Source organism: Pseudomonas sp. PDM16, from assembly GCF_014851865.1.
Classification (GTDB): domain Bacteria; phylum Pseudomonadota; class Gammaproteobacteria; order Pseudomonadales; family Pseudomonadaceae; genus Aquipseudomonas.
The window spans coordinates 1-112,868 of the sequence record NZ_JACVAM010000007.1; the positions used below are offsets into that span (position 1 = coordinate 1).

The following is a 112,868-nucleotide window of genomic DNA, read 5'->3' on the forward strand; positions in this document are numbered from 1 at the left end:
GAAGAGCAGTCTGCTAATTTCGACAAAACCTGCTTGAACCCGCGCGAATACACACCGGAGCGCTGCTAACAATGCGCTCAACTGACGCTCACTTCGTTCGCTGGACGTCCAAAAGCTGCGCTTTTGGACGCCCGTTAGCTTAATCGTTAGCCACCAACATGAAAAACATCGCCATAAAAACGATCTGCGCCTTGGTAGGGATCTTCGGATTAGTGGTCTTGATTACCATACCTGCACTTTATCTCCAGGGCTTTTATGCGCCGATGGGCCATGAGGTTGCAGCACTGAAAATATCTAGCTCGGTTGTTCGTGGCGCCTTTCTTATAGTGTGTGCACTAGCCGCATGGCGCTACAATTTCCGAGCAGCATGGCTTGCATGGGGAGCTTTCGCAGCTTTCTTCATCGGCGGCGCTGCCGACCAAGTAATTAAGCATGGCGTCGTTAATGGGTTTGAAAACTTAATTCCGGCCTACTACATCGCATCAGCAGTACACGCTCTGGTTGCAATAGCGCTATGGCTGCTTCTTCCAAAGCCGGACGCATGCTCGGTGAGAGGCTAACAATGCGCTCAACTGCCGCTCACTTCGTTCGCTGGACGTCCAAAAGCTGCGCTTTTGTCCGCCCGTTAGCTTAATCGTTATGTGAACCCAGATCACCTTCATGGCTAAACAGAAGAATCTATACACAAACGACAGGTGGTTCGAGTTCTCACGGCGAGTGCAGCTGAGGGATGGAAATAGGTGTTTAAAATGCCACAGATCGCCTCCTAACGTAGTGCTTCAAGTTCACCATGAATTATATATTCCCAATAAAAAACCTTGGGAATACGCTCTAAGCGACTGCGCAACACTGTGCAAAGGATGTCATGCACGGGAGCATGGGCACGTAGAGCCAAACAGTGGCTGGTTCCTAATGTCTATTGATGACTTAGGGGATCTTATTGGCACTTGCGAGCGTGAGGGATGTGGCAACGATATAAGGTACGAGCATCTCACTTATCATCCGGAGTGGGGCTACAAAATAGTCGGCAGCACATGCATTGAGCATTTAACAAAAAAAGATAAGAACCTTAGTGCAAAGGTGTTGACCTGCTACCGAAACATTAGCTCATTCGCTCACGGCACAAGTTGGTATCAAGGCAAAACAAAATCAGACAAACCATACGTAGGCGCACAGCACGGCCATGATTTAATTCGCATCTATGGCCAAGATGGCGGGTATGCATTTCAAGTTGCGCTGAAGGAGAAAGGGCGGAAATTTCATCACTTCAAAGATATAGTGCGTGCCTCTGGAAAAACGCTGGACGAAGTCAAAGAACTGGCATACATAACACTAAAGGGGCTAACCACTGAAGATGAAGAAGAAAAATCCATGCTCAGGAACCTGTATAGAAGCATTAAGCAAGTCACATAACAACTGGTTCAAGTCGTTCGCTCCGCTCATTCGGGACCGGCTAAAGCCGGCCCCTTAACCAAACGTTAGGTATCAAAATGGATCCAGATGCCCGCCTTGAAGAGTGGATTAAAGTCTCTGTAGCCACCGCACGCTTTGACCCTTTCATGCTCCCGATCATACAAAGCCTGGGGAAAATAGATACTGACCTCATCAAAGCTGACGCTGAGTATCTAGCAAATTTTGAGACATTAAATAACTCCATTGACGAGTCAATAAAGCTAGGGGAGCGCATCACTACGTCTTATCTATGGGTCTTGGGCTCATACGAAGTCATCCGAACAATGTCTCAGAGAATTAGCGACGGAGTTGTTTCAGCCTCCAACGATCTTACCGAACATTTTCGGTCCGTAAAAAATGACTTTAATCGCCTCAGAGTTCCGCTAGCAAAATTTGAGTCCTCACAACGCCACAAATCAACTGACAGTCACATTGCATTTCCGGGAATCCACCTAGATCACGGTATTTCTTGGCAGGTAAGTGAAGACACACACATTGCAAGAAGAGAGCTATCCGATAAATTTCTTGTACTACTAGCTCATTCCAGAAGTGAAAAAATAAAATCGAGCAATGAAACCTAACAATGCGCTCAACTATCGCTCACTTCGTTCGCTGGACAGCCAAAAGCTACGCTTTTGCCTGCCCGTTAGCTTAATCGTTATACCCATCCAGAAATTCAGCTCTCGGCGAGCCTCGATGATTGAGAGACATTTAAAGAAATTCACCGCAGCAGTATTTATCCTCACACTTATACTGCTGAAACTAATAATCGGCCCTGTCACGTGCAATAGCGGCTGGAAGTCACCATCAATTGGCCGTTCAGGTGCTTGCTCGCATCATGGTGGTGTAGCAGGCTGGAAAGGGTCTCTGCCAATTTTGCTGAGCGGGGGCGCCGCACTTTGGTTCTTTATATCTTTCAGTCCCAAAAGCACTCCACCCAGAGTAACAACCACCTCAGCGGAACTCCCAAGCGGAACAAATAGCACTCAACCAGTTACGCCACCAACCCCAAATTCAGAAAGAAAAAGTCAAAATATAGTCACGTGCCCAAGGTGCAGTTCTCTCATGTCTTTAAGAACGGCAAAGAAAGGTAAAAATCCAGGTAGTAAATTCTGGGGCTGCAGCAAATACCCACGTTGCAAAGGGACTAGATCATATACACCGGAGCAAGGGGTATAACAATGCGCTCAACTGCCGCTCACTTCGTTCGCTGGACAGCCAAAAGCTACGCTTTTGTCTGCCCGTTAGCTTAATCGTTAGGTACCCTTAGCAGAGAGTGCAGTAATGGCCGGCTCCATAATTATCAACAAGCAATCCGTGCACGATCTGAGAACAATTGACTTCATGTGGTTGGCGGAGGAGCTTCGTTCGGAAAAGGGAAAGGCAGCGGCCGTACTGGCGAAGGTGCTTTGGCCTCTAGATGAGGGAGGCATGGACATGCTCCAGGCTGACGACCTAGATGAAGTAGAGTTCAAGCTATTTGCGCAAACTGTAAGAAATATCTGCAACTCCTCCGCGAGCACAGATATAGATTCAGGGATGAGTCAATTTCTTGTATTGCTGCTACAAGACATTGAAGAAGATGCGAGGTACTTATGAGAAGCTCAATCTCTCTTGTTAAGCTGGTAAAGGCTGCAGCGCATCGCAAGGGTTGCCTAACAATGCGCTCAACTGCCGCTCACTTCGTTCGCTGGACGCCCGTTAGCTTAATCGTTAGGCGTCATCATGAACCTTCGTGACCTGTTGTCGCAGCCAGACCGCACGTGGCATTTCAAGCCCGGCGCCACTGCGGATGAAATCGAAGCCTTGGTCACGCGCAGCCCCGTCGAGTTGCCAGACCGCTTGTTAGAATTACTGGCCACTTCAAATGGAGGGGAGGGAGAACTGGCGGCTGAGCCTCTGTGGTTCTGCTTGGACCCAGTACGGGAAATTATCGAGTCAATCTCTGACTCCTTCCTTGCGGAGTTCTTCCCTGGCTATTTCTTCTTCGGAGGCAATGGCGGTATGGAGCGAATCGCTCTCGATGTCCGCAGCGGTGTACCTCGTGAGGTGGTCATGATTGATCCGATCGCGGGCCCAAGTTCCGCTGTCCCTATAGCCCCCAGCTTTAATGAGTTTGTTCAGGCAATCGGCGTCACTTCGGATGACTCCGAGAATGACGCCTAACAATTCGTCCAAGCCGACGCCGCTTCGCGGCCCGGCTTAACTCAGGCGTTAGAGCTAAAGGCATGGAAGCAACCCTAGATCTATATAATTTCGTCAGATCAAATTTCCCTGAAATTACCGCCAAAGCTGATCGTGAGCACATTCGACTTTGGGGCGAGTTAGACCCTGAGTTTGCATACTCTTGGTTCGGCAGTCTGGCTAATGCGCTGAATGCAGAAATGTGTAAAGGCACAAATTACGAGAGCCACTCAAAGCTATTCATATTTATCAGCAACAGCCTCGAGAATTGCACAAAAGAAATTCGCAACTGCATTGATGTATCGTTTACTGAAAATTTGTTCTGGCAGGTTCCAGGCGAAAAAGCAGCGCCCTACTGGCACACCCTGCCTGAACCACTCAAAGAGCTATATTTAGGTTTCCATCGCCGTGCACCGCTCTAACAAACGGTTCAAGTCGCTCGCTTCGCTCACTCGGGACCGGCTAAAGCCGGCCCCTTAACCAAACGTTAGGCTTTCATAGTGATGCTGAACCATATATACAAGATTGATCCATCGGCTTCTCCAGAAAAGGCTCAGCAGCTAGCAGAGATCTGGGGCGAGGTAGTTAGCTCGATAATAAAGGAAATGCTCGATATTGCGAATCCTCAAATGGAGGACTTGCATATAAATCTTCGTGAAGAGATGGCGCATGAGCTAGCTAAATTAATCTTATTTACTTCAGAAAAAGTCGCATCTGATCGAATGAACGGGCGGGCTACAAATGAAATTGACCAGCATGTAGAGCGCGAGCAATGTTTCAGTTTAGAAGGTAAGGAGCGAATATCGAATACTGCACGAAACTTTGCAAGCCAAATATGGTTGCGCAAATATAATGAAAGATGGAAACCCAAAACAGTTACCGCCCTACGAAAGGGAAAAAATCCAAATAAAAAACCCATTACACCTAAGGCAGTTGAAAACAATCATTTTATCCCGAAGTCCTTCATCAAAAGATACTGGTCAGAAAGTCAATTTGTCTACAGAAACATCAAGACACCAGAAGGGATAGAGGAAAAAAAGGAAACTCCCTTTGGCAGCTGGGGCTTTAGAAAAAACCTATACTCTGACAGGTTAGAGGCATATTTTGGACTTTTGGAGGGAGATGCGGTTCGACCTATCCAAATGATGTTAGATGTGGAACCTTTGAACCGGCCTCAACGCGAGGCGTTGATCGGCTTCATAGTAATTCAGAGGATACGAAACCCTCATTTCGTGGAGTCATTAAAGAAATTTGTTGCTCCCTTGGTCGCCTCCGAAGTGGGGGCCGATAAGGCGGAAGACGAGCGGTACATGAGAGATGTTTATGAAACACTCTACAGCCAGAACGAGTTCTACGATAAGTTAGCTAGGCCAATAATGTACAGTCGTTGGGTTGTCGTACGTTCAGAAACTCCAGATTTTGTTTTGCCAGATGTATGTAATATATTTGGGCGTCACGAAGGTAGGCAGTACGTTTTTATGCCTTTAACTCCAAAAGATTGCCTAGTCGTGCTTCCAATTGAAGTAAAAGAGCCTCGAATCGTTCCTCATTATATAAAGGCATCTGGCTCCATGACTCAAAACATATCATACATACTACGCTGTGCTGCCAAAAGTGAGTTTCTGAGCACTACGAACGCATCATTTTCCAGCGTCAACGAAGAGTCTAACAAAATCATGCAGCGGATAATTTTGTCTATCGCCAAAATTACCGCTGATGAATAGCGCTAGGTGCCTCCGGCATGAATAGTGACCATCCTCCACAGAGCGAACTCGTCAGGGAGTTACTACTGTCGCTTAAACAAGACAGTGACGAACTGTTGAAGCTCGGAATGCAAGTTGTCGGGCCTTCTGGCAGTCCAATGTTTCCACTCGACTGGGTAGTATTCGCGGCCATCAAGAGGAGCATAAGCACCGCGAGTGCTGTCACGGCAATGGTTCAGGCGTGGAACATGGTCTGTGCACGCTCATTGCTTCGAATGCACATTGATACTGCATTACGATTCTCCGCTGCGTGGCTGGTCGCAGAGCCGCACACCTTTGCCACAAATTTGTTAGCTGGTGCGCGCATCGACAAGCTGAAGGACACGAATGGAAAGAGACTCACGGATGCACACCTTGTAGAAATACGTAAGAGCGACTATCCGTGGCTGCCGGATGTCTATTCAAATTTATCTGGCTATGTTCACTTTTCGGGCTCACATATCCACGATGCAATATCAAACCTTGTGGACGAAGATCGGACCATTGAGTTCTTGATTTCTGATACGGATTTAAAATTCCCTGAATTTAGCTGGGTCGAAATATTGGAGTGTTTCAGAGAAGTCACGTCAATTCTGGCTAATTATCTTCAAGGCTACGCTCAGACAAAAAAGCTGACTCCAGAGGAACTTGAAGCGTTACGTAGAGACGCCTAGCAACTGGTTCAAGTCGTTCGCTTCGCTCACTCGGGACCGGCTAAAGCCTGCCTCTTAATCAAACGTTAGGCATCTTCATGAATTCCGAGCCGAAACACAGCACAGTGATCTACGAGCGTTGGCTCAACGGCGCATATAAAGGGCGCTGGATCTACAAGCGTGAGGGCCATTCTTTCGGACTTCTGATGCTCCTAAGCTCTTTGAGCAGCGTCCGTACAAACAAAAAGAAACATCAAAAACCGAATGCCTCTTTCGCGAATCTGAGGAAGGCCTTCATATCGCACTGTTCTACGACGGCTTCCCAGGCAATATGAGTGGAGATGCCTAACAATGCGCTCAACTGCCGCTCGCCTTATTCGCTGGGCGCCAAAAAACTGCGCTTTTGATATAAGTGGATTAACTCAACGCTCAAAGTAATAGCCCATGATTTCATCAGGCCGGAGCACATTCAAGATGTCATGCCTCTCTATCGAGAGTTAGTCGCGAGGACCAAGGAAGAGGCGCTATGTGTGTCGTATGATATTTATATTGATCAGAAAGACCCCGGGCACTTCGTGTTTATAGAGGAGTGGCCTGATCGGGAAGCATTGGACGTGCATTGCAATACTGAGCACTTCAAGAGGCTGGTGCCGCTGATAGATCAGTATCAACGATCACCTGGAACCTACTTGCTTATGGACGCCTTTCAATGATTCAGCCATTCCATCCGATCTTGCTTCTCTTCAGATGAAAACGGCCTTCCTTGTGCTGATTTTTCTGCTTCATGTGCTGGCGGTAGGGGCTGCATTTCTCATTGCATTCGGATATTTATTTTTTCTGACCAGCCAGGGCATTGTCATGACGCTTTACGCTGGGGCGTCTATTGCTGCACTCTGCTACTTCGCTTTTTGCCCTCGTACTTTCTTGGTTACTCGAGTTGGCTGGGTTGCTACTGTCATTCTTGCGGTAGCTGCATCTCTATTAGCGTTAGCTCAGCTCTACGTGGACTTAACGTTCTTTGAAGGGTCTGAGTTATCTGCAGTTACTTTTCGTGCTCTAAATATCGGGATGTTCGCCATTTTTGTTTTGCGAGGCGCGCTGGAGAAGGAAGCACAGTGCCGGAAGCCATGCGTCCTGACATGGTGTCTTTGATTCGGCAAGGACGACTTGCTTCCACCGTTCGAGAGGGCTGTCTGGAGTGATTGGTATGCAGTGGGCTGTTTCGGTCGGCGCCAGGGGGGTATGCCGCGAGGCGGGGTCGCTTCGTTCTGGCGCATTGGCGATTCTGCTGATCGCGGGGCTGGTAGCTCCGGCTTCATGGGCGGATGAGCGTTCGCCGACGCAGGTGGTGGAGGAGTTCTATCGTTGGCGTATAAGTCCCGATGCTCAGGAGTCAGCGAATGATGCCGACATGAGGTATGCGTCTGGGCGCGGTTTGTTCGGCAAGGAGCTGATGGGAGCCCTGGAGGCGCAGGCCGCCTATGAGCACTCCTGTGCGCGGGTAGTTCCCACGGACATGAAGCCGCATATGATCGATCAGGATCCATTCTTCCTGGAGGCAGATGGGGCCAAATCTCTTTCGTCTCTTACCACTCGCGTCGCGGGTGATGTCGCCCGTGTTTCGGCACATCTTGCGTATGACGACTATCGGTGGACGGACCAGGTGCTCCTCACCCGGCAAGGAGCTCGTTGGGTCATTCTGGATATCGAGTGGGAGGGCGGTGGCAAGCTCACCGGAAGACTGGTGGCCTTTGCCGGAATTCCTTGCCTGGACCCAGAGAGTCCCTCGCGTTGATTAGCCCTCGTTCTACGAGCGTCTGAGGGCCATGCCTCAGGCTGTGTGCCCGGCGCCTTTTGGCTCGATCGGGCTGCGGTTCAGGCGTGCCGAGATCACGGTAGCCAGAAGAATCAGCGCACTACCGAACAGCATGCGCACACCCGGTTCTTCGTCAAAAATCCACCAGGCGAAGGCGATGCCGTAAACAGGCTCCAGGGCGAATACCACCGAGGCGCTGCGGGCGTTGAGTACTCGTAGACTGGCCACGAAGAGGCTGTGCGCCAGCGCAGTACACAACAGGCCGAGCAGGGCGATCCACAGCCAGTCCATGGGGCGAACATCCGCCAGCAGATGGATCGAGAGTGGCAAGCTAACTACGGCGATGCCGAGGTTCTGCCAGTAGGCCGCCTGCGCTGGTTTCACCCCCCGGGTAGTGGCCCGGTTGCCGACCGAGACCATGGCGAACAGCAGTCCGGACAGTACTGCCCAGCCCAGTCCCAAGGTGGCCTGGTTACCAAAGTCGAAATGCGGTGTGACCAGCACCAGGCCCAGGCAGACCAGTGCCACCACCCCCCACTCGGTGCGGCGGATTCGTTCGCGGAACAGCAGGCCTTCCAGCAGGACGGTGAATGCCGGGAAACTGGCGAAGCCGAGTGTGGCGATGGCGACACCGGATACTTTGACGGCCACGAAGAATGTCCACCAGTGCGCGCCTAGCAGCAAGCCGACCGCGGCGAGGGCCATGCGCTGGCGTCCGTCGAGGCGGGCCGTCTTTTCGCCGAACTGTGTGTATGCCCCCAGTGCGGCCATGGCGAATAGCGCACGCCCGAACACGATCACCAGCGGGGCGGCCAGTGCCAACTTGCCGAAGATGCCGGAAAGACCGAAGAAGACGGCGCCCAGGTGGAGGGCGAGGAGGGCGGTGCGGTGCTGCATGGACTACCTGGGCTGTTGAGTGGGGCACTGTAGAGAGGTGACTTGGGGGATGTCATGTCCCCCGATGCCGCTACGGCTACTGGGGCGTGGCTCAGGCCAGGCGGGCCCCGTTGGGTAGTGGCCTGTCGAAGCTGGCCAGCACTACCTTGCCGTCCTGGTCGTAGACTCCGGTCACCAGCACTTCCGATCGCACGCCGGCGACTCGTTTGGGGGCGAAGTTGCACACGCACAGGACCTGGCGGCCGATCAGTTCCTCGGCGCCATAGTGGGCGGTGAGCTGGGCGCTGGAGGTCTTGACGCCCAACTCGCCGAGATCGACCTCCAGCACATAGGCGGGCTTGATCGCCTTGTCATTGATGCGTGCGCTGAGCAGGGTGCCGACGCGCAGCTCGACGCGCTCGAAGTCCTGCCATTCGATGGTCTGCATGGAAGCCGCTCTCCTGAATGATCGGCAGAGTCTAGATGGATGACCTGTGCCGATCTGTCGCGGGGCTCGCGGACTTTGTCGCGCGACTCGCGTCAGCGGTCGGCGCGTAGCTGCCTGGGCGTCAGGCCGAACTCGCGGACCAACGCGGCGGTGAATGCACTCTGCGAGCCATAGCCGACCTTGGCGGCGATATCGCCAACCGGCAGACGGCTCTGCAGCAGCCACTGGCGACCCAGTTGCAGGCGGCGGGTGCGTACATGGTCCATTGGCGTGCGCCCGGTTTCGGCGAGGAAGCGGGCGTGGAAGCGCGCGGTCGAGAGGTCGCAAAGGCGAGCAAGATCGGCAACCTGCAGCGGGTGGGCGCAGTGGCGGTCGATGTAGGCGTCGATCCTGGTCAGTGGGAGGCTGGCCGGAGCGAGAGGATTGGTGTTGCTCAGACTGGCCAGCAGTAACGCGGCGCCTTGCTGGCCGATCACTTCATCGTTGATCGGGCTGGATGCCAGCCAACTGACCAACTGCCCTTGCCCCTGGTCGAGCTGCAGTCTTCCGGGCTTGTCCAGCAGGCGGCGACTGGCATCGGCATGGTGGCCGAGGCGTTGCTGCAGCCACCCATCCATCGGTACATCCAGTACCAGGCACCGACTGCCCAGGACGCTGGCGCATGCATGATGGGCCCCTGGTGGCACTACGGCCAGGCTCAGGCTGGAGACCTGGCAGCCGCGGCCATCCACCTCGAAATCCAGCTGGCCGCTGAGACCGAACACCAGCTGGGCATGCTCGTGACTGTGGGCAATCTGTTCATGGTCGTAGTGGCGCAGAGTGAGCAGCTGGTGCATGGCTGGCGGCTCCTGATCGAGCGGTCAGTGTACACGCCGTGTCCGTCCGCGGCTTGTCATGCAATGGTCACTCGTTCGTCATGGTCATTTCACCGCGTGCGCGCAATCTCGGCTAAACCCAGCCGGAGGCCGCCCATGAGCATCGCCGAGCGCAGCAAGCCCAGCCGCAAGCAGCACGTCCGCACCCTGTGGATATCCGACGTCCACCTTGGTACCCGTGATTGTCAGGCCGAGCGCCTGGCCGGGTTCCTCAAGCGCTACCAGGCAGACCGTGTCTACCTGGTCGGCGACATCATCGATGGCTGGAAGCTGCGTGGCGGTATCTACTGGCCGCAGGCCCATACCAATGTGATCCGCCGTCTGTTGACCATGAGCAAGCGCGGCACCGAGGTGATCTACGTCACCGGCAACCACGACGAATTCCTGCGCCGCTACTCGACCCTGATGCTCGGCAACATTCAGTTGGTCGACGAGGCTGTTCACACCACGGCCGACGGCCGCCAGCTGCTGGTGATCCACGGTGACCAGTTCGACGTGATCACCCGCTATCACCGCTGGCTGGCCTTCCTCGGTGATTCCGCCTACGAATTCACCCTGACCCTCAACCGCTGGCTCAACCACTGGCGCGAACGCTATGGCTACGGCTACTGGTCGCTGTCGGCCTACCTCAAGCACAAGGTGAAGACGGCGGTGAACTTCATCAGCGACTTCGAGGAAGCCATCGCCCACGAATGCGTCAAACGAGGGCTTGATGGCGTGGTCTGTGGGCATATCCACCATGCGGAGATCCGCCAGGTGAACGGCGTGGAGTACCTCAATTGTGGTGATTGGGTGGAGTCCTGCACGGCACTGATCGAGCATCTGGACGGCAGCATCCAGCTGTTCCGCCTGGCCGAGGAACAGGCCAGGGAGGCAGATCTGGCCGCTGTCGGGCAGGCCGCATGAGGATTCTCATCGTCAGCGATGCCTGGCACCCTCAGGTCAACGGCGTGGTCACCAGCTTGCAGGCACTGGTGGTCGAGCTGCGTGGCCTGGGGCATCTGGTCAAGGTCCTGTCGCCACAGGATTTCCGTCATTTGCCATGCCCGAGCTATCCGGAAATACCCCTGGCCTGGGACCTGTGGCGCGTCGGTCCGGCGATTCGTGACTTCCGCCCGGACTGTGTGCACCTGGCTACCGAAGGGCCGCTGGGCTGGGCTGCACGGCGCTGGCTGATGCGCCGCGGACTGATGTTCTCCAGCGCCATCCATACGCGCTTCCCCGAGTATGTGCATACCCGCTGGCCGCGGATTCCGCTGGAGTGGGGTTATGCCTTCCTGCGCCGTTTCCATCGACCTAGCCAGGCGGTGCTGGTGAGTACCGAGCGTATGCGATCAGAGTTCGCGGCGCAGGGTCTGGATCGTCTGCACCTATGGCGAAAGGGAGTCGACACGACATTGTTTCGCCCACAGGGCGAGGCCCCCGTGGAGCCGGTGTTCCTCTACGTGGGGCGGCTGGCGGCGGAGAAGAATCTGCACGCTTTCCTCGGGCTGGAGCTGCCGGGCGAGAAGCGCGTGGTCGGCGACGGTCCGGAGCGGGGCGCACTTGAGGAACACTACCCACAGGTACATTTCCTCGGTTTCCAGCAGGGTGAGGCGCTGGCGCAGTCTTTCGCCAGCGCCAGCGTGCTGGTGTTCCCTTCGCGTACCGACACCTACGGTCTGGTCATGCTCGAGGCGTTGGCCTGTGGAACACCGGTGGCGGCCTTTCCCGTGGCGGGGCCTCTGGATGTTCTGAAGCCGGGGCTGACCGGGGTCATGGATGAGGATCTACGCAAGGCCTGCCTGGGGGCGCTGTCGCTTTCCCGCGACGCTTGTGCGAATCATGCGGCGCATCAGTCCTGGCGTGCCTCCGCGCTGGAGTTCCTGGCTTGCCAGTCATCGGTGGAGGGTATGGGTGAGCTGAATAGTCCGCAGGTACTGCAGACGCTTGCATAGCTCCGCCACAGGCTCAGAGGCATATAAAGAAGAAGGCCCGCATTCGCGGGCCTTCTTCTTGGCAGGGAGCTTAGCGCTCCAGGTGCTGCAGCTTGTCTTTCACGCCATCCCATTCCTCGGCATCCGCGAGGGCATCCTTCTTCTCGGTGATGTTTGGCCAGACGTCCGCCAGCTCGGCGTTGAGCTCGATGAATTCCTGCATGCCATCCGGCACTTCGTCTTCGGAGAAGATCGCCTGGGCAGGGCACTCCGGCTCGCACAGCGCGCAGTCGATGCATTCGTCCGGGTGGATGACCAGGAAATTCGGACCTTCGTAGAAGCAGTCCACCGGGCAGACTTCGACACAGTCGGTGTATTTGCATTTGATGCAGTTGTCGGTAACGACGAAGGTCATTCTGATTCTCTCCTCGTGCGGCGGCACCTGGGCCCCGTCTGCGCAGGGTTTGCAGGCGCTCGATAAAGGCCGCGGCTCAGGCTGTAAACCGGGCAGTCGTAAAAATGCGCGCGATTCTAGCAGCTTGAGCGGGTTGGCGTTAGATGCGCGTCTTCCATGTATATAACAACTCCATGGCTCGACGAGGTGTCAGATCATCAGGATTGATCTTGCTCAACTCCTCGAGCACCGGATGCGGCAGGGCTGCGAACATGTCGCTCTGCAGCGGTGCGGCTAATTGTCCCGGTTCGCTGCGTGGCAGGTCGTGGGGCAGGCTGGTGGTCTCCAGGCGGGCCAGATGCTCACGGGCGCGCTGGATCACCGGGCCGGGTACGCCGGCCAGTTGCGCCACCGCCAGGCCGTAACTCTGGCTGGCCGGGCCGGGCAGCACGTGGTGCAGGAAGACGATGCGCTCATTGTGCTCGGTGGCATTGAGGTGCACGTTGGCTACCACCGGCTCGCTTTCAGGTAATACGGTCAGCTCGAAGTAGTGGGTAGCAAAAAGCGTCCAGGCGCGCAGCTTGGCCAGGTGCTCGGCGGCCGACCAGGCCAGCGACAGGCCATCGAAGGTACTGGTGCCGCGGCCCACCTCGTCCATCAGCACCAGGCTGCGGTCGCTGGCGTTGTGCAGGATATTGGCGGTCTCGCTCATCTCCACCATGAAGGTGGAACGGCCACCGGCCAGGTCGTCGCTGGAACCGATACGGGTAAAGATGCGGTCCACCAGCGACAGCTCGCACGCGGCTGCCGGCACGTAGCTGCCGATATGGGCCAGCAGCACGATCAGCGCGGTCTGGCGCATGTAGGTGGACTTACCGCCCATGTTCGGGCCGGTGATGATCAGCATGCGGGTGCCGTCGTCGAGGCCCAGATCGTTGGCGACGAATGGCGTCTCCAGCACCTGCTCGACCACCGGGTGACGGCCCTGGTCGATGCGCATGCAGGGCTCATCGACGAAGCGCGGACGGTTCAGGTCGAGGTTCAATGCGCGCTCTGCCAGGTTGGCCAGCACGTCCAGTTCGGCCAGGGCGCCGGCGGTGTCCTGCAGCGGTGCCAGTTGGGCGATCAGCAGCTCCAGCAGTTCTTCGTAGAGCTGCTTCTCGCGGGCCAGGGCGCGGCTCTTGGCCGACAGTGCCTTGTCCTCGAAGGTCTTCAGCTCTGGGGTGATGAAGCGCTCGGCGCCTTTCAGGGTCTGGCGGCGGATGTAGTCGGCCGGGGCCGACTCGGCCTGTTTACTCGGCAGCTCGATGAAGTAGCCATGCACGCGGTTGTAGCCGACCTTGAGGTTGGCCAGGCCGGTACGCTCCTTCTCGCGCGCCTCCAGGTCCATCAGGTATTGGCCGGCGTTCTCGCTGATCGACTGCAGCTCGTCCAGCTCGGCGTCGTAGCCGGTCTTCAGCACGCCGCCGTCGCGGATCACCGCCGGCGGGTTGTCGATGATCGCTCGTTGCAGCAGGTCGGCCAGTTCCGGGTAGGTGCGGATATTCACCGCCAGTTCGGCCAGGTGCGGGGCGTCCAGCTCGGCCATGGCGCTCTGCAGTTGCGGCAGTGCGGCGAGTGCGTCGCGCAGGCGTGCCAGGTCGCGTGGCCGGGCATTGCGCAGGCCGATACGGGCGAGGATGCGCTCGACATCGCCGATGTCCTTGAGCTGCGGCTGCAGTAGTTCGAAACGGTAGCGGTCGAGCAGGCAGGCGATGGCCTCCTGGCGTGCTTCCAGTACGGACCGATCGCGCAGCGGACGATTCAGCCAGCGGGTCAGCAGGCGCGAGCCCATGGCGGTCTGGCAGCGGTCGACCACCGATTGCAGGGTGTTGTCGCGGCCGCCGGCCAGGTTGGTGTCCAGTTCCAGGTTGCGGCGGCTGGCGCCGTCGAGGATGACGGTGTCGTCCAGGCGTTCATGGCGCAGATTGCGCAGGTGCGGCAGGGCGGTGCGCTGGGTTTCCTTGGCATAGATCAGCAGGCAGCCGGCGGCGCCGATGGCCAGGGTCAGGCCCTCGCAGCCGAAGCCCTTGAGATCCTGCACGCCGAACTGCTGGCACAGGCTCTTGCGCGCGCTGTCGCGCTCGAAGTCCCAGGGCGCACGGCGACGCACGCCTCGGCGTTTCTCGATCGGCAGGCCCTGGGGCCAGTCGTCGGGGATCAGCAGTTCGGCGGGGCTCAGGCGCTCCAGTTCGGCCAGCAGGTTCTCCCAGCCTTTCATCTCCTGGACGCTGAAACGGCCGCTGGTGATGTCCAGCACGGCCAGGCCGAACAGCTTCTCGTCACCCAGGATGGCGCCGACCAAGTTGTCGCGGCGTTCGTCGAGGAAGGCCTCGTCGCTGATGGTGCCGGGGGTGATGATGCGCACCACCTGGCGCTCCACCGGGCCCTTGCTGGTGGCTGGGTCACCAATCTGTTCGCAGATCGCCACCGCCTCGCCGAATTTCACCAGGCGTGCCAGGTAGCCTTCGGCCGAGTGGAAGGGGATGCCGGCCATGGGAATGGCCTGGCCGGCCGACTGACCACGGGCGGTGAGGGTGATGTCGAGCAGGGCCGCAGCCTTCTTGGCGTCTTCATAGAACAGTTCGTAGAAGTCGCCCATGCGGTAGAACATCAGCATGTCCGGGTGCTGGTTCTTCAGCTTCCAGTATTGCTGCATCATTGGGGTGTGTTGGGAAAGGTCGGACATTCAATAACTTAGCGTTGTTTGTCTGATGAGAGAGCGTTTTTGTCGAGCGCTTTGCGCCTCGCATTCCGATGATGCCGAGGCTGTCCGAGATTTTTGCGGACTGGCGAGATGCCTGTTTAGCGATGACCTGCCCTGAGAGCGACGAAGGGTAACATGCCCGGCTAGTCAGCAGTCGCTGTGCTGCTGGTTCGCCCAGCAGTAGAATCAGCTATGGGCGAGAAGGGTTTTACTCCCTCCACACGGCATTCTCCTCTACCGTTTGCGAGCTAGGTTGTTGATCCACGCCTCTGTTGCGTTTGTTGGATGGAACGCTATCGCCCGACGGATGGTTGGGCCGGGTGTGAACCATTTATCAATCGGGCGTCCAAGAGGGGGTGGTTAAGGACGATCCTAAGTTACGTGATCTAGGGTCGGCCTATCGAGCGGTGGGTCGGCCACTTTTTAGGAATGATCACGTGTTGCTGCAGCGAGATTTCTGCCGCAGTGACATTCCCAATGCCTGTCAGAACTTTCCATCTGTCGCGCCAGTCGCGACATTCTCCAATGCCCCGATCGATTGAGCCGAACGGCTAGATTCGGCTCGGCGAGCTTTATGTCCTCGTCATGTGGCGCCGTCTTCCTGATTCTGCTGAAAGGACCAATCCTGTGGTGTAGGGTGTCTCATTCAGCATTCCCGGAGAACACATGGACCCTATTACTCAGCAGGCCGAGATGCTTGGCGCTCGCCTCGTTGCTCTGGAAGCCCAGGTCAGTACGGCTGAATCCTGTACCGGCGGTGGTATCGCCGAAGCGATTACCCGGGTTGCCGGCAGTTCTGCTTGGTTCGAGGCAGGCTATATCACCTATTCCAATTCGCAGAAAACTGCCCAACTGGCGGTTCCAGCTGCTCTGTTCTCCAGCGTGGGTGCCGTCAGTCAGGAGGTTGTCGAGGCGATGGCCAGGGGAGCGCAACGTCAGAGCGGGGCACGCTACGCGGTTGCGGTAAGTGGGATAGCCGGCCCGGGAGGTGGCTCCATGGAAAAGCCGGTCGGAACCGTTTGGCTGGCCTGGGCTGACGGAGCTCAGTGTTTTACCGAGCGCTGCCTGTTCGCGGGAGATCGTGACTCCGTGCGCAGCCAAACGATTCGTCACGCGCTGGATGGGTTGCTCCGACTGACGGCGGGAGAAAATCCGGGGCAGGGGTAGGCGACTGACTTGCCTTATGAAATACTACTGTCTACTTATACAGTTGTTGGCGAGCGAACGGCTCCCTTTGATCACGTGAGGATGGAAATGGACGAGAACAAGAAGCGCGCGTTGGCGGCTGCCCTGGGCCAGATCGAGAAGCAGTTCGGCAAGGGTGCCGTGATGCGTATGGGCGACCACGACCGCCAGGCCATTCCGGCCATCTCTACCGGCTCCCTCGGCCTCGACATCGCGCTCGGCATCGGCGGCCTGCCGAAGGGCCGTATCGTCGAGATCTACGGTCCGGAATCCTCTGGTAAGACCACCCTGACACTGTCGGTCATCGCCGAAGCCCAGAAGGCCGGTGCCACCTGTGCCTTCGTCGACGCCGAACACGCGCTTGATCCGGATTACGCTGGCAAGCTGGGCGTCAACGTCGATGATCTGCTGGTCTCGCAGCCGGACACTGGCGAGCAGGCACTCGAAATTACCGACATGCTGGTACGTTCCAACGCCGTCGACGTGATCATCGTCGACTCCGTGGCTGCCCTGGTACCCAAGGCCGAGATCGAAGGCGAGATGGGCGATGCCCACGTCGGCCTGCAGGCCCGCCTGATGAGCCAGGCGCTGCGCAAGATCACCGGCAACATCAAGAATGCCAACTGCCTGGTCATCTTCATCAACCAGATCCGTATGAAGATCGGCGTGATGTTCGGCAACCCGGAAACCACCACCGGCGGTAACGCCCTGAAGTTCTACGCCTCCGTACGCCTGGACATTCGTCGTACCGGTGCGGTGAAGGAAGGTGACGAGGTGGTCGGCAGCGAGACCCGCGTCAAGGTGGTGAAGAACAAGGTGGCCCCGCCGTTCCGCCAAGCCGAGTTCCAGATCATGTACGGCAAGGGTATCTACCGTACTGGCGAGATCATCGACCTGGGTGTGCAGCTCGGCCTGGTGGAGAAGTCCGGTGCCTGGTACAGCTACCAAGGCAACAAGATCGGCCAGGGCAAGGCCAATGCCGCCAAGTACCTGGAGGACAACCCGGAGGTGGGTGGTGCCATCGAGAAGATCATCCGCGAGAAGCTGCTGGTCGACTCCGCAGCCCGTGGCGCGGTCGAGACTGACGAGACGGCCGATCTGGATGCCTGATCGGCTTGCCTGAAGCATGGAGCGTTCCGCAAGTGGCATGCTCGACAACCCGGTCGCGGTGCGCCGGGTTGCCATGGATCTGCTGGCCCGGCGTGAGCATGGGCGGGTCGAACTGGTGCGCAAGCTGCGTCAGCGCGGTGCTCCGCAGGATCTGATCGACAGTGCGCTCGATCGCCTCGCGGAGGAGGGGCTGCTGTCGGAGTCTCGTTATCTCGAAAGCTTTGTGGCCAGTCGTGGACGAGCTGGCTATGGTCCCATGCGAATCCGTGAAGAGCTGGCGCAGCGGGGCTTGTCCAGGCCCGATATCGAGCAGGCGCTGAGCGAGGCTGAGATCGATTGGGGGGAGCAGCTGCGCGAGTTGTGGCAGCGCAAGTTCGCCGGTCAGTTGCCGGCGGATATGCGCGAGAAGGCCAAGCAAGCACGCTTTCTCGCCTATCGAGGTTTCCCGCAGGAACAGATTGGCCGCCTGCTACGTGGTGCCAGTCTGGACTGATTTCCCCTTGAGCCCGGAGCGTTCCCCTCTCCGGGCTCCGTTTTTTCTACCTCACCCTCGTGTTGGTCGGACGACAATCAAGGGTTTCAGCCGTTCTGCACCCAGTTCTGCGGCAGATTGATGAAGTCGACCAATTCACGCAGACGCCCATGGTCGCGAGCGTTGAAATGGAATGCCAAACGAACCAGATCGAACAGCTCCGGTTCATCGCGTTCCTTTTCGTCGGCTGGTTGCTGCTGATAGTCGCCGCTCAGGCAAAGATCGAAGAACTCCTTGTTCAGTACCTGAATGGCCGACTCGTTGAGCGGGTGGTTCATGCGAATCACGAATTGGCCCTTGAGCCAGCGTGATGAGTGGTAGTTGCGATAGAAGCGAGCGATTTCCTGGCCGGCTTCCTCAGCGCTGTGTACCAGGCGCACCAAATGTAGATCACTGGGGAGTATGTAGCGGCGCTCTTGTAGTTGGCTTCCGAGCAGACGCAGGAAACTCTCCCAGTAGTCACTGTCCGGCTCGTCTAGCAGGACGATAGGGACCAATGGACTCTTGCCGGTCTGCACTAGCGTCATCACCTCCAGCGCTTCATCCAGGGTGCCGAAGCCACCAGGACAGAGCACTAGCGCGTCGGCCTCTTTGACGAAAAACAATTTGCGCAGAAAGAAGAAGTGGAATGACAGCAGGTTGCCGCTGCCCTGCATGGTGGCATTGGCACCTTGCTCGAAGGGTAGGGTGATGTTGAAGCCCAGGCTGTTTTCCCTACCAGCACCTTCATGGGCGGCGGCCATCACGCCACCGCCTGCACCGGTGATGACCATCAGGTCGAGACGAGACAAAGTCTGGCCGAGTTCGCGTGCCAATTGATAAACGGGATGGTCAGGCGGGGTGCGCGCGGAGCCGAATACCGTGACCTTGCGCCGCCGCTTGAACTGCTCGAGGGTGCTGAAGGCCAGTTCCATTTCGCGCAGGGTCTGCAGCATGATCTTGGCATCCCAGCGGTTACGATCTGCCTGTGCCATGCGGATCACGGTGGTGAGCATTTCCTGGTACAGCGGCAGGTTGGGGCTGGCGGTGGGAACCACGAGGGCGGCGAGCTCTTCGACCTTGCTGCTCAGATCAACGCCGCTAGTGTGGAAATGGCGGGATAGATAGTCATCCGGTTCATAAGGCATGGACATCTCCTTCTACTGAGGCGGCTCGACACCTGTTCTATGGTGTCGAGCGCCTAGCCAGAGTATGGCCCGCCCCGTGACGTTTTAGCTGCAAGATCGGCTTTCATGTCATTCGTCCGCCTCCACCAGACCCCGCCAAGGATCTGTTTTACTGCTGGGGTGAAGCCGCACGGCCGCCGATGAATGCAAGAGGTTTAAAAAAGAGAAGAAGATATGCCCGAGCTGACATTGGAGCTTGAACTGGGGTGTATCGCATGCTGTTGCGGGCAGCGCCTGACCTGAGTTGAGACTGGAGGGTGGTTTGCGCCGATCCGGCTACATGCCGGCTCTACATGGCGCAGTTGAGCGCAGATGGTAAGCATCTGCGCAGCAAGAGCTTGTCACTGCAGTCCGCAGTCCGCCTTGGCGAAGCGCTCGACAGTGATCGGCCGGTTGGTCTTGTACTCGCTGAACTGGTAGCGCAGCACGGCACCGCTGCTTAGCAGTTGGCTGTAACCGGGATTCCTGCAAACGCTGGCGGCCAGCTGACTGCGAACGCTCTGCGGGTTGCTGCGCATCTGTTCTGCGTGGGCAGGTCGCACGCTGAGATGGTTGATCAGTTCGTTACCTTCGACCGTATAGCCTTGATCGAGAATGTCCTCGTTGATTGCCCGCGGAGTGCCTGCGCTGCTTTCCTTGGCTACCTTCTCAAGCATGCGAGTCAACTCGTGCTCCTGTAACGAGGCGGCCTGGGCGAGAGGCAGGAAGGCGGCGATGGCGAATAGGGTAACGAGGCGGGGCATGGTGATCTCCATATGGGCGGTGCAGCCTTCGACCGGCACTCCTGGCACGGGTTCAGCAGGAAGCCATCTTACTCCCTGTCGGTGGTGGGGGTAGACTGCGCGCCTTTTCCGTGGAGTCAGTCATGAGTCATGCCGTCGCCCGCCTGCGTATCGAGCGCCTGGCGCGCAGCCTCAAGCCATTCGTATCCCGTGGTTCGCGCTCCGAGCGCTGCCCCGGTTGCCGGGTGATTCCTAGTTACTGCCTATGCGCCTGGCGTCCCAGGGTCGAAGTGGAGGCCGGCGTATGTCTGTTGATGTACGACGTGGAGGCGCTGAAGCCTAGCAATACGGGCTGGTTGATCGCCGACCTGGTTGCCGATACCCATGCCTTCGGATGGCAGCGCACCGAAGTGGATCCTCGCTTGCTGGAGTTGCTGGACGATCCACAGTATGCGCCTTGCGTGGTGTTCCCCGGTGAGTACGCCGAGCCCGAACGGGTGATCGAGGAGTTGCCGTCGTTGGCAGAGGGCAAGCGACCGCTGTTCATTCTGCTCGACGCCACCTGGACCGAGGCGCGCAAGATGTTTCGCAAGAGTCCCTACCTGAACCGATTTCCTGTGCTCAGCCTGAGACCGGAACAATTGTCGCGCTATCGTCTGCGCCGCTCCAAGCGCGACGAGCATCTGTGTACCGCCGAGGTTGCTGCGCTATGCCTGGAGCTGGCTGGCGAGCCTCGAGCCGCCAGCGCTCTGGATGCCTGGCTGGACCTGTTCACGGAACATTACCTGGGCGCCAAGCACCGCCGGTTGCTGGACGAGCAGAGCCCGGCGCACCAGGCCGTCAAACCTTTCCTCTGATCAGGCCTTCTTCGGCCACAACTGTGCCAGCAGCATGCCAGTGAACATCAGTGCGCAGCCGACGTAGCCTTTCAATGCCAGTGCTTCGCCGAGCAGGAGGGCTCCGGCGATAGCGGCGAACACAGCTTCCAGCGAGAGGATGATGGCGGCATGAGAGGCGATGGCGTGCTTCTGGGCCACTACCTGCAGGGTGAAGCCCACAGCTACGCCGAGCAGGCCGCCATAGAGAATGGCCGGGCCGGCAGCAAGGATGGAGACCAGATGGATCTCCTCAAACACTACCGCCAGGATCAGGCTCAGCACCGCACAGACGGCGAACTGCAGGAGCGCCAGGCGCAATGGGTCGTGTCTGCTGGCGAAGAAGCTCACCATCAGCACATGAATGCCCCAGACGAAGGCGCCGGCCAGTTGCAGCCAGTCACCCGAGGCGACGTGGAAGCCATCGCCTACGCTGAGCAGGAACATACCGACCACCGCAAGGCTTGCGCCTAGCCAGGTGCCCAGACCGGTGCGGTGGCCAAGGAACAGGCCGAGTAGCGGCACCACAATGACATAGAGGCCGGTGATGAAGCCGGAATTGGTGACGCTGGTGAACAGCAGGCCGACCTGCTGCAGATTGATGCCCAGCGACAGTGCCAGCCCCATGGCCAGGCCGCCGAGCAGCAGACCACGATTGAGTGGAGCCGGTTTGTGTTCGCCGTTTCGCTTGCCGAGCCAGAGCACCAGTGGCAGAAGCGCCAGGGTGGCGAGTGCGAAGCGCAGACCGGTATAGAGGAAGGGCCCGATAGCATCCATGCCCAGTCGCTGCGCGACGAAGGCGGAGCCCCAGATCATCGCGGTCAGCAGCATCAACAGGTCGGCGCGGAGGGCTTGGCTTCGCATGAGGGTTCTCGGATGGGAAAAGCAGGCGACTTTGCCGTAAAGCATGGAACTTGACCACCCCGTCACGGGTGGGCATGCTGAGCGCCGCCTCGCTGGCCCGTTCGACAACAACAACAGGAAAGTACATGGCCGCTTACGAGATTCTGATCGCTGACGACCATCCGCTGTTTCGCAGTGCCCTGCAGCAGGCGCTAACCCTGGGGCTGGGGGCGGAGGTGCGCCTGGTCGAGGCTGCCAGTATCGCCGAGCTGGAGGTTTGCCTCGGAGAGAAGGGGGATTGGGACCTGGTGTTGCTCGATCTCAACATGCCTGGCGCCTATGGTTTCTCAGGCCTGGTGCTACTGAGAGGCCAATATCCACAGATTCCGGTGGTGATGATTTCGGCGCAGGAGGAGGCTGCGGTCGTCGCGCGCTCCCGCGAGTTCGGTGCCAGCGGTTTCATCCCGAAATCGAGCCCGCTGGAAACCATCCAGCAGGCCGTGCGCCAAGTGCTCGACGGCGATGTCTGGTGGCCCCCGCAGTCCTCTGCCGTTGGCAGTGTATCGGCCGAGGCCAAGGCGGCCAGCGAAGGCCTGGCGAGCCTGACTCCCCAACAGTTCCGGGTGTTGACCATGGTCTGCGAGGGGCTGTTGAACAAGCAAATCGCTTTCGAACTGAACGTGTCAGAGGCCACCATCAAGGCCCACGTTACTGCCATCTTCCGCAAGCTGGGTGTACGCACTCGTACTCAGGCTGCGTTGCTGCTGCAGCAGATGGAGTCGATCCCGGGGCAATAGCCCTTCACGCATTTTTGACGGCGCAACCTCTAAGGTGCCGCGCTTCATCGCTCAGGACAGCAGTTCTTCATGTCGCCATTCAAGGGCCAGACCGGCCTGAAACGTATTTTCAACGCCGCCGGCTATTCCTTCGACGGCCTGCGCGCGGCCTTCGTCGGCGAAGCGGCTTTCCGCCAGTTGGTACTGCTCAACGTGGTGCTGATCCCGCTGGCTTTCTGGCTCGATGTGAGCCCGGTGGAGCGGGCGCTGATGGTGGCCGTGAGCATGCTGTCGCTGATCGTCGAACTGCTCAATTCGGCAGTGGAGGCGGCCATTGATCGCATCTCGCTGGAGCGCCATCCACTGTCGAAGAACGCCAAGGACATGGGTAGCGCCGCGCAGCTCACATCCCTGGCGGTGATCACACTGGTCTGGGCAATCATTCTGATCGGCTGAGCCGCGTCAGAACCTGTTCACAGTCTGCTGTCGTCGGCCGAACGGCGTTGGAAACCGCCTCGGGTAGCTCATTTACAACTCGTAAACTCCGCACCTCGGCCATTTCCGCCACCGTTTTGCTCTAGCTCGCGAGACTTTGAACGGGTGCTGTAGGGCGAGCGCCGCTCGCCCTACAGCACTCCGGCCTTCTTCCAGGCCAGATAGCGCCCGACCAGTTCCGGCCCCAGCTCGTTCGGCCTGGCATCCAGCACCGGCACGCCGTGGGCCAGTAGTCGCTCATGCAGGCCGGCACGTGCATTCAGATAGTCGACCGTGCCGCAGTAGGCCAGAGCTTGCTCGTAGTCCTGCACCTGGGTGTGGCGCAGGCGATCCAGCACTTCTTCGCGCAGGCTGGCGATCAGCACCCGGTGCTGGCGGCCGAGGCGTTTGACCGCGCCTAGCAGCTCTTCGTCGTCCTCGTCGCGCAGGTTGGTCACCAGCACCACCAGCGCGCGGCGGCGCTGACGGGCGAGCAGGGCGTTGATCGCCGCCGCATAGTCAGCAGGGCGACGAGTGCTGTCGAGGGCATATACGGCGTTGAGCAGGCTGCTGATATGCGCCTGCCCCTTGACTGGTGCGACGTACTGATCCTGATTGCCGGCGAAAGTCGCCAGGCCGACGGCATCGCCCTGGCGCAGAGCCACATAGCTCAGCAGCAGGCAGGCATTGAGGGCGTGGTCGAAGTGCGACAGTTCATCGTCCTGGCTGCGCATGCGACGGCCACAGTCGATCAGGAAGACGATCTGCTGATCGCGTTCGTCCTGATACTCGCGGGCAATCGGCGTGCGCTTGCGGGCAGTGGCCTTCCAGTCGATCTGGCGCAATGTGTCGCCGTCACGGAACTCGCGAAGCTGGTGAAACTCCAGGCCGAGACCACGCCGCTGGCGCTGGCGTACGCCCATCTGGCTGAGCCAGTCGTCCACCGCCATCAGCTGGGCGCCGTAGAGACGGGCGAAGTCCGGGTAGACACGGGTCTCGCTGGCCTTGTCGACGAAGCGGCGAGATTGCCAGAAGCGCAGGGGGCTCGGCAGCAGTACTTCGCAGCGAGGGAAACGGAAATGGCCGCGCTTTAGCGGGCGTACCCGATAGCCGAATTCGGTCTGCTCACCCGGATGCAGTTCCACCCGCTGCGGCAAGAACTCGAAGTCCATGTGCTCGGGCAGATGATCGAAGGCCTGCACGGCCAAAGGCTGACGGTAGTCGTGGTGCAGAGTCAGACGCACCTCGCTCCAACGGCCCAGCGGCAAGTTGCCGGGGAGCTGACGCTCCAGGCGTGGAGAGGGCAGGCGGCGGAGCCACGCGGCATCCAGGCCGGCGATCAACAGCATCGCTAGCAGCAGGCCCCACCACAAGGGTGACAGGGTCTGCGGCAGCTTGATACCGAGCAGCGGCAGCGTGCCGAGGACGATGGCCAGGCCCAGCAGGCCGCCGAGCAGTCCGAGGAGCAGACGGGATGGCTTCATGCGCGAGCGATCACAGGCGCGGTGCCGGAACCTGGTCTAGCAACTGCTGCAGTACCTGGTCCACGGAAAGTCCTTCGATATCCAGTTCCGGCGCCAGGCGTACGCGATGTCGCAACACGGCCAGGGCGCATGCCTTGACGTCGTCCGGGACCACGAAGTCGCCACCGCGCAGGAGGGAGCGGGCGCGGGCACCACGTACCAGGGCGATGGAGGCGCGGGGGCCTGCGCCCATCGCCAGGCCAGGCCAGGTGCGGGTGGCGCGGGCCAGGCGCACGGCATAGTCGAGCACCTGTTCATCAATGGGCAGCTCGCTGGCGATCTTCTGCAGGGCGAGCACATCCTTGGCCTGCAGCAGGGTGCGCAGTGGCGCCACCTCGAGCATGTCGGCCTTGGCCGAGCGGGTCACCTGGCGCACCAGGCTCAGCTCCTCGTCGGCCTGTGGGTAGTCCATGCGCAGCTTGAGCATGAAACGATCCAGCTCGGCTTCCGGCAATGGGTATGTGCCTTCCTGTTCGATGGGGTTTTGCGTGGCCAGCACCAGGAATGGTTGCGGCACGGCTAGCGCTCGGCCTTCGAGGGTGATCTGGCGCTCCTGCATCACCTCCAGCAGGGCCGCCTGGGTCTTGGCCGGGGCTCGGTTGATTTCGTCAGCCAGCAGAAGGTTGGTAAAGGCAGGCCCCTTGCGTAGCTTGAATTGCTCGGTCTGCAGGTCATATACCGCGTGGCCGGTGACATCGCTGGGCATCAGGTCGGGTGTGAACTGGATGCGTGCGAACTCGCCGCCGAAGCAGCGCGCCAGCGCGCGGACCAGTAGTGTCTTGCCCAGCCCAGGGACGCCCTCGACCAGTACGTGTCCGCCGGCAATCAGCGCCGTCAGCACGTCGTCGATGACCTCACGCTGGCCGACTACGGCCTTCTGCAGTTCCAGGCGCAGCACCTGGAGCATCTGGCTCGCGCGCTGGCGCTGCTGGCCAGCGGGATTGGCAGGTGCGGCCGCGGTCGCGGTGGCGGCTGGCGCAGATGCGGGTGCCGCGATAGTAGCTGGTGCCTCGGGCGAAGCAACTACGTCGGGGCTGGTACTGGGTTGCTGTGGGTCGTGTTCGCTCATAGGGCATTCCTGAGGGTTTGCAGGTTGGCGACCTGGCGGGTGAAATCGGCAGCGGATAGTCGCTTGGTCGGCAGGGGGCGCATGGCTGCGCTGACAGCACCGCTGGGCAGGCGGGTCAGGCGGCCGAGCACTTGCCATTGTTCGGCAACTGCCAGGCGTTCGAAACCGGGGTGTCGATGACGGGCGCGACGCAGAATATCGCGCTGCAAGCTGCTCAGCAGGTGTTGTTGGCCTGCACGGCGCAGCAGGAAGTCGGCGCCGGCACGCAGGTGTTCCTCGAGCTGGCGGCGAGCGTGGGTCGGAGGTTCGATAAGTGGTCCATGACGCATGCCCACGTGCCATAGCAGAGAGCCGATCAGGAGTGCCAGGGCGGCGAGGGCGGCTGGGTAATGTTTGAGCAGCAGACTGAGCAGACCGTCGCGCTCGGTGCTGTAGACCAGGGTCACGGCACTGTCCTGGGTGAGGTACCACAGCAGCCAGGCGTTGTCGTACTCACCGATGCTGTCGTTCTGCCAGAGCCAGGCATCGGTGAGCACGGTGACCAGGCCTTTGCCATGTTCCAGCTGGAGCATGTGAGTGGCATCGCCACTGTTGGCCCAGGCATAGGCACGATCTTCACTGTCGAGCAGGTGGTAGCCGGTATCGAACTCGGCATAGGCTGGAGCGTCTTCGTTTTCCAGATAGACCTTGGTCAATTCGGGATACCGATCTTCCTCGACCTCTTCGTCCGCCTGTTGCTCGGAGTCGGGCTCGACACCGGAAGGTTCGTCCTGGTGCTCTTGATCCGCAGGCTCGCTGTCGTCAGCTTCGGCCTGTTCGCTGCTTTCTTCCGAGTCTTCGTCGTCTTCGTAGACGCTGGTTTGCCGAATGCCGAGTGTATCCAGCAGCAGATCACCGCTGCGGCCTTCTTCTTCATCCCAGATTTCCTCCGCGACGAAGACTAAGTGGCCTCCCCGCGCTGCCCATTCCAGTACCAGCTGAGATTGGCGGGGTGTCATGTTGTGTCTCGGCGCGAACAGCAACAATGTCTGCCCCGTCGAAGGCAGAGCGCTCAGGACATCCAGGCCGTCGGTACGTTTGACGGTCATCTTCTGCTGGCGCAGAAATAACTCTGCTGCCAGATATTCGTTGGCTCGTGCTTCGGGAGAGGGGCCGTGGTCGATGGTATCTTCATATGGCTGCAGGCGTTGCGCGGCCAGCAGGCCGAACCACAGCAGTGCCACCAGCAGCAGGCCGACCAGGCCAATCTTGAGGGGACGGTTCATGCCTGTGCCCCAGTCGCGAACAGGCGCCGCCATCCTTCGCACAAGCCCCGCCGCAGCGTTTCCGGTGGCGCCCGATGACCATAGGCGAGGTTCTGCCAGTGCCGGGTCAGCGCTGCGCTGAAGCGGCTCAGATCCTCACGCTCCAGACGTTCGACCAGACGCAGCACTTCCCCTTCGGTATGGGAGCTCTTCAAGGGCAGGCGGAAGTCATGCAGCAGGCGGCTGAGCAATGCTCGGTAGAGAAGGCCGAGTGCCTCACGGGGGTGTTCGCCCCAGAGTCGTTCGGCCTCCGCGGCTACGTCGTCTGGAAGGCTTTCAGGCGCTATCTCCAGACCGAACAACTGGCTGGGCATCTCGCGAACGCGCTGGCGTTGTAGGCCCATGCGGCCGGCGAATGTCTCCAGCCATTCACGGTAGCGCCAGAGCAGCAGACAGATAGCCAGAACCAGCGAGGTCCACAACAGTATTTCGAATCCAATCGCTACGACGTCGAGTTTGCTCCAGAACTCGCCGAGCTTGAGCAGGTTCTTGATCATCTCGACAAAGCTGCGGACTTCTTCCTCGGAGGGTTCTTCGGCCTTCTCTTCTTCTCCGAAGCGCCAGCGTGTAACGGTCTCTTGGTTCTCGAACGGGGCTGCATCCAGCAGTTTGCCGATGGCATCCTTAGCCGCCTTGCTGCTGAGTGGTTGGCTGAGCAGGCGCTCGGCCTCCGGCCCCACTGGGTCCTCCACCGGCACGGGGCAGGAGGTAGGTGCGCTGTCGGCCAGCGCGTCGGTAGACGGCAGTGTCAGCATCAGCGCCGCGCAAGCCAGCAGAAGGACGTAGGCGCTACCGATGAGGCGCTGACGCAGGCGGCGGAACGTCAGTTCGATGTCCCATGCTTCGAGGTCGGTGCGGCGATTGAGGTAGAGGGTGAAACCGCAGGCTACGTAGATCGGCTCCCAGAACACCAGAACCAGTGCGTATATCAGGTTGGAGAGGTGCTCCACCCACAGCCATTTGCCGCTGCTCGCCTCGACCACGGTTTCCCAGTCCAGTTGCATCTCCAGAGGCTGAGGAACCATTAGCCAAGCCAGGGTGATGATACCCCCCCACAGCAGCAGTTCGAGATGAACGCCGAGGATGGTCAGCCATGCGGCTGCGCCCGCATGGCGCTGGCCCAGTACCACGAGTCTCTTGCTGCGCGCCTCGCCACCAAGGCCTTCGAGTTGCATCACCGGCATATCGAAGCTGCGCGTCGGACTCAGGCGCCGCCAGGTCAGGCTGGCGATCAGTTGTGGCTTCAGTAGCCGCGGAAAGGCCCTCAGTGCCTCTCTGACCGTCGGAACATCGCCGAAGAGCGAGCGTGACAGGATGTGTAGCGGAAGTCGTTCCCAAGCGGGTTTCAACCACCAAATAAGCACTCCGACTACCGACGGATATTGCCAGAGCAGTGCGGTGAGCAAGGCGAACAGCGGCAGCGTCACGGCTGCCCAGCTGAGCATGAGCAGGCCGGCATGGCGACGTGCGAGCAGCACGCCGAGATCGATCGCCTCCCAGGCGGTGCGTGGGCGGATGGCGACGCTGGCGTCAGTCAGGCGCATGGCGGGTCCGTCCGGCGAAGAGGAAGTAGGCGATTACCAGGAGCCACAGACCGGCACCGACCCAATACTTGGTAACGGGCGTGGCGTAGGTCATGGATGACCAGTAGGCCTCGACGAAGGCGGCGATCAGCAGGAAAAGAATGACGCCGGCGACCAGCTGGATAGCCTTTACTGCGGACTGGCGCAGGGCCTCGCCGCGGCTCAGGCGGCCGGGGGCTAGTAGCGCCCAGCCGAGCTTGAGGCCGGCGGCCCCGGCGAAGGCGATGGCGGTGAGCTCGAAGGCTCCATGGCCGATGACGAAGGACCAGAACGTCTCGCTGTAGCCGATTCGAGTGAGATGACCGGCGACGGCACCGATCACCAAACCGTTATAGAGCAGAAAGAAGAGGCTACCGAGGCCGAATATCAGGCCGCCGGCGAAGGTCTGAAAGGCGATGCCGATATTGTTCATGATGTAGAAGCCGAACATCATCCAGTCGTCGCCGGAGTCTCGCTCGGCGAAACGACCGACACGCCGTGCTCCCGGGTCGTACATCTCCTCCATCTGCCGCACCTGTTCGGGGTCCATGATGCTGTAGATGAGGTCCGGGAACAGCCAGGTGAGGAGCCCCATGCCGATCAGCGCCCCGAAGAACAGCGCAACGCCAGACAGTACGGCTCGCCACTCCCTGCGTACCAGCTGAGGGAAGCCGGCCAGGATGAAACCAATGATCTGGGCGCCCAGGTGACTGCGGTGCCGGTAGAGCTGTTGGTGACCACGCATGGCCAGGTGCTGGAGCTGGTCGATCAGATGGCTGCTGTAGCCGCGTTCCTGGGCGAGTGCCAGGTGTTGGCACAGATGGCGATAGTCGACAGTGAAGCTCTCGCAGTCCTTGCGTTCTACCTTGCCTTTTTCCAGGCTGTTCAGGCGGCTTTCGAGGCGTTGCCAATCGGCGCTGTGACGCTGTTCGAACAGGTGCTGTTTCATGCCGAGCCCACCAAGCCGCGGGCTATGCCGTGCAGGCGAGCCTCGGCGTGTTCGGGCAGGCTCTCCAGTGGAGCGGCGAGGATGCCGGCCAGCTCGGCTCTGCGAGCGACGGAAAGGCTGGTTCCGCGCTCAGCGAAATCCAGTACGGCGCGTTGCTCGGCGAGGGTGAGCGTGAAAGGTGCTCTCTCGGTGTCTGCCTCGGGAATCTGAGGGCGTTTCAGCTCATCGTCGCGATAGACCACCAAGGTGCCTGCCGCCAAGTCGCCAAGACGCTTGAACGAAGGGTGGTTGAGGCTGCTGACGACTCCGACGCAGTAGGCGAATGGCAGCATGTCGACGGCTCGCAGCAGATTGCGAGTCAGGGATGCAGCCCAGCCGACCGGTGTACCGTCATCGTGTACCACGCGCATTCCCATGGCTTTCTTGCCAGGTGTGCAGCCCTGGTTCAGCACTTCGAACAGTACTGGGTACCACCAGTTGACGAGAAAATAGAGAATGGTGCCCAGGCCCATGCCGAATTGGCCGAGGATGCCGAGAACCACGAACGCGACCAGCAGTATGCCGCCGCGAATCAGCAGATCTATTCCGAAGGCTGCCGCACGAGGCATGAGTCCGGCTGGACGGAGGATCAGATCAATGCCTTCCGGTGTTTCAACCCGGCGGCGGGTGTCCAGGGGAGGAAGGTCGGAGCGTTCCTGCGGGTGGGGAGAGTTGGACTGCATCGGGCGACTGTATCGAAGAAAACCTGATGCTAGCCAGCAGCAGGGCGCTAAAGCAATCGGGCCGCCATGAGGCGGCCCGAACTTCTTTCTGGATCAGTTGGCCGGCGGTAGCACACCGAAGATGGTGCGATACAGCGCGCCCATGCTGATGATGGCCAGCGGCAGGGTCCAGATAAGGCCGATTCCCAGCGGGATCGCACTGACGATAATGATCAGGCCGAGCACGATGAACAGGCCGAATATCTTGAACCAGTGCTGAGTGATGGCCTTGCGGGACGTTTCCAGGGCTTGCCATGGAGATAGGCCGCGCTCGATTACCAGGGGTACAGCCAGCACGTAGGCGATACTGAGATAGAGGCCGGGGATGATCAGCAGCATGAGGCCTACATAGACCAGTACGTTCATCAGCAGCGCGGTAATCAGGAGCGGCACGAACAGGCCCAGGCCCTTGAACACGTCATTGAAGCTGATGGGCTGGTCCGCTGCGCGACGGATACCGACCAGGTTGACGCCGGCCAGCAAGGGGTAAGTCAGCGCGGAACCCAGAATGGAGATGAGGAACTGGCCGATCATCATGCTGGTGACGCTGGTTTCGGAGATGATGCCCAAGGCGCCGAAGACGAAGCCGAGCACGGTGGTGGCGATCAGCATCACCACGTAGAAGATGATGAACCCACCGAAGATGATGCCCTTGGTGCCATTGACGCGCTGCCAGGACTCGCTGATCAGATCTCCGATGCTGAAGTCATAGCGCCGGCTGAGTGCCTCGGCGATGGTAGGAACCTGGCCGCTGGGGGCGTCTTGCAGGTTGCTGACAGGAGCTGCGTAGGGGTTGGGGGCAGTGGTTTCACTCATTGCGTGACTGTCCTTGTGTGGGGAATTTCCAGATCAGGCAATCCTATAGAGGCAGTTAGCTGCCTACAAGACGCTCAGCGTGAGCGATTTCAAGCTTTTGTCGTGCCAGGGTGAATCGAGGCTGGTGCTAGACTGCCTCGGCTACGTTTTTTCGAGGGGCCGCACTTTGTCAGCAAGTATCTTCTGGTATGACTACGAGACCACAGGCATCAATCCGCGTTGTGATCGTCCTCTTCAAGTGGCGGGCATTCGTACCGACGAGCAACTTAATGAAATAGGCGAGTCGCTCAATATCTATTGCAAGCCCTCCGATGACATCCTGCCGCATCCGGCTGCCTGCCGAATCACCGGGATAACTCCGCAACTATTGGCCGAGAAAGGCATGCCCGAGGCAAATTTCATGGCCAGGGTGCATGCTGAGCTGGCGTTGCCAGGCACCTGTGGTGCCGGATACAACAGCCTGGGCTTCGACGACGAGGTGACTCGCTACGGCCTCTATCGCAATTTCTATGATCCCTATGCCCGCGAGTGGCAGGGGGGCAACAGCCGCTGGGATCTTATCGACCTCGTTCGGGCTGCTTATGCGCTACGCCCCGAAGGCATCGAGTGGCCGGCGGACGAGGGAGGAAGGGTTTCGCTCAAATTGGAGCGACTGACCGTGGCCAATGGTATCGAGCATGGCCAGGCTCACGATGCGTTATCGGACGTGCGTGCCACTATCGGTCTCGCTCGTTTGATCAAGGATCGGCAGCCGCGTCTGTACGAATTCCTCTATCAGCTCCGGAGCAAGGTGCGGGTGACAGAACAGATCCGATTGCTCGAGCCGCTGGTTCATGTATCTGGCCGGTTCGCGGGGGATCGCCATTATCTGGCCGTGGTACTGCCATTGGCCTGGCATCCGCGCAATCGCAATGCACTGATCGTTTGTGACCTGCAGTCGGACACAAGTCCACTGTTGGAGATGGATGCCGAGAGCCTGAAACGGCGTCTATATAGTCGGCGGGACGAACTGGCGGAGGGTGAGTTGCCGGTGCCACTCAAACTGCTGCATATCAATAAGTGCCCGGTAGTGGCGCCACTCAAGGTGCTTCGTCCGAATGATATCGAGCGCTTGAGAGTCGACCTGAATCAATGCCACCAGCGCGCCGATATGTTGCGGAACAATCAGTCGATCTGGTCAACGAAGTTGGTGGATGTCTATGGGAAGGACGATTTCGACAAGGTACTGGATCCCGAGCAGTGCCTTTATGCTGGATTCTTGGGTGAACGTGATCGTCGCTTGTGCGATCAAGTAAGGAGCTCATCCGCGGAGCAACTCGCCCAAGATGATTGGGCGTTCAGTGATGAGCGATTGCCAGAGTTATTGTTTCGTTACAGGGCGCGCAATTTTCCTGACTCATTGACGAGTGCTGAGCAGCTGAAGTGGCTGGACTTCTGTCGGCTCCGGTTGGTCGATGGCGCCATGGGGGCACCGAATACCGTGGCAAACTTCGAACAGGCGCTGGGTATGGAGTGGGAGCAGGCAACTCCCGAGCAGCAGAAGGTGCTTGAGGGCTGGCGCAGTCATGCGCAGGAACTGCGCAGCCGCTATGGTGTTGAATAGATGGTGAAATAAAAATGCCGGCAATTGCCGGCATTTTTATTTTTCGTCGCGCTTAGCCGAGCAGAGTGGCCCAGCTTTCAACGGTGGCTGCGCCCCATTTGGCTTTCCACTCTTTCAGGGTCTTGTGATTGCCGCCTTTGGTCTCGATCACTTCACCTGTATTTGGATTCTTGTACTGCTTGACCTTGCGGGCGCGCTTGCTACTTGTGGTCTTGGTCGCGCGAGCTACTTTACCGCCCTTGGCGCCCTCAGGGTCCAGCAGGGCAATAACGTCGCGTAGCGACTTTTGGTACTCGCCCATCAGCGTACGCAGCTTGCCTTCGAACTCAAGTTCTTTCTTCAGCTTGTCGTCTTGCGACAGATTTTTCAGGCGCTCTTGCAGCTCTTTGATGGCTTCTTCTGTCGCGCGGTATTCATTGATCAGGGACATAGCTGTTCTACCCAAGGCCGGTTTCAGTTGTTAAGTAGGCTGATAATAGACATGGCAAATCGGCAAGTAAACAAGTGGGGACGGTTTTATCGGGTGCAATAGTGGATTCTGCTGCGAACCAACTGATTTATCTGGCGCCGCCGGAATGTTACCGTTTTTGTATAGCAGCATGGCGTGCCTGAGCCTCCAGATAATAGATGTGCCGCAGAAGCAAGTAGTTGGCGGTGGCGGTTGAATACTGAAGTTTTTCTCTGTTGCCGCTAGAATGGCGCCCTTGCGAAGTCTCTGGAGTCCTTTCATGCGTACCTTTCGGCTGGTGATCGCCTGCCCGGACCGTGTTGGCATTGTTGCCAAGGTCAGTAATTTTTTGGCCACCTATAACGGTTGGATCACTGAGGCTAGTCACCACTCCGACAATCAGAGTGGCTGGTTTTTCATGCGTCACGAGATTCGGGCCGATTCGCTTCCATTTGATCTCGACGGGTTTCGTCAGGCGTTCGCCCCGATCGCCAAAGAATTCTCCATGGAGTGGCGAGTTACCGATTCACAGACCAAGAAGCGCGTGGTGTTGATGGCAAGCCGCGAGTCGCACTGTTTAGCCGATCTCTTGCATCGGTGGCACAGTGATGAACTGGATTGCGATATCCCTTGTGTGATCTCCAATCATGACGATCTGCGCAGCATGGTGGAGTGGCATGGCATTCCGTTTCACCATGTGCCGGTCGATCCGAAGGATAAGGCGCCAGCTTTTGCCGAAGTGTCGCGCCTGGTCGACGGCTACCAGGCCGATGCGGTGGTTCTCGCACGTTACATGCAGATCCTGCCGCCGCAGCTCTGCCAGTTGTACGCGGGACGCGTGATCAACATCCATCACAGCTTCCTGCCGTCCTTCGTTGGCGCCAAGCCTTATCACCAGGCTTCGCTTCGCGGGGTCAAATTGATCGGCGCCACCTGTCACTACGTGACTGAGGAGCTCGATGCCGGTCCTATCATCGAGCAGGACGTGGTGCGAGTGAGCCACCGCGACAGTATCGAAGACATGGTGAGGCTCGGTAAGGACGTGGAGAAGATTGCTCTATCGCGGGGCTTGCGATTCCACCTCGAAGACCGTGTTCTGATTCACGACAACAAGACGGTGGTGTTCGACTGACCGTTACGGGAGGCGAAGATGAAACGAGGTACCGCCACGCCGCCACCGACCCTCGGCGAGGGCTGTTTGCAACGCTATGACCCCGAAGCGCTGAGCGACACGGACGGTACCGAGTTCCCGGAAGCCGCCGAGCTGTGGCGGAAATTGCAGGATGAGACCGGCAGCATTGATGAAGGGCAGGGCGCGGAGGATACCGCGCCCGTCTGATCAGATGCGGAAGCTGTCGACCAGATGCTTCAGGCGTGACGCTTGCTGTTCCAGGTCGCCACAGGCGCGCAGGGTGGCTTGCAGGTTCTCCACACCTTCCTGGTTAAGGGTGTTGATCTCGGTGATATCCATGTTCAGCGAGTCGACTACAGCGGTCTGCTCTTCGGTGGCGGTTGCGACCGACTGATTCATTCCGTCGATTTCTCCGATGCGTTGCGTGACGCTGCCCAGCCGTTCTCCGGCCTGGTTGGCAATCTCTACGCTTTCCTCGCTGTAGCGCTGGCTCTCCGTCATCGTCGTGACCGATTCACGTGCACCTACCTGCAGCTCTTCGATCATCTTGTGGATTTCCTGAGCTGACTCCTGGGTACGGTGCGCAAGGTTGCGCACTTCGTCCGCCACCACGGCGAAGCCGCGTCCGGCTTCACCCGCACGGGCTGCCTCGATGGCCGCGTTGAGCGCCAGCAGGTTGGTCTGCTCGGAAATGCCCTTGATCACTTCGAGTATCTGCCCGATGTTCACCGTCTTGCCATTCAATGTTTCGATGTTGCGGCAAGAGGCGCTGATCTTGGCCGACAGCTCGTTCATCGCGACTATCGTCTTCTGCAGCACATGACTGCCGTCCTCAGCCAGGTGGCGAGCGTCTGATGCCTGATGGGATGCGTCGGCGGCATTGCGGGCGATCTCCTGTGCGGCGGCTCCCAACTGGTTGATGGCTGCCGCCACGCTATTGGTGCGGCTGGCCTGCTCGTCCGAGTTGGCCATGGAGGAGTTGGAGGCGTTTACCACCAGCTTGGCGACTTCGTTGAGCTGCTGGGTGGCCGAGGACACTTCCCGAATCGACCCGTGGATGCGTTCGACGAATCGGTTGAACGAGCTGGCGAGCTCGCCAAACTCGTCCTTGCTATGCACTGCCAGGCGCTTGGTCAGATCGCCTTCTCCCTGTGCGATATCGCTCATGGCGCGACTCATGACATGTAGTGGCTGCATCAACACACGAATCAGCATGCCCAGCAGGAGCATGATGATGACCACCGCGATGACGGTAGCGATGATTGCCGAGGCCCTGAACTCGGTGAGCATGGAATAGGCGGCGGACTTGCTGACCGAGAGACCGATATACCAGTTTACCGATGGCAGTCCCTTGACCTGGGCAAAGGTGAGGATGCGTGTGTCGCCATCGAGCTCCGCTTCGCTGAACTCCGGGCTGATGCGAGGTGTATTCTTGGGATAGACGTCGCTGAGCGTCTTCATCACCAAGTCCTTGTTTGGATGAACGAGGATCTTGCCGTCAGCGCTGACCAGGAAGGCGTAGCCGATGCCGTCGAAATCCAGAGAGTTGATGATCTGGACCAGGGTGTTCAGGCTCAGGTCGCCGCCGACCACACCGGCATTGCCGGCAGGAGTGGCGATGGTAATGATCAGGTTGCCGGTGGCGGCATCCACGTACGGTTCCGTCAGGGTCGAGCCTCCGGCGCTGACGGCGTCCTTGTACCAGGGGCGTGTGCGCGGATCGTAATCGGCCGGCATTGCGTCCTCGGGACGCATGGTAAAGCTGCCGTCCTGCGCACCCAGATAGGTGTATGCGAAAGTCGATTTCAAGGCCGGACGCTCAAGGCTGGCGGCCAAGGTCTCCGGAGGGGTATCGGTGGAAATGGATTGCGCGACGCTTTCGACCAGCAGGATGCGCCCGGACAGCCAGTTCTGGATGTTGCTGGCGGTGACGTTACCCATTTCCTGGAGATAGTTCTCCAAGTCTGCTCGAATCGCATGGCGTTGCAGATAGTCGTTATACAGGGTGAACAGCGAAAACGCGGCGATCACCACCAGCGATGCCGCGAGGAGGATCTTGTGGCTGAACTTCAGATTCTGGGTCATGGTCACTTGCGTCCGATAAGGTCTGGCAGCAGTCTTGTAAGTAGTGGTGTTAGGGCCCGAGAGTGGGCTGCACCCTCTTATTTAACGACCTATTTGCAGTAAAGCTTTAGCCTGAGGGATGGCAAGATGCCTTTATTCGATTCTTTGATTCTCGGCGCCGATCCGCAGGGACAGCCGATCTCTCAGGCTCTGCGCCTGGCAAACCGTCACGGGTTGGTGGCTGGCGCCACGGGAACCGGCAAGACCGTGACCCTGCAGCGCCTGGCCGAGGCATTTAGCGATGCTGGAGTGGCGGTATTCGCCGCCGACATCAAGGGGGACCTCTGCGGGCTTGGGGCGCCTGGTGCCCCCCAGGGAAAGGTCGCCAAGCGCATTGCGAGTATGCCGTGGCTGAATCATCAGCCGAAAGCCTACCCGGTGACGCTATGGGATGTGGCAGGCAACAGTGGCCATCCTTTAAGGACCACGTTGAGTGAGATGGGGCCACTGCTGCTGGGTAATCTGCTGGAGCTGACCGACAGTCAGCAGGCCGCACTCTATGCGGCCTTCCAGGTGGCTGATCGTGAAGGGCTGTTGCTGCTCGATCTAAAGGATTTGAAGGCCCTGCTCAACCACCTCAAGGACAATCCATCGTTGCTCGGCGAGGACCGTGCTCTGTTTGCCGGGGCGTCGGCGCAAGCTCTGCTCCGGCGCCTGGCGACACTGGAGCAGCAAGGGGCGGAGGCTCTGTTCGGCGAGCCAGCGCTGCAATTGCAGGACATCCTGCAGTTGGATCGTGATGGACGTGGACGAATCCACCTGATGGACGCCAGCCGGTTAGTTCATGAGGCCCCAAAGGTCTATGCGACCTTCCTGCTATGGCTGCTGGCCGAACTCTTCGAGCAGTTGCCGGAAAGGGGCGACGCGGACAAGCCTGTTCTGGCACTGTTCTTCGATGAGGCTCATCTATTGTTCGCCGATACGCCCAAGGCGCTGCAGGAGCGCCTGGAGCAAGTGGTGCGCCTGATTCGCTCGAAGGGAGTAGGCGTCTATTTCGTCACACAGTCTCCCAGCGACTTGCCGGATCAGGTGCTGGCCCAGCTGGGGCTGCGTATCCAGCATGGTCTGCGGGCGTTTACCGCCAAGGAGCAGAAGTCGTTGCGCGCGGTGGCCGACGGCTTTCGGCCGAATCCTGAATTCGACAGTCTGAGCGTGCTTACCGAGCTAGGCATAGGCGAAGCGCTGGTCGGTACGCTGGAGGAGAAGGGGACGCCCGCGATGGTTCAGCGAGTTGCCATCGCGCCGCCACAGTCGCGAATCGGCCCGTTGAGCGCGGAGGAAAGAGCGGAATTGCTGCGCTGTTCTCCTCAAGCCGGTCGCTACGACAAACCAGTGGATCGCGAATCGGCTTACGAGATACTCATGTCTCGAGCCAGTCAGCCCCCCGTCGAGGCTTCGGGTGGCAAACCTCCTGCGTCATCCTCTGCGGAGCAAGGCGGATTGGGCGGTATGGCTGGCGAGCTTCTGGGCAGTCTGGCCAGTCAGGTCATGAAGACAGCCGTGCGCCAAGCCGCCAACCAGATCGGTCGGCAATTGGTTCGTGGTCTGATGGGGTCGTTGCTGGGCGGAAGTCGGCGACGCTAAGCCGTTGGGAACTAGGCTGGGTGTCCGGCCTAGTCATCACTCTCTCGAGCCTTTTCGATCTTCTGCAGTTCTTGCTGAAAAGCCTGGTCGATCAGACTGGGCTTCTTTCTCCAGGGCTTGCGCTCTGGATCTGGCTGGGCGGCGTAGGTCACAACCTCCCCACCGTAAACATCCTTGTAACGTTGCGCCTGGCGCTCCAGTTCCGCGCGCAGTTCGTCTTTCGTCACATAGTCACCATTCGGGCTGCGTCATTGGCTCGCAGCCATCAGTATTGCCAAAGAGTTTCACAGGGATATTAAGGCGGCGCGATTATAGCGACGACGTTCCTTATTGCTAGCATGCGCCGCATATATGGGATGGTTATTTCTGAAAATGAGTTCATCAATAATTGGCACATGCGAAGAGTGGCGGCATGCCAATTGTCTATAGCTTATCGGCACCGCTGCTGCGAGTGGGATATCCGCCTCGGGAAGAGGCGGTGCCCGTTCTCTCGATATTCCTAATGCATTCTCCCCAACAGCCCCAGCTCGTCCAGCTGCCTGACGATGATGTCGGCGGCCTCATCGGCGCTGTATTTTAGTGTCTCGATATGAATCTCGGGTGATTCGGGGGCTTCGTAGGGAGAGTCTATGCCTGTGAAGTTCTTCAACTCACCGCGCCGTGCCTTTTTGTAAAGACCTTTGGGGTCACGTTTCTCCACTTCGACCAGTGGCGTGTCGATGAATACTTCGACAAATTCCCCTTCGTCCATCAGGTCGCGCGCCAGCTGGCGTTCGGAGCGGAACGGCGAGATGAATGCTGTCACCACGATCAGGCCCGCATCCGCCATGAGCTTGGCGACTTCGCCGATACGACGGATGTTCTCCACCCGATCTGCCGCGGTGAAACCCAGATCCTTGTTCAGGCCATGGCGCACGTTGTCGCCATCCAATAGATAAGTATGTGCGCCCGAGGCATGCAGCCGCCGCTCCAACAGGTTGGCAATCGTCGATTTGCCTGCACCTGATAACCCGGTGAGCCAGATCACGCAAGGCTTGTGGCCGTTCAGGCGAGTTCTAGCTGTCTTGTCCACCTCGACGGCTTGCCAGTGAATGTTCTGCGAGCGGCGCAGGGCGAAATGCAGCATGCCGGCGCCGACCGTCTGGTGGGTGTATCGGTCGATGACGATGAAGCTGCCCATGTCGCGGTTTTCTGCATAAGGATCGAACGGCGTTGCGCGATCCAGGCTGAGCGTGCAGACGCCGACTTCGTTCAGGCCTAGCGTTCGGCACGGGAGCTGGTCGAGATTGTTGACGTCGATCTGATACTTCGGTTGGCCGAGGGCGCCACCGATGCTGCTGGCGCCTAGCTTGATCAGGTATGGGCGCCCCGGCAGCATGGATTCCTCGCTCATCCATACCACGGTCGCTTCGAACTGGTCTGCCACTCCAGGCGGGGCGTCGGCTGCGGCGATCACATCGCCTCGGCTGATATCTATCTCGTCGCTCAGGGTCAGGGTTACCGACTGGCCGGCAATGGCCTGTTCGAGGTCACCACCGAGCGTCACTATGCGCTCCACGCGACTGGTTTTCCCGGATGGTAATACGCGAACGGCATCGCCCTGCCGTACGCTACCGCCGAGGATACGCCCCGAGAAGCCTCGGAAGTCGAGGTTGGGACGATTGACCCATTGCACCGGCATGCGAAGGGGCGCGTCCTCACGCGCCTGATCCAGCTCCACCGTTTCGAGGAACTGCATGAGGCTGGGCCCGCAGTACCAGGGGGTGTTCGGGCTGAGCTCGGTGATGTTGTCGCCGCGCAGCGCGGACAGCGGAATGCTCTGGATGTGCTCGATGCCCAGCTTGCTGGCGAAGGCACGATAGTCGGCGTCGATCTGCTCGAACACTTCCTGGGAGTAATCGACCATGTCCAGCTTGTTGATCGCCAGCACCACTCGACGGATGCCTATCAGCGATACCAGATAGCTGTGCCGGCGAGTCTGAGTCAGCATGCCCTTGCGTGCATCGACCAGAATCACCGCCACATCGGCGGTAGAGGCTCCGGTGATCATGTTTCGGGTGTACTGCTCGTGCCCGGGAGTGTCGGCCACGATGAACTTGCGTTTCTCGGTGGCGAAGAAGCGGTAGGCCACATCGATGGTGATGCCTTGTTCGCGTTCTGCTGAAAGACCATCGACCAGTAGCGCGAAGTCCAGCTCGCCGCCCTGGGTACCGTGTTTCTTCGAATCGCTTTCCAAGGCGCTGAGCTGGTCCTCCAGTAGCGCCTTGGCTTCATATAGCAGGCGGCCGATCAGAGTGCTCTTGCCATCGTCCACACTGCCGCAGGTGATGAATCGCAGCAGGGTCTTGTGCTGGTGCGCCTTGAGGTACTGCTCGATGTCCTCTTCGATGAGCTGGATTTGCGCATTCATCAGAAGTACCCCTCGACTTTCTTCTTTTCCATGGAGCCAGCGCTGTCGTGGTCGATCACCCGGCCCTGGCGTTCGCTGGTGGTGGCCAGCAACATCTCGCGGATGATCGCCGGCAGGCTGTCCGCCTCCGACTCTACCGCACCCGTCAGCGGGTAGCAGCCCAGCGTGCGGAAACGTACGCTTTTCAGTTCGGGCTCCTCGCCGCCGCGCAGGGGCATGCGCTCGTCGTCGACCATGATGAGTACGCCATCACGCTGCACAACGGGGCGCCGTTCTGCGAGGTAGAGCGGTACGATCGGGATCTGTTCCAGATAGATGTACTGCCAGATATCCAGTTCGGTCCAGTTCGACAGGGGAAAGGCGCGAATGCTCTCGCCCTGATGCTTGCGGGCATTGTAGAGGCGCCACAGTTCAGGGCGCTGGGCCTTGGGTTCCCAGCGGTGCTGGGCGCTGCGGAAGGAGAACACGCGCTCCTTGGCGCGCGACTTCTCCTCGTCGCGGCGTGCGCCGCCGAAAGCCAGGTCGAAGCCATGCAGGTCCAGCGCCTGCTTCAGGCCCTCGGTCTTCCACAGGTCGGTGTGCAGCGCCGAGCCATGGGTGAAGGGGTTGATGCCGCGGGCCATGGCATCCTGGTTATGGTGCACCAGCAGCTCCATGCCGGACTCGCGGGCCATGCGCTCGCGCATGTCGTACATGGCGCGGAACTTCCAGGTGGTGTCCACGTGCAGCAGCGGGAAGGGCGGGCGCGACGGGAAGAAGGCCTTGCGCGCCAGGTGCAGCATCACTGCACTGTCCTTGCCGATGGAGTAGAGCATCACCGGTTTTTCCGCCTCGGAAACCGCTTCGCGGAAGATGTCGATGCTCTCCGCTTCCAGGCGCTCTAGATGAGAGAGGGGCATGTCGGGTGCCTCGTGGATAACTGGTTACTGCTGTTCATGGAGTGCAGTCAGCCATTCGCCAGGGAATGGCGCCGCGTTCTTGGCAGTACCTCAGGAGCAGGAGGGACGCCGTCTTCTGCCGTCCCGTCGCGTGGGCTCAGTTGCTCTTCTTGAATTGCTTGGCAAAGTCCCAGGCTGCCTGGCTGGCGGAGAAATTGCCGCCATACAGCTTGCGGTTGCGTCGGCTGTCGCCGCCCGGCCAGACATGCTCGCCGTTGGGGATCAGGCGCAGTTGCAGCGGCGCCTTGCCCTGGCAGTTCCAGCTGGTCAGTTCGGAGCCGTCCGCCAGGTCCTTCTCGCTGGAGCCGGCGGCGCAGCCGTGGGCGCTGGCGATCATCTTCAGGGTGTCGGGCACCGAGCGGTGGGCCACCCCGGCGATGGCGTTCTCGCCCATGCCGCCCTGGTACGGCACGTTGCTGTCCTTGCTGCCGTGGATGTGCAGCACCGGGATGCTCTTCGCCCCGGGGCAGCTGTTCAGCGCGATGGTGCCGGACACCGGCACTATCGCGGCAATGTCGGCGGGCAGCTCACAGGCCAGGCGGTAGGCCATCATGGCGCCGTTGGAAATGCCGGTGGCATAGACCCGCGAGCGATCGACCTGGTGATGGCTGGTGATGTCGGCGAGCATGGCGTGGATAAAGCCGACATCGTCCACCTTGCGCTCCACTGCCTTGCCGCAGCATTTTCCGGCGTTCCAGGTGCGGCGATTCGGCATGAGGCGGGCGCCGGTTCCGTTGGGGTACACCACCAGGAACTGGTTCGACTGCGCCACCCGGTTCATGCCGGTCGTGCGCTCAGTCTCGTCGGAGTTGCCCAGCCCGCCATGCATCACGATCATCAGCGGCAGGGGGCCTTTGGGAGCTCCATCGGGTACGAACAGTTTGTAGCTGCGCTGTTCGCCGCCAACGTTCATTTCGTACGATCGACCTTCCGCGGCCAGGGTTTCACCTGCCAGCAGGAGCATGCCGAAAGCGATCAGGGAAGTCAGACGCATGGGGTTGCCTCTCAGTAGTCTTCTGCTCGTTGAACGCTGGCCACATCCATGGCTGCGTCCTCCAGTTCGAGCACCACGCTCAGGTCGCTACGCAGCTCTATGAGTACGGCATCCAGCCACTGGATGTCCGTTTCGATCTTTTGCCGAAACTTGACGATTTCCTTGAGGCTGAGATTCTCGGACGGTCGGCCCTGCCCATCGAACAGCAGACGCACACTGGCCGCGATCTCACGGTTGCCGCTGAGGTGGGAGAGCTCTCGATCCAGGTAGTGGCGCACTCGGGTGGCTTGAATCCGCTTCTGCAGATCATCGCGCAGCACCTGAAGGTGCGGCGGTAGCTCGGGGAGGAGGTCGCTCGGGGTGCTGATGTTGCCCAGACGGCTACGAGTTGGCATGTGTCTTCTCGCTCAATGTGGGTAGCCGAAGTCCAGCGCCAGACGCTGCACTTCGGGTTTGAGGCAGGCTCCGTCCATGCGCCAGGGCAGGGGAGCGCGCAGGGGAGGCTGCTTCGGCGTGTGTGGCTCGAATACCGGGTTGCGTAGGTAGTTCGGATCGTTGCCGAACAACGCGTTGATCGGTCCGACCGTGGCGAACGGCGACAGCTCGGGATGTAGCATGTCCTCGAGCGCCTCGAAATCATCGCGCAGGCCCAGCCAGCGGCAGATGCGTGGCAGGCACTGCAGTGGATCGGCCATCACGTCCTCGCCGCGCACATGTAGTTTCTGCCGGGGTGGGATCTTCTCCAGCAGCTCCATGATGTTCAGGTTGATGTCGTGCCAGGCGATCTGCGGGTCGACGATCGCCTCGCCGCCGCAATAATCGATGGAGTTGACCGACAGTGCGTAGCCACCATCCTGAATCTTCATCACCGAGTTACCCTGATTGGTCGGATGACGGGTCAGGTGTAGATAGAAGGCGTTCGGATAGTTTTCGTAGATACGCTGCAGATACATCGGGCTCACGACATGGGCAGGGCTCTTGTCGATGGCCATCAGTGGCGACACCGCCTCGACTATCTCGCGGAAGACCTGTATGCCGCTGCGATTCTGCCGCGCCGCTACCCAGTGGTTGGCCATCACCACGGCAGCGCTGCTCTGCTCTCCGGCATAGATCTGCGCCACCGCGCGCAGGATGCCGTGGCGCTGGAAGCGCGACATGCCCGTCTTGTCCTGGCCGTCCTGCCACATCTCGATCAGCCGATCGACGGTGAACAGATTCAGCTCCGGCAGGCCATAGGCCTGCGGGTGCTGGCCGAGCATGCCGGCTATCAGCGAGGTGTAGGACCTCGGCAGCGCCAGGATGAACAGCGGCTGGCGCATCAGGCCTTGCCTGCGAAGCCTTCGACGAAGGGTACCTCGAAGCACTTCTCGTGCATGATCGGGCCGTGGCCGAAGTAGCCATCCTCGCCGAACAGCTCGCCGTGGTCCGCGGTGATGATGAACCAGGTGTTTTCCGGTGCCTTCTCCATCAGCTTGCCGATCAGCCCGTCGACGTACTCCACGCAGCGGACCTGCTGCTGGCGCAGCATCTCCATCTGCTCCTGATCGAAGAACGCGTCGCTGTCCGCGGCATTGTGCTGGGCCTCGCCGCCGAGGGTCTTGAACACCCCGTGCACGCCGGAGATGCGCGGCAGGTTCTCGTCCTTGAGCATGTAGGGATAGTGGGTCTCGCCCAGGTTGAGGAAGTAGTAGTGCGGCTCGTCCTCGGGGAAGGTCATCTCCGCGACCATGCCGGCGAAGTCGTTGTGGTTGTCCATCAGCTTGTAGTCATCGAAGTGCTGATTGATTGCGGTCTGCTGGTTGAGCACCGGCATGGAGACCCGCGCCACGGTGCGATAACCCAACTGGCCCAGAACCTTGGGCAGCGACAGCTCCGGGATGAAGTCGCGGAATGACACATCGGAGATGCCGGTGCGCTCCACCCACTGGACGAACTCTTCCTTGTACACCTCGGAGGCGTACACCTCGCGTGGCGTGCTGTGCGGCAGCATGCCCATGGTGAAGGCGTAGTGCGACGGCGCCGTCCAGGAGGCATAGGAGTATCGCTTCTCTACCTGACCAACGCGCTCGATGTTCGGCGTGCTGGCCGCCATGCAGGAGTCGTAGCGGCAGCTGTCCATGATGATGAATACGATGTGGTTGATGGGCGCGCTCATGGGGTTGTCCTCTCTGGGCTGATCAGAAATGAAGGGCAGTGCGGTGTGCGCTGCCACGAGTGGATGGGGCGGTTTCCGGGCAGGCCAGGGCGGCTCGTGAATGTTCGGCATCCATACCTTGCTCCTCGGTGGCGACAACGCCGGCAGACAAGGCCTATCGACCCGGATGACTGATTGGCGAGGCGCAAAAATTCACGTGTTAGCGGTGGTCCCCCTCCAAGGGAAGGGGGTGAGGCGCAGCGAAACTCTGCTCTAATCGCGTGATGTTTTTTTGACGATATTATTTTTGTGTTGTGTTGGCGGATGTAATTTTGACATTATTTGAGCGCTAGTGTTAAGTAGCCAGCAGCAGAGTTTTTGATTTCATGTGATCTGATTCATTCTGTTGTGGTACAGATCATTGAAAAATATAAGAAAAATAAAATTGTGCTTGTTGCCTTGCGCCATGCATCTGTCGGCCCTGTCTTCGGTGGGGCATGAGCAAGGATTGCTGTGGGGACGGTCGAGTCATCAAAGCGCCTACCGGGCTTCGCCCGCCTCCGCGTCTGATCTCTTCATTTAGTCACTGCTAGCTAATTGGCCCCCGAGCGTGAGCGGACATCCGCCGCACGGGGTTTTTTGGCCTCGTACAGGGCTACGATCATGCGCGTCACCTCCGCTCGTCCAGGTTTAGCCAAGCTGTTGCTGTCTCCGGCCGGTCTGGAGCACCCCGCACTCGCGATAGCGGCATCACGAGCCGGAGGTATTGGCGTGTTGGATATGGAGCTGGCAGACGCATCGGTGTCCGACCAGCTCGAACTCCTGCGTAGCCATGCCGGTGACAACGGTTATGGGCTGCGGCTGGGCGCTTTCACCGAGGCGATGGCCGAGCAGGTCGTGAGTCATTCGGGGCACGGCCTGCGTCTCCTGATCCTCGGGCGAGAGCAGTGGGAGGGCTGGTACAGCCAGCTGATTAGCCTGCCTGAAGGTGGTCCCGCTGTTCTGTTCGAGGTGAGCGATGCTGATCCTCTGGAGGCCGTCATTGCCTCCCGTATCGACGGTCTGCTGCTCAAGGGCTACGAGGCTGCCGGCTTCGTTGGCGAGAGCAGCAGCTTCATCCTCGCCCAGCATTGGCGCGCGCACAGCGACCTGCCGCTGTACCTGCGCGGCGGCATCACCCCGCACACCGCTGCCGCCGCGGCCCTGGTCGGCTTCGCCGGCGTGGCGCTGGATAGCCAGGTCCTGCTGCTGCAGGAGTCACCGGTCGCCGCAGACCTGCAACAGCATCTGCGCAACCTGTCCGGCAGCGAGACGGTCGCGGCGGGCAATGGTGAGTTCGGCTGCTACTGCCGCATCCTTTCGCGTCCGGGTTTCGCGCGCGCCAAGGCCTTCGTCGCCGATGCCGAGTCCCTCGCGCCCGCCCAGCTGCGTGAACGCCTGCTGGCCGAAGTGGAATGGCGCAACCCATCCGCCGGCCTGCTGCCGCTGGGGCAGGACGTGGCTTTCGCCGCTGCCTGGCAGAAGCAGTACGGCAGTGTTGCCCAGTTGTTCCAGGCCATGGATGCAGCTGTGCGGCACAACCCGCAGATCGCCCTGAGCGCTCGCGCCATGCGCAGCCAGCAGGCGCCGTTGGCCGAAGCGTTGGGCCTGCCGCTGCCACTGGTGCAGGGGCCGATGAGCCGGGTCTCCGACAAGGCCGAATTCGCTGCCGCGGTGGCTGAGGGCGGTGCGCTGCCGATGCTCGCTCTGGCCCTGCTCAAGGGCAAGCCACTGGCTGCCCTGCTGGAGAAGACTGCCGAGCTGCTGGCCGGTCGCCCCTGGGGTATCGGCCTGCTCGGCTTCGCCCCGCAGACCCTGCTGGACGAGCAGATCGCCGCCGCCAAGCCGCATCAGCCGAGCTACGCCATCATCGCCGGCGGTCGCCCGGACCAGGCCGTACGCCTGGAGCAGTCGGGCATCCCGTCCTTCCTCCACGTGCCTTCGTCCAACCTGATCCCGATGTTCCTCAAGGAAGGCGCACGGCGCTTTATCTTCGAGGGCCGCGAGTGTGGCGGTCATGTCGGCCCGCTGAGCAGCTTCGTGCTGTGGAGCAGCATGATCGACCGCCTGCTGGAGGAGATCGCCCTGGGCGTGCCGGCAGAGGAAATCCAGGTGCTGTTCGCCGGCGGCATTCACGATGCGCGCTCGTCGGCCATGGTCCAGACCATGGCCGCGCCGCTGCTGGCCAAGGGCGTCAAGGTCGGCATGCTGATGGGCAGCGCCTACCTGTTCACCCGCGAAATCGTCGGTGCCGGCGCCATCGTCGAGGGCTTCCAGCAGCAGGCCATCGAGTGCGCTCGCACGGTCAACCTGGAATCGGGTACCGGCCATGCCAGCCGCTGCGCCTACACGCCCTTTGCCGCTGCCTTCTTCGCGCGGCGCAATGAACTGAAGCAGGAGGCGGTGCCGGCCGACGAGGCCCGCGAGCAGCTCGATGACCTGATCCTCGGTCGCCTGCGCCTGGCCTCTAAGGGCAGCATGCGAGTGGGCGAGGAGGGCACCCTCAAGGAGTTCTCCACCGACGAGCAGGTGACCGACGGCATGTACATGATCGGCCAGGTCGCGACCCTGCGTGACGCCATCACTGATGTCGCCAGCCTGCACCGCAGTGTCACCGAGGATTCCCTGGCCTTGTTGGAGGACTACCAGCAGGTCCAGTTCGAAATAGCTGTCGAGCCCGGCGAGCCGGCCGACATCGCCATCATCGGCATGGGCTCGATCCTGCCTGGCTCCAGCACCACCCGCGAGTACTGGCAGAACATCCTGGCCAAGGTCGACGCCATCACCGAGATCCCCTCGCACCGCTGGGACTGGCGTCTGTACTTCGACGAAAACCGCAGCGCTCCGGACAAGATCTACTCGCGCTGGGGCGGCTTCCTCGACGACCTGGTGTTCGACCCGACCCGTTACGGCATGCCGCCCAAGTCCATCGAGTCGGTCGACCCGATGCAGCTGATGGCCCTGGACATCGCCCGCCAGACCCTGAGCGATGCCGGTTACGAGCAGCGTGGCTTCAATCGCGAGAAGGCCTCGGTGATCATCGGTGCCAGCGGTGGTGCTGGCGACGTCGGCATGCAGTACGGCCTGCGCTCCGAGCTGCCGCGTTTCAAGGGCGACCTGCCGGGCGAGATCGCCGGGCGCCTGCCGCAATGGACCGAGGACACCTTCGCCGGCATCCTGATCAACGTGATGGCCGGACGCATCGCCAACCGCCTGGACTTCGGCGGCGTCAATTTCGCCACCGACGCGGCCTGCGCCTCGTCCCTGGCGGCCATCTACCAAGGCATCAACGAGCTGCTCTCCGGGCGTAGTGACCTGGTCATCGCCGGTGGCGTGGACACGGTGCAGGGCCCATTCGGCTACCTGTGCTTCAGCAAGACCCAGGCCCTGTCGCCGCGCGGCCGCTGCCGTACCTTCGACGAATCGGCCGACGGCATCGTGATTTCCGAAGGTATCGCCATGCTGGCGCTGAAGCGCCTGAGCGATGCAGAGCGTGATGGCGACCGTGTCTATGCGGTGATCAAGGGCATGGCCGGCAGCAGCGATGGCAAGGCCAAGGGCCTTACCGCGCCGCTGCCCGCCGGCCAGTTGCGAGCCATGCGCCGTGCCTACCAGCAGGCCGGCTTCGGTCCGGACAGCGTCGGCCTGTTCGAGGCCCATGGCACCGGCACCGTGGCCGGCGACACCGCCGAGCTGGACAGCACCACTTCGCTGCTGCGTGAGGTTGGCAGCCGCCCGTCTCAGGCGGTGGTCGGTTCGGTGAAGACCATGATCGGCCACACCAAGGCCACCGCCGGCGTGGCCGGCATGATCAAGGCGGCCCTGGCTTTGCACCACAAAGTGCTGCCGCCGCACCTGGGCGTGCAGTCGCCCAACGCCGTACTGAAGCAGGGCGACAGCCCACTCTGCGTGCTCGACGAGGCGCAGCCCTGGCTGACGGCACAGCAGCCGCGCCGCGCTGCGGTCAGTGCCTTCGGTTTCGGCGGTACCAACTTCCACGCGGTGCTCGAGGAGTATGCCGGCGAGTACCGTCCTTGGCTGACCCAGGGCGTCAGCGATGCCTGGAGCGCCGAGTTGTTGCTGTGGCGCGCCGCCAGTCGCGAGCAACTGCAAAGCCAGGTGGCCCAGCTGCAGGCGCAGTTGGCAGCGCCGGGCAAGGTGGCGCTGCGTGATATCGCCTGTTATCTGAGCGACAACCTCGGCCAGGGCGAGCACAGCCTGGCGCTGGTGGTCGGCAGCCTGGACGAGCTGGCTGACAAGCTGGCCAAGGCTCAACAACGCCTGGCCGGCGAGGCGCTGATCGACCCGGCCATCGTGCTGAGCGACAGCCGCGTCGAACCAGGCCAGGTGGCCCTGCTGTTCCCCGGCCAGGGCTCGCAGAACATCAACATGCTGCGCGAGCTGGCCGTGCTGTTCCCGGTGGTTGCCAACACTCTGGCCGAGGCCGACAGCCTGCTGGCCGCCGGCACCGAGCGTTTCGCCAGCAAGCCGCTGAGCCAGTTCATTCACCCGCGCGCCTGCTATGACGAGGCTTCCCGCCAGGCCGCGAGCGCGGCGCTGACCAGCACCGATGTGGCCCAGCCGGCCCTCGGTGCGGTAGAGGCCGGCCTGCTACGCCTGCTGGGTGAACTGGGTGTGTCCGGCGATATGCTCGCCGGACACAGCTACGGCGAGTTCGTCGCCCTGTTCGCCGCTGGGCAGATCGACTTCGCCACCCTGATGAGCCTGTCCGAGGCCCGTGGCCGCTTTATCGTCGAGGCTGCGGCCAGCGCTGGCAGTGAGCTGGGCAGCATGGCCATGGTGCAGGCGCCGCGCGCCCAGGTCGAACAGGCCATCGCCGCCATTCCGCAGCTGCTGGTGGCCAACCACAATGCCCCGGAGCAGAGCATCATCAGCGGCTCCAGCGCCGGCATCGCCCAGGCGTTGGAGGTGCTGCAGCAGGCCGGCATCAACGCCAGTCCGATTCCGGTAGCCGCCGCCTTCCATTCGCCCTTCGTCGCTCCGGCCCAGGGCCTGCTCGCCGCTGCCATCGAGGCCGCGCCCTGGCAGGCCGGACGCCTGCCGGTCTACTCCAATGCTAGCGCCGCCCTGCACGCCGCCGAGCCGGCACAGGTCAAGCAGGCCATGGCCGAGCACCTGGTCAAGCCGGTGGAGTTCGTCGCCCAGATCGAGGCCATGCACGCGGCCGGTGCTCGGGTGTTCGTCGAGGTCGGGCCCAAGGCCGTGCTCAGCCGCCTGGTCGGTCGCATCCTTGATGGCAAGCCGCACCAGGCCGTAGCCCTGGACGAGCGCGTTGGTGGCCTCGCCAGCCTGCTGCTGGCCCTGGCTCGCCTGCATGGCCTCGGCGTGGCTTTCCAGCCCCAACGCCTGTTCGCCGGTCGTGCCTGTCAGATCAGCGCCAACGGTCGCCTCGAAGGGCTGTGGCGCGATGCCAGCCTGCCCAAGCAGGCCTGGCTGCTCAATGGCAGTGGCGCCCGCCGTGCCAGCGAGGCGCCGCGGCAGATCGGCGTGCGGCAAGACGACGTACTGCCTGTTTCCAGTTCCGCTACGGAGCCACACCCGGTGGCGGTTCCGCTCAATCGCAATCCCGCAACCCTGCCCCATAGCGCAGCCCCGGCTGCCACGCGACACAAGGAGAGGCTGGTCATGTCCGAACCCACGGCAACCCAAGGTGACGAGATGTCATCGGTGATGGCGGAGTACTTCGCCACCATGCGCCAGTTCCTGGAGACCCAGGAGCGGGTGCTCAACGCCTTCATGGCCGGCGGCGCACTGCCGGTCGCCATGCCACGCAGCATGCCTGCCGCCGCACCGGCGCCGCGTCGCCCGGTCGCCGCCGCGCCGGCTGCTCGCGTGGCCCCGGCCCCCGTTGCGGCCCCCGTTGCCGCGCCAGCTCCGGTCGCTGTTGCGCCTGCACCTGTGGCTGCACCGGTCGCCGCTGTTGCGCCCGTTGCTGCGCCGGCCCCTGTGGCTGCGTCGGCGGCCCAGGTGGATGGCGGTCGGATCAAGGACATCCTGCTGTCCATCGTCGAGGAGCGCACCGGCTATCCGAGCGACATGGTCGGCCTGGAACAGAACCTGGAAGCCGACCTCGGCATCGACTCGATCAAGCGTGTGGAAATCGTCGGCGCCCTGCTGCAGACCCTGCCGCCTGCCTACGGCAGCGCCCTGGGCGAGGCCCGCAGCCAGCTCAATACCCGAGCGACCCTGGCGGACATGCTGAAGATGCTCGAGGGGCTCAAGGTCGGTGAGGTAGCTGTCCCTTTTGAGTCTGCCGAGGCGAGCCCGAAGACTGTGCCGGTTGTGGCCAGCCACTCGCCTCGGCATATCGTTGTAGCCGAGGAGGAAGTCATCCCCGAGCAGGCCCTACGCCAGTTCGAACCGGGCTACTTCATTCTCACTGCCGACGACCACGGCTTGGCCCTGCGCCTGCAGGAATGGCTGGAGCAGCGCGGCTGCACGGTGTCCCTGCTGAGTCCCGGGCTGCTGGCCGACGAGGCGGCGCTGGCCAGCTGGTGCCGTGAGACGGCAGCCAACCCGGACAAGCAGGTCGCCGGTATCGTCCACCTGGCCGCCCTGGGTGCGCATGCCCTGCCGGCGGACGCCGGGCTCGAGGCCTGGCAGCGCGAGCTGCTGGTCAACGAGAAGTCGCTGTACCTGATCCTTCACTCGCTGGCCGCGCAGCTGCGCAGCGATGCCCATGTGGTCGCCCTTAGCGCCCTCGGTGGGCTGTTCGCCCGGGGGGGCGATGAACAACGGCAGAGCCTCAGCCTGCAGGGCGGCGGCAGCGGTCTGGTCAAGTCGATTCGCGAGGAGCGCCCGGCCCTGCGCACCCGCGCCATCGACCTGGATCCGGCGCTGAGCGACGCCGAGCAGCTGGCCATCATCACCGCCGAGTTGCAGCTGGTCGGCGGGCGCCAGGAGGTTGGTTATCCGGCCGGCCGCCGTACCGTATTCCGTACTCAGGCCGAGCAGTTGGCTGCCGAGAGCCTGCTGCCCGCGCTGGAAGGCGCCGTGGTGCTGGCCACTGGTGGCGCCCGTGGCATCACTGCCGAGGTGCTGCGCGAAATTGCCCGCCCCGGCAACGTGCTGGTACTGACCGGGCGCAGCCCGCTGCAGGAAGAGAGCGCCGCCACCGCTGCATTGCAGGGTGAGCAGCAACTGCGCCAGCACTTTATCGGCGAGGTGCGCGCCGGCCGCCTCAAGCTGACGCCGGCTGAAATGCAGCGGCGGATCAGCGCGCTGATCGGCCTGCGCGAGATGCACAGCAATATCGCCGACCTGCGCGCCCGCGGCGCGACGGTCGAATACCTGGCGGTGGACGCCACCGACGAGGCGGCCCTAGCCGCCGCCATCGACGGCATTCGCCAGCGCCATGGCAAGCTCAGCGGCGTGGTGCACGGCGCCGGGGTAATCGAAGACAAGCTGCTGGAAGACAAGACCCCCGACAGCTGGATGCGCGTGGTCGGCACCAAGGTGCTCGGCATGCTCCTGCTGCAGAAGCTGGTGCGCGTCGACGAGCTGGAGTTCTTCTGCGTGTTCAGCTCGGTGGCCGGGCGTTATGGCAACAGTGGCCAGCTCGACTATGCCACCGCCAACGAGCTGATGAGCCGCCTGTGCAGTCAGCTGCAGAGTCTGTGGGGCAACCAGGTCAAGCTGCTGTCGCTGAACTGGGGCCCCTGGGGGCCGACCCTGTTCGGCGCCGGCATGGTCACCAGCGAAACCGAGAAGAAATTCGCCGATAAGGGCGTGGCCCTGGTCGGGGCGGCGCAGGGTCGTCGCCTGTTCGACGAGGCCCTGCGCCTGAAGGCCGGACATGCGGTGGAAGTGGTGGCCGGCGACGGTCCCTGGGAGCGCCACGAGGCGGATGTCGGCCGCTGGCAGGAAGATGCCGGCGACGCCCCGCAGACCGCCCGCCAGCCGCTGCTGACCCAGTGCCGCATCGAAGATGGCGAGAAGGGCACCCAGGTCTTGCACTTCAACCTGGACGCCAGCCATGGCTACCTGCAGGAGCACTGCATCGACGGCATCCCGGTACTACCGGCGGCCGTGGCCCTGGAGATCATCGCCGAGGCCGCCACCCTGATGTGGCCGGGCTGGATAGTCGCGGAAGTGGCCGAGCTGCGCTTGCTCAAAGGCGTGCAGCTGAGCGAGCCGACCCAGGCCCTGTCGGTGCTGATCAACCCACCGACCTACGCCAGCAGCGAAGGCTTCGACGCCAGCATCAGCATTCGTTCCGGTAGCGGCAAGCAGCAGCGCATGCACTACCGCGCCGCGGTGAAGATGGCCCAGCAGCTGCCCGAGGCACCGCGTCACTCGATCGGCGAGTACCGCGAGCGCGAGCTGCCGGTGGCCAAGGCCTATCAGGAGTGGCTGTTCCACGGCCCGCGCTTCCAGGTCATCCGCGGCATCAGCGGCCTGTCCAGCCAGGGTGCGGCGGCGCTGATGTGTCCCAGCTCGCCGCAGCAGTGGCTGGCCGGTGGTCGTGCCGAACAACAGTGGATCATCGACCCGGCGGTGCTCGACGCCGCGCCGCAGATGGCCCTGCTGTGGGCCCGCACCTTCCACGACGGTTCGGCGCTGCCGGCCCAGTTCGGCCGGGTGGTCCGCTACGTCGAGCAGCTGCCCGAGCGCTTCCACATGGACTTCCAGTGCCTGCCCGGCGAAGCCCAGCAGGTGCGCGCCAACGTCTTCTTCAGCGATGACGAGGGTCGCCTGCTGCTGCTGATCGAAGACCTGCAATGCATAGTCGATGCGCGCCTCAATCGCCTGGGCGGCACCCACCTGCGCAAGGAAACCGAGTGATGAGCAACGCGCCTATCGCCATCATCGGCATGGCCTGCATCTTCCCGCAGGCCCCAGACCTGGCCGGCTTCTGGCGCAACATCCTGGCCGGCACCGACGCCGTCGGCGAGCCGCAGGACGAGTGGGAGGCGCAGCGCTACCTGGACTCGGGGCGCATCAACACCCAGCACGGCGGCTACCTGAACGATCTGTACCGCTTCGATCCGCGCGAGTTCGGCATCATGCCCAACTCGGTGGATGGCGGTGAGCCGGACCAGTTCCTCGCTCTCAAGGTGGCCTTCGATGCTTTGCAGGATGCCGGCTACGCGGGCGACGGCGTCGATCATCGCGATACCGGCATCATCCTCGGCCACAGCACCTACCTGCACCGCGGCCAGGTCAGCCATATCCAGAACCATATCGTCCTCGACCAGACTCTGGAGCTGCTCAAGGCTGCCCAGCCGAGCCTGAGCGAGGACGACCTGGCGCGCCTGCGCACGGCGCTGCAGAAGCAGCTGCCGCCGTCCAACACCGACATCGCCCCGGGCCTGGTGCCCAACGTGATAACCGGGCGCATCGCCAACCGCCTCAACCTCAAGGGGCCGAATTACATAGTCGACGCCGCCTGTTCCTCCTCGCTGCTGGCGGTCAACGCCGCCATGGACGAGCTGCGCAGCGGGCGCAGCCGCCTGATGATCGCCGGTGGGGTCAACGCCTCGCTTCCGGCCGAGGTCTCGGTGATCTTCACCCAGCTCGGCGCCCTCAGCGGGCGCGGCAAGGTGCGCCCGTTCGAACAGGGCAGTGACGGCACTCTGCTCGGCGAAGGCCTGGGCATGGTAGTGCTCAAGCGCGTGGATGACGCCCTGGCCGACGGCGACCGTATCTATGCCGTGCTGCGTGGCATCGGTCAGGCCAGCGATGGTCGTGGTACCGGCCTGCTGGCGCCGAGCGAGGAGGGCGAGGCCCTGTCGATCCGCCGCGCCTATGAGAGCAGCGGTGTCGACCCGGCCAGCATCTCCCTGGTCGAGGCCCACGGCACCGGTATTCCGCTCGGCGACAAGACCGAGATCGCCGCCCTGCGCAGCGTGCTCGGCGAGCGCCAGGGCCTGCTCGGCAGCGTGGCCATCGGCTCGGTGAAGTCGATGATCAGCCACTGCATTCCTGCCGCCGGCATCGCCGGCCTGATCAAGACCAGCCTGGCCCTGCACCACAAGGTGCTGCCGCCGACCCTGTGTGGCACGGTCAACCCGGCGCTGGGCATCGGCGCCACGCCGCTGTACGTCAACACCGCCAGCAAGCCCTGGATCGCCAAGCCACAGAGCCCGCGCCGCGCCGGCATCAACTCGTTTGGTTTCGGCGGCATCAATACCCATGCGGTGCTGGAAGAGGCGCCGGCCGCCGCCCAGCGTCCGTTGAGCTTTGCCCGTCGCGAGTGCGAGCTGTGCGTGTTCGCCGCCACCTCCGAGACCGAGCTGCTGGCCCAGCTGCAGCAGGTGCAGGGCTATATAGAGAGCAACCCCGGTGTGGCGCTGCTGGATCTGGCCGCGACCCTGGCCGCCCGCGACTGTGCCGGCAAGCCGGCACGCCTGGCCGTGCTGGCCGGCGATGTGGCCGAACTGGCGAAGAAGCTGCAGCAAGCGGCGAAGAAGATCGCCGAGGCCAAGAGCCCGCGCTGGATGACCCGCACCGGGCAGGTGTTCAGCAGCCAGCCGCTGCTGGGCAAGCTGGCCTTCCTGTTCCCCGGCGAAGGCTCGCAATACCTGAACATGCTGGCCGACCTGGCCCAGCAGTTCCCCGAAGTGCGCGAGTGGTTCGACTTCTGGCAGGGCCTGTACGACGAACAGCCGGGCTCGACCCGTACCGACATCCTGTTCCCGCCGGCCAGCGAGCTGGATGACGAGCTGCGCCAGCGCCTGGAAGCGCGCCTGTTCGACATGGACGTGGGCTCCGAGGCGGTGTTCGTCGCCAGCCAGGCCCTGTTCAGCCTGCTCGGCGCCCTGGGCGTGGAGCCGGATGCCATGCTCGGCCACAGCACCGGCGAGTCTTCGGCCCTGGCTGCCAGCGGCGCAATGGCTTTCAGCGACCGTGGCCAACTGGCCGACTTCATCCGCGAGCTGAACCAGGTCTACCGCGGCGTGCTGGACGGTGGTGGCATCGCCACCGGCGCGCTGCTCACCGTTGGCGCGCTCAAGCGCGAGGTGGTGGACCGCCACATCGCCGCCCGTACCGAGCCTGTGGTGGTGGCCATGGACAACTGCCAGAACCAGTTGGTGCTGTTCTCCGACCGCGCCACCATCGAGGCCCTGCTGCAGCTGCTCAGCGAGGAGGGCGGCATCTGTTCGATCCTGCCGTTCGACCGCGCCTACCACACGCCGCTGTTCGCCGCGGTGACCAGCGCCTTCCACCAGTACTACCGCGATGTCGGCCTGCAGGCGCCGAAGACACCACTGTATTCCTGCGCCAGCGCCGACCTGTTCCCGGCTGACTCACCCTCAGTCTTCGAGCTGGCAGCGGCGCAGTGGTCGAACACCGTGCGCTTCCGCGAAACCATCGCCAACATGCACCGCGATGGCGTGCGCTACTTCGTCGAGGTCGGCCCTTCAGGCAACCTGACCGGCTTCGTCAACGACATCCTCGGCGGTGAGGAATACCTGGCCATCGCCTCCAACGCGCGCAAGCGCAGCGGTGTGGAGCAGTTGTTCAACCTGCTCGGCAGCCTGTTCGTCAACGGCAAGGCGGTGGACCTCGGCAAGCTCTACCGCGGCATCGCCTGCCGCGTGCTCGACCTCGATCAACCGTTGCCGCAACCCAAGCGCGGCATGCTGGTGAAGAACACCATGCCGGTGGTGCATGTGAACGAATCGCTTGGAGAGCTGCTGCGCGAACTGTTCCAGCCGGTCGCGGCCGTAGCCGCGCAACCGCTGGCCGCCAGCCCGACGGCGCCGCTGCTGGTGGATATCCAGCGCCAGGGCGAGCGACTCAGCGCCCAGTGCCCGCTGTGGTCCACCGACCGCTTCCTCGCCGATCACGTGTTGTCCGGCCCCAGCTCCTACCATCAACCCGAGCTGCAAGGCCTGGCCTGTGTGGCGATGATGGCCAGCCTGGAAATCATGGCCGAGGCCTGCGCGCTGCTGGCCGGCAGCGTGGCGATCAACCTGATCGAGAACGTGCGTGCCTTCGACTGGGTCGCCCTGGATCGCGGCGAGCTGACCTTGCAGGTGCAGGCCGAGCGCGTCGCCGATAACCACTACCGGGCCGAGCTGCACAACGCCGGCAGCCTGGTGATGAGCGCCGAATTCCGCTTCGCCGCGCAGCTTACCGGCGCGCCGCTGGCCGAGCTGCAGGGTGGTATCGGTTATCGCTGGCCGGACCACGAGCTGTACAGCACCGGCATGTTCCACGGCCCGCTATTCCAGAGCATCGCCAGTGTCGGCGCCTGGGCTGAGGAGGGCATCGATGTCCAGCTCGCCAGCTGCTCGCTGGATGGTTTCGTACATGACGGCGAGCCCTGTGCCCTGGTGCTCAACCCGGTGCTGCTGGACGCCCTCGGTCAATTGGCCGCCTATTGGCTGGCGCAGCAGGTCGGCACCGATTTCAACAGCTTCCCTTCGCATATCGCCCGCATCGAAATTCATGCACAGGCACCTGCCGATCTGTCCGGCGCCTGGCTGCGTGGGCGCCAGCGCCCGGTCGATGCGGCCAATAGCGGCCTGGATGCACCGCGCACCTGGACCTTCGACTGCCTGCACGAGGGCCGCCTGCTGCTGCATGCCAGCGGTTTCGCCAACCTGTTCTTCCCCGTGCCCAACGCCTTCTACCAGCTGCGTCGCGAGCCCATGAACGGCTGGCTCGGTGCGCCGCTGGCCAGTGCGGCACCGCAGGCATTGCTGTGGCAGCTGGAGCAGCTGCCCGAGGACTTCTGCAAGCAGTCGGCGGCGATCTTCCTGCGCATCCTTGCCCATGCCGTGCTGGCCGTGGACGAGCGCGATGAGTGGGAAAGCGTGCGCCAGACCCGCCGCGCCCGTGAGTGGCTGCACGGTCGCCTGTGCCTGAAGGAAGCGACCCGCTACTTCATCTACCAGCAGACCGGCGAGCTGCTCTGCCCGGCAGACGTGAGCGTGCATCACGACGCACTGGGCGCGCCCTTCGTCGACGGCTGGTGGAACGGCCACTGGCTGGCCGCGCCGGCCGTGTCGCTGAGCCACGACCGCGATGGCTGCCTGGCCGCTCTGGTGCCGGGCGGCGCCGTGGGTGTGGACGCCGAGCGCCTGGATCGCCTGCAACGTCCGGAACTGGTGGCCGGCTCGTTCACCGCCCATGAGCAGCAGGTGCTGGCCGCGGTGGACCCGGCCTGGCAGGGCGAGCTGACCCTGCGTACCTGGTGCGCCAAGGAGGCTGCCGCCAAGTACCTGGGCTGCGGCCTGCGCGGTGCGCCGCAGGATTTCGAAGTGCAGTTCGCCGAGATCGGCGACCTGGCCGAAGTGAGTTTCGCCGGAGACGCCAGCCTGGCGCCGGCGTGCGTGAGTGTGGCCTTCGAGGTGCACGGCGATCAGCTGATCGCCCTGGCCGGGGCCGAATTGGAAGTAGCGGAATACGGAGTGGCCAATGGCTGAGAGCAAGAGCGCAATCGAGCAAACCCTGATCCACATCGCTGCCGACCTGACCCAGGACTGGGGCATCGAGCTGGACGCGCCGCTGAGTGCCGAGACCCGGCTGGTGGCGGACATGGAGTTCGCCTCGGTCGACATCATCCAGCTGATCGTCGCCATCGAAGAGCACTACAACCGCCCGAAAATGGGCTTCCAGGATCTGCTGATGAACGACGGCAGTTACGTCGACGATCTCTCCATCGGGCAGCTGATCGATTTCGTCCACGAAAAACTCACAGGAGTGCCGGCATGACCACTCGTACCCTCTTCATCGGCATGGATGGCTGCACCTTCACCATCCTCGACGACCTCTGCGTGGAGAAGGACGGCCAGCCGGCCGTGATGCCCTTCCTCGGCGGCCTCATGGCCCGTGGTACCCGCGCCAAGCTGCGCTCGACGCCCAACCCGCTGACCCCGCCGGCCTGGGTCTCGCTGATGACCGGGCGCAGCCCGGGCAACCACGGTCTGCTGGATTTCATCCGCGCCGAGGAGAAGAACGGGGACGTGTTCTTCACCCTCTACGATTCGCGTGACAACCGCGCCGAGACCATCTGGTCGATCGCCAGCCGCCAGGATCGCCGCGTCGCCGTGCTCAACCTGCCATTCACCGCGCCGCCACCCAAGGACCTCAACGGTTTCATGGTGCCGGGCTTCATCCCATGGCGGCACCTGCGCCGCAACACTGTGCCGGCCAACTTCTACGATCGTCTCAAGCAGGACCTGCCGGGCTTCGATCCGAAGGAACTGGCCTGGGACTTCGAGCAGGAGAAGCAGGCGGTCAACGACCTTACCGACGAAGATCGCGAGAACTGGGTGCGCTACCACCTGCCGCGTGAGAAGCAGTGGTTCGAGATCGCCAAGTTCCTGCTCAAGGAAGAGGCGCCCGAGCTGATGGCGGTGATGTTCGACGGCGTCGACAAGCTGCAGCACCAGGCCTGGCTGTTCCTCGACCCGGCCCTGCAGCACGACGGCGTCAGTGACTACCACAAGCGCATGCGCAAGCTGTGCCTGGACTACTTCCGCCAGCTTGATGGCTTCATCGAAGAACTGGTGACCATGGCCGGCCCGGACGTGCAGGTGTTCATGGCCTCCGACCACGGCTTCACCGCCACCACCGAAGTGGTGCGGATCAACGCCTGGCTGTTCGAGAAGGGCTACCTGCACTGGAAGGAAGTGCTCGATCCGGATTCCGAGGCCGCCAAGCGCCGCGAGGAAAGCATGTTCGCCAACCTTGACTGGACCAAGACCACCGCTTACTGCCGCACCCCGTCGAGCAACGGCATCAATATCCGCGTGGCACGCAATCCGGGCGAGACCGGGATCAAGCCGGAAGACTACGAGGCCTTCCGCGAGCAGCTGATCATCGACATCAAGGCGCTCAAGGATCCGGTCACCGGCGAGAGCATCGTCAGCGAGATCCACCTGCGCGAGGAAGTCTTCGCCGGCCCGGCGATGCTGGATGCGCCGGACCTGCTGCTGGTGCTGCGCGACTTCGGTTTCGTCTCGATCAAGAACAAGCTGCCGATCGTCGAACCGCGCGAGGAGCCGGCCGGCACCCACCACCCGGACGGCATCTTCATCGCCTGCGGTCCGGGCATCCGCAAGGGCGTACAGATCGACCGCCGGCACATCTGCGACGTCGGCGCGACCCTGCTCTACAGCCAGGGCCTGGAAGTGCCCGGCGACTTCGAGGGCAAGGTGGCCAACGACATGTTCATCAAGCCGTGGCTGAACCAGAACCCGATCCGCATCGGCGAAGCCACCCGCGGGGTGAACCAGGACGCCAACGCCGAAGGCATGGCCGATGACGAGAAGGACAAGCTGATGGCGCAGCTGCAGATGCTCGGCTACATGGAGTAACGCGCGATGGCGATGGCCGAGGTCAATGGTGTCCGGCTGCACTATCAACAGCTGTCCTGCGAACGCACGGAAGGCGAGATCGAGGACGTGGTACTGATCCACGGTCTCGCCGCCAACCTGGCGTTCTGGTACATGCAGATCGGCCATGCCCTGGCCAAGCACTACCGGGTGACCATGTACGACCTGCGCGGTCATGGTCGCTCGAGCATGCCGCAGCAAGGCTACACCCCGGCCGAACAGGCCGAGGACCTGCGCCAGCTGCTGGACTGGCTGGGCATCGGCCGGGCGCATTTCATCGCCCACAGTTTCGGCGGCACCATCGCGCTGAACCTGGCGTGCGAGCAGCCCCAGCGCTTTCGCAGCCTGACCATTGCCGATACGCACATCGCCGCCATTCGCAACGTGGGTGCCGACTGGCGCTATGCCGACCATATCCAGCGCATCCTGGATGACAACTGTATCGCCCTGAACACCCGCGAACCCTATTTCGGTTACCGCCTGCTCAAGGAGGCGGCGACCCTGCAGCTGAACCAGCGCGAGCTGCCGGAAGCCCTGCGCGAACTGATCAATCCGCTGATGGGCAGCTCCGGCAAGCGCACCGCCGACCAGTGGGTGAAACTGCTGGAGACCACTGCCGCCCAGGAAGAGCTGATGGGCGACGATGGCCTGGTAGTGGAGCGCCTGCGCCAGCTGCACTTCCCGCTGCTGGCGATCTACGGCGAACGCTCCCAGGCGGTGACCACCGGGGAGCTGCTGCTCACCGTCTGGCCGCGCGCGGACTTCCGCCTGGTACGAGGTGCGGGGCACTTCTTCCCGGCCTCGCGGCCGCAGAAGCTGATCCGCTCCTTCGAGTTCTTCCTGCGCCGCGCCAGCGGTCTGCGCCAAGGACGTGCCGAGGATGGCGAAACCAGGCCCTATTTCCGCAGCGACCGCATCTACAGTCGAGCCGAGCAGTGGTTCTACGCCACCCGCGAAGGCAAGGAGCAGGGGCCGTTCGGCGCCTTCGACGATGCCCTAGACCACCTCAACGCCTTTATTGCCGAGGTGCTGGCGCGCAAGATCAAGGCCGGCTCGATGTTCAACCTGCCGAGCAAGATCCGCGTGCCGGCCGGGCTCAGCGAGGACGACTTCCACCTGATCGCCCGTAACGGCTTTGGCGATGGCATCAACGCCTACGCCCACGCCATGGCCTGGTTCAACGACCACCTGTATGTCGGCACCACCCGCGGCAACTTTCCGCTGATGAAGGCGCGACTGCCGATCAGCATGGACCCCTGGCCGGTGGAGTGTCCGGCCAACCCGTTCGACCTCGACCTGCACGCCGAGATCTGGCGCTACAACCCGCGCAAGGACGAGTGGAAGCGGGTGTTCAAGGCGCCCACCATCATCGGCAGCGATGGCTCGAGGATCCCCCGCGAGCTGGGCTTCCGTGGCATGTGCGTGTACCCCGGCAGCGCCGGGCGCAAGCCATCGCTGTTCGTCAGTACCTGGTCGCCGGCCAAGGGACCGGGGCCGCTGCTGCTGCGCAGTGAGGATGGTCTGGACTTCACCCCCAGTTGCGAGCCGGGGCTGATGGGCCTGCCGGTGACCACCATCCGCACCATGGTCAGCTTCAAGGGGCGCATGTACACCACCCCGGCCGGTTCGCGCGGTGGCAATCCCAACGTTTCCTCGCACTCCATCGTCTACGAGAGCGAGACGCCGGAGGAGGGCCGCTGGGAGGCCGTCAGCGATTTCGGTTTCGGCGATGAGGGCAACAAGACCATCTTCGAGATGTGCCCGTTCGGCGATCATCTCTATATCGGTACCTTCAACCTCAAGGGCTACCAGGTCTGGCGCAGCACCTGCGAGTCCAAGCCCTACCACTGGGAGCAGGTGATAGCCGATGGCGCCGGCCGCGGCCCGCTCAACCAGTCGGTGCTGAGCATGTACCCGTTCAAGGGCGCGCTCTATGTCGGCAGCGCCATCCAGGGCGGCGGCATCGACCGGCAGAACGGCGTCGGCCCGGCGCCACCCGAGCTGATCCGCATCCGCCCGGACCTGAGCTGGGATCTGCTGGTAGGCGATGCACGGATGACCGACAAGGGCTGGAAGGAGCCGCTGTCCGGTTACATGGCGGGCTTCGACAACTTCTTCAACGGCTACTTCTGGCGCATGGCCGAGCACGAGGGCTGGCTGTATCTGTCGACCTTCGACTGGAGCGGCCTGCTCGGCTACGCCCGGCGCGACAGCTGGCCGGAGCCCTTCCTCAACATCGTCAACAGCGTTGGCGAGAAATTCATCTTCGAGCGCCAGTCGGGCTTCGACCTGTACCGCAGTTACGACGGCGAGAACTGGGTGCCGGTGACCACCGATGGCATGGGCAACCCCTACAACATCGGCATGCGCACTATCGTTTCCTCGCCCTACGGCCTGTTCCTCGGCGCTGCCAACCCCTTCGGCCCCAGGGTCTGGCCGCTGGGCGGGGACCGCTATATCGACAACCCGCGCGGCGGCTGCGAAGTGTTCTTCGCCCCGCGCAAACAGATGACCTCGGCCGCACCCAGCGCCGGTATCCGTGACCGGTCCAAAGGAAGCCCCGTGCTATGAACGGCAATATCTCCGCGAAGAAAGAGTCCGATCTCGGCGACGCCCGCAAGATCGCCACGCCGCTGCTGCTGCGCAAGGGGCTGCAGGTGTTCCTGCGCAACGGCCGACAGGAGCCGTTGTACGTGGTGATCGATCCGGCCAGCCAGCAGCAGTGGGAGTTGGAGACGCACCAGTTCTTCATCCTCGAGATGATGCAGGTGGACGAGGAATTCGTGGCCATTGCCGCCAGCTACGAACGACGCTTCTCGCATGCTCTGAGCCGTGGTGAGCTGGATGGCCTGCTGGTGAACCTGATCGACCAGCGTCTATTGGGGCTGGCCGCTGCCGCGCACCCGCTGGTGGCACCCTATCGCGAGCAGTTGCAGGAGGATCTCCAGCGCCTGCTCGAGGAAAAGGTGGCGCGTTTCCGTGACAAGGCGGCGCCACCCGCCCGCAGTCAGACGCCTGCATCGGCTCCGATCAGCGCCGTTCCGCTTCAGGCCGCTGCGCCCTCCGGCGCTACAGCCCGCCCTGGCGCAGGGGCTTCCAACGACACCAGAAGACCGGATTCGGATCAGTTGCAGGCTGGTGTGCGCGACTCAGCGGGCATGGACGACACCCTGCGTATCCCGGTACTGCACCTGTTCAATCCCCATCGTCTGCTGAAGTCCATGCAGGGCTGGACGGAATCGCTCAAGTACGGCGTTTTCGTTCTGCCACTGCTGGTTGGCCTCGCGTTGGGCGTGCTGATCAACAACTACTCGCTGGCCCAGCTGGATGCCGCCAGCATGCTCTCTGGCATGGGCGCGCTCGGCCATGTGTTCTTCAGCCTGTTCACCGTCAACCTGCTGTGTACCCTGACCCTGGCACTCACCGCACAGAAGTACCGTGGCACGGTGTACAGCCTGTCGGTGGCGTTCATGCTTGGCTTCCTGCCGCGTTTTCTGCCACGCATTCGCCATCTGATGGGCCTCAGCCGTCGCGAGCGGCTGTGGCTGCATGGCGGTCCGGTGCTGATGCGCATCGCGTTGTTCAGCCTCGGGGTCTTCACCTGGTATCTGACCCGCTCTTCCGGGGGACTGCTACCGGCAGGTGGTCTGGCATTGGCTCTCACCGCCGGGGTGGCGCTGCTGCTGACGCTCAACCCCCTGTCGAAGAGCAGCGGCTACCATCTGATCGCCGTGTTGCTGGATGAACCGCACCTGCGTGGCAAGGCGTTCAAGGCGCTGTTCGGACGCATCAAGGGCAATGCCTACCGCGAGGCCAACGACACCGCGCTGATGGCCTACGGCCTGGCGTCGGTTTTGTACTCGGTGCTGCTGTTCGTGGTGGCGCTGGTATTGGTTAGTGGCTGGCTGGAGGTGCATTTCGGCGGCACCGGGGTACTGGCCAGTATCGTTCTGGTGGGCTACCTGAGCGTGCTGACCTACCGCAAGTTCAGGTCGGCCAACGAGATGTACGAGCGTACCGTTCAGTACGAACGCTGGAAGCGTCGTCGTCTGCCAGAAAATCTGGAGCAGAAGGTCGGTGCCCAACCCGTCAACAAGACGGCTCGCTACACCGGAAGGGTAGCGGCTCTTTCCCTGCTGATCTGTCTGTTCCTACCCTATCCCTACGAGCCGGGGGGCTCTTTCGTCATTCTGCCGACCGAGCAGCAGCAGGTGGCGAGCGACATCGGCGGTATCGTCACTGAGGTGCTGGTGGAAGGGGGAGAGCAGGTAGCGGCGGGGCAGGTCCTGGCGCGATTGGCTACGGGTGACTATTCCGGCCAGGTGAAGATCGCCGAGGCGCGCATCGCCGAGGAGATGGCGATAGTCGCCGAGCTGAAGTCGCGCCCACGGCCCGAAGAGGTGGAAGTCGCCCTGCGCAACCTGGACATGGCGCGCACCCAGACCCAGTTCAGCCAGTCCAACAATCAGCGCCATGTCACCCTGCTGGCCAAGGGTGGAGTGTCCGCGCAGCAGGCCGACCAGGCCCGCCGCCAGTACGAGGTGGACCTGATGGCGGTCAAGGTAGCTGAAGCCAACCTGGCCCTGGCCAGAACCGGAGCCACCTCTGACTCGATTGCCGCCGCCGAGGCTCAGGTCCAGCGCTGGCGTAGCGAGCGCGACCTGTACCTGGCGAAGATCGAGCGTTCACAGCTGAGGGCGCCGATGGACGGCAAGCTGATCACCCTGCTGCTCAGGCAGAAGGTCGGCAAGTTCCAGCCTCCGGGTGAGCCCTTCGCAGTGGTGGAGAAGGCCGATCGGGTTTACGCCGAGATCGAGGTGCCGGAAACCGAGATCGGGTACGTGCAGCCGGGGGCGGTACTCAAGGTCAAGCCGCTGGCCTACTCCGACCGGCTGTTCGATGGGACCGTGACGCAGATCGATGCCAACGTGATCGAGAAGACCACGGGCAAGTACGTCAAGGTGCTGACGACAATCGATAACCCGAACGGGGAGCTGAAGTCGGGCATGACCGGCTACGCCAAGGCTGCGGGTGAGACATTGCCGGTATGGAAGGCCTTCACCCGGGCGATCTTCCGCTTCATCGATGTCGAACTGTGGTCGTGGATTCCCTGATCCGCGACATCTGAGCCACACAGAAAAACACCGGCCTCGGCCGGTGTTTTCATCTGCGCGCTCAGGCTGCTGGTGTGGGCAGCAGCTCCTTCAGCGGCCGGCTGTCGTCAGCCAGCTGCTCGGCGGTCACGGCGATACCTTCGGCCACCAGCCGCTTGGCGGCGATGAAGTCCTGCGGGCGGTTCACCGTGTCGGCTGCGAGCACCTTGCCGTCCCTGAGGTAGAAGGCACTGAAGCTGTCGGTCAGCGGGTCGCCTCGCAGCACCAGGCGTTCGAAGCCTTCGGACAGGCCGACCATCTTCAGCTTCAGCTCGTACTGATCGGACCAGAACCAGGGCACCGAAGCGTAGGTCTTGGCCTTGCCGGCCATGCCGGCGGCGGCCACGCGCGACTGTTCCAGGGCGTTGGGTACCGACTCCAGGCGCAGTCGGCGGCCGAGTAGCGGATTGGGATGGTTGGTGCAGTCGCCAGCGGCGTAAATGTCCGGGTCGCTGGTGCGAGCCTGTTCGTCGACGAGGATGCCATTGTCCACCGCAAGGCCGGCCTCGGCAGCCAGTTCGGTATTGGCGATCAAGCCGATGCCGACCACCACCAGGTCGGCCTCCAGGCGGCTGCCGTCGGCGCAGATCACCGCGCTGACCAACTCGTTTGCGACCTCCAGATCAGCCACCTGCACGCTGATGCGGATGTCCACGCCGGCCTCGCGGTGCTTGCGCTCGTAGTAGGCCGACAGCTCGGCCGCCGTGACGCGTTGCAGCACGCGCGGCAGGGCTTCCAGTATGGTGACTTCCAGACCCTGGGCCACGGCTGCGGCGGCCACCTCCAGACCGATGTATCCGCCGCCGACGATGGCCAGGCGCTTGCCAGGGGCCATCTGTGCGCGGATCAGCTCGACATCGTCGAGGGTGCGCAGGTAGTGGAAGTTGGAGCAGCGCTCGGCGGCCATGGCATTCGGTACCGCCAGCGGTCGTGGGCGGCCGCCGGTGGCGATGGCCAGCTTGTCGTAGGTCAACTGCTTGCCATCGGCCAGCGCCAGGCGCTTGTTGGCGCGGTCGATATGGGTTACTCGCACACCACCGAAGAACTCCACGCCGGCCTTGTCGTAGGCCATCTGCGGGCGGATCGACAGGCTGCTTTTCTCCACGCTGCCGGCCAGATAGGCCTTGGACAGCGGCGGGCGATGGTAGGGCAGATGAGCCTCTTCGCCGAGCAGCAGGATGCGCCCCTCCCAGCCCTCGTTACGCAGGGCGATGGCCAGTTCACCGCCGGCATGGCCGGCGCCGATGATGATGGCGGTAGAGGAAGCTGCGTCTGTCATGGTGGCCTCGGGCAGAAGGAAAACTGGTCGCTAGTGTATGCATCCGCGCTGGCCAAGTCCCGGCCGAAGATGCCAATCGCCATGCCGTTGTCGCAATGCCTATGGCAGCATGGCCGGCAATCCGGGGGAGGGCACGCATGCAGACCGAGGGACCGCAGCCGTTGAGCTGGCGTGAGGCGTTGAGATTCTGGCTGAAACTGGGCTTCATCAGCTTCGGTGGGCCGGCCGGGCAGATCGCCATCATGCATCAGGAACTGGTGGAACGCCGTCGCTGGATATCCGAGCGAAGGTTTCTGCATGCCCTCAATTACTGCATGTTGCTCCCGGGACCGGAGGCCCAGCAGCTGGCCACCTATATCGGCTGGCTGCTGCACCGTACCTGGGGCGGCGTAATCGCCGGCGTGCTGTTCGTGTTGCCGTCGCTGCTGATCCTGATCCTGCTGTCGTGGTTGTACATCGCCTTCGGCGACCTGGCCCTGGTGGCCGGTATCTTCTATGGCATCAAGCCGGCGGTGACCGCCATCGTGCTGCATGCGGCCCACCGCATCGGCTCGCGGGCGTTGCAGAACCGTTGGCTGTGGGGCATAGCCGCGCTGGCTTTCGTCGCCATCTTCGTGCTGCAGCTGCCGTTCCCGCTGATCGTGCTGGGTGCAGCACTGCTCGGTGTGCTCGGCGGGCGTGTGGCGCCAGGGTATTTCGCCCTCGGTGGCGGCCAAGGTGCGGCGCAGAACGCCTACGGCCCGGCGCTGATCGACGATGACACGCCGACACCAGATCACGCGCGCTTCCGCGTCTCGCGCCTGCTGCTCCTGCTGCTGGTCGGCGCCGTGCTCTGGTTGCTGCCGATGGGGCTGCTGACCCTGGCTTTCGGTTGGCAGGGCAGCCTGACCCAGATGGGCTGGTTCTTCACCAAGGCCGCGCTGCTCACCTTCGGCGGCGCCTATGCGGTGCTGCCCTATGTCTACCAGGGTGCCATCGGCCACTATGGCTGGCTGACGCCGAGCCAGATGATCGATGGCCTTGCCCTGGGCGAGGCCACTCCGGGACCGCTGATCATGGTGGTGGCCTTCGTCGCCTTCCTGGGGGGATACGCCCAGCCGGTGTTCGGTGCCGACTCGGCCTTCGCCACTGGCGCGCTGGCGGCCTGCCTGGTGACCTGGTTCACTTTCCTTCCGTCGTTCCTGTTCATCCTCGCCGGCGGCCCGCTGGTGGAGGCGACCCATGGCGAACTGAAGTTCACGGCACCGCTGACCGCCATTACCGCGGCGGTGGTGGGGGTGATCGTCAACCTGGCGCTGTTCTTTGCCTACCATGTGCTCTGGCCTGAGGGCTTTGCGGGTGCCTTCGACTGGCGGTCGGCGCTGATCGTCCTGGGTGCGGCTTTGGCACTGTTCGTGTGGCGCCGTGGTGTGATCGAGGTGCTGCTGGCCTGTGCAGTGGTGGGGCTGGCGGTCCATCTGGCACGAGGCCTTTATTGACCCTGGCGAGGCTTTTCTATATTTGATTCAGAAAAGCAGAGGTGAGCAGCGGCATTCGATGAGCAAGAGTACGGGCGCATGGCGCACGCACCGCAGCTGGTGGCAGAGGCCGTCGATCCTGTCGCTGGCCCGGGTGTTCGTTGTGCTGGTGTGTGTGTCCCTGGTGGCCACGGATGGCTGGCTGATCTGGAAGGCTCGCCAGGTACAACTGCGTGATGCCGAGATCGAAACCTCGAACCTGGCCTCGGCGCTGGCCCGCCAGGCCAGCGATACCCTGAAGAAAGCCGATACCGTGTTGCTCGATCTGGTCGAGCGGCTGCAGGTCGATGGCACCGATGCCGAGCAGCGGCTGCGTCTGCAGGGCCTGATGCGCCAGCATGTGCAGCAGCAGGCCGAGTTGCATGGCCTGTTCGTCTATGACCGTGACGGCAACTGGCTGGCCAATTCGTTCGGTGAGGTGCCGCCCGGCGCCAACAATGCCGATCGCGAATATTTCATCTATCACCGCCTGCACCCGGATGATCACGGAGCCCATGTCGGTCTACCGGTGCGTAGTCGCACCACCGGTGACTGGATCATCCCGCTATCGCGGCGCCTTGAGGATGCCCGGGGAAACTTCGCCGGGGTAGCGTTGGCGACGATTTCCATCGACTTCTTCCGGCAGTTCTACGGCACTTTCGATATCCGCGAGAGTGGCACCATCAACCTGGTGCTGAACGATGGCACGGTGCTGGTGCGTAGCCCTTACACCGAGACGGCGATCGGCACCAGCATCGCCAATGGGCAGATCTTCAGCCGCCTGCTGCCCCAAAGCCCGACGGGCACCGCGATGCTGCCCTCGATCGTCGATGGCGTGCTGCGCATGTACAGCTACCGGCAGATTCAGGGTTATCCGCTGGTGGTAGTGGCCGCCCTGGCCGAGCGCGACATCCTGGCGGATTGGCGTGCGGATACCACTCGGCAGCTGTTCGTCGTGATCGTGCTGGCCAGCCTGCTGGCCCTGTTTGGCTTCTACCTGCTGCGGCTGATCAAGCAGAGCCAGAAGACCGAAGCCGAGCTGACGGCCACCCGCGACGCCCTGCGCTCGTTCAACAAGCGTCTGGAGCAGCAGGCTCTGGAGGATGAGCTGACGCGCCTGGCCAATCGCCGTCGCTTCATTCGCGCCCTCAGCGATGAGTTCGCCCGCGCCGTGCGCAGCCAGAAGCCGTTGGCACTGGTGCTGTTCGACGTCGACTACTTCAAGCAGTACAACGACATATATGGCCATTCGGCCGGTGATGAATGCCTGCGCAGGGTCGCCGGAGTGATTCGGGACGGTCAACGGCGTCCAGCGGACATGGCTGCGCGCTACGGGGGTGAAGAGTTTTGCCTGCTGCTCCCCGAGACAGATGCTCATGGTGCCTTGCAGGTGGCAGAGCAGATCCGACTGTCACTGGAGGATCTGGCTCTGCCGCATACCGGCTCACCTTGGCAGCGAGTCAGCCTGAGCGCGGGTGTTCATGTCTGCCTGCCGTCATCGGTAGCAGCCGATGACGGCGGCCCGGAGCAGTTGATCCAGGGCGCCGACAAGGCGCTCTACGCAGCCAAGGCCGCTGGTCGTGATCGGGTGGTGAGATACGACGACAGGGCAGGGCAATTGACCGATTAGGTCGAGAGGGCTTCCTGCGCTGCTGCTCTGGCATGCAACAGGGTGGTGTCGAACAGGGGCACCGATGCATCAGCCGTACCGACCAGCAATCCGATCTCGGTGCAGCCGAGAATCACAGCTTCGGCGCCACGCTCGACCAGTCGCTCGATCACCTGGCGATAAACCTGGCGCGATTCCTCCCGTACGCTGCCCAGACACAGCTCTTCGTAGATGACCCTGTGCACCTCGGCACGGTCGGCATCGTCCGGTACCAGTACCTGAATTCCATGCCGGCTCTCCAGGCGCTCGCGATAGAACGGCTGCTCCATGGTGAAGCGGGTGCCAAGCAGACCGACCCGATGCAGCCCGGTGGAAAGGATGGCTTCTGCGGTTGGATCGGCAATGTGCAGCAGCGGAATGCTCGTGGCCTGCTCGATGGCATTCGCCACCTTGTGCATGGTGTTGGTACAGAGCACCAGGAAATCTGCGCCGGCGCGCTCCAGTGCTGCCGCTGCCTCGCCCAGCAGGGCGCCGGCGCGCGCCCAGTCGCCGCTGCGTTGCAGCTGTTCGACTTCGTGGAAGTCCACGCTGTACAGCACCAGGCGTGCCGAGTGCAGGCCACCCAGGTGAGACTTCACCGCTTCGTTGACGAGGCGGTAGTACGGCAGGGTGGACTCCCAGCTCATGCCGCCGATCAGGCCGATGGTTTTCATCGCTTCCTCCATATTTTTCCCGGCCCATGGTGCGCTTGTGCGGCGGGGGCTGGCAGCTACAGTGTGTGGCGAATCGGGGCTAACAGATGGCCGGTTGCGCCCCGTGAGACGAGAGGGGGCGGTGTTTTCCTGCCGCCTGGGGAATAATGCGCAGCTTCTTCACCGGGCCTCACGTCATGTCTTCCTCTTCTCTGAACGTTCGCCCCAGTTACCTGCACCTGCCGGCTGGCAGCTGGGCGACCGTACTCGATTGCCTGTGTGCGCGCTTCCCGCAGATATCCCGCGAGACCTGGCTGCAGCGCATGGCGCGCGGGCTGGTGCTGGACGACCAGGATCGGCCGCTGGGGCCGGAGGCGCCGTATCGCGAGGCGCTGCGGGTGCAGTATTTCCGCGAGATCGAGAATGAGCGCAAGATTCCCTTCCAGGCCTGCGTGCTGCACCTCGATAAGCACCTGCTGGTGGCGGACAAACCACATTTCCTGCCGGTGATGCCGGCAGGTGACTACGCCGAGGAAACCCTGCTTACCCGCCTGGTGCGCGAGACCGGCAACCCGCACCTGGCGCCGTTGCATCGCATCGACCGGCACACGGCGGGGCTTGTGTTGTTCTCGACCGAGCCGGCAAGCCGCGGCGCTTACCAGGCGCTGTTCCGGGAGAAACGCATCGACAAGCGCTATCAGGCCATCGCACCGGCCCTGCCGCAACATCAGTTCCCGCTGCGTCGGCACAGCCGTCTGGAGAAGGGCGAGCCGTTCTTCCGCATGTGCGAAGTGGAGGGCGAGCCGAACAGCGAGACCTTGCTGGAGGTGCTGGAGCGGCGCGGCGAGCTGTGGCGCTATCGGCTGTTCCCGGTCACCGGCAAGCAGCATCAGTTGCGCGTACACATGGCTGCCCTGGGGGCACCGATTGTCAACGACACCTTCTATCCCGAGCTTATCGATGAGAAGGGCGTGGACGATTTCACTCGCCCGCTGCAGCTGCTGGCCCACAGCCTGACCTTCGCCGATCCGCTGAGCGGTGAGATGCGAGGCTTCGAGAGTCGCCTTGAACTGAGCTGGTAGTCAGACCGCGCTGCGCAGTCGTGCCAAATCGCGTACCGGCGGTTCGCCGAACAGGCGGCTGTATTCGCGGCTGAATTGCGACGGGCTCTCGTAGCCGACCTTGTAGCCTGCGCTCGACACATCCAGGTTCTCGCACAGCATCAGTCGCCGTGCTTCCTGCAGGCGCAGCTGCTTCTGATACTGCAGCGGGCTCATGGCGGTTACCGCCTTGAAGCGGTGATGCAGGGTGGACGTGCTGAGGTTGGCCACCCGCGCCAGTTCGTCGATGCGCAGAGGCTCGTGGTAGTGGTTGTTCAGCCACTCGATGGCGCGGTTGACCCGATGAGCCTGGGTGTCGGCGGTGGCGATGTCGCGTAGCAGTTGACCCTGGGCGCTATGCAGCAGGCGATAGAGAATCTCTTGTCGCACCAGCGGGGCGAGCATGGCGATATCTCGTGGGCTCTCCAGCAGTCGCAACAGGCGTAGTACGGCATCCAGCAGCGGACCGTCGAGCCGGTCGACATGCAGACCACGACCGCTGCCTCGATTGGGCACGCCAATCGGGCCGGCGGCGGCCAGCAGGCTGCCGATCTCGTTGGGGTCGATGTCCAAGCGCAGGCTCAGATAAGGAGCCTCGGGGGAGGCCAGGGTGACTTCGCCGGTGACCGGCAGAGTCACCGAGGCCACCAGGTAATGCAGCGGGTCGTAGCAGTAGGTCTCGTCTTCCAGACGCACCATCTTCTGCCCCTGGGCCATGATGCACAGCGCCGGGCGATACAGGCAGTGGGTGATGGGCGACGGCTCGGTGGCCCGGTACAGCACCAGGTCGGGTACTGCCGTTTCGGCGGCCCCGATGCCGGGGCAGAATTGGGTGATCAGCTCGGCCAGTTCCTGACGCTGAGTCTCCAGGTAGGGCTCGGGGGGCATGTCTGACATGATGGTCTCCAGTTGCCCGCAGCTTAATCCGCAGGGCCAGGGAAATCCCGCCTGGCTGTCGATATCGGCAGAAATAGGCAAGTCGCTAGCAGCTTTGTGCAGACCGGCGCATCAGCGGGCGAACTCCGCATAGAGCTGCTTGTAGCGACCATCCCTGATCATTTGCTCCAGTGCGGCCTGCCAGCGCCGGACTTCAGCCAGAGGCGTTTCCTTAGACAGGGCGATATAGCCGCGGTCCTCACCCAGCGAGACGGCACTGGATACCACTTCGGTTGTGCCTATCTGCGCCTCTTCCAGCTTGCGGTCGAGGTCTGTGTCGGCTGAAGCCACCAGCCATACGCGTCCGGCATCGAGCATGCGGAAGCAGCCCGCGTAGGAGTTGGCGCGTTGCAGGTCGGTGAACCCGTGCTCGGTGAGCAGGCTGTCGTGAGAGCTGCCATTGAGTACGCAGACAGGTAGGGGAATGGCATCTGCCAGGCTGCGGATGCCGGTTGGACGCTCCTTCATCTCATACAGGTAGTCGGTTTCTTCCAGTGTGGGACCGACCCAATGCACCAGGTGCTCGCGATCGGGAGTCCGGCTGAGATTGAACAGCACGACATGGGGGCGTGACTGAACCAGCTTGAGACCGCGAGCCAATGGCACTTCGACGATCTGCTCCGATTGCTCCAGATCCTTCAGCAGGGCGCGGACCAGTTCGACGTAGAAGGCCCTTTTGCCGCCGTGCGGAAGTCCCCGCAGCGTACCGTCGACCATGCCGGCCTGGTTGCCCAGGCTATGGGTATAGACCTGCCACTGCACGCCGGATGCCGGGAGCGTGGCAAGCATCAGCAGGGTGAGCAGCAGACTTCTCAAAACCGATCTCGGCGGGCAGGGGGGCGTGGAGAGTGCAATGTCCGAGCCGTGTGCGCAACTCCCCATTGGTTTTAAACGGAGGGTGGCAGGATCGTGCAAGCAGCCGGCAGTTTCCGGCTAACGCCGCTGCTATCTGCCGGCGCATGCTCCACCTCGCCCCGCCGCCATCTGCACACCAACAGCCGAGGATCATGCCATGTGGCCACTTGCCGACTATCGCCACATAGAACGCCAGCCTCTCGCGATGGTGAGGGGAGTGCCGTTCCGTCATTCCGTTCCGCAAGGACCTTGCAGGAGACAGGACATGAATCAAGCGATAACCAGCCTGGCCTGCTTCCAGGCTCGCGAGGGTGCCGGTGAGGAGTTGGGGCTGTGCTTGCGCGAACTGCTGCTTCAGGCCCGTCGCGATGAGGGGTGTCTGAGCTGCGAACTGCGGCGTGATCACCGCAGTGCTGACGGCTGGCAACTGCAGGGACGATGGGGTTCCGAGTCCGCGCTGGACGCTCACCTGCAGCTGCCGCACATGCAGGTGCTAGGGCAATGGGTGGAAAACGGCTTGATCCGCCGGATGGAGATGCGTGTGGACGTCTACTCGGCGGGCTGTGCCTCGTAGCGGTAGGTGCCGCTGTCGAGATCAAGATCGATGCGGACCTTCCAGCTGCTCTGATCGTGGCCGTTCTCGGCCAGACCCTCCACTGTGACCCGCGAATGGTCATCGCTGCTGCAACTGAGCCGGGAGAAGCCCATTTCGGCGTGGTCGTTGTTTATCTCGACGAAGCCGTAGCCACGCTCCACTTGCCAGTTTTCTCCGGCATCGTCCGGTAAAACGCTGTCGACGAAGATCAGGTCCTGGGCATACATGGTGAAGCGCAACAGGCGCAGCTCGGCGATTCGCTCTCCAAACTGTCGGGTGCCGCACTCGACCACCTGGCGCAGGTTGGCGAAGCGTTCACGGGCCTCCTCATAGCCAACTTCCCGGCCGAGCGCCACGGCCTGGTCGGCCAGGCAAGTGACGAGCAGTCCGCACATCAGGGCGCGCATCAGCCGCAGCTCAGGCGAATGATGGTGTCGTCTTCATCGATATCGATGTTCAGGCGCCTTGGGTTGTAGTCCATGGTTACCGGCTGGTTGGGCTGGGTCACGCGCAGGAGTTCGGCGCCGGCTTCGGCGCGAGCTTCTTCGGCCATCTCGGTCGTGATGCGCTTGTCCACCAGATGCTGAACCGGTTCGGCATTGCAGCGGCCATCGCCCTTGGCGGCAGCTGGTTCTCCCTTGTCCGGGCTGGAGGCGCAACCGGCGAGCAGGGCGGCGGCGAGCAGGGCGGAGAGTGGCAGGGTTCGAGTCATGGTTTGCGTCCTTGTCTGAATCACGCCCCCACCGTGCCATCGTCGGCCCGCTCAGGCAACCGCCCCGGTCACAGTACGCGATAGACCTGGCCCGTCTGGTGGCCCTCCGCGCTCTTGGCATAGGCCAGCGCCACGGTGGCTGCCGGAACCGACTTGAAACCACGGAAATAAGGGCCGTAGCCAGGCAGAGACTCTTCGAGGATGGTCGGGCTCACGCTGTTGATGCGCAGGCCGCGTGGCAACTCGACGGCGGCGCCACGAACGAAGCCGTCGACCGCCGCGTTGACCATGCTCAGGGCGCTGCCGAATCGGATCGGGTCCTCGCTGAGCACGCCGGAGGTGAGCGTGAAGGACGCTCCGTCGTTGGCGAACTCGCGGCCGAGCAATACCAGGTTGACCTGGCCCATCAGCTTGTCCTCCAGGCCGACGGCGAACTCCTTGGCGGTCAGCTCTTCCAGCGGTCCGAAGTGGCCGTTGCCGGCGGCGCTGATCAGCGCGTCGAAATTGCCGGTCTGCTCGAACAGGCGGCGGATAGAGGTCGGGTCGGTGATATCTACTTGCAGCTCTCCGCTGGTGCGGCCGACACGGATGATCTGGTGGCGGTCGCCGAGCTCGTGGTCGATGGCCTTGCCGATGGTTCCGCTGGCGCCGATAAGGATGATCTTCATTAGCTGTACTCCCATGGGTGATTGACGGGGTCAGCTTAGGCGCTGCTCTGTTGCTAATAATCCGGCCAATGTGAAACATTTGGTTCTCAATAGGAAACAATGAGCGCCACGTCATGAGCGAACTGGAGGACCTGTCTGCCTTCGCCCTGCTGATTGAGGTCGGCAGCTTTACCGCTGCGGCCGAGCGCCTGGGTTGCAGCAAGGGCCAGCTGTCCAAGCGCATCAGCGGCCTGGAGCGCAGCCTCGGCAGCCAGTTGTTGCACCGCACCACCAGGCGTCTGCACCTGACTGCAGCCGGTGCGGCGCTATTGCCCGAGGCACAGGCGTTGCAGGCTCAGGCCCAGCGCGCACGTCAGGTGGTGCGAGGGCTGCAGGAGGAGGTCAGCGGTACGGTGAGGCTGACCGTGCCGGTATCGCTGGGCGAGACCTTCTTCGATGCGCTGCTGCTGGATTTCGCCAGCCGCTACCCGCAGGTGAGGGTCGAACTGGACCTGGCCAACGTCTATCGCGATTTGACGGCGGAAGGTTTCGACCTTGCCATACGCTCCGGCGTGAGCCCGGACGAGCGCCTGGTGGCGCGGCCGCTGTTCGCCCTGCAGGAAATCACCTGCGCCGCGCCAGCCTATCTCGAACGGCATCCCGCACCGCAGGTGCCGGCCGAATTGAGTGCGCATAGCTGCCTGCTCAACACCCACTACAGCGGTTTCGAGGAGTGGCTGTACCACCGCCAGCACCAGTTGGAGCGGGTGCGGGTATCCGGCCAGTTGGCCAGTAATCACTACAGCCTGTTGAAGAAGGCGGCACTGAATGGTGCGGGCGTGGCGCGCCTGCCGTCCTACATGGTGCAGGAGGAGTTGGCCGACGGTCGCCTGGTCTGGCTGCTGCGCGATTACCAGACGCGCAGCACTCCGGTGTTTCTTGTGCACCCCTGGCAGGGCAGCCTGCCGCGCCGTACCCAGGCCCTGGCGGATTACCTACTGGTGTGGTTCGAGCGCAGCCGCCAGGCGCTGGATGGGCTGCGCTAGGCGTTTTGCGCTGCGATCCAGCGCTTGTACTGGCGGGTGCGTCGGGCGCTGCGCAACTGCTCGCCGATCAGGGCGCGCAGCGGCGAAACCTCAGGATCGGGCTGGCGGCCCAGGCTGAGGCGGCGTAGCTGGAATTTCACCAGTGCCATGTAGGCCAGCGAGGCCAGGGCCTTGCGCTTCCAGCGGATCGGCGGCAGCTCGGCGCTGTGTTCTCGGCCCTGGCGCCACTGCTCCGGCAATGTCGGGTCGATGGCCAGGGCGGTAGCGATGCCGACCATGCTGACGCCACTGTCGACTACCTGCTCGACGACCGGTAGACGGCGAATGCCGCCAGTGACCATCACCGGCATACGCGCCACGGCAGCGATCTCACGGGCGAATTCAAGGAAGTAGGCCTCGCGCGCCAGGGTGCGGCCGTCGCGGGCGTCGCCCTGCATGGCTGGCGCCTCGTAGCTGCCACCGGACAGCTCGACCAGGTCGACATCCAGTTCATTGAGCATTTCCACCACACGCTTGGCGTCGGCAGCGTCGAACCCGCCGCGCTGGAAGTCCGCCGAGTTCAGCTTGACCGCCACGCAGAAGCCTGGCGAGACGCGTGCGCGCACGGCCTTGACCACCTCCAGCAACAGACGGGCGCGGTTCTCTAGCGAGCCGCCCCAGCTGTCCGTGCGCTGGTTGGACAGCGGCGAGAGGAACTGGCTGAGCAGGTAGCCGTGGGCGGCGTGGATCTGCACCCCGGTAAAGCCGGCGCGTTCGGCCAGCTCGGCGCTGCGCGCGAAGCGCTGGATCAGTGCGCCGATTTCCGTGTCGTCCAGCGCCTTGGGTAGCGGGAACATCTTCGACAACCCACCCAGCTCCAGCGCGACGGCGGAGGGGGCCACGGTCGGCTGGCCGAGATTGGCCTGCATCTGCCGGCCGGGATGGTTGAGCTGCATCCACATCTGCGCCCCACGGGCACGGCCGACTTTGGCCCACTCGCTGAACTTGGCCAGTTGCCGGTCGTCCTCCAGCACCACGCCGCCAGGGCCGGTCATCGCTCGGCGGTCGATCATCACATTGCCAGTCAGCAGCAGGCCTGCACCGCCTTCGGCCCAGGCCTGGTAAAGACGCATCAGTTCGGTCGATGGTGCCTGATCGGCATCGGCCATGTTCTCTTCCATCGCGGCCTTGGCGATGCGGTTGGGAATCTGGGTGCCGTTGGACAGTTGCAGAGGCTGGAAGGCGGACATGGAGGGTCTCCCGGTGGACGATGGGGGAAGCCTAAGATTAAAGTTAACTTCAAGGTCAATACCCTGCGGAGACATTCCTATGAAGATCGGTGAGCTGGCCAAACGCACCGGCCTGGCGGCCTCGCGCATACGTTTCTATGAGGCCAGCGGTCTGATCGCCGCGCAGCGCCAGGCCAACGGCTACCGCGAATATCCCGCGCAGACCGAGCAGACGCTGGCGGTGATCACCCGTGCCCAGCAGTCCGGTTTCAGCCTGGAGGAGATTCGCCGGCTGCTGCCCGACCCGGTGGCGCAGAGCTGGCCGCACGACGAACTGCTCGTCGCACTCAAGCGCAAGGTCGAGGAGATTGAGGCCATGCAGGAGCGGCTGGCGCAGAACAAGGCGCAGTTGCTGGCGACCATCGCCGATATCGAGAACAAACCCGAGGGCATGCAGTGCAACGAGAATGCCGAACGGATGATGGCCAGCCTGCGGGCTCGGCAGCAGGACGAGTGATCCACGCAATCTGACGAAACATTCGCACGGCAGGGTGCGACATCTTGGATTTGCCTGACCGGGTCGGCTGTAGTAAGACTGGAGTCAGAGATTCTTCGGACCGCGACGCCGTCGCTGTCCAATCGAGTTGTGTGGCCCGGCAAGGGGAGTGGTACGTCGATGGCGACGTATTGCGCTTAGCAGGCAACACCAGAGGAGATGCTTTAACCGCCTGACCCTGCGGCCTCGACACCTCGGAACACCCCAGGAAAACGAGGAAGCCCTATGCAAGTTCAAGTTCACACGAACCAGATCGAAGGTGGTGCTCGGCTTCAAGAGTGGGTCAGCGCAGAGCTGACAGACCGACTCGACCATTTCGACGAGCTGCTGACCCGGGTGGTCGTGCACATCAGCGACGAGAACGCGCACAAGTCCGGCAGCGACGACAAGCGTTGCCAAATCGAGGCCCGGCTCAAAGGCCATCAACCCATCTCCGTGACGCACAAGGCAGATGCCATGGGCTCGGCCATCGACGGCGCCGCCGAGAAAATGCGTCACGCGCTGGAACACCTGACAGGCCGTTTGGAGGCCAAGAGCATTTCCACCGGCCGTCTGGCCGATGCGGGTGACGTACAGCTCACCGATGCCCTGCTGGAAGAGGAGTTCCTGGAGAAGCAGGACGAACTCGAACGCGGCTGATACCGCTCTCCCTGATCCAACCCAACCGCCCGACAAGGGCGGTTGTCGTTTCTGCAGGTTGAGTTCAGGATTGTTTAGTAAACGATGAACTGAGTGTGTAAAGAATCCGATTTAACCCCGGCTAGCTGGCGTGCGAGTCTCATGGCATGAGTTTGCCCAGCCGTCGTTCCAGCCGCCTCTCCGGTCCGTGCCTGTCCAGGCTCGGCGGCGCCGACACGCTGCTCCCCGAAATCCTCGCCTTCTGGGCGCTCTGGCACTGCCGCCATGCGCGCCCCCCGGATGCCGTTCTCGCTACCTGAATAACGCAGCCGCGTCATGTTTGCGGCTCGCATTTCAGCTTTGCCTGGCCATCCCCTGTCTTGTGGCACGACCAATCTTGCCGGTATCCGGCGCCATTTACGGTGGAGAAGACTTGGTCGTGCTCCACCTTACGTCGATAAGGAAAATCCAATGAACGCCGCCACTCAACCCGTGATCGCCGCCGCCGAGCGGGCCAAGTCCTACTACAGCGCCACGCTGAACGAGGAAACCAACTACCCGACCCTGCAGGGCCAGGTCAGCGTCGATGTCGCCATCATTGGTGGCGGCTTCACCGGCGTCGCCACCGCGGTGGAGCTGGCCGAGCGCGGACTCAAGGTAGCCATCGTCGAGACTAACAAGATCGGCTGGGGCGCCACCGGGCGCAACGGCGGCCAGGTCACCGGCAGCCTGTCGGGCGATGCGGCCATGCGCAAACAGATGCGCAACACCCTGGGCGAGGAAGTCGACGACTTCATCTGGCACCTGCGCTGGCGCGGCCACGAGATCATCAAGAACCGCGTGGCCAAGTACGGCATCCAGTGCGACCTGCGCCACGGTCACCTGCACGCGGCGATGAAGCCCTCGCACATGGACGAGCTGCGCAGCTCCTACGCTGAGGCCATCGAACGCGGCATGGGCGACGACGTCAGTCTGCTCGACGCCGCCGGCGTGCGCGAGCACCTGGCAACCGATATCTACATGGGCGCGATCAAGAACACCCGCAACATGCACCTGCACCCGCTCAACCTGTGCATCGGCGAGGCCAAGGCCGCCGAGAGCCTGGGCGCTCTGATCTTCGAGCATTCCGAGGTGCTGGACATCGTCCAGGGCGCCAACGCGGCGGTGATCACCGCCCAGGGCCGCATCGACGCCAAGCAGGTGCTGCTGGCCGGCGACGTCTACCACAAGCTGGCGCGCCAGCAGCTCAAGGGCATGATCTTCCCGGCCATGGGCGGCATCGTCACCACTGCGCCGCTGGGCGACCTGGCCAAGGAGCTCAACCCGCAGACCCTGGCCGTGTACGACTGCCGCTTCGTGCTCGACTACTACCGCATGACCAACGACGGCCGCCTGCTGTTCGGCGGCGGCGCCAACTACTCGGGCCGTGACTCGCGCGATATCGCCGCCGAGCTGCGTCCGTGCATTGAGCGCACCTTCCCGCAGCTCAAGGGCGTGGAGATCGAGTTCCAGTGGAGCTGCGCCATGGGCATCGTGATGAACCGCATCCCGCAGCTGGGCAAGCTGTCGCAGAACGTCTGGTACTGCCAGGGCTACTCCGGCCACGGCATCGCCACCACCCACATCATGGGCGAGATCATGGCCAACGCCCTGACCGGCACCCTCGGCCACTACGATACCTTCGCCGCCTGCAAACACATCAAGGTGCCGATGGGCGATGTGTTCGGCAACCCGATGCTGGCCGCCGGCATGTGGTACTACCAGATGATGGAAAAGCTGCGTTGAGAGAGGCGTGGGCATCTCGTTAGACGCGATCCACCCTGTTGCGCACGGCGTGCAGCCGCAGTTCAGTTCGTGGTGCGGGTATATCGCTGGAGTCCTTGGAGCAGCCCCTGATGGTTAAATGGACCAATCAAGGGGGCGGCCAATAAGCTGATCAACTCGCTCCGTCAGTTTCTCGAACTGCTCATCCATGAGTAAGTGGCTTTCCGGTGTGATGAGGCTTTTGTAGGGCGGGGCAACGTTGGCGCAGGGCATGTCGCTGCCGAATCCAGCAATGTCCAGATCAAGAAATTCGCTGATGGACCGTATGGTGCGAATGGGTTGTGATTGTAGTTCGGCAAGGCTCATCACAAGAAAGCGCTCGCGTGGATAAAGATTGAAGTAACGCGCTAGCTGCCCATCGTAGAGGGAAGAGCGCATATACATGAAGTTCCAGAAGTAGTGCCGGCATGCGGTTTGGAAGGCGGGTGAGATAAAACGCTCAGCCTCAAGCTCTAATGCCGCGTGAAAACTCTCTGCCAATTCCAGCGGGTGACCGTCGGCGTGCAATGCACGGCGCATGTGTTGAAACAGTGAAAGCGCGCGGGCTTTGGGGTTGCGCAAAACTACTAGGAATTTTGCGTCCGGGAAAAGGCTGGAAAGAATGGGTGCCGTCTCATGGTTTGAAAAATAAACGTGAGAGGCATCGACGCGATACTTTTTGGTTGAATTGAACAGCTCGAAGTAAGTGACAGGGTTTTTAACTGCCTGGAAATAGCTGCAGAAAAAGCTTGGCTCTTTGATCTCGCTGACTTTGATGTCGTGGTGGCGTTCGAGCAGATGGTACAGCGAGGTGGTGCCGCATTTCCCTGCGCCAAGTATGAATAAGTTCGGTGTTGTCATAGTTGCCCTTGTCGATCCTTGTTCAAGTAAGGCATCGACCTCGACAGCACGCATGGTGCGTATTGATAGTCGAGGTGTTTCCGCTTTGCTGGTATCTGGTGCAGAACGCTGCTGGTCAGTGTGCAGGGCTGTTCTTCATCGTTCTAATGACCCCGATCAACAAAATAACGGCTCAGGTTCTGCGCGGCAGGTGCGGCTTGGCTTTGCTGCGTTGGGCATGGAGTCGTCAGTGTTCAAGAGTGCTTGCTGAGCGTTCTTGGACATCGCTCTTAGGGCGCGGTTGGTATCGCGAGAGGGATACGAGGCGCTTTCAGCCACAAGTACACTCGCTGCAGATCTGAAGAGGCTACCGACGCGTACGGGATGCTTGAGCGCCTGACTGGTTGCGATTTCGAACGGTGGCCTACTCGAACTTGCCAGGCTGTTCGGCATTGCCTGCGTTATGTCTTAAGATAACCGGCTGCCGAAAGAACCGTCATGGCTATAGCCATGAAGGGCTTTCATTCTTTACAGACAAGTGTGGTGAAGATGAACAAGCCTTTCATTTCGCTGTGCCCTGAAATTACCAGGGCACACGCGCTGACGCTGATGGACTGGTTGGATGATGAGCGCGTCACCTGCTACCTGAGCGATTCGCGTCATACCTCCCGCTTCATCGAGCAAGCCATCGATCGTACTCAGTTACCGATCCTGACCCATCTATTCAACCGGGGCGGCCGATTCTTCATGGCCTATGACCGGCACGACGCTCCGGTGGGCTTTGTCCGTCTCATCAAGACCGGCGCAAATTGCGAAATAGTCCTGGTCATCGGAGACAGCGATAAATGGGGCCACAACCTTGGCGCCAGCACCATCCGCGAAGGTATGAAACTGGCGTTCCTCGACATGCGGGCCGAAAAGCTCATCGCCAAAATCCACCCGGATAACGTGCGCTCACTAAAAGCCTTTCTGCGCAGCGGCTTTCTGCTTGAGAGCGAATCGCCTGCATTGAAATCATTTTCCATGACAGTGGGGCGCTATCTCCAGCTCTTGCGCGAGGGTACCGTTGGCGACTCCAGCAGGATCTACATCACTGAAATCGACAAAGCCAGGCTCGAGAGTCTGATCGCACTCGAGCAGGGCCAGGCCGTTGTTGAGCTCGAGCATGAGCTTGAACGAGCCATTGTCGTCAGGCCGCAGCAAGTGGCGTGCAATGTTGTCACGATGAACTCTAGGGCCTTGCTGCAGTTGGACGAGGAAGAGATCGAAGTGGCCTTGGTTTACCCGGAGGACGCGGACACCAGCGCCGGGAAGCATTCTGTGTGTTCCGACATCGGCGCTGCCATCCTGGGCTATCAGGAGGGGGACGCTATCGAGTGGCGTATTTCTGACCGGACCTGCCGGATTGCGATCAGGAAAGTGCTTTACCAGCCGGAGGCTGCGGGCCATTTCCACCTATGATTGCGCTTTTAGTTCAGTGACCGCCCATCAGGCGCGAGTATCTTCCAAAGTGCGGAGCCTCGCTTTCCGTACCTGATGTGGGCTGTATGCAAAAACGCTGCGCCGTTATAGATCGGCCAAGACTTGCCTGTTATCTGAAGTTTCTAATGGCTCTCCGTCAGCTCTGTAAGCAGCTCTTCCCGTAGTGTCTGCAGCTCTTGCGAATTGCGCTCGCGCGGGTGTGGCAGGTCGACCTTTACCTCATGGCGGATACGGCCTGGGCGGGCGTCCATGACGATGACGCGATCCCCGAGATAGAGCGCCTCCTCCACATCGTGAGTGACCATGATCATGGTGCTGCGCTGCTGCACCCAGATACGTTGCAGTTCGTGTTGCAGGTGCACGCGAGTGAGGGCGTCGAGGGCACCGAAGGGTTCGTCGAGCAGCAGCACCTTGGGGCGGGTGATCAGCGCGCGGGCGATGGCGGCGCGCTGAGCCATGCCGCCGGAGAGCTGGTGCGGGTAGGCCTGTTCGAAGCCGCTCAGGCCAACGAGGGCCACATGCTCGGCTACCAGATCGGCCTTTTCCTTCTTGCTCAGGCGCTGGTTCCTGAGGGCCAGGGCGATGTTCTGTTCGACGCTCTTCCAGGGGAACAGGCGGTGGTCCTGGAACACGATGCCGCGGTCGAGGCTGGTGCCCGACACGGACTCGCCGTCCAGCTGGATCTGGCCCTGGTAGTCGTTCTCCAGGCCAACGATCAGCCGCAGCAACGATGACTTACCGCAACCGCTGGCCCCGACGATGCTGACGAACTCTCCAGGCAGTACCTGCAGGTCAATGTTGTGCAGCACTGGCAGGACCTTGCCGTCGATCTGGTAGGCCTTGTTCAGGCCGCGGATCTCCAGCGCGCCGGGCTGGCGCAGGTCGTTACCGAGCAGTTGTGGATCGAGAATGGCGGTCATGAGGTTACCTATCGCGAAGGTTGCGCCAGCGCAGCAGGTGGCGGCTGAGGCGTGTAAACAGTTGGTTCATGGTGTAGCCGAGCAGGCCGATGCACAGCACGCCGATCACCACGACCTCCATGCGTGATCCGGTCTCGGCGTTCATCATCAGGTTGCCGAGGCCCATGCCGGTGGAGAGGAAGAGCTCGCAGCCCACCGAGCTGACCCAGGCGAAGGCCAGCGCATGCAGCACGCCGTTGGACAGGCTGGGCAGGGCGCTTGGCAGTTGTACCTGGGTGAACTGCTGCAGCGGCGTCAGGGTGTAGATGCGGCCGACCTCCTGATAGCTCTTCTCGACGTGGCTGAAGCCCTCGAAGCTGTTCAGCACCATGGGGTAGAAGGCGGCCAGGGAAACGATCAGTACCTTGGAGAACTCGCCGCTACCGAACCACAGGGCCAGTAGCGGGATCAGTCCGAGAATCGGCACCTGGCGCAGCGTGTGATAGAGCGGCGCGAGCAGACGCTCGGCGATACGCGAGTGGGCCATCAGCGCGCCTACGGCGAAGCCGGCGAGTACGCCATAGAGCAGGCCGAGGCAGGTGCGTTCGAGGCTGGCCGCCACGCTCAGCCACAGCTCGCCACTGGCCAGCAGCTCGTCGAGGCCTGCGCCGATCTTGCTCAGTGGCACGAAGGCGTACGCCTGGCTGGCGCCCTGACGCGACATGTATTCCCAGGCGGCGATCAGCAGCAGTGGCAGGAGCAGGCCGCGCAATGACGCGAGAAAGCGGAGCAGAATCTTCATGCGCGTGGTTTCCAGCGGAACAGGTGTTTTTCCAGGAGGCGGAAGCCGTAGTCGAGGGTGAAGCCGACCAGACCGGTCACCACCACGCCGACCATCACGATGTCGATACGCATCATCTGCCGGCTCAGCTCGATCAACTGGCCGAGACCGCTGTCGGCGGCCAGCAACTCGGCAGCGACCAGGACCATCCAGGAGCGGCTGAGACTGATGCGCAGGCCGGTGACTATGGGTGGTGCCGCGGCGGGGAAGGCCACGTCCTTGAGCAGGCTCCACAGCGGCAGGCGATACACCGCGGCCACATCGAAATAGCTGCGCGGAATGCCCTTCACGCCCTCGCTGGTAGCCAGGGCTACCGGGAAGAACGCCGCCTTGACCACGATCAGGATCTTGAAGGTCTCTTCGACGCCGAAGAACAGGATGAACATCGGGATCAGGGCGATGGAGGGAATCTGCCGCAGGGTATGGAACAGCGGGGCGCAGTAGGCCTCCACCCGCTTCGACAGGGCCATGGCGGTGCCGAACAGCAGGCCGCCGAGCGCGCCGAGAGAAAAGCCTATGGCCAGGCGTGACAGGCTGTTCTGCAAGTGTTCGCGCAGCTCGCCGCTGCCCAGCAGCTCGACGAAGGCTTCGTAAACATGCAGCGGCGGTACCAGCAACTGGGTTGGATACCAGCCGGCTTGAGCCACCAGGGCCCAGACGACGAGCAGTGCCAGTGGTGAAGCGAACCAGCTCAGGCGGTTGAGTGAGGCGGTCAGCATGTCATCCCTCCAATACGGCAGCCGCAGGGGCGCGGCGTAGCTTGCGCAGCCAGCAGAAGCCGGCCACCAACAACAGCAGTGGAATCCAGGCGAGGAACAGGTTGCTCAGCCCGACCAGCTGGCTGATCACACCGCCGAGCAGCGCGCCGGAAAAGCTGCCGAGCATGCCGGCCAGATTGAACAGACCGGAGATCTTGCTCTTGTCGGCGGCGTGTTCGCCGAGCTGGGCCATGTTGACCAGGTGCACCAGCGAGGCTGCCGTGCTCAACAGCACGCCGCCGATGGCCAGCAACGCATAGCCATGTGCGCGGCCGAGCAGCAGCAGGCCGAGCACCGCGGCGCTCAGCCCGGCGACATAGGCGAAGCGGCGGCCGATACGCTCTACCAGATAGCCGAGGCCGAATAGGCCAAGCACGGCGGCCAGGCCTTGCACCATCACCAGACTGACTGCCTGGCTCTGCGAGAGCCCGGCAACGTCCATGGCCAGCAGAATGATGAAGGTGCCGAACAGCGCGCCGGTGGCGCCGGAGAGCATTTCGATCAGGCAGCTCTCGGCGATTTCCAGGTTCTGCAGCATGGCCAGTACCTGGCTGAACATGCTGCCGCTTTCGGCACCAACCTCAAGGCTACTCGGCTCCACCTGTTCGGCCTCCCAGAAGCCCAGGCTGTATACCGCCATCAGGCCGAAGCACAGGCCGATCACCACGAAGCCGAGGGTGAAGCCGGTGCTGCCGCTGAGCCAGTTGCCTAGCAGGGGGCCGAGCAGGCCCATGCCCAGGGTCAGCGAGCCGCGGTACCAGCCGGCCTTGTCGTTGCCGATGCGCTTGAGCTGGCGCAGAAATGCGCTGTTCATGGCAACGATGCGGAAGGGGATGCACAGGCCGATCAGCAGGCGTGCCGCGGCCAGCCAGATCCAGCCGCCGAATAGCGGGATGGCCAGGTTCAGCAGCATGGGCCCCAGGCTGGCGAGGAAGTACACCCGGCGCGCGCCGAAGCGGGCGATGACGAAGCCGGCCGGCAGGGTCAGCAGCACCATGCCCAGCGATTCCATGGCCGAGATGATGCCGAGTTGCAGGGAATTGGCGCCTATCTCGATGGCGTACAGGGTGGTGATGATCTTGGCCATGCCGATGGTGGCGCCACTGAAGGCGGCCAGCAGCATGAAGTTGGCCAGGAAGGCGCCGGGGCGCCCGCTGGTTTCAGATCGCGACATTGACCTTCTCCAGCAGTTGTTCCAGTGGTTCTGCGGCTATCCATTGGCGCACGTCGAAACCGTGCGGGATGAAGTCCCAGCGCTGCAGGAAATCGGTGAGGTCCTGCAGCGCGCCGATGGAGCGCTCGGCCAGGTTGGTCTGCAGACGCAGATGGGCGTCCTCGCCATAGGCGCGGGCCACCCAGTACTCGCTGGTGTTGAGCTCGCGAGCGAGGAAGCGCCGAGTCTCCTCGGGATGTGCCCAGGCCCACTGCTCGGCGCGCAGCACGGTATCGAGGATCAGCACGGCCGCCTCGAAGTGTTCATCGAGCAGGTGCTGGTCGACGGTCAGGGTGCGTGGCGTGCCGATGTTGGCGCGGATCAGTGGGTCCGGGTGCGAGCCAACATCCACCACCACGCGCAAACCGAATTCGTTGGCCAGCTGCAGGCCATGGGCGCCCTTGACGAAGATCGCATCGATGTCGCCGCGTAGCAGGCCGATCAGCTCGTTGTTGCGCTGCGGACGGTTGCCGCCGAGGGTGACCTGGGCGCCATGTACATGGTGCACCGGCTCATCGCTGTAGGTGCCGCCGTAGGGGTAGTCGACCAGTTCCACGTCGGCGACCCGCAGGCCCTCCAGTTTGAGGGCGTTTTCCAGACCGCGAATGGCCTGGGCGCGGGTGAAGTCGATCTGCACGTTGGCCCACTTGGGCACGCCGAAGCGGCGGTTACGCAGGTCGCGGATATCGCGGATCTGGCTGTCGTGGGTGGTGACGATCAGCTGCACCTCGTCGGCCCAGGACAGGCCGATCACCCGGGTCTCGCTACCACGGGCGCGGGCCCAGATGGCCGGAATGTTGCCGCCATGGCGGACCGAGTTGTGCAGATGCTGGTCGAAGTGTGCCTCGCGCACTTCACGGTCCGAGGACTCGCGCAGTGCCTGAATGCGGGTTCCCAGCGGTCGGAAGGCCTGGGCCAGACGACCGGATTCAACGGCGATGCCGAGCCCTGTGGGTACCGGACTATGGGTGTACCAGAGGGTATCGAGGGGTGTGCTCATGAAATGTCCACGAAACGCTTGTTCGGATGTGTTCCGCACGGGCGCAGTGTTCGCCCGTGCGGAACCACGACTCAGCCGGCGCGCTGTGCCACTGCGCTGCGCAGGGTTTCCAGAGGGCGTGGGTCGATCCAGTCCTGGACCGAGAAGCTCTGCGGGATGAAGGCCCAGCGCTGGAGGAAGTCGGTGAAGTCCTGCAGGGCCACGATCGAGCGCTCGTCGAGGTTGGTACGCAGGCGCTGGTGAGCGTCCTCGCCGTAGGCCTGGGTCACCCAGTACTCGCTGCTGTTGGTTTCGCGGGCCAGGTAGCGGCGGGTGTCGTCGGGGTGGGTCCAGGCCCATTCCTCGGCGCGCAGCACCGAGCCGAGAATGCCGACCGCGGCATCGTAGTGCTGCTCCAGCAGGTTGGAGTCGACGCTCAGGGTGCGCGGAGTGCCGTTGTTGGCGCGGATCAGCGGCTCCGGATGCGAGCCGGTATCGATCACCGTGTGCAGGCCGAATTGCTGTGCCAGCTGTGCGGCATGGGCGCCCTTGAGGAAGATCGCGTCGACTTCGCCACGCAGCAGGCCGACCAGTTCGGCGTTCTGCCCGCCACGGCGGCGGCCGCCGAAGGTGGAGGTGCCGCTGACCGTCTCTGCCGCTTCGTCACTGAAGGTGCCGCCGTGGGTGTAGTCGACCAGCTCGACGTCCTTGACCTCCAGACCGTCCAGCTTGAGGGCGTTTTCCAGGCCACGGATGGCCTGGGCGCGGGTGAAGTCGATCTGCGCGTTGGCCCAGTTCGGCAAGCCGAACTTGCGCCCCTTGAGGTCCTTGGCGGTTTTGATGCCGCTGTCCGGCAGGCTGAGGATCAGCTGTACCTCGTCGGCCCAGGACAGGCCGATCACCCGGGTGTCGCGGCCACTGGCACGGGCCCAGATGGCCGGGATATTGCCGCCGTGGCGTACCGAGTTCTGCAGGGTATGGTCGAAGTGCGATTCACGCACCGCCTGGTTGGCCGACTCGCGCAGCGACTTGATGGCAGTGCCCTGGGCGCCCAGAGTTTCTTCCAGCCAGCCTTTCTGCACGGCGATGCCGAGGCCGGTCGGTACCGGGCAGCGGGTGTACCAGAGGGTATCGAGTGGTTGACTCATGGTGCGGTTCCTTGCAGTCAGGCGCTGGCTTGCAGCGCGGCGGTGGGGGCTTGGCTCTGTGCCGGTTTGGCGTGCACCAGCGGCAGGACTTCCTGGCCGATGCGCAGGGCTTCTTCGAGGTGCGGATTGCCGGCCAGGATGAAGGTCGAGAAACCGGCGTCGCGGTATTCGGCGAGGCGTTCGGCGATGTTCTCGTGGCTGCCGACCAGGCCCACGGTCGGTCCCGGCTTGGCCTTGCCGAAACCGGCCCAGAGGTTCGGGCCGAGGACCAGGTCTTCGAAGCGGTCGCTGTTCTGGTGGTAGGCGTTCTGCCGCGCCGCACCCACCGAGTCGGAGCCGGTGGCGAAGTGCTTGATGGCGGCGCTGGTGCGCGCGTCGATGCGTTCGTACTGGCGGCGCAGTTCGCTCCAGGCGGCCTCTTCGGTCTCGCGGGCGAACAGGTCGATGCGGATGCCGAAGCGCACACTGCGGCCCTGCTTGTCGGCCAGCTCGCGCACGCGTTCGAGGTGCGGCTTGAGCTTGTCGATCGGCTCGGCCCAGTTCAGGTAGACGTCGGCATGCTTCGCCGCCACGTCCAGGGCGGCATCGGAGAAGCCGGAGAAGTACACGCCGGGCTTGCGCTCATGCTTCAGGCCGAGCGGCAGCGCGCCGTTCTCCAACTGGTAGATGTCGCCCTGGTAGCTGAACTGCTCGTTGCTCCACAGGCCATCGATGATGTCGAGGAATTCGCCGGTGCGCTGGTAGCGTTTGTCGTGCTCGAGGAAGTCGCCGTTGGCGCGCTGGCTGGCCGGGTTGCCGCCGGTGATGATGTTCCACTCCAGGCGGCCACGGCTGAGGTTCTGCAGGATCGCCGCCTGCTGCGCGGCGTAGGCCGGCAGGGTCCAGGTGGCCTGGAAGGCGATCAGGAACTTGATCCTGCGGGTCTCGCGGGCCAGGGCGGCGGCGGCAATCCACGGCTCGGGGCCGGTCGGCAGCAGGGCTCCTTCGAAGCCGGCGAGTTCGGCGGCCTTGGCGACCTGAGCGACGTAGTCGATATAGGTGAAGCCATCCGGCTCGCCGTTGGGCAGGCGCCCCGGAGCGATATTGCCCGGGCGGTGCACGGCGGCGCCGCGGTTGTTCTTGTCGGTGGCCAGGTAGGGACCATCGCTACCCAGCGGTAAACGCCAGAAAAATTCGGTGCTCATGGCAGTGTTCCATTGGCTGCGTCGAGGAAGCCCGCCGCGTGCTGCGACCGGGGTTGCAATGACTTGAGCAAGGCCTGTGCCGAAAGGCTGAAAGCCAGTAATTGCGGGGTCTTCAGCTGTTTTTTATGGAGCTTTAGTAAGGTGATTGCTGATACAGCAACACCTGCTCAGCAATGGCTGCTTGGACTGCAGCAGATTCAGTCCAGAAGTGGCCGATGGTGTTTGGTGAATTTCACAACTTATTGAAATAAAAAGAGTTTTTCTTGTGGCACAAGTTCTGCTGAAGAGGGTTCAGTGCCGCGCCGATGAGGCGTGGTCCCCATCATCCTTCTCCAGGAGCTTCAGCCATGACTGCCAGCCTCACCGCCACACAACTCAGCCAGCTCAAACAGGCCAAACGGGATTTCGCCAAGGCCTTCCGCGTGCTCAAGGAAACCCGCACGTTGACCGCCACCAACACATACCAGGCCTATGTGCGAGTGCCAGATAGCGAGCTGGTGATCGCCCTGCATGCTCCGGGCCCTTGGGCCGATGACCAGGAGATCCGCGCCGTGGTCGCCAGCTACAGCGGCGAGGTGGTACTGGACGAGACCGCCGATGGCAGCTCGCCGCTTAGCGGGCGCAAGGCGGGTGGCAACGGCCAGCGCTATGCCGGGGTGTTCCAGAAGCGTCCCGAGGTCAACGTGGTGATCCATGTGCACACGCCGTACCTCGGCGGTTGGGCCAGTGCCCACCGGGTGCTGCCGATCCGCTACGCCGCCTCGCAGCGTGTGACCCTGGCCCGCGAGCTGCCGATCTACATCGACCGTCGTCAGCCGGAACACGCCTTCATCGTCGAGAAGATCGAGGAGAACCCGCACACCCCGGCGATTCTCGAGGCCAATGGTGGCGCGACCTTCTGGGGTGAGAGCGTGTTGCAGGCGTCCAAGCTGATTCTGCTGATCGAAGAGGGCGCCTACTTCCAGGGCCTCGCCGAACTGTTCGGTGGCTCCAAGGAGTTCGGCCCCGGTGTGCTGGAGCAACAGTGGAAGATGACCGGCCTGTGGGCCCAGGGGCAGAAGCTGCTCGAAGCAGTGGCCTGATCGGAGATGGCAGGCCGCTGCGGCGGCCTGAGCAAGTGACGAGCCCGAATGCGTTGCGCATTCGGGCTCGATCTTTTCAGGAGGTAGCGAAGCTGAAGCGGCCCTCGGCCACCAGGCTCGCCAATGGCTGGCGCTGGGTCGGCTGTTCGCGCGCACGCAGGTCCTCGGGAAGCTCGGCGGCATCGCCACGGCGGCCGATGGCGATGGCCAGCTCGACCTGGTAGCCGTCCGGTACGCCCAGCTCGCTACGCGCCCGCTCGCGGTCGAAGCCGCCGATGGCATGGCTGCTCCAGCCGCTGTGCTGGGCCTGCAGGGCCAGGCTGGCCCAGGCCGCGCCGCTATCCAGGGAATGGCTGAGTAGGAGGCTGTCCTCATCGGCGCCGGGGCGGCGATGGTGGGTGCGCGAGATCAGGATAACCAGCGCGGCAGCCTTGGCCGCCCAGCGCCGGTTGTACTCGCCGAGCAGGTCGAACAGGCTCGTCCAGCTGGGCGAGCCATTGAGTGCATAGACGAAACGCCAGGGTTGGGCGTTGTTGGCCGAGGGCGCCCAACGCGCGGCCTCGAAGAGGGCGAACAGCTCCTGCTCGGCGATCGCCTCGCCGGTGAAGGCGCGTGGAGACCAGCGTTCGAGGAACTGTGGATGAATGGCGTACTCGGTCTGGCGGGGTGTGCTCATGTCGCTGTCTCGTGCGGGTGAGTGAATCAGAGGCCGGTCTGTCGCTGGCGCTCGCGCAGGGCCAGGGCGGCCTCCAGGGGGCGGTTGTCGACCCAGTCGTGCAGGTCGAAGTCACGTTCGAGGAAGCCATACAGCCAGAGCGCCTGCTTCTGCTCAGCGAACAGGGCCAGGCGCTCGGCGGAGAGGTCCGGATGCAGGCTGCGGTGGAAGTCGTTGCGATAGGCGGCGGCCACTCCTGCGGCGCTACCGGCGGTCTCTCCTTCGAGGACCGCGTGCACGGCGTCGGGGTTGTTGGCGGCCCAGTCGGCGGCGCGCAGGGTCTCGGCGAGGAAGCGCACCAGCAGGTCGAAGTGCTGGTCGATCAGGTTCTTGTGCACGGTGATCGGCCTTGGCGTGCCGTTGTTGGTGCGCAAGTGGGCAGAGGGCAGGGCATCCAGATCGATGCCGACCACGACGCCGGCGGCGCGCGCTGCGTCCACCGCGGCGGCGCCTTTGACATAAACCGCATCGACCCTACCCGCGGCCAGCTGCTCGATGCCGGCCCACAGCTGGCGTGGCCCGTTCTGCCCGCGCTTGCCATGCCCGGATGGCACTTCCACCAGGGTGACGTCATGCAGGCCGAGCCCGGCGCTGGCCAATACGCCGCGATAACCCTGTAGCGACATGCCGCGGGCGATGCTGGAGCCGCGGGCGTGGCTGGGCAGGGGATGCTCGATCCACTGTGGCAGCGCCAGGCGCTTGCCGGCGAGATCGGCGGCGCTGCGAATGCCGGACTCGGGGCGCACCAGGATCACCTGCCACTCGTCGATCCAGGTCAGGCCGATCAGGCGGGTTGGCGCGCCTTGGGCGCGAGCGGCGAAGGCGAGGATGTTGCCGCCCTCGCGAATCAGCTCTGGCAGCTGATGGTCGTAGTGGTGCTGGCCGAGGCCGGGGTTGTCCTGCAGGGTCTCGACGGCGATACCGTCGTCGGCGAAGGCCTGCTGCAGCCAGCCGAGCCGGTAGGCCAGGCCGGTGGCAGTCGGCACCGGGCAGCGGGTGAACCAGAGCTTGTCGAGACCGGTTTTGCTGGGGAGAGGCGAGGGATTGGGCATGGCGGCTCCTAGAACTGGGCGGCGCGCCGGGGCCCGGCGGCCACGATGAAAACTAGCGGTGGCCGCGCAACAGCGGCAGGACTTCTTCGCCGACCCGGTAGGCTTCCTCCAGGTGCGGTGTGCTGGCCAGGATGAAGGCGTCGGCACCGAGCTGGACCAGTTCGTCCAGGCGTTCTGCCACCTGCTGGTAGCTGCCGACAATGCCGTTGGTCTGCCCGCCGCGCAGCAGGTTGAAGCCGGACCAGACGTTCGGCTCGAGGATCAGGTCGTCGAAGCGGCTGACGGTCTCTGGGCGGTTGCCGGCCTGCCGGTTGGCCCCCACCGAATCGCCACCGGGGCGCTGCGCGGCGCGCGCCAGTTCCGCGGGCGACAGCCGCTCGAAGCCTTTGCGTACCTCGCGCCAGGCCTCTTCCTCGGTGGCGCGGGCGATGATGTCGACGCGTACCGCACACTTGATCTTGCGCCCCAGGGCCTCGGTGCGCTCGCGTACGCGGGCAAACTTTTCGCGCAGCTGGGCGAAGGGTTCGAGCCAGGTCAGGTAGTACTCGGCGTGTTTCGATGCAGTAGCGAGTGCCGCATCCGAAGAGCCGGAGAAGTAGATCTCTGGAAATTCCTGCTGGGCCAGCGGTAGCGCCAGGCCACCATCCTCGACCTGGTAGTAGCGGCCTTGGTAGCTGAACGGGCCGCCGTTCCACACCCCGCGCAGCACGTCGAGGAACTCGCTAGTGCGGTCATAACGGGCATCGTGGCCGGCGCTGTCGCCCCACCACAGTTGCGCTGGGCCGCCGCCACCGGTGATCACGTTGAACAGCGCGCGGCCGCCGGTGGCGCGTTGCAGGCTGGCGGTCATGCGCGCGGCGGTCAGCGGGTTCAGGAAGCCCGGCTGGAAGGCGATCATGAAGCGGAAGGTGCGCGTCTCGCGGGCCAGGAAGGCGGAGATGGCCCAGGGCTCGTCGGTCATCGGGAAGGACGGGATCAGCCCGCCCTGGAAGCCGGATATCTCGGCGGCGCGGGCGATCTCGGCGAGATAGTCGATATAGGTGAAACCGTCGTCACGGGTGCTCAGCCCGCTACTGCTGGGGCTGCCGTTGCCGAAGAACCAGTCGCCGCGAAACGGCTCGCGGTTGCGGTGGGTGCTGGGCTCGCCATGGGTGGGCAGGCGCCAGAAGACATCGATGGCCATGCTGTGGGTTCTCGTCAGGCGGTATGGGCGGTGGCGCCGGCAAGGCGGGCGCGCAGGGCGGGCAGGACGTTCTCGCCGACCCGGTAGGCTTCCTCCAGGTGCGGCGCGGCGCCAATCAGGAAGCTGCCGATGCCGGCTACGGCGTATTCGGCTAGCCACTCGACGACCTCGGCGTAGCTGCCGACCAGGGTCGCGACGCTGCCGCCACCTGGCTGCCAGAGGCCGCTGCCACTAGGTGCAGGCAGGCCTGCCTGGGTGGCCAGGCGTTGGGCATCGGCCAGGGCTTCCGCGGCATCCTCACGGGCCAGCAGGTCGAGACGCAGGCCGGCCTGCGGGGCGCGGCCATGGGCGCGGGCGATGCGATTCAGTTCGTCGAGCAGCGGCGCCAGTTCGCTGGGCGACCGCGCGGAAAACACATGGACGTCGGCCTGGCGGGCGGACAGTTGCAGCGCCTCGGCAGCGTCGCCGGCGAGGTAGATGGGCGGCACTCGCTGGCCTGAAAGCGGACCCTGGAAACCACCATCGAGCACCTCGAAGAAGCGGCCCTTGAAGCTGAACGGGGCCTGGGTGATGACCCCGCGCGCGACGCTGATGAATTCCTCGATGCGTGGTAGCAGGTCGGCGTTCGCGACGAAGTCGCCCTGGCGTCTGCGTGCGGCGGCATTGGCCGGGGTGCTGATCTGCCAGGCGAAGCGCCCGCCGCTGAAGCGCTGGTAGCTGACCGCGTTCTTCGCCGCATACACCGCCGAGCCGCGCGCCGCGTCGAACTCGGTGAGCAGGCGCAGATGGCGAGTGCTGCGTGCGACGTAGCCAGCGATGATCCAAGGCTCGTCGCCGTCCGGATGGTTACCGATGCGGATGCCATCGAAGCCGCTGAGGTCGGCGGCACGGGCGATCTGCTGCAGGTAGTCGAGGTAGTTGAAACGCTCGCCGCGTGGGTCGCTGATACCAGGGCCGAAAGCGGCCTGGCCATCGCGCTCGCCACGCAGGTAGGGGCTGGCATCGGCGTAGCGTGAGTCGCGCCAGTTGGGTAGCTCCCAGATGAATTCGAGGCTCATGGGGCTCTCCCTAAGGGTGGCTGGCCAGGTCGGCCTGGTCTTCCTGCCAGTAGTTCTCCAGCTGCAGTTCCTTCAGCCCTTGGGCGACGAACTTGGGTTCGAGCAGCGCGTTGACGTCGACCTCGCCGCGAATCAGCTTGGCCTTCTGGCTGTAGGCGATGCCGTCGGCGTAGTGCTGGCGCAGAGCCTGGTCATACAGCGGGGTGAACTGGCTGACCCAGGACTCGCCCTCGACTTCGCGCTGCAACACGCTGAGTGGCTGACCGGACTGCGACAGGTAGCCCTGATAGGTCGCGCGGTTGGCATCCTGGGCGGTCCAGTGAGCGGCCTTCAGGTAGGCGGTGACCACCAGTTGGGTCAGTTCCGGTTGCTGGGCCACGAAGTCGCTGGCGCCCCAGAGTTCGGCGCGCATCTTCCAATCGCGTGGCGCCTGTTTGCTGGACCAGACGATCTTGCCGACCTGCTTGTCTTCGAGCAGGAAGGCGTCGCTGAGGGTGAAGAACGCATCCACCCGCCCGGCGCTCAGCGCGGCGCCGCCGGCCTGAGGATTGAGGTTGAAGATGCGGAAATCGGAGAAGCTGAGGCCATTGGCCTCCAGCAGCTTGGCGAACGACAGCTCCCATGGGCGGCCGCGGTGCAGGGCGATGCGCTTGCCCTTCAGATCCTTGATCGAGGTGACGCTGGAGCCGCTGGGTACCACCAGGTAGACATTGTTGCCACTGCCGCCGGGGGCGATCAGCTTGGTGGAGACGCCGGAGGCATTGGCGATGATCGACGGCAGGTCGCCGTAGAAGGCGAAGTCGATGCGCTTGTTGGCGAACTCCTCGTTGACGAAGGTGCCCACCGAGGCGGTGGCGGCCGGAACCCATTCCAGCTTGATGTTGCGCTTGGCCAGTTCCTGTTGCAGCCACTGGTCGCGATCCATCACGTAGGCCGGGCCGTTGAAGGTGATCTTGCCGGCATTGGCGTAGGCCACGGTGGCGATGCGCACGCTCTGCGGCGCTTCCGCCGCGATGGCCTGGCTGGCCAGCACGACGGCTGGCAGCAGGGTCAGGCGACGCAGCAGGCGGGTAAGGGTGAATGCTTGCATGGCGATGTCCTCGCGGGAGCCCGCGGCGCGAAGCCGCGGGCGGGGTGGGTCAGAAGTCGCTGGTCACGGAAACACCAACGGTGCGCGGGTCGCCGAACATCACCGCGGCGGTCTGGAAGCCGCCTGGCAAGGTGTGGTTGCGGTACTCCTTGTCGGTGAGGTTGTTGACGTAGGCGGTGACGCGGGTGGTCTCGCCCGGCAGCTCGTAGGTCACCCGGGCGTTGCCCAGGGTGTAGCCGTCGGCGCGCATGCTGGCGCTCTGGTCGTTGGAGAAGAAGTACTGGCGGCTGCGGGTGTTCCAGTCGGTGCCGAGGATGATCGCGCCACCGACATTCAGCGGGATGCGATAGTCGGCGCCGAGCACGGCCGAAACGTTGGGTGCACGGACGAACTTGTTGCCGGAGAAGTCGTCGTTGCCCGAGGTGTAGTCGGTGAACTCGGTGTGCAGCAGGCCGAGGGCGAAGTTGATGTGCAGGTTCTCGACCGGAATCGCTTCCAGCTCGAACTCGGCACCGTAGGCTTCGCCCTGTGCGCCGTTGGCCAGACGCGAGACGGTCTGGTTGTTCACTGCGTTCACGATGTTGAGCTGGATGTCCTCGTAGTCGTAGTAGAACAGCGCGGCGTTGGCGTTGAGGCGGCCGTCGAACCACTCGGACTTCAGGCCTAGCTCGTAGGAGGTCAGGTATTCCGGATCGACCGTCGCGACGGTGGCTTGGCTGGTGACCCCGGTGTTGTAGCCACCGGAGCGGAAGCCATAGGCGTAGCGGAAGTACACCCGGGCATTGTCGGAGAGGCGGTACTCGGGCGTCAGGTCGTAGGTCCAGTCGCTCCAGGTATTGCTCTCGTCCTGCACGGCGTTGACCACCAGCGGCGTGCTGACGCTGCCGAGGTGCCACCAGTCCTCGTTGTTGAAGCCGGCCTGGCCCTGGTTCTGCAGGCGCTGCAGATCGATGTCCTTGGTCTCACGGGTCCAGCGCAGGCCGGCGGTGACGTTGAAGTCGTCGGTGAAGTTGTAGGTCGTGCTGCCGAACAGGGCGTAGCTCTCGGTGCCCTGGTTGAAGGTGGTGTTGTTGTAGAAGCGCGGTATGTAGAGGTTGCTCAGCGAGCCGTTGGCGCTTTCCGAGTTGAGGTCTTCGTCGAAGTAGTGGAAGCCCAGGACCCAGTTCAGGCGGTCTTCACGCGGCGAAGCGAGGCGGAATTCCTGCGACCACTGCTTGCTGTCGGCGTAGCTGTAGCCGCGTTGCAGTTCAAACGGCGTGTTGTCGCTGTCGCTCAGACCTTCGCGTTCGAAGTGTTCGAAGGCGGTGATGGAGGTGAGCTCCAGTCTACCCAGCTGCCAGACCAGGTTGAGGTTAGCGCCGGCCTGGTCGATGTTCACCTTGTAGTCGGCGTTGTAGTTGACCTCGCCCTTCTTCGGGTCGATCGAGTAGCCGAACTGGTTGGTGCCATTGGGACGGGTGCCGTAGCTGACGGTGCTGTAGCCTCCGGTGTCGTGGTAACTGCGTGCGTGCAGGTTCAGGTTGGCTTCCAGGTCGTCGTTGATGCGCGCTAGGAACTGCAGGCGAGCGGCATCGTCTTCCAGTGCGCCTTTGTCGTCGTTGTCGGCAAGGTTCTCGTTGTAGCCGTCACGGCCCTGATGGCGCAGCGACAGGCGCGCGGCCAGGCGATCATCGACCAGCGCATCGCTGACCGCGCCCTCCACCACACGATCGGCGTAGTCGCCGACGCCGACCTTGAAGTACCCGGACTGATCGAAGGTGGGCTTGCGCGAGATGAAGTTGATCGCGCCGGCCGTGGTGTTCTTGCCCCACAGCGTGCCTTGCGGGCCACGCAGGACTTCCACCCGCTCCTGGTCGAACAGCGGGAAGCCGCTGGCGCTGATGTTGGCGATGTATACGTCGTCGACGTAGATACCCACCGGGCTGACGGTGTTGGCACCCTGGTCGCCAGTACCCAGACCGCGGATCCACCAGCGCGGGCGGCCGTGGCCTTCGGAGGTGCCGGCCGAGGCGTTGGGAATGAAGCGGGTGACTTCGTTGGCCGACTGCAACGAGGTGTCACGCACCTTGTCGCCATTGAGTACGGAAATGGAGGAGGGCACCTCCTGCACGGTCTCCTCGCGCTTCTGCGCGGTAACGGTGACCTTGGCCAGCGTCGGTGCGCTGTCGGCCTGCTGCTCGGCAGGCGTTTGTGCCTGTTGCGTGGTCTCGGCGGCATGTGCCGCGACCAGGTGAATGCCGGCCAGGCCCCCCAGGGCCCAGGCGATGGCAGTGGAAAGAGTGGTGCGCTTGAACATGTTGCCCCCAATGACTGGCTTGTTCCCAGGATCGCAATGGCGATCCCGGGCGATCAGGTGTTGGCGGTGCCCATGCTCTTTTGTCGGTGGTGGCTAGGCATCCGGCGGCGTGTGTAAGCCGCATTGCCCCTATCGCAACAACCGTACCTAGATGTGTTTATTGGTTTTAATTTGTTGATTAATAAGGATTTATTTTTGATTTTAGGGCTCGCGGAAGCGGTTTTTTCCTACTGCCTGGCCAGCAACCACTGCTGCTGGGTTGCTGCCCCAGCAGCAATTGGCTTCATATTCAATAAAAGAATAATCAAATGAATATTTATGATTATTTATGCATAAATGAAATCCTGCACTATCGGCACCTCTGGCCATCAATGGACTCGCCGCCATGTCGCTGCTCACTCATCCCCAGGCTCGGGAACTGACCAAGTCGGTTCGCGCCACCGTGCTGGTGTTCAAGGACCCCCGTTCGCAGGAGTTGCTGAACCGCATCGAGCGCCTGGCACCTAGCGAGGCCAACGCACTCATCATCGGTGAGACCGGTACCGGCAAGGAGCTGGTCGCCCGCCACATTCATCACCTGAGCCGGCGCGGCAAGGCGCCGTTCGTGGCAGTGAACTGCGGAGCCTTCCCGGAGACGCTGGTGGAAAGCGAGCTGTTCGGCCACGAGAAGGGCGCGTTCACCGGCGCCGCCACCAGCAAGGCTGGCTGGTTCGAGGCCGCCAACGGCGGCACCTTGTTCCTCGACGAGATCGGCGATCTGCCGTTGAACATGCAGGTCAAGCTGCTGCGCGTTCTGCAGGAGCGCGAGGTGGTGCGGCTCGGTTCGCGCACCCCGATTCCGATCAACGTACGGCTGGTCGCGGCGACCAACGTCAATCTGGCGGATGCGGTGGTGGCGGGGCACTTTCGTGAGGATCTGTTCTACCGCCTGCACGTGGCGACCATCCGCCTGCCGCCGCTGCGTGAGCGACCAGGCGATATCCTGCCGCTGGCCGAGTTCTTCCTGCGCGAGCACTGCCAGCGCTTGGGGTATCAACCTGCTTCGCTGAGCCCAGAGGCCGAGCGGAAGATGTTGTTGCACAGCTGGCCGGGGAACATCCGGGAGCTGGAAAACGCCATCCACCATGCGCTGCTGGTGTGCCGCAATCAGCAAGTGCAGCCGAATGATCTGCAGCTGGTAGACCTCCGTCCGGCGGTAGAGCGTCAGGTGCCGCCATCTGCACCTGTTACAGGCGTTTCGAATACGAGCTTGGAAGCGGCCTTGTATGCACTGTTCGAGAAGAATCTGCCCGATCTCTACGAACACATCGAGGAGACTGTTTTCCGTACTGCCTACCACTTCTGCCAAGGCAACCAGCTGCAGACCGGCCGCTTACTTGGAATCAGCCGCAACATCGTGCGGGCGCGGTTGGAAAAGATCGGTGAGCTGAACCGGCCTATTCGTGATGTCGTGCACTAGGTGTCTCTCGGCCTACAGCAGAGGCCGATCTCCTAAGGCGTTCGCATTCTCGTGTGATGAAGGAGCTATTGATCGATAGCAGCCTGCTACAAGCGTCTGCTTCCGGTCGATTCTGTTGAAAAAGTCCTGTCGGTTTTTTCGCTAATGAAAGAGCGTTAGCGACGTTGAAATCTGGTTCGTTCAGAAGACGGAGCTGTCTTGGATTTTACGTAGCAACGCCGAAATCGGGCGATTTCTTAGCTACCGAAAAGCTGCTATCTCAGAAACCGACTTTTTCAACAGAATCGGCCGTTAGCGGCCTCTCGCCCAGAAACTGGCACTTGCCTGGCTAGATGAACGATGGCCGAGCGCTGCGGCAGCGGTAAGGTGGTGATCCAGGCGCTATGCCGGGAGATCGTCTGTCATGTGAAACCCGGACACTGATCGTGCTGTCTGCACAGAGTCCGTATGGGGCGCATGAATAGCCATTGGGAGCGAGCCAATGCATCGATCACTGCTTTGTCTGGCCGGCCTGTTACTGGTTGCTGGTTGCAGCCACGACGAGCCGGGCGACTACCAGTCGCCTGCCAGCAACTATGACCTGACGCACTGGAAGCTGACCCTGCCCGACGACGAGGCCAGCGAGGTGCGCAGCGACGAGCTGAAGGGCGGCTACGCCTCGCGCTACTTCCACCTGGCCGACAACGGCGCCATGGTCTTCATGGCCCCGGCCGGCGCTGGCAGCACCAAGAACTCCGAGTACCCGCGCGCCGAGTTGCGCGAGCTGCTTGACCCGGCCGATGACAATCGCAACTGGACCGGCGCCGGCTTCCACCAGCTCAAGGCCAGCGCCCGGGTGCTGCGCGCGCCGAGCACGCAGAAGATCATCGTCGGGCAGATCCACGGTTTCGATGCCCGCCCGCTGATCAAGCTGCAGTGGGAAAAGGGCAAGCTCAAGTCGCTGATCAAGCGCCATCCCAAGGGCAGCAACCAGGACGTCAGCCATGTGTTCGCCACGCCGGTGGGCAACGATCTGTTCTCCTACGCCATCGAGGTGCACGACGGCGTGCTGACGGTGGAGGTCAACGGCGAGCGCATCCAGCACGACTTCTACAAGGAGGACCCGGCCTGGCGCGACGTGCCGTTCTACTTCAAGGCCGGCGCCTACGTGCAGGACGACGATGAGGACGGCGACGACGATGTGGGCGAGGTGCAGTTCACGCAGCTGAACGTGCGCCACGACTGAAAGGCGAAGTGCAGTTCACCCCGTTGGCGGTGAAGCACGCGCCGTGACGCGCTATCCTGTGCGCCCCGAACCCTCTGCAGGACCGCCCGATGCAAGCCCAGCTCCTCGAACTCATCACCCTGATCAGCTCCGGCTGCATGACCGACGAGGAGATCGCCCGCATCGCCGACGAGGCCGCCCAGGCCTACGCCGACCCGCAGGCCTTCCTCGCCGCCAATCCGGACATCAACTACGACGACGATTTCCCCATTCCGCTGGGCGAGTGGGTGGTGATCGGCAGCCTGCCGGAGACCGTGCTGTTCCAGGCCGACAGCTACGAGGACCTGCTGCAGCAGATCATCGACTCCTTCGGCCCGCAGGTGAGCTTCAACATCAGGCCCAAGCAGCTGCAGAAGGTCGAGCCGCTCAAGGCGCTGAACCGCATCCAGGTGCAGCTCTCGGCGCTGTACAAGGAGAAGGGCGGCTATGTGCTGGTGGACCTCAGCGAGCCGCTGGACGACGAGCTGCAGTGCGTACTCGTCTACACCAGCGATCTGCCCCGGGTGCTGGAGCTGGCGGTTGACGTCGGCATCTATGCTGCTCCGGCCTACGAGGCGCTGAAGGCGGCCCAGGACGAGTGAGTTGCAGCGCCGCAAGGTGTAGCGCTAGGCATGAAAAAGGCCGCCTCCCGATTGAGGGAGGCGGCCTTTTTTCTGGTGGACGATCAGGTCAGCAGTGCGATCAGGATGATCAGCGGGATCGGTACACCGAGGAACCACAGCAGAAGTGAACGCATGTCCGTTCTCCTTGTTATCAGTTAAGCGGGGCGGTAGTGGTGCGGTTGCGGTAGTCGCTGACCACGAGCACAACGGCGTCACGGCTGCGACCACCGAGGGTTGCGGCGAAGCTGCCGACGAAGGCACCGATCAATAGCGCAACGAACATCCACAAGGTGGCATGCGCGGCGGCCTTGCGTGCTTCATCGGCGGCCTGCTTGGCTTGCACCACGCTCTCGCGGGCCTGGGCATAGATCTCATCGACACGGGCCTGCGCCTCGGTGGGCGAGAGGTTGGTGCGTTGCGATACCAGCTGGATAAGATAGGCGCGGTCGGCCGGGGAGAGCTCGCCGTCGTTCTCCAGGTTGCGCGCGAGAATGCGCGCGACCACGCCATGGGCGGCATCATCCGCGCTGGGCGCCGGGCGATCATCACGAAACAGGCCGTCGATGTAGTAGCCGTATTCCTTTTCGGCCCCGGCCAGCGCCGCTGGCGCCGCGCCAGAGGCGACCTGCGCGCTGGCTTGTACGCCGGCGCCGATCATGCCACTCACCGAGCCAACCAGTACGGTGGCGGTGAGCAGGGTCGCCACGGCCCAGGCGAGGAAGCCGTGCGCGGTGTCGCGGAAAAAGACCTCGTCACCATGCAGGGTGGCCCATTTCACACGAAGGCGGCCGGCGAGGTAGCCGCCCATGCCCGCCGCGATAATCTGGGTCAGGGCCAGCCAGATGATCGTGGAGATGCCCAGCCCTTCGGCGCTGATGCCTTCGTTGCTCCAGGGCGAGACCGCGCTGAAGCCAAGGCCGAAACCGAGCAGGATCAGAATGAGTGACAACGCTGCCGCGGCGATGGCGCCCGCGAATATCGCGGCCCAGGAAACACCAGAGGTGTGGGCGGATTCATCCAGGGCAGTTGCAGCAATATCGGGTGTGGTGATCATGTTTTTATCCTTACTTGGACGGGACAACCCACTGCAGGACCGGCAGATCACCGGCCCTTGTGCATTAGTGAGACTGTCCGTCGGTAAGGTTCATGGTTCTTGTTATGGGCTGAGACACGGCGGTGTCGATAGCGGCGCAAAGCAGGCGGCGTCCTCTATGCCGAGGCGCGTGGGAGGGCGGCTCCCCAGCGAGCCGCGGGATGGTGCCAGTCAACACCTTCGCCACCCTGGACTGCGAGGTGGCGAAGGTCGTGCTGTCATCCGGGCAGAAACGGCTAGAGGCTGAAACCACCGTCGATGGGAATGATGGTGCCGGTCATGTAGGCGCCCGCCGCGCTGCACAGGCTGATGGCCAGGGCGGACATTTCCTCCTCGCGGCCCCAGCGCCGCATCGGGATATGCGCTACGTCCTCGGCCATGGCCGCGTCGTTGCCTGCGATGTGACGGGTCATCTTGCTCGGGAAGCGGCCGGGGGCGATCACGTTGACATTGATGTGCTCGCTGACCAGTTCCTTGGCCAGGATGCGTGACAGTTGGTGCAGCGCCGCCTTGCTCGGGCCGTAGGCATAGGCCTGTTCGCCGAACGAGCTGATACCGGCCACCGAGCCGATGTTGATCACCCGTGCGGGGCTTTGCGCATTGCCGGCTTTGCGCAGTAGCGGCAGCAATTGCTGGATGCAGCTGAACACGGCGGTGACGTTGAGCTGCATGACTTTTTCCCAGCCCTTGGCCGGGTAGCTCTCCAGCGGTGCCCCCCAGGTGGTGCCCGCGTTGTTGACCAGGATGTCGAGCTGCTCGACGCGGCTGCTCAGTACTTCGGCCAGGGCGCGGGCACCTTCCTCGCCGGAAAGGTCGGCAGCCAGGCCGATGCATTCGCCGTGTACCGACAACTCCTCGGCCGCCTGGATACAGGCGGCGCCATCACGCGCACAGATGAATACCCGAGCGCCGGCTTCGAGCAGGCCTTGGGCAATCATCCGGCCAATGCCGCGGCTGCCGCCGGTGACCAGAGCGGTGCGGCCCTGCAGGCTGAAATAGGGATGCATGGCGTTTCCTCAAGGGTGGTGTGGACGAGTCCGTACCCTAAACGAGGTGACCAGTGGATGTGGTGCATATAGCCGGTGCAAATGCTGGAGTATTAGCGCTTGCCCTGGCGCAGTGGCTCCAGCAATGGCTTGAGACCGTTGTGGTCGATCTCCTGCATCAGTGCCAGCAGGCGGCCGATCTCGCCCTTGGGGAAGCCTTCACGGGCGAACCAGTTGAGGTAGTTGCCCGGCAGGTCGGCAATCAGGCGGCCCTGATACTTGCCGAAGGGCATGGTGCGGGTGACCAGCAGGAGGAGGTCTTCGGGATTCATGGCGGCAACGGTAATAGGGGGAGGGCAGGATAACCCGGCAATGGCACTGTACGGCTACTGTTGTCCGCAGCTGTATGCCCGTGGTCAGGGTTGGCCGCGCTTTAATCACAGGCCTTCATCGTTGTTGCGGAGTGGTTTCATGGCGCCCAAGGATCTGTTGTTGGCACTGGTGGTGATCGTCGCCTGGGGCCTCAACTTCGTGGTCATCCGCGTTGGTCTCGACGGCCTGCCGCCGATGCTGCTCGGCGCCCTGCGTTTCGTGCTGGCAGCGCTGCCGGTGTTCTTCGTGCGCCGGCCCAACCTGCCGTGGCGCTGGCTAATCGCCTACGGTGCGACCATCTCCCTCGGCCAGTTCGTGTTCCTCTTTCAGGCCATGGCCAACGGCATGCCGGCCGGCCTCGCCTCGCTGGTGCTGCAGTCGCAGGCCTTCTTCACCCTGGCCTTCGCCGCGCTGTTCCTCGGTGAGCGCATGCGTGGTGCCAGCCTGCTCGGCCTGTTGATCGCCGGTGGCGGCCTGCTGTTGATCGGCCTGCAGACCGGCCACTCGACCACGCTGCTGGGCATCGTACTGACCCTGATTGCCGCCTCGATGTGGGCGATGGGCAACGTGCTCACGCGCAAGTTCGGCAAGGTCAACCTGATGGGCCTGGTGATCTGGGGCAGCCTGATCCCGCCGATCCCGTTCTTCCTTCTGTCGCTATGGCTGGAAGGGCCGCAGCGAATCGAACACGCACTGCTCAACATCGGCATGAGTTCGGTGCTGGCCCTGTTGTACCTGGCGCTGGTCGCCACGCTGCTGGGTTATGGCCTGTGGAGCCGCCTGCTGTCGCGCTACCCGGCCGGGCAGGTGGCGCCGTTCTCACTGCTGGTGCCGGTGGTCGGGCTGAGCAGTTCGGCGGTGCTGCTGGGCGAACGCCTCAGCACGTTGCAGTGGGCGGGGGCCGGGCTGGTAATGCTCGGCCTGCTGGTCAACGTGTTCGGCGGCAAGCTCTGGCAGCGCCTGCAGGGTACGCAAACCGCCTAGCCGAAGCGCTCGCCGGCGCGGTAGGCTGCGGCCTGATCGGCAAGGAGCGAGACCGTTGGATTTCAAGGCGAAGATTTCCCAGCGCCGTGCCCGTGAAAACGGCACGGTGCCCGAGCCCGGCGATGCCGCCTGGCTGTTCGAACTGGGCGAGCGGCTGGAGAGCGACCGCGGGCGCATCGTCAACTCTGCGGCGGTACGTCGCCTGCAGCAGAAGACCCAGGTTTTTCCGCTGGAGCGAAATGCCGCGGTACGCAGCCGCCTGACCCACTCGCTGGAAGTGCAGCAGGTCGGCCGGCACATCGTGCGTACGCTGTTCCACAAACTCGGTCCGAGGGCTGCCGATTATGGCCTGGGCGGCTTGGGACGGGAGTTGGAAACCCTGGTGGAAATGGCCTGCCTGACCCACGATATCGGCAACCCGCCGTTCGGCCATTTCGGTGAATTCGCCATCGGCGACTGGTGCGCTCGCCACCTGGATGCGTTGTTCACCGCTGCGGTGCCGATTCCTGGCGACACCGAACTGCGTCAGCGCATGCTGGCCGACCTGATGACCTTCGAGGGCAATGCCCAGGCCATTCGGCTGGTGCATCGCCTGCACGACATGAACCTCACCTACAGCCAGACGGCGTGCATGCTCAAGTATGTGCGCGCGGCCTACCAGCCGCGCCCGGCCAAGGGCATGCAGAACGGCTATCTGGCCAAGAAGCCCGGCTTCTATCTGAGCGAGGAGGGCTTCGTCGCCGAGCTGTGGCAGGTGCTTGGCATGGCGCCCGGTACGCGTCACCCGCTGGTCTACGTGATGGAGGCGGCGGACGACATTTCCTACTGCCTGGCCGATCTTGAAGATGCCGTGGTCAAGCGGATGCTCGACCTCAAGCGACTGAACGAGCTGCTGCGCGAGACCTTTGCCGAGTTCTTCCCGCTGGACTGCGTGATCGACGAGCAAGGCCGCAGCTTCGCCGAGCTGCTCGACGACGCCCGCGATGCCGCCGAGCGCGAGCCGGTGGACAAGGTCGGCAAGTTCTTCATCCGCCTGCGCGTCAACCTGATTCACCCGCTGGTGCAGCATGCTGCCGCCCAGTTCGTCGAGCATATCGACGCGGTGTACGCGGGTACTCTCGATCGTGCCCTGCTGGAGGACGACAGCCCGGCTTGCGCGGTGGTGCAGACCTTCAAGACCGTCGGCGCCCGGCACGTGTACTGCCACCCTGAAGTGGAAACACTGCACCTGCGCGGCCTGCGCATCCTGCAGGGTTTGCTGGATGGCTACGGTGCGCTACTCGGCCTGAGTGGCGAGGCGTTCTCTGCCGTGCTGGACGGCAAGGGCCGCGCCGGCCTGCGCATGCTGGCGCGGCGCCTTCCCACCCACCTGCTGGCCGCGTATCAGGTGGCAGTGGACGGGCGCGAAGGCAAGGACGCCGCGCTGTGGGAGTTTTACTACCGCGCGCGTCTGCTGCTGGATTTCGTCAGCGGTCTGACCGACCAGTTGGCCGAGGACGAGCACCGGGTGTTGACCGCCTCGTAGGGTGCCAGACAAGAAAAAGCCGGGTATCTCGCGAGCCCGGCTTTTTCGTTACAGCGCCGTGATCAGCTGGTGCGGATCAGGTGGTCGAATGCGCTCAGCGAGGCCTTGGAGCCTTCGCCCATGGCGATGACGATCTGCTTGTACGGCACGGTGGTCACGTCGCCGGCAGCGAATACGCCGGGGATGTTGGTGGCGCCCTTGGCGTCGACCACGATCTCGCCGAAGCGGCTCAGCTCCACGCTACCTTTCAGCCAGTCGCTGTTGGGCAGCAGGCCGATCTGCACGAAGATGCCTTCCAGTTCCACAGTGTGAATCTGGTCATTGGTGCGGTCCTTGTAGACCAGGCCGTTGACCTTCTGCCCGTCGCCCTTGACCTCGGTGGTCTGTGCGCTCTTGATCACGGTGACGTTGGGCAGGCTGTAGAGCTTCTTCTGCAGCACGGCGTCGGCACGCAGGGTGTCGGCGAACTCCAGCAGGGTCACATGGGCGACGATGCCGGCCAGGTCGATGGCCGCTTCCACGCCGGAGTTGCCGCCGCCGATCACCGCCACGCGCTTGCCCTTGAACAGCGGGCCGTCGCAGTGCGGGCAGTAGGCGACGCCACGGCCACGGTATTCCTGCTCGCCGGGCACGTTCATTTCACGCCAGCGGGCGCCGGTGGCAAGGATCACGGTCTTGGCCTTGAGGCTGGCGCCGCTCTCGAACTTCACTTCGTGCAGGCCACCTTCAACACCAGGGATCAGGGCGCTGGCACGCTGCAGGTTCATGATGTCGACGTCGTATTCCTTGACGTGCTCCTCGAGGGCGCGCGCCAGTTTCGGGCCTTCGGTCTCCTTCACCGAGATGAAGTTCTCGATGGCCATGGTGTCCAGCACCTGACCGCCGAAGCGTTCGGCTGCCACGCCGGTGCGGATGCCTTTGCGTGCGGCGTAGATGGCCGCTGCAGCGCCGGCCGGGCCACCGCCCACCACCAACACATCGAAGGCGTCTTTGGCGTTGAGTTTCTCGGCGTCACGGGCGCTGGCGCCGGTGTCGATCTTGGCGAGGATTTCCTCGACGCCCATGCGGCCCTGGCTGAACAGTTCGCCGTTCAGGTAGAGGCTCGGCACCGACATGATCTGGCGCTGCTCGACTTCGGTCTGGAACAGCGCGCCGTCGATGGCCACGTGGCGAATGTTGGGGTTGAGCACGGCCATCAGGTTCAGCGCCTGGACCACGTCCGGGCAGTTCTGGCAGGACAGCGAGTAGTAGGTTTCGAATTCAAACTTGCCCTGGATGTTCTTCACCTGCTCGATGACGTCGGCTTCGAGCTTGGACGGGTGGCCACCGACCTGCAGCAGGGCCAGCACCAGGGAGGTGAATTCATGGCCCATGGGGATGCCGGCGAAGGTCAGGCCGATATCCGCACCGGGGCGGTTGAGCGAGAACGACGGGCGGCGAGCGTCGCTGCCATCGGTCTTCAGGGTGATCTTGTCGGTCAGGCCGACGATGTCGTTGAGCAAGCCCAGCAGTTCCTGGGATTTCGCGCTGTCATCGAGGGACGCGACGATCTCGAACGGCTGGGTGACCTTCTCGAGGTAAGCCTTCAACTGGGTCTTAAGAGTGGCGTCCAACATGACGGAGTTCCTTTTTAACGAATTTCGGACAAACAAACGCCCGGGCGGATCGCGCCCGGGCGTTCGGGCACTTGCGGCTGGGTTGCAACCGGCGAAGCGCAATGCATGCGGGGCGCGAGGCCCCGCGAAGATCCTTAGATCTTGCCGACCAGGTCCAGAGACGGGGCCAGGGTGGCTTCGCCTTCTTTCCACTTGGCCGGGCAGACTTCGCCCGGGTGAGCGGCGGTGTACTGGGCAGCTTTCAGCTTGCGCAGTGTCTCGGACACGTCACGAGCGATCTCGTTGGAGTGGATCTCGACGGTCTTGATCACGCCTTCCGGGTTGATCAGGAAGGTGCCGCGCAGAGCCAGGCCTTCTTCAGCGATGTGCACGCCGAAAGCGTTGGTCAGCTGGTGAGTCGGGTCGCCGATCAGCGGGAACTGAGCCTTGCCAACGGCCGGGGAGGTCTCGTGCCAGACTTTGTGGGAGAAGTGGGTGTCGGTGGTGACGATGTACACTTCGGTGCCGGCTTTCTGGAATTCGGCGTAGTTGTTGGCGGCGTCTTCGATCTCGGTCGGGCAGTTGAAGGTGAAGGCTGCCGGCATGAAGATCAGGACCGACCACTTGCCTTTCAGGCTTTGCTCGGTGACTTCAATGAACTTGCCGTTGTGGAAAGCGTTGGCCTTGAACGGCTGAACCTGGGTGTTGATCAGGGACATTGAGTAACTCCTAGTGGGTTTGAGTAATGGGTTTGGAAAGTTGACGCTGGGCATATTAGCCGCATTGGCCGAGATTGCTTAATTGATTGCGGGCATTGAACCGATTGCCATGCCCTATGAAGGGCATGTCGCAGGAGGCAAGATACCTGTCTAGCTCGCGATCTGCAGTTGCGGATGTCGAAGGCGGTACTGCTCGAAGATGAACTGGCGGATGCGTTCCGCGTGCTCGCCATGCTGCAGTACGAGGCCATAGGCTGCCCGATGACGGCCAATACGGCGCACGCGCTGACCTTGGACAGGCAGGCGGTCACATCCCGGCAGGTGTAGCCATAGAGCGAATTTATCCGGAGGCTCTCTTAGCGGAGTGCCTAGAACCAGGCTGCCAGGAGCCAACTCGTATACCAGCAAGTCACTGTCGTCACCGTTGCGCTCACGCAGTGCAACCGGCTCGTCTAGCTCCAGGCGCCAGGGGCGGCGGACCTGCCCGTCCTGAAAGATGCTCGGGGCGCCCATTTCCAGCTGCAAGCCGTGCAGTTCGTCTTCTACCATCTGCAGCGGAAAGGTCATGCGGCAATCGTCCATCTGGGCTTCCAGGCTCAACTTGGCCTGACCACCGAGGCGGGCCAGCAGGGCGTTTGCCAGGGGACCGCCGTCAACCTTGAAGGCAGGAATCGGCAAAGGCTTGCCGATAAACTGGCTGTTGAAGACCTCTCGGATGAAATCCAGCTCCTCGCTGGACAGGGTAGGGTGCTCGGACATACGACGGCCCTCCGCGGGCTACTTCATGTGATCGAAAGCCTGGGGGCGCCTCGCGCACGAACGATCACTTGTGTGTGACGGCTCGTATCCGGGCGAGTTCCCCGGCGGGCGACATGCGGCATAATGCGCGGCGTTTTTTCGAACTTGCGGAGTGCTGTATGAAAGTCGCCATCCTTTCTGGCTCGGTCTATGGGGCCGCCGAAGAAGTATCCCGCCGCGCCGTCCAGGTGCTGCAGGGCGCCGGTTTCGAGGCTTGGCACAAACCCAGCGTAGAGCTGGACGAGGTCCTGGCCTTCGCACCCGAGGCGATTCTGGTAGTTACCTCCACGACCGGCATGGGAGAGCTGCCCGGCAATATCCAAGCGCTCTACTACGCCCTCCGAGATCGTTTTCCGGCCTGGAGAGGTCTGCCCGGCGCGGTGATCGCCCTGGGGGACTCCAGCTACGATGTGTTCTGTGGCGGCGGCGAGCAGATGCGCGAGCTTCTGCTCGAACTGGGTATGCGCGAGGTACTGCCGATGCTGCGTCTGGACTCCAGCGAGTCGGTGACTCCGGAAGAAGACGCCATGCCCTGGCTAGGCGAATTGGTCGAGACGCTCAGGGGCTGATCTTCGAGCAAATCGGCGCCGTCTACTGCTGCGGTGGTAAGAGTGTCGGCGCGTGTTTCTAGTTCGCGCGCCGAGCGGATCCGTGCCGTTGTTGCGCTGCTATTTCTTCGTCGAACCGGCGCCTATGCCATTGAGCGCAGCTTCCAGGGCGCCCGAGCAGACCATGATGCCGGCACCGTGAGACAGGCATTCGAAGCGCTCAAGATCCTCGCCTTCGCTCGCCATGCAGTTCTGCAGCGTCAAGGCATCGTCGACCTCGTCTAGCGCCTTGTTGGCTTGCCGCAGCTGATCCGAAGTTATCTTGCCGTCCTTCTTACGCTCCTCGGCGATTTCCTTCAGGTTGGGGATGTCGATCGCGGTCCAGCGCATCGCTTCCTTGCACATTTCCCGTTGCGAGGGTTTCTGCGAGGCCTCTGTCTGCTCATCTGCCTGGGGTTGTACGACAGCGGGTTGCGGGCCATCGCTGGAGTAACCCTGGCGAATCTTCACCGTCTCCACCTGCTTTTCCGGCGTGGGCGGTTGGTTGCCGAAGTGCTTTTGGCCGTTTTCGTCCACCCAGGTGTAGATCTGTGCCTGCGCGGGTAGCGCGCAGCACAGCAGCAGAAGAGAAAAGAGGTGGCGCGGCGCCATATTCATCGATCCTTGAAGAGAGAGGGTGAGGCACGATAGTCAGGCGTTGCTTGCTTGCCAAGCATGATCAGTCGATTCCCAGTACTTTGAGCAGGAAGGCGTATTCCAGGGCCACATCCCTGAGCGCCTGGTATCGGCCGCTCATGCCTCCGTGGCCAGCCCCGAGGTCGGTCTTGAGCAGTAGCAGGTTGCTGTCGGTACGGGTCGCGCGGAGTTTGGCTACCCACTTGGCAGCTTCCCAGTACTGCACGCGGCTGTCGTTGTAGCCGGCGACGGCGAGGATCGCTGGATAGGCTTGAGCGCACACGTTCTCGTAGGGGGCGTAGGATCTGATGCGTTCGAACACCTCGGGCTGGTTCGGGTCGCCCCATTCGTCGTACTCGGTCACGGTCAACGGCAGGTCGGGGTTCTGCATGGTGTTGAGCACGTCGACGAAGGGCACTTCGGCGACTGCCGCGGCGAACAGTTCAGGGCGCTGGTTGAGCACGGCGCCGATCAGCAGACCGCCGGCGCTGCCGCCGCTGATCACCAGTTGCGCTGGAGAGGTCAGGCCGTCGGCGACCAACTGTTCGGCGCAGGCGATAAAGTCGCCGAAGGTATTCTGCTTGTGCTCCAGCTTTCCGGCGCGGTACCAGGCCTCGCCCAGCTCGCCGCCGCCGCGCACGTGGGCGATGGCGAAGGCGAAGCCGCGTTCCAGCAGGCTCAGGCGTGCATGGCTGAACCACGGGTCAAGGCTCTCGCCGTAGGCGCCATAGCCATACAAGTAGAGCGGCATGGGCTGGCCGTTGGCGAGCAGGTCCTTGCGCGCCACCAGGCTGATCGGTACTTGCGTGCCATCGGCAGCCGTCGCCCAGACACGCTGGCTCTCGTAGGCATCGGCGTCGAAAGGGCCTTCCACCGGGGTCTGCTTGAGCACCTGCTGCTCGCCCGTGGACAGATCCAGCTGGCGCACCTGGGCCGGGCGGTTGAGCGCCTCGTACCGCAGGCGGATCGCCGGGCTGTGAAACTCCAGGCTGTCCTGCACATAGAGGCTGTAGGCTGCGTCGGGCAGCTGTACGGGGTAGGGTGCAGTCGATTGCGGGTGCACCTCGATGATCGGCAGGCCGCCCTCGCGCAGGCTGAGGACGAAGGCGTCCTGGTTGAGGGTCAGGCCCTCGAGCATGCGTTGCGGGTTGTGGGGAATCAGCTCGCGCCAGTGCTGGCGTGCAGGCTGCGCTTCGCTGGTGGCGTATAGAGCGAAGTTGATGCCGGTCTGGTTGCTACGCACGAACCAGGTCCATTCACCATCCAGCAGGCCGTGGTCGACATCGTACTCGTGCTCTTCCTGGCGGGGCGCCAGGCAGCGGAATTCGCCCTGTGGCGCATGAGCGTCCAGCACCCAGGACTCGCTGGTGGTCTTGCTGCCGAGGCTGAGGACCAGCTGGCGTTCGGAGCTGGTGCGGTAGCAACTGAGGAAGAAGCGCCCGTCGGCTTCCTCGAACACCAACTCGGCGGCTTCGGCGTCGAGCGAGTGGCGATAAAGGCGATGCGGTCGATGCGTATCGTCGAGGGTGACGAAGAACAGGGTTCTGTTGTCACCCGCCCAGGTCATCTGGCCATCGCAGTCCTCGAACGGCAGCTCGCGGAGCAGACCGCTGTCCAGCTCCTTGACGAACAGGCGGTAGATCTCGTCCCCGGCGGTATCCAGGCTGTAGCCGAGCAACTTGTGGTCCGGGCTGACGGTGAAGGCACCGAGGGACAGATAGCCATCACCGGCCAGGGCATTGGGGTCGAGTAATAGCATCTCGGTGCTTTCGTCCACGACCAGAGAACCATCGGCGGGGCGAGGGCAGCGATAGTGACGCGGGTATTCGTCGCCGGCCGTGGTGCGCTGGTAGTACAACCAGGGGCCCCAAGGTACCGGCAGGGAAAGATCGGTCTCGCGAATACGGCCCTTGATCTCCTGGAAGAGTGTCTCGCGCAGCTCGGCCTGGTCGGCCAGTTGCTCGTCCAGGTAGGTGTTCTCGGCCTTGAGGTGGTCGAGGACTTCGTTGGTGTCGCGTTGCTCCAGCCAGCGGTAAGGGTCGGAGCCGGCTTCACGGCGGGCGATGGGGGCGTCGGTCATGGGCATTCTCGTTCGGGGCGACCGCAGGGAGGTCGGGGGCCGCAAAAGCCGTTATCATAAGCGCCCCTTTGCCGGCCAAGCCACGAAACACCATGACCGAACAAGACTATCTGCTCGCCTGGAGCCTTTACGCGATTGCCGCGCTGGGCTGCCTGCTGGTGTGGTTCCGCATGACCGGCTGGATGTGGCGCTGGCTGCGCGAGCCTCTGCGGGTGATAGTTGCAGTGCTGTTGCTGACCCCGACCATCGTCGACCCGGCCAAGGAACTGTTTGCGCCGGCTATTGCCATCACTGCCATCGATCTGTTGTTCGAAGTGGGCAAGAACGCCTGGCGAGCGGTAGCCGACCTAGCCATCTACGGCCTCATTGCCCTCGGCGTGTGGCTGGTGTTCGCGGTCTTGCGCTGGCCGGTGGAGCGCTGGTGGGAGAATCGCAAGGGGCCGCGTGCACCGGCCGTCGAAGAAGACGAACCGACCCTGCGTGAGCTGATGGAGCGCGAGGATCGCCCTGATGCCGATACTCGCCTGGACGCGCGCGGTGATCGCCGGCTGCGCATT

General features: G+C 62.7%; 102 protein-coding genes (1 of these 102 running past the window's edge). 48 read left to right on the forward strand and 54 right to left on the reverse strand.

Annotation, left to right across the window (positions count from 1 at the left end):
* Positions 1 to 158 precede the first annotated feature (158 nt).
* The 12 genes from IB234_RS20710 (at position 159) to IB234_RS20765 (ending at position 7,826) form a co-directional block, all read left to right on the forward strand.
* Positions 159 to 560, forward strand: coding sequence for a hypothetical protein (locus IB234_RS20710; protein ID WP_192321552.1), 402 nt, complete (start codon positions 159 to 161; stop codon positions 558 to 560).
* Between the two features lie 352 nt (positions 561 to 912).
* Positions 913 to 1,413, forward strand: coding sequence for a hypothetical protein (locus IB234_RS20715; RefSeq protein ID WP_192321554.1), 501 nt, complete (start codon positions 913 to 915; stop codon positions 1,411 to 1,413).
* 77 nt (positions 1,414 to 1,490) lie between these two features.
* Entirely contained in the window at positions 1,491 to 2,033 is a 543-nt protein-coding gene (locus tag IB234_RS20720) for a hypothetical protein (protein ID WP_192321556.1), read from the forward strand.
* A gap of 115 nt (positions 2,034 to 2,148) precedes the next feature.
* Positions 2,149 to 2,631, forward strand: coding sequence for a topoisomerase DNA-binding C4 zinc finger domain-containing protein (locus tag IB234_RS20725; protein ID WP_192321935.1), 483 nt, complete (start codon positions 2,149 to 2,151; stop codon positions 2,629 to 2,631).
* A gap of 105 nt (positions 2,632 to 2,736) precedes the next feature.
* Positions 2,737 to 3,051, forward strand: coding sequence for a hypothetical protein (locus IB234_RS20730; RefSeq protein WP_192321558.1), 315 nt, complete (start codon positions 2,737 to 2,739; stop codon positions 3,049 to 3,051).
* Positions 3,052 to 3,177: 126 nt separating this feature from the next.
* Positions 3,178 to 3,618: an SMI1/KNR4 family protein gene (locus IB234_RS20735; protein WP_192321560.1), complete on the forward strand. Its 441-nt coding sequence runs from the start codon at positions 3,178 to 3,180 to the stop codon at positions 3,616 to 3,618.
* A gap of 62 nt (positions 3,619 to 3,680) precedes the next feature.
* Positions 3,681 to 4,058 (forward strand): hypothetical protein, encoded by a 378-nt coding sequence (locus IB234_RS20740; RefSeq protein ID WP_192321562.1) that lies wholly within the window; start codon positions 3,681 to 3,683, stop codon positions 4,056 to 4,058.
* Between the two features lie 81 nt (positions 4,059 to 4,139).
* On the forward strand, positions 4,140 to 5,360 hold the full coding sequence (locus IB234_RS20745; RefSeq protein ID WP_225580744.1) for a DUF4238 domain-containing protein: 1,221 nt from the start codon (positions 4,140 to 4,142) through the stop codon (positions 5,358 to 5,360).
* Positions 5,361 to 5,377: 17 nt separating this feature from the next.
* On the forward strand, positions 5,378 to 6,052 hold the full coding sequence (locus IB234_RS20750; RefSeq protein ID WP_192321567.1) for a hypothetical protein: 675 nt from the start codon (positions 5,378 to 5,380) through the stop codon (positions 6,050 to 6,052).
* A 395-nt stretch (positions 6,053 to 6,447) separates the two neighbouring features.
* A complete protein-coding gene (locus tag IB234_RS20755) occupies positions 6,448 to 6,744 on the forward strand; it encodes a putative quinol monooxygenase (protein WP_318652058.1) in 297 nt (98 codons plus the stop codon).
* 34 nt (positions 6,745 to 6,778) lie between these two features.
* On the forward strand, positions 6,779 to 7,183 hold the full coding sequence (locus tag IB234_RS20760) for a hypothetical protein (protein WP_192321571.1): 405 nt from the start codon (positions 6,779 to 6,781) through the stop codon (positions 7,181 to 7,183).
* A gap of 55 nt (positions 7,184 to 7,238) precedes the next feature.
* On the forward strand, positions 7,239 to 7,826 hold the full coding sequence (locus tag IB234_RS20765; RefSeq protein ID WP_192321574.1) for a DUF3828 domain-containing protein: 588 nt from the start codon (positions 7,239 to 7,241) through the stop codon (positions 7,824 to 7,826).
* A 36-nt stretch (positions 7,827 to 7,862) separates the two neighbouring features.
* Here IB234_RS20765 and IB234_RS20770 read toward each other — a convergent pair whose 3' ends face one another.
* The 3 genes from IB234_RS20770 to IB234_RS20780 all read right to left on the reverse strand — a co-directional run bounded on the left by IB234_RS20770 (position 7,863) and on the right by IB234_RS20780 (position 10,007).
* Positions 7,863 to 8,744 (reverse strand): DMT family transporter, encoded by an 882-nt coding sequence (locus tag IB234_RS20770; RefSeq protein ID WP_192321576.1) that lies wholly within the window; start codon positions 8,742 to 8,744, stop codon positions 7,863 to 7,865.
* A gap of 91 nt (positions 8,745 to 8,835) precedes the next feature.
* A complete protein-coding gene (locus tag IB234_RS20775) occupies positions 8,836 to 9,171 on the reverse strand; it encodes a tRNA-binding protein (RefSeq protein WP_192321578.1) in 336 nt (111 codons plus the stop codon).
* Positions 9,172 to 9,263: 92 nt separating this feature from the next.
* Complete coding sequence (locus IB234_RS20780; protein WP_192321581.1) at positions 9,264 to 10,007, reverse strand: AraC family transcriptional regulator; 744 nt, start codon at positions 10,005 to 10,007, stop codon at positions 9,264 to 9,266.
* 135 nt (positions 10,008 to 10,142) lie between these two features.
* Between IB234_RS20780 and IB234_RS20785 the strand changes: the two genes are divergently transcribed.
* Complete coding sequence (locus IB234_RS20785) at positions 10,143 to 10,952, forward strand: UDP-2,3-diacylglucosamine diphosphatase (protein ID WP_192321583.1); 810 nt, start codon at positions 10,143 to 10,145, stop codon at positions 10,950 to 10,952.
* Complete coding sequence (locus IB234_RS20790; protein ID WP_192321585.1) at positions 10,949 to 11,983, forward strand: glycosyltransferase family 4 protein; 1,035 nt, start codon at positions 10,949 to 10,951, stop codon at positions 11,981 to 11,983. Before IB234_RS20785 ends, IB234_RS20790 begins: the two co-directional genes overlap by 4 nt.
* Positions 11,984 to 12,053: 70 nt before the next feature.
* Here the strand turns inward: IB234_RS20790 and fdxA are convergent, their stop codons facing one another.
* Positions 12,054 to 12,377 (reverse strand): ferredoxin FdxA, encoded by a 324-nt coding sequence (fdxA, locus tag IB234_RS20795; protein ID WP_192321587.1) that lies wholly within the window; start codon positions 12,375 to 12,377, stop codon positions 12,054 to 12,056.
* A 139-nt stretch (positions 12,378 to 12,516) separates the two neighbouring features.
* Positions 12,517 to 15,084 (reverse strand): DNA mismatch repair protein MutS, encoded by a 2,568-nt coding sequence (gene mutS / locus IB234_RS20800; RefSeq protein ID WP_192321589.1) that lies wholly within the window; start codon positions 15,082 to 15,084, stop codon positions 12,517 to 12,519.
* A 684-nt stretch (positions 15,085 to 15,768) separates the two neighbouring features.
* Between mutS and IB234_RS20805 the strand changes: the two genes are divergently transcribed.
* From IB234_RS20805 to recX, 3 genes are all read left to right on the forward strand, one after another.
* Entirely contained in the window at positions 15,769 to 16,269 is a 501-nt protein-coding gene (locus tag IB234_RS20805; RefSeq protein ID WP_192321591.1) for a CinA family protein, read from the forward strand.
* 87 nt (positions 16,270 to 16,356) lie between these two features.
* The gene (recA, locus tag IB234_RS20810; RefSeq protein WP_192321594.1) at positions 16,357 to 17,397 is read left to right on the forward strand and encodes a recombinase RecA; all 1,041 of its coding nucleotides are present in this window, start codon (positions 16,357 to 16,359) and stop codon (positions 17,395 to 17,397) included.
* Between the two features lie 16 nt (positions 17,398 to 17,413).
* Positions 17,414 to 17,890, forward strand: a complete 477-nt coding sequence (recX, locus tag IB234_RS20815; RefSeq protein ID WP_412547940.1) for a recombination regulator RecX — start codon at positions 17,414 to 17,416, stop codon at positions 17,888 to 17,890.
* A gap of 86 nt (positions 17,891 to 17,976) precedes the next feature.
* On the opposite strand, the gene IB234_RS20820 is transcribed toward recX, so the two are convergent.
* Both IB234_RS20820 and IB234_RS20825 read right to left on the reverse strand, forming a co-directional pair.
* Positions 17,977 to 19,056, reverse strand: coding sequence for an LOG family protein (locus IB234_RS20820; protein WP_192321596.1), 1,080 nt, complete (start codon positions 19,054 to 19,056; stop codon positions 17,977 to 17,979).
* Between the two features lie 380 nt (positions 19,057 to 19,436).
* A complete protein-coding gene (locus tag IB234_RS20825) occupies positions 19,437 to 19,838 on the reverse strand; it encodes a quorum-sensing-regulated virulence factor family protein (RefSeq protein WP_192321598.1) in 402 nt (133 codons plus the stop codon).
* A gap of 122 nt (positions 19,839 to 19,960) precedes the next feature.
* Here IB234_RS20825 and IB234_RS20830 point away from each other — a divergent pair, with 122 nt between their 5' ends.
* Positions 19,961 to 20,674: a tRNA-uridine aminocarboxypropyltransferase gene (locus IB234_RS20830; RefSeq protein ID WP_192321600.1), complete on the forward strand. Its 714-nt coding sequence runs from the start codon at positions 19,961 to 19,963 to the stop codon at positions 20,672 to 20,674.
* Here the strand turns inward: IB234_RS20830 and IB234_RS20835 are convergent, their stop codons facing one another.
* Entirely contained in the window at positions 20,675 to 21,556 is an 882-nt protein-coding gene (locus IB234_RS20835) for a DMT family transporter (protein WP_192321602.1), read from the reverse strand. It lies immediately after the preceding gene.
* 125 nt (positions 21,557 to 21,681) lie between these two features.
* Between IB234_RS20835 and erdR the strand changes: the two genes are divergently transcribed.
* Complete coding sequence (gene erdR, locus IB234_RS20840; RefSeq protein ID WP_192321604.1) at positions 21,682 to 22,332, forward strand: response regulator transcription factor ErdR; 651 nt, start codon at positions 21,682 to 21,684, stop codon at positions 22,330 to 22,332.
* A 69-nt stretch (positions 22,333 to 22,401) separates the two neighbouring features.
* Positions 22,402 to 22,767 (forward strand): diacylglycerol kinase, encoded by a 366-nt coding sequence (locus IB234_RS20845; RefSeq protein ID WP_192321606.1) that lies wholly within the window; start codon positions 22,402 to 22,404, stop codon positions 22,765 to 22,767.
* Between the two features lie 170 nt (positions 22,768 to 22,937).
* Here IB234_RS20845 and IB234_RS20850 read toward each other — a convergent pair whose 3' ends face one another.
* The 7 genes from IB234_RS20850 to IB234_RS20880 form a co-directional block, all read right to left on the reverse strand.
* Positions 22,938 to 24,269: a DUF58 domain-containing protein gene (locus tag IB234_RS20850; protein ID WP_192321607.1), complete on the reverse strand. Its 1,332-nt coding sequence runs from the start codon at positions 24,267 to 24,269 to the stop codon at positions 22,938 to 22,940.
* Positions 24,270 to 24,279: 10 nt separating this feature from the next.
* On the reverse strand, positions 24,280 to 25,377 hold the full coding sequence (locus IB234_RS20855; RefSeq protein WP_225580735.1) for an AAA family ATPase: 1,098 nt from the start codon (positions 25,375 to 25,377) through the stop codon (positions 24,280 to 24,282).
* Positions 25,374 to 26,642, reverse strand: a complete 1,269-nt coding sequence (locus IB234_RS20860) for a DUF4350 domain-containing protein (RefSeq protein WP_192321608.1) — start codon at positions 26,640 to 26,642, stop codon at positions 25,374 to 25,376. The genes IB234_RS20855 and IB234_RS20860 overlap by 4 nt, the downstream gene beginning before the upstream one ends.
* A complete protein-coding gene (locus IB234_RS20865) occupies positions 26,639 to 28,225 on the reverse strand; it encodes a DUF4129 domain-containing protein (protein WP_192321609.1) in 1,587 nt (528 codons plus the stop codon). Before IB234_RS20865 ends, IB234_RS20860 begins: the two co-directional genes overlap by 4 nt.
* Complete coding sequence (locus IB234_RS20870) at positions 28,212 to 29,192, reverse strand: stage II sporulation protein M (protein WP_192321610.1); 981 nt, start codon at positions 29,190 to 29,192, stop codon at positions 28,212 to 28,214. The genes IB234_RS20865 and IB234_RS20870 overlap by 14 nt, the downstream gene beginning before the upstream one ends.
* A complete protein-coding gene (locus IB234_RS20875) occupies positions 29,189 to 29,914 on the reverse strand; it encodes an RDD family protein (protein ID WP_192321611.1) in 726 nt (241 codons plus the stop codon). The genes IB234_RS20870 and IB234_RS20875 overlap by 4 nt, the downstream gene beginning before the upstream one ends.
* Positions 29,915 to 30,007: 93 nt before the next feature.
* Positions 30,008 to 30,769: a hypothetical protein gene (locus IB234_RS20880; protein ID WP_192321612.1), complete on the reverse strand. Its 762-nt coding sequence runs from the start codon at positions 30,767 to 30,769 to the stop codon at positions 30,008 to 30,010.
* A gap of 166 nt (positions 30,770 to 30,935) precedes the next feature.
* Here IB234_RS20880 and sbcB point away from each other — a divergent pair, with 166 nt between their 5' ends.
* On the forward strand, positions 30,936 to 32,372 hold the full coding sequence (gene sbcB, locus IB234_RS20885) for an exodeoxyribonuclease I (RefSeq protein ID WP_192321938.1): 1,437 nt from the start codon (positions 30,936 to 30,938) through the stop codon (positions 32,370 to 32,372).
* Positions 32,373 to 32,424: 52 nt separating this feature from the next.
* On the opposite strand, the gene mvaT is transcribed toward sbcB, so the two are convergent.
* Entirely contained in the window at positions 32,425 to 32,802 is a 378-nt protein-coding gene (gene mvaT, locus IB234_RS20890) for a histone-like nucleoid-structuring protein MvaT (RefSeq protein ID WP_192321614.1), read from the reverse strand.
* A gap of 298 nt (positions 32,803 to 33,100) precedes the next feature.
* On the opposite strand from mvaT, the gene purU reads away from it, so the two are divergent.
* Positions 33,101 to 33,952: a formyltetrahydrofolate deformylase gene (gene purU, locus IB234_RS20895; protein ID WP_192321616.1), complete on the forward strand. Its 852-nt coding sequence runs from the start codon at positions 33,101 to 33,103 to the stop codon at positions 33,950 to 33,952.
* An 18-nt stretch (positions 33,953 to 33,970) separates the two neighbouring features.
* The gene (locus IB234_RS20900) at positions 33,971 to 34,159 is read left to right on the forward strand and encodes a hypothetical protein (protein WP_192321618.1); all 189 of its coding nucleotides are present in this window, start codon (positions 33,971 to 33,973) and stop codon (positions 34,157 to 34,159) included.
* Here the strand turns inward: IB234_RS20900 and IB234_RS20905 are convergent, their stop codons facing one another.
* Positions 34,160 to 36,037: a methyl-accepting chemotaxis protein gene (locus tag IB234_RS20905; RefSeq protein ID WP_192321620.1), complete on the reverse strand. Its 1,878-nt coding sequence runs from the start codon at positions 36,035 to 36,037 to the stop codon at positions 34,160 to 34,162.
* Between the two features lie 126 nt (positions 36,038 to 36,163).
* On the opposite strand from IB234_RS20905, the gene IB234_RS20910 reads away from it, so the two are divergent.
* Positions 36,164 to 37,660 (forward strand): helicase HerA-like domain-containing protein, encoded by a 1,497-nt coding sequence (locus tag IB234_RS20910; RefSeq protein ID WP_192321622.1) that lies wholly within the window; start codon positions 36,164 to 36,166, stop codon positions 37,658 to 37,660.
* A gap of 29 nt (positions 37,661 to 37,689) precedes the next feature.
* On the opposite strand, the gene IB234_RS20915 is transcribed toward IB234_RS20910, so the two are convergent.
* The 7 genes from IB234_RS20915 to IB234_RS20945 form a co-directional block, all read right to left on the reverse strand.
* Positions 37,690 to 37,887, reverse strand: coding sequence for a hypothetical protein (locus IB234_RS20915; protein ID WP_192321625.1), 198 nt, complete (start codon positions 37,885 to 37,887; stop codon positions 37,690 to 37,692).
* Positions 37,888 to 38,159: 272 nt separating this feature from the next.
* A complete protein-coding gene (gene cysN, locus IB234_RS20920) occupies positions 38,160 to 40,070 on the reverse strand; it encodes a sulfate adenylyltransferase subunit CysN (RefSeq protein ID WP_192321627.1) in 1,911 nt (636 codons plus the stop codon).
* Positions 40,070 to 40,969 carry a sulfate adenylyltransferase subunit CysD gene (cysD, locus tag IB234_RS20925; protein ID WP_192321629.1) on the reverse strand — a complete coding sequence of 300 codons (900 nt, stop codon included), beginning with the start codon at positions 40,967 to 40,969 and terminating at the stop codon, positions 40,070 to 40,072. The genes cysN and cysD overlap by 1 nt, the downstream gene beginning before the upstream one ends.
* Before the next feature lie 136 nt (positions 40,970 to 41,105).
* Entirely contained in the window at positions 41,106 to 42,002 is an 897-nt protein-coding gene (locus IB234_RS20930) for an alpha/beta hydrolase family esterase (RefSeq protein WP_192321631.1), read from the reverse strand.
* Positions 42,003 to 42,013: 11 nt separating this feature from the next.
* Positions 42,014 to 42,397: a hypothetical protein gene (locus IB234_RS20935; RefSeq protein ID WP_192321634.1), complete on the reverse strand. Its 384-nt coding sequence runs from the start codon at positions 42,395 to 42,397 to the stop codon at positions 42,014 to 42,016.
* A 12-nt stretch (positions 42,398 to 42,409) separates the two neighbouring features.
* Positions 42,410 to 43,321: a sulfotransferase family protein gene (locus IB234_RS20940; protein ID WP_192321636.1), complete on the reverse strand. Its 912-nt coding sequence runs from the start codon at positions 43,319 to 43,321 to the stop codon at positions 42,410 to 42,412.
* The gene (locus IB234_RS20945) at positions 43,321 to 44,157 is read right to left on the reverse strand and encodes a sulfatase-like hydrolase/transferase (protein WP_192321638.1); all 837 of its coding nucleotides are present in this window, start codon (positions 44,155 to 44,157) and stop codon (positions 43,321 to 43,323) included. The genes IB234_RS20940 and IB234_RS20945 overlap by 1 nt, the downstream gene beginning before the upstream one ends.
* A 759-nt stretch (positions 44,158 to 44,916) precedes the next feature.
* Here IB234_RS20945 and IB234_RS20950 point away from each other — a divergent pair.
* Genes IB234_RS20950 through IB234_RS20975 form a run of 6 tightly spaced genes read left to right on the forward strand, consistent with a single transcriptional unit; the run spans position 44,917 to position 64,600 of the window.
* Entirely contained in the window at positions 44,917 to 52,980 is an 8,064-nt protein-coding gene (locus IB234_RS20950; protein ID WP_225580746.1) for a type I polyketide synthase, read from the forward strand.
* On the forward strand, positions 52,980 to 57,572 hold the full coding sequence (locus tag IB234_RS20955; protein WP_192321642.1) for a type I polyketide synthase: 4,593 nt from the start codon (positions 52,980 to 52,982) through the stop codon (positions 57,570 to 57,572). The genes IB234_RS20950 and IB234_RS20955 overlap by 1 nt, the downstream gene beginning before the upstream one ends.
* Entirely contained in the window at positions 57,565 to 57,861 is a 297-nt protein-coding gene (locus IB234_RS20960) for an acyl carrier protein (RefSeq protein WP_192321644.1), read from the forward strand. Before IB234_RS20955 ends, IB234_RS20960 begins: the two co-directional genes overlap by 8 nt.
* Positions 57,858 to 59,468: an alkaline phosphatase family protein gene (locus IB234_RS20965; RefSeq protein ID WP_192321646.1), complete on the forward strand. Its 1,611-nt coding sequence runs from the start codon at positions 57,858 to 57,860 to the stop codon at positions 59,466 to 59,468. Before IB234_RS20960 ends, IB234_RS20965 begins: the two co-directional genes overlap by 4 nt.
* 6 nt (positions 59,469 to 59,474) lie before the next feature.
* Positions 59,475 to 62,057, forward strand: coding sequence for an alpha/beta fold hydrolase (locus tag IB234_RS20970; protein ID WP_192321648.1), 2,583 nt, complete (start codon positions 59,475 to 59,477; stop codon positions 62,055 to 62,057).
* Positions 62,054 to 64,600 (forward strand): HlyD family secretion protein, encoded by a 2,547-nt coding sequence (locus IB234_RS20975; protein ID WP_192321650.1) that lies wholly within the window; start codon positions 62,054 to 62,056, stop codon positions 64,598 to 64,600. The genes IB234_RS20970 and IB234_RS20975 overlap by 4 nt, the downstream gene beginning before the upstream one ends.
* A 61-nt stretch (positions 64,601 to 64,661) precedes the next feature.
* Here IB234_RS20975 and IB234_RS20980 read toward each other — a convergent pair whose 3' ends face one another.
* The gene (locus tag IB234_RS20980; RefSeq protein ID WP_192321652.1) at positions 64,662 to 65,918 is read right to left on the reverse strand and encodes an NAD(P)/FAD-dependent oxidoreductase; all 1,257 of its coding nucleotides are present in this window, start codon (positions 65,916 to 65,918) and stop codon (positions 64,662 to 64,664) included.
* A 137-nt stretch (positions 65,919 to 66,055) separates the two neighbouring features.
* On the opposite strand from IB234_RS20980, the gene chrA reads away from it, so the two are divergent.
* Both chrA and IB234_RS20990 read left to right on the forward strand, forming a co-directional pair.
* On the forward strand, positions 66,056 to 67,396 hold the full coding sequence (gene chrA / locus IB234_RS20985; protein ID WP_192321654.1) for a chromate efflux transporter: 1,341 nt from the start codon (positions 66,056 to 66,058) through the stop codon (positions 67,394 to 67,396).
* 58 nt (positions 67,397 to 67,454) lie between these two features.
* Positions 67,455 to 69,044 carry a sensor domain-containing diguanylate cyclase gene (locus IB234_RS20990; RefSeq protein ID WP_192321656.1) on the forward strand — a complete coding sequence of 530 codons (1,590 nt, stop codon included), beginning with the start codon at positions 67,455 to 67,457 and terminating at the stop codon, positions 69,042 to 69,044.
* Here the strand turns inward: IB234_RS20990 and IB234_RS20995 are convergent.
* Positions 69,041 to 69,736: an aspartate/glutamate racemase family protein gene (locus IB234_RS20995; protein ID WP_192321659.1), complete on the reverse strand. Its 696-nt coding sequence runs from the start codon at positions 69,734 to 69,736 to the stop codon at positions 69,041 to 69,043. The two genes, IB234_RS20990 and IB234_RS20995, sit on opposite strands and share 4 nt — an antisense overlap.
* Positions 69,737 to 69,912: 176 nt before the next feature.
* Here IB234_RS20995 and IB234_RS21000 point away from each other — a divergent pair, with 176 nt between their 5' ends.
* Entirely contained in the window at positions 69,913 to 70,797 is an 885-nt protein-coding gene (locus IB234_RS21000) for a pseudouridine synthase (protein ID WP_192321661.1), read from the forward strand.
* On the opposite strand, the gene IB234_RS21005 is transcribed toward IB234_RS21000, so the two are convergent.
* Positions 70,798 to 71,712, reverse strand: a complete 915-nt coding sequence (locus IB234_RS21005; protein WP_192321663.1) for an AraC family transcriptional regulator — start codon at positions 71,710 to 71,712, stop codon at positions 70,798 to 70,800.
* A 111-nt stretch (positions 71,713 to 71,823) separates the two neighbouring features.
* Entirely contained in the window at positions 71,824 to 72,567 is a 744-nt protein-coding gene (locus IB234_RS21010; RefSeq protein WP_192321665.1) for a substrate-binding periplasmic protein, read from the reverse strand.
* Positions 72,568 to 72,871: 304 nt separating this feature from the next.
* Between IB234_RS21010 and IB234_RS21015 the strand changes: the two genes are divergently transcribed.
* Entirely contained in the window at positions 72,872 to 73,180 is a 309-nt protein-coding gene (locus IB234_RS21015) for a putative quinol monooxygenase (protein ID WP_192321667.1), read from the forward strand.
* On the opposite strand, the gene IB234_RS21020 is transcribed toward IB234_RS21015, so the two are convergent.
* The 3 genes from IB234_RS21020 to IB234_RS21030 form a co-directional block, all read right to left on the reverse strand.
* The gene (locus IB234_RS21020; RefSeq protein ID WP_192321669.1) at positions 73,156 to 73,608 is read right to left on the reverse strand and encodes a hypothetical protein; all 453 of its coding nucleotides are present in this window, start codon (positions 73,606 to 73,608) and stop codon (positions 73,156 to 73,158) included. The two genes, IB234_RS21015 and IB234_RS21020, sit on opposite strands and share 25 nt — an antisense overlap.
* Positions 73,608 to 73,913, reverse strand: a complete 306-nt coding sequence (locus tag IB234_RS21025) for an I78 family peptidase inhibitor (RefSeq protein WP_192321671.1) — start codon at positions 73,911 to 73,913, stop codon at positions 73,608 to 73,610. The genes IB234_RS21020 and IB234_RS21025 overlap by 1 nt, the downstream gene beginning before the upstream one ends.
* A 68-nt stretch (positions 73,914 to 73,981) precedes the next feature.
* Positions 73,982 to 74,581 carry a short chain dehydrogenase gene (locus IB234_RS21030; RefSeq protein ID WP_192321673.1) on the reverse strand — a complete coding sequence of 200 codons (600 nt, stop codon included), beginning with the start codon at positions 74,579 to 74,581 and terminating at the stop codon, positions 73,982 to 73,984.
* Positions 74,582 to 74,694: 113 nt separating this feature from the next.
* On the opposite strand from IB234_RS21030, the gene IB234_RS21035 reads away from it, so the two are divergent.
* Positions 74,695 to 75,606 carry a LysR family transcriptional regulator gene (locus IB234_RS21035; RefSeq protein ID WP_192321675.1) on the forward strand — a complete coding sequence of 304 codons (912 nt, stop codon included), beginning with the start codon at positions 74,695 to 74,697 and terminating at the stop codon, positions 75,604 to 75,606.
* Here the strand turns inward: IB234_RS21035 and IB234_RS21040 are convergent.
* Entirely contained in the window at positions 75,603 to 76,835 is a 1,233-nt protein-coding gene (locus tag IB234_RS21040) for an NADH:flavin oxidoreductase/NADH oxidase family protein (protein ID WP_192321678.1), read from the reverse strand. The two genes, IB234_RS21035 and IB234_RS21040, sit on opposite strands and share 4 nt — an antisense overlap.
* Positions 76,836 to 76,914: 79 nt before the next feature.
* Between IB234_RS21040 and IB234_RS21045 the strand changes: the two genes are divergently transcribed.
* The 4 genes from IB234_RS21045 (at position 76,915) to IB234_RS21060 (ending at position 79,773) form a co-directional block, all read left to right on the forward strand.
* On the forward strand, positions 76,915 to 77,331 hold the full coding sequence (locus IB234_RS21045; RefSeq protein WP_192321680.1) for a MerR family transcriptional regulator: 417 nt from the start codon (positions 76,915 to 76,917) through the stop codon (positions 77,329 to 77,331).
* A gap of 264 nt (positions 77,332 to 77,595) precedes the next feature.
* Positions 77,596 to 78,009 carry an HPF/RaiA family ribosome-associated protein gene (locus tag IB234_RS21050; RefSeq protein WP_192321683.1) on the forward strand — a complete coding sequence of 138 codons (414 nt, stop codon included), beginning with the start codon at positions 77,596 to 77,598 and terminating at the stop codon, positions 78,007 to 78,009.
* 146 nt (positions 78,010 to 78,155) lie between these two features.
* Positions 78,156 to 78,308, forward strand: coding sequence for a hypothetical protein (locus IB234_RS21055; RefSeq protein ID WP_192321947.1), 153 nt, complete (start codon positions 78,156 to 78,158; stop codon positions 78,306 to 78,308).
* A gap of 151 nt (positions 78,309 to 78,459) precedes the next feature.
* Positions 78,460 to 79,773: an NAD(P)/FAD-dependent oxidoreductase gene (locus IB234_RS21060; protein WP_192321685.1), complete on the forward strand. Its 1,314-nt coding sequence runs from the start codon at positions 78,460 to 78,462 to the stop codon at positions 79,771 to 79,773.
* A 114-nt stretch (positions 79,774 to 79,887) separates the two neighbouring features.
* Here the strand turns inward: IB234_RS21060 and IB234_RS21065 are convergent, their stop codons facing one another.
* Entirely contained in the window at positions 79,888 to 80,706 is an 819-nt protein-coding gene (locus IB234_RS21065; RefSeq protein ID WP_225580736.1) for a sulfotransferase domain-containing protein, read from the reverse strand.
* A gap of 423 nt (positions 80,707 to 81,129) precedes the next feature.
* Here IB234_RS21065 and IB234_RS21070 point away from each other — a divergent pair, with 423 nt between their 5' ends.
* Positions 81,130 to 82,092, forward strand: coding sequence for a bifunctional GNAT family N-acetyltransferase/nucleoside diphosphate kinase regulator (locus IB234_RS21070; protein WP_192321687.1), 963 nt, complete (start codon positions 81,130 to 81,132; stop codon positions 82,090 to 82,092).
* Positions 82,093 to 82,235: 143 nt separating this feature from the next.
* Here the strand turns inward: IB234_RS21070 and IB234_RS21075 are convergent, their stop codons facing one another.
* The 7 genes from IB234_RS21075 to IB234_RS21105 form a co-directional block, all read right to left on the reverse strand.
* A complete protein-coding gene (locus tag IB234_RS21075) occupies positions 82,236 to 83,033 on the reverse strand; it encodes an ABC transporter ATP-binding protein (RefSeq protein ID WP_192321689.1) in 798 nt (265 codons plus the stop codon).
* Positions 83,034 to 83,037: 4 nt separating this feature from the next.
* Positions 83,038 to 83,814: an ABC transporter permease gene (locus tag IB234_RS21080; protein WP_412547941.1), complete on the reverse strand. Its 777-nt coding sequence runs from the start codon at positions 83,812 to 83,814 to the stop codon at positions 83,038 to 83,040.
* Positions 83,811 to 84,572: an ABC transporter permease gene (locus tag IB234_RS21085; RefSeq protein WP_192321691.1), complete on the reverse strand. Its 762-nt coding sequence runs from the start codon at positions 84,570 to 84,572 to the stop codon at positions 83,811 to 83,813. Before IB234_RS21085 ends, IB234_RS21080 begins: the two co-directional genes overlap by 4 nt.
* 1 nt (position 84,573) lies before the next feature.
* Entirely contained in the window at positions 84,574 to 85,785 is a 1,212-nt protein-coding gene (locus IB234_RS21090) for an MFS transporter (RefSeq protein WP_192321693.1), read from the reverse strand.
* Positions 85,772 to 86,824, reverse strand: a complete 1,053-nt coding sequence (locus IB234_RS21095) for an ABC transporter substrate-binding protein (RefSeq protein ID WP_192321695.1) — start codon at positions 86,822 to 86,824, stop codon at positions 85,772 to 85,774. The genes IB234_RS21090 and IB234_RS21095 overlap by 14 nt, the downstream gene beginning before the upstream one ends.
* Before the next feature lie 71 nt (positions 86,825 to 86,895).
* A complete protein-coding gene (locus IB234_RS21100) occupies positions 86,896 to 87,951 on the reverse strand; it encodes an ABC transporter substrate-binding protein (RefSeq protein WP_192321697.1) in 1,056 nt (351 codons plus the stop codon).
* 17 nt (positions 87,952 to 87,968) lie between these two features.
* Positions 87,969 to 89,135 (reverse strand): LLM class flavin-dependent oxidoreductase, encoded by a 1,167-nt coding sequence (locus IB234_RS21105; RefSeq protein WP_137974288.1) that lies wholly within the window; start codon positions 89,133 to 89,135, stop codon positions 87,969 to 87,971.
* 347 nt (positions 89,136 to 89,482) lie between these two features.
* Here IB234_RS21105 and IB234_RS21110 point away from each other — a divergent pair, with 347 nt between their 5' ends.
* Positions 89,483 to 90,217, forward strand: a complete 735-nt coding sequence (locus IB234_RS21110) for a class II aldolase/adducin family protein (RefSeq protein WP_192321700.1) — start codon at positions 89,483 to 89,485, stop codon at positions 90,215 to 90,217.
* A 76-nt stretch (positions 90,218 to 90,293) separates the two neighbouring features.
* Here the strand turns inward: IB234_RS21110 and IB234_RS21115 are convergent, their stop codons facing one another.
* From IB234_RS21115 to IB234_RS21140, 6 genes are read right to left on the reverse strand one after another with little or no spacing between them, the layout of a single operon-like run.
* Positions 90,294 to 90,893, reverse strand: coding sequence for a nitroreductase family protein (locus tag IB234_RS21115; RefSeq protein WP_192321702.1), 600 nt, complete (start codon positions 90,891 to 90,893; stop codon positions 90,294 to 90,296).
* Positions 90,894 to 90,919: 26 nt separating this feature from the next.
* Positions 90,920 to 91,984 (reverse strand): ABC transporter substrate-binding protein, encoded by a 1,065-nt coding sequence (locus IB234_RS21120; protein WP_192321704.1) that lies wholly within the window; start codon positions 91,982 to 91,984, stop codon positions 90,920 to 90,922.
* Between the two features lie 52 nt (positions 91,985 to 92,036).
* Positions 92,037 to 93,167, reverse strand: coding sequence for an LLM class flavin-dependent oxidoreductase (locus IB234_RS21125; protein ID WP_192321706.1), 1,131 nt, complete (start codon positions 93,165 to 93,167; stop codon positions 92,037 to 92,039).
* 14 nt (positions 93,168 to 93,181) lie between these two features.
* Positions 93,182 to 94,225, reverse strand: coding sequence for an LLM class flavin-dependent oxidoreductase (locus IB234_RS21130; protein WP_192321708.1), 1,044 nt, complete (start codon positions 94,223 to 94,225; stop codon positions 93,182 to 93,184).
* A gap of 10 nt (positions 94,226 to 94,235) precedes the next feature.
* Positions 94,236 to 95,315 (reverse strand): ABC transporter substrate-binding protein, encoded by a 1,080-nt coding sequence (locus tag IB234_RS21135; RefSeq protein WP_192321710.1) that lies wholly within the window; start codon positions 95,313 to 95,315, stop codon positions 94,236 to 94,238.
* A 49-nt stretch (positions 95,316 to 95,364) separates the two neighbouring features.
* Positions 95,365 to 97,611, reverse strand: a complete 2,247-nt coding sequence (locus IB234_RS21140) for a TonB-dependent receptor (RefSeq protein WP_192321712.1) — start codon at positions 97,609 to 97,611, stop codon at positions 95,365 to 95,367.
* Positions 97,612 to 97,996: 385 nt separating this feature from the next.
* Between IB234_RS21140 and IB234_RS21145 the strand changes: the two genes are divergently transcribed.
* From IB234_RS21145 to IB234_RS21155, 3 genes are all read left to right on the forward strand, one after another.
* On the forward strand, positions 97,997 to 99,070 hold the full coding sequence (locus tag IB234_RS21145; protein ID WP_192321714.1) for a sigma-54 interaction domain-containing protein: 1,074 nt from the start codon (positions 97,997 to 97,999) through the stop codon (positions 99,068 to 99,070).
* A 481-nt stretch (positions 99,071 to 99,551) separates the two neighbouring features.
* Positions 99,552 to 100,295 (forward strand): polysaccharide lyase family 7 protein, encoded by a 744-nt coding sequence (locus IB234_RS21150; RefSeq protein WP_192321716.1) that lies wholly within the window; start codon positions 99,552 to 99,554, stop codon positions 100,293 to 100,295.
* Positions 100,296 to 100,384: 89 nt separating this feature from the next.
* Positions 100,385 to 100,915 (forward strand): hypothetical protein, encoded by a 531-nt coding sequence (locus IB234_RS21155; protein ID WP_192321719.1) that lies wholly within the window; start codon positions 100,385 to 100,387, stop codon positions 100,913 to 100,915.
* A gap of 172 nt (positions 100,916 to 101,087) precedes the next feature.
* Here IB234_RS21155 and IB234_RS21160 read toward each other — a convergent pair whose 3' ends face one another.
* From IB234_RS21160 to IB234_RS21170, 3 genes are all read right to left on the reverse strand, one after another.
* Positions 101,088 to 101,990 (reverse strand): hypothetical protein, encoded by a 903-nt coding sequence (locus IB234_RS21160; protein WP_192321721.1) that lies wholly within the window; start codon positions 101,988 to 101,990, stop codon positions 101,088 to 101,090.
* A 275-nt stretch (positions 101,991 to 102,265) separates the two neighbouring features.
* Entirely contained in the window at positions 102,266 to 103,036 is a 771-nt protein-coding gene (locus tag IB234_RS21165) for an SDR family oxidoreductase (protein ID WP_192321723.1), read from the reverse strand.
* 92 nt (positions 103,037 to 103,128) lie between these two features.
* Positions 103,129 to 103,347, reverse strand: a complete 219-nt coding sequence (locus IB234_RS21170) for a DUF3820 family protein (RefSeq protein WP_137971305.1) — start codon at positions 103,345 to 103,347, stop codon at positions 103,129 to 103,131.
* A gap of 139 nt (positions 103,348 to 103,486) precedes the next feature.
* On the opposite strand from IB234_RS21170, the gene IB234_RS21175 reads away from it, so the two are divergent.
* Complete coding sequence (locus IB234_RS21175; RefSeq protein ID WP_192321725.1) at positions 103,487 to 104,371, forward strand: EamA family transporter; 885 nt, start codon at positions 103,487 to 103,489, stop codon at positions 104,369 to 104,371.
* Positions 104,372 to 104,426: 55 nt separating this feature from the next.
* On the forward strand, positions 104,427 to 105,896 hold the full coding sequence (gene dgt, locus IB234_RS21180; protein WP_192321727.1) for a dGTPase: 1,470 nt from the start codon (positions 104,427 to 104,429) through the stop codon (positions 105,894 to 105,896).
* Between the two features lie 62 nt (positions 105,897 to 105,958).
* On the opposite strand, the gene ahpF is transcribed toward dgt, so the two are convergent.
* From ahpF to IB234_RS21195, 3 genes are all read right to left on the reverse strand, one after another.
* Entirely contained in the window at positions 105,959 to 107,512 is a 1,554-nt protein-coding gene (gene ahpF, locus IB234_RS21185) for an alkyl hydroperoxide reductase subunit F (protein WP_192321729.1), read from the reverse strand.
* A 134-nt stretch (positions 107,513 to 107,646) separates the two neighbouring features.
* Entirely contained in the window at positions 107,647 to 108,210 is a 564-nt protein-coding gene (gene ahpC / locus IB234_RS21190; protein ID WP_192321731.1) for an alkyl hydroperoxide reductase subunit C, read from the reverse strand.
* A 150-nt stretch (positions 108,211 to 108,360) separates the two neighbouring features.
* Positions 108,361 to 108,969 (reverse strand): PilZ domain-containing protein, encoded by a 609-nt coding sequence (locus IB234_RS21195; protein WP_192321733.1) that lies wholly within the window; start codon positions 108,967 to 108,969, stop codon positions 108,361 to 108,363.
* Between the two features lie 158 nt (positions 108,970 to 109,127).
* Between IB234_RS21195 and IB234_RS21200 the strand changes: the two genes are divergently transcribed.
* Positions 109,128 to 109,577, forward strand: coding sequence for a flavodoxin (locus IB234_RS21200; protein WP_192321736.1), 450 nt, complete (start codon positions 109,128 to 109,130; stop codon positions 109,575 to 109,577).
* 99 nt (positions 109,578 to 109,676) lie between these two features.
* Here the strand turns inward: IB234_RS21200 and IB234_RS21205 are convergent, their stop codons facing one another.
* Positions 109,677 to 110,207 (reverse strand): DUF4124 domain-containing protein, encoded by a 531-nt coding sequence (locus tag IB234_RS21205; protein WP_192321738.1) that lies wholly within the window; start codon positions 110,205 to 110,207, stop codon positions 109,677 to 109,679.
* A 67-nt stretch (positions 110,208 to 110,274) separates the two neighbouring features.
* Complete coding sequence (locus IB234_RS21210) at positions 110,275 to 112,317, reverse strand: S9 family peptidase (protein ID WP_412547942.1); 2,043 nt, start codon at positions 112,315 to 112,317, stop codon at positions 110,275 to 110,277.
* 86 nt (positions 112,318 to 112,403) lie between these two features.
* Here IB234_RS21210 and IB234_RS21215 point away from each other — a divergent pair, with 86 nt between their 5' ends.
* On the forward strand, positions 112,404 to 112,868 hold the 5' portion of the coding sequence (locus IB234_RS21215) for an MFS transporter (RefSeq protein WP_192321742.1). The gene runs 15 nt beyond the window's last position; the window shows 465 of its 480 coding nt (coding positions 1-465); the start codon lies at positions 112,404 to 112,406; its stop codon lies off the right edge, out of view.

Excerpts from the sequence above, each read along its gene's own strand:
- IB234_RS20950 (WP_225580746.1), top strand. The coding sequence starts at position 44,917 with ATGGAGCTGGCAGACGCATCGGTGTCCGACCAGCTCGAACTCCTGCGT.
- IB234_RS21165 (WP_192321723.1), bottom strand. The coding sequence starts at position 103,036 with ATGCATCCCTATTTCAGCCTGCAGGGCCGCACCGCTCTGGTCACCGGC.
- cysN (WP_192321627.1), bottom strand. The coding sequence starts at position 40,070 with ATGAATGCGCAAATCCAGCTCATCGAAGAGGACATCGAGCAGTACCTC.
- IB234_RS21090 (WP_192321693.1), bottom strand. The coding sequence starts at position 85,785 with ATGTCGCGATCTGAAACCAGCGGGCGCCCCGGCGCCTTCCTGGCCAAC.
- IB234_RS20805 (WP_192321591.1), top strand. The coding sequence starts at position 15,769 with ATGGACCCTATTACTCAGCAGGCCGAGATGCTTGGCGCTCGCCTCGTT.
- IB234_RS20995 (WP_192321659.1), bottom strand. The coding sequence starts at position 69,736 with ATGAAAACCATCGGCCTGATCGGCGGCATGAGCTGGGAGTCCACCCTG.
- IB234_RS20825 (WP_192321598.1), bottom strand. The coding sequence starts at position 19,838 with ATGCCCCGCCTCGTTACCCTATTCGCCATCGCCGCCTTCCTGCCTCTC.
- IB234_RS21135 (WP_192321710.1), bottom strand. The coding sequence starts at position 95,315 with ATGCAAGCATTCACCCTTACCCGCCTGCTGCGTCGCCTGACCCTGCTG.
- IB234_RS21015 (WP_192321667.1), top strand. The coding sequence starts at position 72,872 with ATGAATCAAGCGATAACCAGCCTGGCCTGCTTCCAGGCTCGCGAGGGT.
- IB234_RS20715 (WP_192321554.1), top strand. The coding sequence starts at position 913 with ATGTCTATTGATGACTTAGGGGATCTTATTGGCACTTGCGAGCGTGAG.
- IB234_RS20750 (WP_192321567.1), top strand. The coding sequence starts at position 5,378 with ATGAATAGTGACCATCCTCCACAGAGCGAACTCGTCAGGGAGTTACTA.
- IB234_RS21160 (WP_192321721.1), bottom strand. The coding sequence starts at position 101,990 with ATGATCACCACACCCGATATTGCTGCAACTGCCCTGGATGAATCCGCC.
- IB234_RS20900 (WP_192321618.1), top strand. The coding sequence starts at position 33,971 with ATGAAACGAGGTACCGCCACGCCGCCACCGACCCTCGGCGAGGGCTGT.
- IB234_RS21085 (WP_192321691.1), bottom strand. The coding sequence starts at position 84,572 with ATGCTGACCGCCTCACTCAACCGCCTGAGCTGGTTCGCTTCACCACTG.
- IB234_RS21020 (WP_192321669.1), bottom strand. The coding sequence starts at position 73,608 with ATGCGCGCCCTGATGTGCGGACTGCTCGTCACTTGCCTGGCCGACCAG.
- IB234_RS20965 (WP_192321646.1), top strand. The coding sequence starts at position 57,858 with ATGACCACTCGTACCCTCTTCATCGGCATGGATGGCTGCACCTTCACC.
- ahpC (WP_192321731.1), bottom strand. The coding sequence starts at position 108,210 with ATGTCCCTGATCAACACCCAGGTTCAGCCGTTCAAGGCCAACGCTTTC.
- IB234_RS20860 (WP_192321608.1), bottom strand. The coding sequence starts at position 26,642 with ATGAACCGTCCCCTCAAGATTGGCCTGGTCGGCCTGCTGCTGGTGGCA.
- cysD (WP_192321629.1), bottom strand. The coding sequence starts at position 40,969 with ATGCCCCTCTCTCATCTAGAGCGCCTGGAAGCGGAGAGCATCGACATC.
- IB234_RS21125 (WP_192321706.1), bottom strand. The coding sequence starts at position 93,167 with ATGGCCATCGATGTCTTCTGGCGCCTGCCCACCCATGGCGAGCCCAGC.
- IB234_RS20720 (WP_192321556.1), top strand. The coding sequence starts at position 1,491 with ATGGATCCAGATGCCCGCCTTGAAGAGTGGATTAAAGTCTCTGTAGCC.
- IB234_RS21175 (WP_192321725.1), top strand. The coding sequence starts at position 103,487 with ATGGCGCCCAAGGATCTGTTGTTGGCACTGGTGGTGATCGTCGCCTGG.
- IB234_RS20930 (WP_192321631.1), bottom strand. The coding sequence starts at position 42,002 with ATGCGTCTGACTTCCCTGATCGCTTTCGGCATGCTCCTGCTGGCAGGT.
- IB234_RS21170 (WP_137971305.1), bottom strand. The coding sequence starts at position 103,347 with ATGAATCCCGAAGACCTCCTCCTGCTGGTCACCCGCACCATGCCCTTC.
- IB234_RS20990 (WP_192321656.1), top strand. The coding sequence starts at position 67,455 with ATGAGCAAGAGTACGGGCGCATGGCGCACGCACCGCAGCTGGTGGCAG.
- IB234_RS21155 (WP_192321719.1), top strand. The coding sequence starts at position 100,385 with ATGCAAGCCCAGCTCCTCGAACTCATCACCCTGATCAGCTCCGGCTGC.
- IB234_RS21060 (WP_192321685.1), top strand. The coding sequence starts at position 78,460 with ATGAACGCCGCCACTCAACCCGTGATCGCCGCCGCCGAGCGGGCCAAG.
- IB234_RS20710 (WP_192321552.1), top strand. The coding sequence starts at position 159 with ATGAAAAACATCGCCATAAAAACGATCTGCGCCTTGGTAGGGATCTTC.
- IB234_RS21115 (WP_192321702.1), bottom strand. The coding sequence starts at position 90,893 with ATGAGCACACCCCGCCAGACCGAGTACGCCATTCATCCACAGTTCCTC.
- mvaT (WP_192321614.1), bottom strand. The coding sequence starts at position 32,802 with ATGTCCCTGATCAATGAATACCGCGCGACAGAAGAAGCCATCAAAGAG.
- IB234_RS21150 (WP_192321716.1), top strand. The coding sequence starts at position 99,552 with ATGCATCGATCACTGCTTTGTCTGGCCGGCCTGTTACTGGTTGCTGGT.
- IB234_RS21025 (WP_192321671.1), bottom strand. The coding sequence starts at position 73,913 with ATGACTCGAACCCTGCCACTCTCCGCCCTGCTCGCCGCCGCCCTGCTC.
- IB234_RS20855 (WP_225580735.1), bottom strand. The coding sequence starts at position 25,377 with ATGAGCGAACACGACCCACAGCAACCCAGTACCAGCCCCGACGTAGTT.
- IB234_RS20935 (WP_192321634.1), bottom strand. The coding sequence starts at position 42,397 with ATGCCAACTCGTAGCCGTCTGGGCAACATCAGCACCCCGAGCGACCTC.
- IB234_RS20765 (WP_192321574.1), top strand. The coding sequence starts at position 7,239 with ATGCAGTGGGCTGTTTCGGTCGGCGCCAGGGGGGTATGCCGCGAGGCG.
- IB234_RS21120 (WP_192321704.1), bottom strand. The coding sequence starts at position 91,984 with ATGCCCAATCCCTCGCCTCTCCCCAGCAAAACCGGTCTCGACAAGCTC.
- ahpF (WP_192321729.1), bottom strand. The coding sequence starts at position 107,512 with ATGTTGGACGCCACTCTTAAGACCCAGTTGAAGGCTTACCTCGAGAAG.
- IB234_RS21075 (WP_192321689.1), bottom strand. The coding sequence starts at position 83,033 with ATGACCGCCATTCTCGATCCACAACTGCTCGGTAACGACCTGCGCCAG.
- IB234_RS20725 (WP_192321935.1), top strand. The coding sequence starts at position 2,149 with ATGATTGAGAGACATTTAAAGAAATTCACCGCAGCAGTATTTATCCTC.
- IB234_RS20745 (WP_225580744.1), top strand. The coding sequence starts at position 4,140 with ATGCTGAACCATATATACAAGATTGATCCATCGGCTTCTCCAGAAAAG.
- IB234_RS21045 (WP_192321680.1), top strand. The coding sequence starts at position 76,915 with ATGAAGATCGGTGAGCTGGCCAAACGCACCGGCCTGGCGGCCTCGCGC.
- IB234_RS20910 (WP_192321622.1), top strand. The coding sequence starts at position 36,164 with ATGCCTTTATTCGATTCTTTGATTCTCGGCGCCGATCCGCAGGGACAG.
- recA (WP_192321594.1), top strand. The coding sequence starts at position 16,357 with ATGGACGAGAACAAGAAGCGCGCGTTGGCGGCTGCCCTGGGCCAGATC.
- IB234_RS21145 (WP_192321714.1), top strand. The coding sequence starts at position 97,997 with ATGTCGCTGCTCACTCATCCCCAGGCTCGGGAACTGACCAAGTCGGTT.
- IB234_RS21030 (WP_192321673.1), bottom strand. The coding sequence starts at position 74,581 with ATGAAGATCATCCTTATCGGCGCCAGCGGAACCATCGGCAAGGCCATC.
- IB234_RS20875 (WP_192321611.1), bottom strand. The coding sequence starts at position 29,914 with ATGCAGTCCAACTCTCCCCACCCGCAGGAACGCTCCGACCTTCCTCCC.
- IB234_RS21205 (WP_192321738.1), bottom strand. The coding sequence starts at position 110,207 with ATGGCGCCGCGCCACCTCTTTTCTCTTCTGCTGCTGTGCTGCGCGCTA.
- IB234_RS20970 (WP_192321648.1), top strand. The coding sequence starts at position 59,475 with ATGGCGATGGCCGAGGTCAATGGTGTCCGGCTGCACTATCAACAGCTG.
- IB234_RS20955 (WP_192321642.1), top strand. The coding sequence starts at position 52,980 with ATGAGCAACGCGCCTATCGCCATCATCGGCATGGCCTGCATCTTCCCG.
- mutS (WP_192321589.1), bottom strand. The coding sequence starts at position 15,084 with ATGTCCGACCTTTCCCAACACACCCCAATGATGCAGCAATACTGGAAG.
- IB234_RS20775 (WP_192321578.1), bottom strand. The coding sequence starts at position 9,171 with ATGCAGACCATCGAATGGCAGGACTTCGAGCGCGTCGAGCTGCGCGTC.
- recX (WP_412547940.1), top strand. The coding sequence starts at position 17,414 with ATGGAGCGTTCCGCAAGTGGCATGCTCGACAACCCGGTCGCGGTGCGC.
- IB234_RS21055 (WP_192321947.1), top strand. The coding sequence starts at position 78,156 with ATGAGTTTGCCCAGCCGTCGTTCCAGCCGCCTCTCCGGTCCGTGCCTG.
- IB234_RS21040 (WP_192321678.1), bottom strand. The coding sequence starts at position 76,835 with ATGTCCGCCTTCCAGCCTCTGCAACTGTCCAACGGCACCCAGATTCCC.
- IB234_RS20940 (WP_192321636.1), bottom strand. The coding sequence starts at position 43,321 with ATGCGCCAGCCGCTGTTCATCCTGGCGCTGCCGAGGTCCTACACCTCG.
- IB234_RS21095 (WP_192321695.1), bottom strand. The coding sequence starts at position 86,824 with ATGAGCACACCCCTCGATACCCTCTGGTACACCCATAGTCCGGTACCC.
- IB234_RS21080 (WP_412547941.1), bottom strand. The coding sequence starts at position 83,814 with ATGAAGATTCTGCTCCGCTTTCTCGCGTCATTGCGCGGCCTGCTCCTG.
- IB234_RS21100 (WP_192321697.1), bottom strand. The coding sequence starts at position 87,951 with ATGAGTCAACCACTCGATACCCTCTGGTACACCCGCTGCCCGGTACCG.
- IB234_RS21035 (WP_192321675.1), top strand. The coding sequence starts at position 74,695 with ATGAGCGAACTGGAGGACCTGTCTGCCTTCGCCCTGCTGATTGAGGTC.
- IB234_RS20850 (WP_192321607.1), bottom strand. The coding sequence starts at position 24,269 with ATGAAGCCATCCCGTCTGCTCCTCGGACTGCTCGGCGGCCTGCTGGGC.
- IB234_RS20820 (WP_192321596.1), bottom strand. The coding sequence starts at position 19,056 with ATGCCTTATGAACCGGATGACTATCTATCCCGCCATTTCCACACTAGC.
- IB234_RS20785 (WP_192321583.1), top strand. The coding sequence starts at position 10,143 with ATGAGCATCGCCGAGCGCAGCAAGCCCAGCCGCAAGCAGCACGTCCGC.
- purU (WP_192321616.1), top strand. The coding sequence starts at position 33,101 with ATGCGTACCTTTCGGCTGGTGATCGCCTGCCCGGACCGTGTTGGCATT.
- IB234_RS20905 (WP_192321620.1), bottom strand. The coding sequence starts at position 36,037 with ATGACCCAGAATCTGAAGTTCAGCCACAAGATCCTCCTCGCGGCATCG.
- IB234_RS20870 (WP_192321610.1), bottom strand. The coding sequence starts at position 29,192 with ATGAAACAGCACCTGTTCGAACAGCGTCACAGCGCCGATTGGCAACGC.
- IB234_RS21200 (WP_192321736.1), top strand. The coding sequence starts at position 109,128 with ATGAAAGTCGCCATCCTTTCTGGCTCGGTCTATGGGGCCGCCGAAGAA.
- IB234_RS20770 (WP_192321576.1), bottom strand. The coding sequence starts at position 8,744 with ATGCAGCACCGCACCGCCCTCCTCGCCCTCCACCTGGGCGCCGTCTTC.
- IB234_RS21140 (WP_192321712.1), bottom strand. The coding sequence starts at position 97,611 with ATGTTCAAGCGCACCACTCTTTCCACTGCCATCGCCTGGGCCCTGGGG.
- IB234_RS21110 (WP_192321700.1), top strand. The coding sequence starts at position 89,483 with ATGACTGCCAGCCTCACCGCCACACAACTCAGCCAGCTCAAACAGGCC.
- IB234_RS20945 (WP_192321638.1), bottom strand. The coding sequence starts at position 44,157 with ATGAGCGCGCCCATCAACCACATCGTATTCATCATCATGGACAGCTGC.
- chrA (WP_192321654.1), top strand. The coding sequence starts at position 66,056 with ATGCAGACCGAGGGACCGCAGCCGTTGAGCTGGCGTGAGGCGTTGAGA.
- IB234_RS20880 (WP_192321612.1), bottom strand. The coding sequence starts at position 30,769 with ATGAGTGAAACCACTGCCCCCAACCCCTACGCAGCTCCTGTCAGCAAC.
- IB234_RS21065 (WP_225580736.1), bottom strand. The coding sequence starts at position 80,706 with ATGCGTGCTGTCGAGGTCGATGCCTTACTTGAACAAGGATCGACAAGG.
- IB234_RS21005 (WP_192321663.1), bottom strand. The coding sequence starts at position 71,712 with ATGTCAGACATGCCCCCCGAGCCCTACCTGGAGACTCAGCGTCAGGAA.
- IB234_RS20730 (WP_192321558.1), top strand. The coding sequence starts at position 2,737 with ATGGCCGGCTCCATAATTATCAACAAGCAATCCGTGCACGATCTGAGA.
- IB234_RS21130 (WP_192321708.1), bottom strand. The coding sequence starts at position 94,225 with ATGAGCCTCGAATTCATCTGGGAGCTACCCAACTGGCGCGACTCACGC.
- IB234_RS20740 (WP_192321562.1), top strand. The coding sequence starts at position 3,681 with ATGGAAGCAACCCTAGATCTATATAATTTCGTCAGATCAAATTTCCCT.
- IB234_RS20790 (WP_192321585.1), top strand. The coding sequence starts at position 10,949 with ATGAGGATTCTCATCGTCAGCGATGCCTGGCACCCTCAGGTCAACGGC.
- IB234_RS20735 (WP_192321560.1), top strand. The coding sequence starts at position 3,178 with ATGAACCTTCGTGACCTGTTGTCGCAGCCAGACCGCACGTGGCATTTC.
- IB234_RS21210 (WP_412547942.1), bottom strand. The coding sequence starts at position 112,317 with ATGCCCATGACCGACGCCCCCATCGCCCGCCGTGAAGCCGGCTCCGAC.
- IB234_RS20780 (WP_192321581.1), bottom strand. The coding sequence starts at position 10,007 with ATGCACCAGCTGCTCACTCTGCGCCACTACGACCATGAACAGATTGCC.
- erdR (WP_192321604.1), top strand. The coding sequence starts at position 21,682 with ATGGCCGCTTACGAGATTCTGATCGCTGACGACCATCCGCTGTTTCGC.
- IB234_RS20960 (WP_192321644.1), top strand. The coding sequence starts at position 57,565 with ATGGCTGAGAGCAAGAGCGCAATCGAGCAAACCCTGATCCACATCGCT.
- IB234_RS20830 (WP_192321600.1), top strand. The coding sequence starts at position 19,961 with ATGAGTCATGCCGTCGCCCGCCTGCGTATCGAGCGCCTGGCGCGCAGC.
- IB234_RS20980 (WP_192321652.1), bottom strand. The coding sequence starts at position 65,918 with ATGACAGACGCAGCTTCCTCTACCGCCATCATCATCGGCGCCGGCCAT.
- IB234_RS21050 (WP_192321683.1), top strand. The coding sequence starts at position 77,596 with ATGCAAGTTCAAGTTCACACGAACCAGATCGAAGGTGGTGCTCGGCTT.
- IB234_RS21105 (WP_137974288.1), bottom strand. The coding sequence starts at position 89,135 with ATGAGCACCGAATTTTTCTGGCGTTTACCGCTGGGTAGCGATGGTCCC.
- IB234_RS20835 (WP_192321602.1), bottom strand. The coding sequence starts at position 21,556 with ATGCGAAGCCAAGCCCTCCGCGCCGACCTGTTGATGCTGCTGACCGCG.
- IB234_RS20975 (WP_192321650.1), top strand. The coding sequence starts at position 62,054 with ATGAACGGCAATATCTCCGCGAAGAAAGAGTCCGATCTCGGCGACGCC.
- IB234_RS20845 (WP_192321606.1), top strand. The coding sequence starts at position 22,402 with ATGTCGCCATTCAAGGGCCAGACCGGCCTGAAACGTATTTTCAACGCC.
- IB234_RS21195 (WP_192321733.1), bottom strand. The coding sequence starts at position 108,969 with ATGTCCGAGCACCCTACCCTGTCCAGCGAGGAGCTGGATTTCATCCGA.
- IB234_RS20865 (WP_192321609.1), bottom strand. The coding sequence starts at position 28,225 with ATGCGCCTGACTGACGCCAGCGTCGCCATCCGCCCACGCACCGCCTGG.
- fdxA (WP_192321587.1), bottom strand. The coding sequence starts at position 12,377 with ATGACCTTCGTCGTTACCGACAACTGCATCAAATGCAAATACACCGAC.
- IB234_RS20760 (WP_192321571.1), top strand. The coding sequence starts at position 6,779 with ATGAAAACGGCCTTCCTTGTGCTGATTTTTCTGCTTCATGTGCTGGCG.
- IB234_RS21070 (WP_192321687.1), top strand. The coding sequence starts at position 81,130 with ATGGCTATAGCCATGAAGGGCTTTCATTCTTTACAGACAAGTGTGGTG.
- IB234_RS21000 (WP_192321661.1), top strand. The coding sequence starts at position 69,913 with ATGTCTTCCTCTTCTCTGAACGTTCGCCCCAGTTACCTGCACCTGCCG.